A 113,589-nucleotide genomic window follows, 5' to 3' on the forward strand; every position below is an offset into this window, starting at 1 on the left:
ACGCGGGCATCGGCGCAGTGGTGGGGGCGGGGGCGGGGGTGCGTGCCGGGAGAGGAGCGGTCGGCCCCGCCGGGAAGCGGGGGAGGGACGGGGCCGACCGGGCTCAGGGGGTGGTGCGGGGCGGTGCGGTGGGGACGGTGGGGGCGGGTGCGGTGGCCAGCAGGGCATCCGAGCGGCGGACGTCCTCGCGGGCGGCGGCCAGCAGTTCGTCGACGGTGGCGAACTTCTCGGTGTCGCGCAGCCGGGCCACGAACCACAGCTCGACGCGTTCGCCGTACAGGTCGTCCGAGGTGTCGTGGCAGTACACCTCGACGTGCACCTCGGACGAGTCGCCGAAGGTCGGGTTGGTCCCGATGCTGACGGTCGCCCGGTGCACGTCCCCGGTCGCCGGGCGGGTCAGCCAGCCGCTGTAGATCGCGGGTGGCGGGACGACCGTGCCGGGTGCGGGGGAGAGGTTGGCGGTCGGGAAGCCGAGGCCCTTCCCCCGGCCGGCGCCGTGGACGACGGTTCCGACCAGGGGAGTCGGCGCGAACTCAGGCATGGGGGGTGAGCTCGCGGAACTGGCTGGTGTGGAAGACCAGCGGCTCCACGCCCGGGAACAGCTCCGCGGAGAGCAGCTCCAGCAGGACGATCTCGTGGTCCCCGCCGTCGTACACCGGGCCGACCCGGGCGGTCAGCCACAGCGTCGCGTCGTGGATCAGCACCGCGCCGCCGTCCGTGGCCTGCCAGGGCGTGCCGTCGAACCGGTCGCCCGCGCGGGAGGCGAGCTTGCGGCACAGTGCGCCCTGGCCGTGGCTGAGCACGCTCAGGCCGAGCACCGGGGCCTCGGCCAGCCGGGGCCAGGTGGTGGAGGTGCGGGCCACGCTGACCGCGACCATCGGCGGTTCCAGCGAGATCGACACGAAGGAGCTGGCCGCGAACCCGACCGGCTCGCCGTCGCGCAGCGCGCCGATCGCGACCACGCCGGTGGGGTACGCCCCGAACGCCCGCCGCAGCGCGCCCGCGTCCAGTGCTGAGGGGTGGTGAACGGGAGTGGCCATGGCCGGTGCCGTCCTCTCGTGGTGCCGGAAGTGGTGCGAAGGGGCAGGTCAGTGGCGGTGCCGCGCGGCGGGGTGGCCGGCCGGCAGCGCCCGGTCGCCGGAGCCGGTCAGGCGCTCGCGCAGCGACTCGCCGTCCGCGTACTCGCCGCGGAAGGCCCCGCGCTCGCGCAGGATCGGCAGCACCGACTCGACGAACTCGACCGTGGAGGCGGGCTGCACGGTCGGCGAGAGCAGGAAGCCGTCCAGGTCGGCGCCCTCCGCCAGGGCGCAGATCTCGTCGGCGATCTCCTCGGCGGTGCCGACCACCGGGCGGGCGCCCACGCCGTGGGTGTGCCAGTCGGCCAGCACGTCGCCGACCGTCTTCCCCGCGAACCGGGCGACCTGGGTCTGCGACATCTCGGTGGACAGCTCGGTCATCGGGGTGTCCGGCGCGTACGAGGACAGGTCCAGGCCGGTGAACATCGCGTACGAGGCGACGGTGACCTCGGGGCGCTGCGCGTCCAGGATCCGCTGCCAGCGGCGCTCGGCGTCCGAGGTGGTGGCGCCGACCACGCAGGAGAACGCCGACATCACCTTGACCTGGTCGGCCCCGCGCCCGGACCGCACCGCCTCGGCGCGGATCGCCCCGGTGTGGGCGGCCAGCTGCTCGACGCTGCCGCTGCCGACGAACATGCACTCGCCGTGCCGCCCGCCGACCCGCCGGCCCGCCGGGGACGCGCCGGCCTGGAACAGCACCGGGGTGCCCTGCGGGGAACGGGCGGTGTTGCCGTAGCCGCGCGAGCGGAAGTACGGGCCCTCGTGCTCGACCGGGTGCACCTTCGCCGGGTCGGCGAACCGGCCGGCCTTGTCCTTCTCCAGGGCGTCCGGCTCCCAGGCGCCCTCCCAGTACTTGTAGACCAGGTCGAGGAAGTCCTCGGCCATCGCGTACCGGTCGTCGTGCGCCACCATGTCCATCCCGAACGCCTTGACGGCGGTGTCGGCGGTGCCGGTGGTGACCACGTTCCAGCCGAGGCGGCCGCCGGAGAGCTGGTCCAGGGTGGCGAGGCGGCGGGCGAACGCGTACGGCGGTTCGACCAGCACCGAGCCGGTCACCACCAGGCCCAGGTCGGTGGTGGAGGCGAGCAGCGCCGAGGCGATCACGAACGGGTCCAGCCGGGGCAGGTCGAGGGTCTCCTCGGTGGCGATCGGCGGGCGAGCCCCGTTGATCTCCGACCAGCCCCAGGCGTCCGCCAGGAACAGGAAGTCCAGCTTGGCGTCCTCGCACAGCCGGGCCACCTCCTGCCAGTAGCCGAGGGTGTCGAACAGGTGGCGGCGGCTGTCGGGGTGCCGCCAGGTGGCGGTGCCGCCGGCGTTGGTCTGGGCGTTCTCGAACAGGCCGAGCTTGAGGCTGCGCATGGGTGTTCTCCGTTGAACAGGCAGGCAGTGCGGTGGTGGGGGTGACGGGTGGTCAGGGGGAGGGGTCGAGCTGCGCCGCGTACGGCATCGAGGACTGGGCGCCGAGCCCGGTGACGGCCAGCGCGGCCGCCCGGACGGCGCGGGCCGCCGCGGCGGGCAGGTCGGCGCCGCGGGCGAGGGCGTCGGCGAGGGCGCCGCAGAAGGTGTCGCCGGCGCCGACGGTGTCGACGGCGTCCACCACCGGGGCGGGCAGGTGGACGGCCGGGCGGCCCGGCTGCTTGATCAGCGCCCCGTCCGCGCCGAGCGTGACCACCACGGCCCCGCACGGCAGTCCGGCGCGCTCCAGCAGTTCGCGCGCGGCGGCCGGACCGGAGACCGGGCCGGTGCCGAGCAGCGCGGCCAGCTCGCCCAGGTTGGGCACCAGGACGTCGACGGCGGCCAGCACCCCGGGGTCGACCGGACGGGCCGGGGCCGGGTTGAGGACGACCGTGCCGCCCTGCTCCCGGGCCCGCAGCACCGCGGCCGCCACCACCTCGGCGGCCACCTCGTGCTGCACCAGCACCACCTCGCCGGGCGTGCGGACCAGCCACTGCGGCAGGTCCTCGACCGAGAGGACGGCGTTGGCGCCGGGGTTGACCACGATGGTGTTCTCGCCCGCGCGGTCGACCACCACCGAGGCGATCCCGGTGCGGGCGTCCGGCGCGGTCAGCACCGCGTCGAGGTCGATGCCCTCGGCGGCCAGCACCCGGCGGATCGGTTCGCCGTCCGCTCCGACCCGGGCCACCAGGCGCACCCGCGAGCCGAGCCGGGCGGCCGCGACGGCCTGGTTGGCGCCCTTGCCGCCGACGCCCTCGACGAAGCCCCGGGCGAGCACGGTCTCACCGGGCCGCGGCAGGTCCTCGACGGTCAGGACGAGGTCGCGGTTGACCGAACCGACGACGGTGATGGACGGCATCCGGCACTCCTCGGGAGCTTCGGGAAATCGATTTCCCACACTCTGGACCAGCACCCGCGAAGCGTCAAGTACCCTCGTGCTGCGCATCGCGCCAGCTCAGAGCGGGCCCGGCCGGCGCCGCTCCGGGGTCCGGCCGGCGCCGCTCCGGGGCCCGGCCGACGCCGCTCCGGGGCCCGGCCGACGCCGCTCCGGGGCCCGGAACGCGCCGCGCAGCCCCGAGACCGTTTCCGAGACCGCTCCGACCGGGGAAGGACCCCACGTGACAGCGCCCCGACTCCTCGACGTGGCCGCCGCGGCCGGTGTCTCCCGGGCCACCGCCTCGCGCGTCCTGGCCGGCACCCCGCGCAACGTCGACCCCGACCTGGCCCGCCGCGTCGAGGAGGCCGCCCGGCGGCTCGGCTACCGCACCAACCACTCCGCGCGGGCGCTGCGCACCGGCACCACCGGCACCGTCGGCGTGGTCGTCCCCTCGCTCGCCAACCCCTACTTCGTCCAGCTCGCCGACGCCATCGCCCAGCAGGTCCGGGCGGCCGGCGGGCAACTGGTGGTCTCCGACGCGGCCAACTCGCCCGCCATCGAGGCCGAGCAGATCGACACCCTGCTGAGCGGACGGGTGGACGGGCTGCTGGTCGTCCCGGTCTCCGCCGCCGCCTCCGGGCCCGCCGTCCGGGCCGCCGCCGGGTGCGCCCCCGTCGTGCTGTTCGACCGCTGGGCGCACGACTCCGGCACCGTCGCCGTCACGCTCGACAACGCCGCCGCGATGCGCCTGCTCCTCGACCACCTGGACGGCCTCGGCCGCCGCCGGATCGCCCTGGTCGCCGCCGACCAGGCGTCCTCCTCCGGCGCCGAACGGCTCGCCGCGTTCACCGCCGCCCGCGGCGCCGACGCCGTCACCGTCCTGCTCCCCAGCTTCACCACCGACGCCGGCCGCACCGCCGGCCGCCGGATCGCCGAACGCCGCGCCGAGGTCGACGCCGTCGTCTGCGGCGCGGACGTCCTCGCCGTCGGCCTGGTCAGCACCCTGCAGCGCTCGGCGGTCTCCGTCCCCGGCGAGATCGCCGTGACCGGCTTCGACGACACCGAGATGCTCGAACTGCTCGACCCCCCGATCACCTCCATCCGCCACCCCCTCGCGGACATGGCCGAACACGCCCTCGCCCTCCTCCAGGGCCCGCCCGCCGACCGCGCCGAGAGCGTCGAACGCTTTCCCCCGCAACTGGTCGTCCGCGCCTCCACCGACGCGGACGTGAGCCCCTGACGGGGGCGGCCGGCGGTCCCGGCCGAGTGCCGCCCGGGTGCTCGTCAGTCGGCGTGCTGCGCGGAGAACCGGTTGACGTGGGCCTGGAGTTGGAGCCAGGTGGGGTCGTCGGGGGAGGCGTCGGTGACCTCGGCCAGCCGCTCCCGGTCCCAGTCGTGCTCGCCGTCGCTGAAGTCCAGGTGGTCCTCCAGGTCGCCGTCGGCGGGGACGTCCCCGGTGCCGGCCAGGAACGCCGCCGCGTCCTCGTCCGCCGTGGCGGCCGGGGCCGGGGGGCCGCTCTGGGTGGGCACCGTCAGCAGGGTGAGGCCGCCGTCCTCCCGGGCGACCAGCAGTTCGCCGGCGGCGGTCGCGGCCAGCGCGGTGACCGCCGCCCCGGCCGGGTCCCCGTGCTCGACGGCCTCCCGGGCCTCCACGTCCAGCTCGATCAGGGCGCCGTCGGGAGCGCCGATCCACAGCACGCCGGGGTGCGGGCCGAAGGCGAGGTTGTGGCGGGACCACCCGCCGTCCTCGGGCAGGACGGTGTGCAGGACCTTGCGCAGCGAGGGGAAGGCGAAGACGTCCAGCGAGTCGACGTAGGCGTTGCCGCGGAAGGCGAGGTACCGCCCGTCGGGGCTGAACAGCGGGGGGCCGTAGCCGTCGACGTCCAGGATCAGGGCCCGCCGCTGCTGCCGCATCGCGCCGCCCTCGCCGCCGGGGCGGCCGAACACGCAGAAGGTGGCGCCCTGGTCGCTGAGCAGGGTGGCGACCACCTCGCCGGAGGGGTGCGCGCCGACGCCGGTGTCCCACCAGCGGGCGGGGGCGGCGAGGGCTCCGGTGGCGGGGTCGAGGACGTGCGAGGTCCCGTCGCCGCCGGACGCCGAGGCCCACAGGGCGCGGCCGTCGGGGCTGTAGGCGAGCGCCTCGCAGCACTCGGGGGCGGGCAGCGGCGCGACCGGGCCGTCGGGCGTCCAGCGCCGCAGCACCTCCCCGTCGGCGACGGTCAGCAGGGGTTCGTGCGGGTGCCAGGCGAGCGGGGGCGGGCAGTGGTCGCCCCAGCTGCTGACGGCGGTCGCGACACCGAACGAGGCGAGTTCGCGCAGCCGCCCGCCGGAGCAGTCCCAGACCCGGACGAGCGAGCGGCCGGCCTCCTCGTCCGTGCCGACCCCGGCGGCCAGCGGCAATCGCGGGTGGCAGGCCAACTGCTCCACCGGGAGGTCGTCTTCGGTCAACAGGTGCGCCGCGACGGCGAGATCGGTCATGGCGGCACCCTAGTGAACGGGGGAGACAGTGCCCGGGCCGGCCGCATCCTTGCATGATTTTGCCGGGGTGCGTATATTCATGCTGGGCTTCAGGAGGGAATGCCATGGTATTGCGAGTAGCCGTAGCCGGAGCGAGCGGGTACGCGGGCGGTGAGGTGCTGCGACTGCTGCAGGCGCACCCCGAGGTGGAGATCGGCGCGCTGACCGGCGGCTCCAACGCGGGCCAGCGCTTCGGCGCGCTGCAGCCGCACCTGATCGGCCTGGCCGGCCGGGTGCTGGAGCCGACCAACCCGCAGACGCTGGCGGGGCACGACATCGTCTTCCTCGGCCTGCCGCACGGCCAGTCCGCCGAGATCGCCGCCCAGCTCGGCGAGGACGTCCTGGTGGTCGACCTGGGCGCCGACCACCGGCTGAAGTCGGCGGCCGACTGGGAGCGGTTCTACGGCTCCCCGCACGCCGGGACGTGGCCCTACGGCCTGCCCGAGCTGCCCGGCCACCGCGAGGCGCTGCGCGGCAGCAGGCGGATCGCCGTGCCCGGCTGCTACCCGACCGCCGTCACGCTCGCCATGTACCCGATGTTCGCCGCGGGCCTGGCCGAGCCGGAGGCGGTGATCACCGCCGCGTCCGGCACCTCCGGCGCGGGCAAGGCCGCCAAGGCGCACCTGCTGGGCAGCGAGGTGATGGGCTCGATGAGCCCGTACGGCGTCGGCGGCGGCCACCGGCACACCCCGGAGATGGCGCAGAACCTGACCCCGCTCGCGGGGGAGCCGGTCACCGTCTCCTTCACGCCCACCCTGGCGCCGATGCCGCGCGGCATCCTCGCCACCTGCTCGGCCAAGGCGAGGCCCGGCACCACCGGCGCGGAGCTGCGCGCCGCGTACGAGAAGGCGTACGGCGACGAGCCGTTCGTCCACCTGCTGCCCGAGGGCCAGTGGCCGCACACCTCGTCCGTCTACGGCTCGAACGCGGCCGTGCTGCAGGTGGTGCTGGACGAGCACGCCGGGCGGATCATCGCGATCAGCGCGATCGACAACCTGGTGAAGGGCACCGCGGGCGGCGCGGTGCAGAGCATGAACATCGCCCTCGGCCTCCCCGAGGAGCTCGGCCTCCCGCTGGACGGAGTCGCACCGTGACGGACACTCGGAACTCGAACATCGGCGTCACGGCGGCGAAGGGCTTCCGCGCGGCGGGCGTCACCGCGGGCATCAAGACCTCCGGCAACCCGGACCTCGCGCTCGTCGTCAACGACGGCCCGCAGCACGCCGCGGCCGGCGTGTTCACCTCCAACCGGGTGCACGCCGCGCCGGTCAAGTGGTCGCGCCAGGTGCTGAACGACGGCGAACTCGCCGCCGTGATCCTCAACTCCGGCGGCGCCAACGCCTGCACCGGCCCCGAGGGCTTCCAGGACACCCACGCCACCGCCGAGAAGGTCGCCGCCGAACTCGGCGTCGGCGCGATCGAGGTCGCGGTCTGCTCCACCGGCCTGATCGGCGTCCGGCTGCCGATGGACAAGCTGCTGCCCGGCGTCGAGCTGGCGGTGAAGTCCCTCAGCGACACCGGCGGCGAGAGCGCCGCGATCGCCATCAAGACCACCGACACCGTGCACAAGACCGCCCAGGTCACCGCCCCCGCGGGCTGGACGGTCGGCGGCATGGCCAAGGGTGCGGGCATGCTCGCCCCCGGCCTGGCCACCATGCTGGTGGTGGTCACCACCGACGCCGCGGTCGACTCCGCCGGCCTGGACGCCGCGCTGCGCGACGCCACCCGCACCACCTTCGACCGGGTCGACTCCGACGGCTGCATGTCCACCAACGACACCGTGCTGCTGCTGGCCTCCGGCGCCTCCGGCGTCGCCCCCGGGCAGGCCGAGTTCGCCGAGGCCGTGCGCACCGTCTGCGCCGACCTGGCCCGCCAGCTGATCGGCGACGCCGAGGGCGCCTCCAAGGACATCCGGATCGAGGTCGTGAACGCGGCCACCGAGGACGAGGCCGTCGACGTCGCCCGCACCGTCTCCCGCAGCAACCTGCTCAAGTGCGCCATCCACGGCGAGGACCCCAACTGGGGCCGGGTGCTGTCCGCGATCGGCACCACCTCCGCCGCCTTCGACCCGGACCGGCTGGACGTCGCCATCAACGGCGTCTGGGTCTGCCGGAACGGCGGCGTCGGCGAGGACCGCGACCTGGTCTCCATGAAGGACCGCGAGGTCGTCATCACCGCCGACCTGAAGGCCGGTCAGGCCACGGCCACCGTCTGGACCAACGACCTGACCGCCGAGTACGTGCACGAGAACAGCGCCTACTCCAGCTGACCCCCGGGGGGACGTCACACCGCCATGCAGATCGCACCCAAGGGCGAACAGGCCCGCAGCAACGCCGCCCTGCCCAAGGCCCGCACCCTGATCGAGGCGCTGCCCTGGCTGGAGCGCTTCCACGGCAAGACCGTGGTCATCAAGTTCGGCGGCAACGCCATGGTCGACGAGGACCTCAAGGCCGCGTTCGCCCAGGACGTCGTCTTCCTCCGCTACGCCGGCCTGCACCCCGTCGTCGTGCACGGCGGCGGTCCGCAGATCAGCGCCCAGCTCGACAAGCTGGGCCTGGAGTCCTCCTTCACCGCGGGCCTGCGCGTCACCACCCCCGAGACCATGGACGTGGTCCGGATGGTGCTCGCCGGGCAGGTCCAGCGCGAACTGGTCGGCCTGCTCAACGCGCACGGCCCGTTCGCCGTCGGCATGACCGGCGAGGACGCCCACACCATGACCGCCGTCAAGCGCTACGCCGTGGTCGACGGCGAGCAGGTCGACATCGGCCTGGTCGGCGACATCGTCAACATCGAGGCCGGCGCCGTGAAGGCGCTGATCGCCGACGGCCGGATCCCGGTGATCTCCTCGATCGCCCGCGGCGCCGACGGCCACGTCTACAACATCAACGCCGACACCGCCGCCTCCGCCATCGCGGCCGCGCTCGGCGCCGAGATGCTGGTCGTGCTCACCGACGTCGAGGGCCTGTACAAGGACTGGCCGAACTCCGACGACGTGATCAGCCAGCTGAGCGTCAGCGAGCTGGAGGAGATGCTCCCCACCCTGGCCACCGGCATGCTCCCCAAGATGGAGGGCTGCCTGCGCGCCGTCCGCTCCGGCGTGGGCACCGCCCGCGTCCTGGACGGGCGCGTCCAGCACAGCCTGCTGCTGGAGATCTTCACCGACGAGGGCATCGGCACCATGGTCGTGCCCGACGACGACAGCACCGTACTGGGGGGCCTGGCATGAGCAGCAACGACGCCGTCATCGAGCGGTACAAGCACAGCCTGATGAACAACTACGGCACCCCGCGGATCCCGCTGGTGCGCGGCGAGGGCCCGCTGCTGTGGGACGCCGACGGCAAGCAGTACCTCGACCTGGTCGGCGGCATCGCGGTCAACGCGCTGGGCACCGCCCACCCCGCGATCGTCACGGCCGTGACGGAGCAGATCACCACCCTGGGCCACGTCTCCAACCTGTTCACGGCCGAGCCGACGATCGAACTCGCCGAGAAGCTGATCGAGCTGGCCGGCCGCCCGGGCAAGGTCTTCTTCTGCAACTCCGGGACCGAGGCCAACGAGGCCGCCTTCAAGATCTCCCGGCTGACCGGCCGCACCCACCTGGTCTCCCTCCAGGGCGCCTTCCACGGCCGCACCATGGGCGCCCTCGCGCTCACCGCCCAGCCCGGCAAGCAGGAGCCGTTCAAGCCGCTGCCCGGCGACGTCACGTACGTCCCGTTCGGCGACGTCGAGGCCCTGCGCGCCGCCGTCACCACCGAGACCGCCGCCGTCTTCCTGGAGCCCATCCAGGGCGAGAACGGCGCGATCCCGCTGCCCGACGGCTACCTGGAGGCGGCCCGCGAGATCACCCGGGCCACCGGCACCCTGCTGGTCCTGGACGAGATCCAGACCGGCACCGGCCGCACCGGCCACTGGTTCGCCCACCAGGCGTACGAGGGCGTCGACCCCGACCTCGTCACCCTCGCCAAGGGCCTCGGCGGCGGCCTGCCGATCGGCGCCGTGCTCGCCTTCGGCCCGGCCGCCGACCTGCTCGGCCCCGGCCACCACGGCACCACCTTCGGCGGCAACCCCGTCGTCGCCGCGGCCGGCCTCGCCGTGCTGAACACCATCGAGGAGCAGGGCCTGCTGGAGCACGCCGCCAAGCTCGGCGAGCGGCTGCGCACCGGCATCGAGGCGATCGGCGACCCGCTGGTCGACCACGTCCGGGGCAAGGGCCTGCTGCTGGGCATCGTGCTCACCGCGCCGGTCGCCGCGCAGGTCCAGGCCGCCGCGCAGGAGGCGGGCTTCCTGGTCAACGCCGCCGTCGCCGACGCCGTCCGGCTGGTCCCGCCGCTGGTGCTCACCGAGGAGCAGGCCGACGCCTTCCTCGCGGCGCTGCCCGAGATCCTCCGGACGGTCCGCGAAGCCGCCCCCGACGCGAACAGCTGAGCGTCCTTCAGGAGAATCATCAGTTATGACCGAACCCCGCCCCGAGCACACGACCCCCGCCACCGGCCCGACGCCGCAGGTCCCGCAGACCCGCACCGCGCGCCACCGGCGGATCGTGGACCTGCTGACGCGTCAGCCCGTCCGCTCGCAGAGCCAGCTCGCCAAGCTGCTCGCCGACGACGGACTCGTGGTCACCCAGGCCACCCTCTCCCGGGACCTGGACGAGCTCGGAGCGGTGAAGATCCGCAACCGGGACGGCGCGCTCATCTACGCCGTCCCGGCCGAGGGCGGGGACCGCACCCCGCGCGCCCCCATGGGCGAGTCCGCCAGCGAGGCCCGGATGGCCCGGCTGGCGGGCGAGCTGATGGTCTCCGCCACCGCCTCCGGCAACCTGGTGGTGCTGCGCACCCCGCCCGGCGCGGCCCAGTTCCTGGCCTCCGCGATCGACACCGCCGAGGTGTTCGAGATCCTCGGCACCATCGCGGGCGACGACACGGTGCTGCTGATCAGCCGCGACGCGGCCGGCGGGCAGGCGCTCGCCGACCACCTGATGCAACTCGCCCAGGCGAAGTCGCAGTAGTTCCGAGGCGCTCCGAACACCTCGTGCGGTACTGGTTTGTGAACTCATACGCGGTGGTGCATACTTATGCCTAACGCCGCATGGAACCTGTGTTTGTGAATGGAGATAGCCGTGACTGAGCGCGTCGTACTCGCCTACTCGGGCGGTCTGGACACGTCCGTCTGCATCGGCTGGATCGCCGAGGAGACCGGCGCCGAGGTCATCGCCGTCGCCGTCGACGTCGGCCAGGGCGGCGAGGACCTGGAGGTCATCCGCCAGCGCGCGCTCGACTGCGGCGCCGTCGAGGCCGAGGTGGCCGACGCCCGCGACGAGTTCGCCAACGAGTACTGCCTGCCGGCCCTCAAGGCCAACGCCCTGTACCAGGGCCAGTACCCGCTGGTCTCCGCGCTCTCCCGCCCGGTGATCGTCAAGCACCTGGTCGCCGCCGCGCAGAAGCACGGCGCCACCACCGTCGCCCACGGCTGCACCGGCAAGGGCAACGACCAGGTCCGCTTCGAGGTCGGCATCCAGTCGCTGGCCCCGAACCTGAAGTGCATCGCCCCGGTCCGCGACTACGCGATGACCCGCGACAAGGCGATCGCCTTCGCCGAGGCCAAGAACCTCCCGATCGTCACCACCAAGAAGAACCCGTACTCGATCGACCAGAACGTCTTCGGCCGCGCCGTCGAGACCGGCTTCCTCGAGGACATCTGGAACGCCCCGATCGAGGACGTCTACGAGTACACCCAGAACCCGGCCGCCGAGCGCGAGGCCGACGAGGTCGTCATCACCTTCGAGGCCGGCGTCCCGGTCGCGATCGACGGCCGCAAGGTCACCGTGCTCCAGGCCATCGAGGAGCTGAACAAGCGGGCCGGCGCCCAGGGCATCGGCCGCCTCGACATGGTCGAGGACCGCCTGGTCGGCATCAAGTCCCGCGAGATCTACGAGGCCCCCGGCGCGATCGCCCTGATCACCGCCCACCAGGCCCTGGAGAACGTCACCGTCGAGCGCGAACTCGCCCGCTACAAGCGGCAGGTCGAGCAGCGCTGGGCCGAGCTGGTCTACGACGGCCTGTGGTTCTCCCCGCTCAAGCGCGCCCTGGACGGCTTCGTCAACGAGGCCAACCGGCACGTCTCCGGCGAGATCCGGATGGTCCTGCACGGCGGCCGCGCCGTCGTCAACGGCCGCAAGTCGGACCAGTCGCTGTACGACTTCAACCTCGCCACCTACGACACCGGCGACACCTTCGACCAGTCCATGTCCAAGGGCTTCATCGAGATCTTCGGCATGTCCTCGAAGATCGCCGCCCGCCGCGACCTGGCCTGATCCACCGCCGTTCCCCGCCCCGGCCGCACCGCGGCCGGGGCACCGCCGCACCCAGACCCACCTTCGAAGGAGCCCACGCGATGACCGCCGACCAGCCCGCAGACGTCCGCCTCTGGGGCGCGCGCTTCGCCGACGGCCCCTCCGAGGCCCTGGCCAAGCTCTCCGCCTCCGTCCACTTCGACTGGCGGCTCGCCCCGTACGACATCGCCGGCTCCAAGGCCCACGCCCGCGTCCTGCACCGGGCCGGGCTGCTCAACGACGCCGAACTCGACGGCATGCTGGCCGGGTTGGACCAGCTGCTGGCCGACGTCGAGTCCGGCGCGTTCGTCGGCACCGTCGCCGACGAGGACGTCCACACCGCCCTGGAGCGCGGCCTGCTGGAGCGCCTGGGCGCCGACCTCGGCGGCAAGCTCCGCGCCGGGCGCTCGCGCAACGACCAGATCGCCACCCTGTTCCGGATGTACCTGCGCGACCACGGCAAGGCCATCGGCGCCCTGATCCTGGACCTCCAGCAGGCCCTGGTCGGCCTCGCCGAGGCCCACCCGGACACCGCGATGCCCGGCCGCACCCACCTCCAGCACGCCCAGCCGGTGCTCTTCGCCCACCACGTCCTGGCCCACGTCCAGGCCCTCGGCCGGGACGCCGAGCGGCTGCGCCAGTGGGACGCTCGCACCGCCGTCTCCCCGTACGGCTCCGGCGCGCTGGCCGGCTCCTCGCTCGGCCTCGACCCGCAGGCCGTCGCCGCGGACCTCGGCTTCGAGCGCGGCTCGGTGGGCAACTCGATCGACGGCACCGCCTCGCGCGACTTCGTCGCCGAGTTCGCCTTCGTCACCGCGATGATCGGCATCAACCTCTCGCGCATCGCGGAGGAGATCATCATCTGGAACACCAAGGAGTTCGGCTTCATCACGCTGCACGACGCCTTCTCCACCGGGTCGTCGATCATGCCGCAGAAGAAGAACCCCGACATCGCGGAGCTCGCCCGCGGCAAGTCCGGCCGCCTGATCGGCAACCTGACCGGCCTGCTCGCCACCCTCAAGGCCCTGCCGCTCGCCTACAACCGCGACCTCCAGGAGGACAAGGAGCCGGTCTTCGACTCCTGCGACACCCTGGAGGTCCTGCTCCCCGCCTTCACCGGCATGATCGCCACCCTGACCGTGCACCGCGAGCGCCTCGAGGAGCTGGCCCCGGCCGGCTTCTCGCTCGCCACCGACATCGCCGAGTGGCTGGTCAAGCAGGGCGTCCCGTTCCGCGTCGCCCACGAGGTGGCCGGGGCCTGCGTCAAGGTCTGCGAGGCCGAGGGCATCGAGCTCTCCGACCTCACCGACGCCCAGTTCGCCGAGATCTCCCCCCACCTCACCCCCGAGGTCCGCACCGTCCTGTCCGTCCACGGCGCCATCGCCTCCCGCGACGGCCGCGGCGGCACCGCCCCCTCGGCGGTCGCCGTCCAGCTCGCCGAGATCAAGGAGGACCTGGCCGCCCAGCAGTCCTGGCTGGGCTAGGGGTTCCCGGGCCCGCGCGTCCGGGGGCCCGGGGGACGGCGGGTCCCGGCCGCCGGCGGCCGGGCCCACCGGAGGTCCGAGCCGCCGCGCGCGGTGACCGGGCCCGAAGCCGACAGCGCGCGGCGGGGCTTCCCCGGGCCCCCGACCGCCTTCCGTCCTACGCTGGATCCATGTCCAAAGCAGCCATGGCGCTCGCCGAGGGGTTCCGGGGCGAGATCCTGGTGCCCGGGGACGAGGACTACGACGCGGCGCGGGCGGTGTGGAACGGCGCGGTGGACCGGCGGCCCGAGGTGATCGCCCGGTGCACCGGCGTCGCCGACGTGCTGCAGGCCGTCGCGGTGGCCCGGGAGCACGGCCTGTACGCGGGGGTCCGCGGCGCGGGCCACAGCCTCGCCGGGCTGGGCACCTGCGACGGCGGGATGCTGATCGACCTGTCGCGGCTGCGCGGCGTCCGGGTGGACCCGGCCCGCCGGCTCGCGCGGGCCCAGCCGGGGGTGACCTGGGGGGCGTTCGACCACGAGACGCAGGCGTTCGACCTGGCGACGCCGGGCGCGCCGTACTCGGGGGCGGGCATCGCGGGCACCACGCTCGGCGGGGGAGTCGGCTGGCTGGCCCGGGCGTACGGGCTGACCTGCGACAACCTGCTGGAGGCGGACGTGGTGACCGCCGACGGGCGGCTGCTGACGGCGAGCGCGGCCGCGCACCCGGAGCTGTTCGCGGGGCTGCGCGGCGGCGGCGGCAACTTCGGGGTGGTGACCTCGTTCACCTACCGGCTGCACCGGGTGGGCCCGCACGTGCTGTGCGGGGCGCTGTACCTGCCGGTGGAACTGCTGGCGGAGACCCTCGCCGAGGTGCGCGACTTCATGGCGGCGGCACCGGACGGCCTGACGGTGGGGGTGGAGTTCGGGCGCCCGCGCGGGGTGCCGCAGCTGCCGGAGCGGACGGTGCTGCGGATCGGCCTGTGCTGGTCCGGCCGGGCCGACCGGGGCCGGGAGGCGGTGGCGCCGCTGCGCGCTCTGCCGGGGGTGCTGGTGGACACCGTGCAGACCAGGCCGTACGCGCTGTGGCAGCGGGCGCTGGACGCGGACCGGGGGCCGGGCGCGGCGAACTCCGGCCGCTCGCAGTTCCTGTCGGTGCTGGACGGGACGGCGATCGACCGGCTGGCCGAGCGGGTCGCGGCGATGCCGGGCCCGGGCGCCCAGCTGCAACTGGCGTTCCTGGGCGGGGCGGTGGCCCGGGTGGGGCCGGAGGACACCGCGTACACGTACCGGACGGCGCCGTACCTGCTGAACGCGGTGAGCCGGTGGACGCGGGGCCCGGCCGAGCCGCACACGGCGTGGGTGCGGGGGTGCTGGGAGGCGATGCGCCCGTTCTCCTCGGGCGGGGCGTACGTGAACCTGATGGGGATGGAGGGGCCGGCCCGGGTGGTGGAGGCGTACGGGCTGGCGAAGTACGAGCGGCTGGTGGCGCTGAAGGACAGGTACGACCCGGCGAACCTGTTCCGGGTCAACCAGAACATCCGGCCGTCCGGGTGACCGGGCCGCCCGCGGCGGCGTGACGCTCGCCACGTCGGGCGTCGGGAAGGTTGAGAACGGCTGGCGTCTGGGTAGAGCGGTGGCGAACGTCTCTCTTGACGGTCGTCCGACTGTCCGGATACTGAGCGTGAACGCGTCAGTCCCGGCTGTCCGGACCACCGTCCGGCGGGGCGCGTCGCGCTTTTCCCGGGCCGGGCAGATCCCCGTCCGGGCACACCTCGGACAGGAACCGGTGCAGGACCCTCACTCGCACGCGCCGGGCACTTAACGATGGAGGCCCCCGCACATGGGCATGAGTGTGATCATCGCAGCGGCACGACCGGAAGAAGCGGAGCAGATCCTCAAGCTCCAGTACCTCGGTTACCAGAGCGAGGCGGAGCTGTACGGCGACTGGACGCTGGAGCCGCTGACCCAGACCCTGGAGAGCCTCAAGGCCGAGATGTCCGAGCACCGGGTGCTGGTGGCCCGGCTCGGCGACGAGGTCGTGGGCAGCGCCCGCGGCTGGGTGGACGGCGACGGCGTGGGCCGGATCGGCCGACTGGTGGTGCACCCGCGGATGCAGCGGCACGGCCTGGGCCGCCGCCTGCTGGAGGCGCTGGAGACCCAGCTGACCGCCGACGGCGCGACGGGCGGTTTTGAGCTGTTCACCGGCCACCGCAGCCTGGGCAACCTGCGGCTGTACCGTCGGCTCGGCTACCGCGAGACCGAGGTGCGCGAGGTGTCCCGCCGGCTGTCGATCGTGACGCTGGCCAAGCCGGTGGCGGCCACCCTGGCCGCCTGAGAGCGACCGTCGAGCCCTGCGGCGCCCGACCCGAACGAGGGGTCGGGCGCCGCAGTGCTTGTCCCGCAAGGGTCGTGTCCGCATTTCGGACATCCAGTCCCGAGAATTGGGACAGTGGCCAAATGTCTGATTTACTGGGTTCCATGACCACGACGACGACATGCATCCCCACCGGCGCGACGCCGGCAGGTGAGTCGCGCATGTGCGGCCGTCGAATGTGTCGCAGCTGAGGGCCTCCGCCCGGCGCCCGCCGACGCCCCGCCGCCGATGACTCGTTAGGGCCACGCCGGGGGCGCCCCGCCCGCCCGGCGGCCATGATCGAAACGACATCGGCACCCACCCTTCCCAGGCACCCGCGTGCCCATCCCGCCATTGGCGCGGACACCCCAGCGGCCGTCCGCAGACGAACAACGGAAGCAGCTGTGATCACCACCAAAGGCCTGACCAAGGTCTACCGCTCCCAGGGCCGCGAGGTCCGGGCGCTGGACGACGTCGACCTGCACGTGCGGCAGGGCGAGGTGTTCGGGGTCGTCGGCACCAGCGGCGCCGGAAAGTCCACCCTGGTCCGGTGCGTCAACCTGCTGGAGCGGCCCACCGCCGGCACCGTCACCGTCGACGGCGTGGAACTGACCGCGCTGTCCGGCAGCGAGCAGCGCGCCGGGCGCGAGCTGCGCGCGGCCCGCCAGCGGATCGGCATGGTGTTCCAGCACTTCAACCTGCTGTCCTCGCGCACCGTCCAGCAGAACGTCGAACTCCCGCTGGAGATCACCGGCCTGGACCGGCGCGAACGCCGCCGCAAGGCCGCCGAACTGCTCGACCTGGTCGGCCTCGCCGACAAGGCCCGCAGCTACCCGAGCCAGCTCTCCGGCGGCCAGAAGCAGCGCGTCGGCATCGCCCGCGCCCTGGCCGGCGACCCCAAGGTGCTGCTCTCCGACGAGGCCACCAGCGCGCTCGACCCGGAGACCACCCGCTCGATCCTCAAGCTGCTGCGCGAACTCAACCAGCAGCTCGGCCTGACGGTCCTGCTGATCACCCACGAGATGGAGGTGATCAAGTCGGTCTGCGACTCCGCCGCCCTGATGCGCGGCGGCAGGGTCGTGGAGACCGGGCAGCTCACCGACCTGCTCTCCGACGGCCACTCGCGGATCGCCCGGGACCTCTTCCCGCTCGGCGACTTCGGCACCGGGGGCCCGGACCGCACCGTCCTGGAGATCACCTTCCAGGGCGACGCGCCCGCCCAGCCGTTCGTCTCCCAGCTGGCCCGCACCTACCAGATCGACATCAACATCCTCGGCGCGGCCGTCGAGACCATCGCCGGCCGCCTGGTCGGCCGGATGCGGGTCGAGCTGCCCGGCAGCCACACCGACAACGTGGTGCCGATCGGCTACCTGCGCCAACAGGGCCTCCAGGTGGACGTCCTCGACCTGTCGAACGGAGCGGCGGCATGACCTGGGACCAGATGCAGGAACTGATGTGGCCCGCCACCTGGGAGACCCTGGGCATGGTCGGCATCGCCGGCCTGGCGACCCTGGTGATCGGCCTGCCGATCGGGCTGCTGCTGGTGCTCACCGACCGGGACGGCCTGCTGCAGAACCTGGCGGTCAGCCGGGTGCTCGGCGCGATCGTCAACGTCGGGCGCTCCATCCCGTTCGTCATCCTGATCGTCGCGGTGATCCCGCTCACCCGGGCTATCGCGGGCACCACGCTCGGCTGGCAGGCCGCCAGCGTCCCGCTCGCCGTCGGTGCGATCCCGTTCTTCGCCCGGCTGGTGGAGACCTCCGTCCGCGAGGTGGACGGCGGCCTGGTCGAGGCGCTCAAGTCGATGGGCGCGGGCACCGGCACCATCGTCCGCAAGACCCTGCTGCCCGAGGCGCTGCCCTCGCTGGTCGCCTCCGCCACCACCACGGTGATCGCGCTGATCGGCTACTCCGCGATGGCCGGCACGGTCGGCGGCGGCGGGCTCGGCGACCTCGCCATCCGCTACGGCTACCAGCGCTTCGAGACCGGCTTCATGTGGGTCATCGTCGCCGAACTCGTGGTCATCGTCACCGTGCTGCAACTGCTCGGCGACTTCGCCGCCCGCCGGCTCTCGCACCGCGGCGACTACCGCAGCCCGCTCAGCTTCTTCCGCTCCGCCGGCGAGAAGCCGAAGGACGCCGAGGAAGACCTGCTCTCCTCGTACTGACTTCCCGCCCCCCGCAAGACCGGGGGACGGGTCCCGGCCCCACCAGGGCCGTTCGCATCCCGCAGAAAGGCACTTTTCGTGCGTAACGTCCTGAAGACCACCGCCCTGACCGCCACCGCCGCCGGCCTCGCGCTCACCCTCGCCGCGTGCTCCTCCGGCTCCTCGGACTCCGGCGCCTCCGCCGACCCGAACAAGGCCCTGGTGATCGCCGCCAGCCCCACCCCGCACGCGCAGATCCTCAAGTTCGTGCAGGACAACCTGGCGGCCAAGGTCGGCCTCAAGCTGGACATCAAGGAGGTCAGCGACTACGTGACCCCCAACACCTCGGTCCAGGACGGCTCCGCGGACGCGAACTACTTCCAGCACCAGCCCTACCTCGACGACTTCAACAAGAAGAACGGCACCGACGTCGTCTCCGTCGAGACCGTCCACCTGGAGCCGCTCGGCGTCTACTCCAAGAAGGCCAAGAGCGTCGGCGAGCTCAAGGACGGCGCCCAGGTCGCCGTCCCCAGCGACGCCACCAACGAGGGCCGGGCGCTCAAGCTGCTCGCCGACAACGGCGTGATCACCCTCAAGGACGGCGTCGGCACCACCGCCACCGTCCAGGACGTCACCGGCAACCCCAAGCACCTCAAGTTCAAGGAGCTGGAGGCGGCCCAGCTGCCGCGCGCCCTCGACGACGTCGACGCCGCCGTCATCAACGGCAACTACGCCCTGGGCGCCAACCTCAAGCCGGCCACCGACGCCCTGGTGCTGGAGAAGGCCGCGGGCAACCCCTACGCCAACATCCTGGCCGTCAAGAAGGGCCACGAGAACGACCCGCGGGTCCAGAAGCTCGCCGAGCTGCTGCACTCCGACGAGGTCAAGAAGTACATCGACGACAACTTCCAGGGCGCCGTCATCCCGGCGTTCTGATCCGCCGACCGGTCCCGCGGTGCCCCCCGGCCTCCCCGCCGGGGGGCACCGTGCTGACGGGCCGTGAGGTGCGGAGCGGGTACGCTGGCACGCCCGAGGGAAGGCGGGGCGTACGGTGTGTCCACGACCCGGCGAGGAGAGACGGCATGGTTGCGAACTTCCCCGAGACAGCCATCAGCACCGAACGGCTGCTGTTGCGCTCCCTTGAGGAGCAGGACGCCCCCGGACTGGCCGCCATGCTCGGCGACGAACTCGTCCAGACCTGGACCGACCACCCCCGCCCCTACCGCCAGGCCGACGCCCACGAGCTGATCAGCCGTCACGCCCCCGAACGGCGCGCCCGGGGGCGCGGAATCGTTTTCGCCGTCACCGAGCACCTCACCCAGCGGCTGGTCGGCCTGCTCGAACTCGACCGCACCGACTGGCACCTGCGCGCCACCGAGGTCCGCTTCGTCACCGCCCCCTGGGCCCGCGGCGAGGGCTACGCGCCCGAGGCCGTCCTCGGCACCGCCCAGTGGCTGTTCGAGGACCGCGGCTTCCAGCGCCTCGAACTGCGCACCGCCGCCGGCAACACCGCCGCCCAGCAGGTCGCCCAGAAGACCGGCGCGATCAGCGAGGGCGTGCTGCGCAGCGCCGCCATAGTCCGCGGCGGCGAGTGGGGCCCCGGCCCCGAGGAGCGCACCGACCTGATCGTGTGGAGCCTGCTCCCCGAGGACCTCGACCCGCCCGAGCCCGCCCACCCCGACGACCGCTACCACGTCCTGCCCCGCTGACCCCGGGCCCGCCCCCGGCCCCTCCCGGGCCCGCCCCGCACCCGTTTCCGGTCGTGCCCCGGCTGTTCACGCCCCGGCGCGCGCCACGGGCCCGCACCACCCCGCTCAGGCGGTAGCCTCGTGCCCGGGAAGCGTCCACGACGCACCCGCCAGGGGTGGAACGACGGCGTAGGGAGAACAGCCGCAGATGGCTGACCGGATCACGGTCATCGGGTGGGACGGCACCCCTCTGACCCAGGCCGCCGCCGGCGCGCTCGCCGGAGCCACCCTGGTCGCCGGAGCGGCCTACCAGCTCGCCGCCCTCCCCGTCCCCGAGCGCGCCGAACGCATCGGCCTCGCCGACCTGCGGGCCGCCGCCCGGAAGATCGCCGACCACCGCGGCACCGCCGTCGTCGTCGCCGAGGGCGACCCCGGCTTCTTCGGCGTCGTGCGCACCCTGCGCCGCCCCGAGTACGGCCTCGAACTCGAAGTCCTGCCCGCCGTCTCCTCGGTGGCCACCGCCTTCGCCCGGGCCGGCATGGCCTGGGAGGACGCCCAGGTGGTCTCCGCCCACGGCGGCCGCCTGCGCCGCGCCGCCAACGTCTGCCGCGCCCACCCCAAGGTCGCCGTCCTCACCACCGGCGGCGCAGGCCCCAGCGAACTCGCCCTGATGCTCCGCGGCGTCCCCCGCACCTTCGTGGTCTGCGAAGGGCTCGGCACCCCCGAGGAGGACGTCACCGTCCTCACCTCCGAACGCGTCCCGGACCACGACTGGCGCGACCCCTCGGTCGTCCTGGTCATCGGCAACGTCCCGCCCGCCGAGGCCGCCTCCGGCTGGCTGGCCGGCAAACCGCTCGACCACCCCGGCACCCAGCGCGGCTGGGCGCTCCCCAGCCGGGCGTACGCCGGAGCGGACGCCGAGGGCAGGCGCCCCCGCGCACTCCCGCCGCACGTCCGGGCCCTGGCCCTGGCCCGGCTCGCCCCCACCCCCGGCGACCTGCTGTGGACCGTCGGCGCCGGGGACGGCGCGCTCGCCGTCGAAGCCGCCCGGTTCGGCGCCGCCGTGGTCGCCGTCGAGGCCGAACCCGCCGACTGCGCCCGGATCTCCGCCAACGCCCGCAGGTGCGGCGTCGAGGTCGAGACCGCCGCCGGATCCGGCCCCGAAGTCCTCGGCGCCCTCCCCGAACCCGACGCCGTCGCCGTCGAACAGGGCGGCCCCGTCATGGTCCGCGCGGTCGTCGCCCGCAAGCCCGAGCGCGTCGTCGCCGTCGCCCGCAGCCTCGCCGAAGCCACCGAGACCCGCCGCGTCCTGGACACCGCCGGCTACCGCACCGACGGCCTGCTGCTCCAGTCCGCCCCCCTGCGCGCCGAGGCCGACGAGGGCGCCGGGCCCTCCTTCGGACGGGGCGACTACACCCTGCTGATCTGGGGCGAACCGTACGACTGATCTCCGTTTCCGCCCCCGCCGACCGTCCGACCCGGGCGGTACGGTGATCCCCGTCGCATCCGGACAGGGTTTCGAGATCGGCCCGGCCGCGGCCGGTAGGGTTTCCCCGGGGGACCATCCCGTCGATGCAGCACCGTGTCCGATCCGGCACGGTTGCCACCCATTTGACGCGTTGCAACCCGAACGGCCCGCTTCGCGGGCATTCGACGCGGTGCGCACCCGCCCGGAAGAATGCCGTGAGGGTCCGGAGCGGCCGCGCCGTCGTGCCGGTTGCCCGGGGCCGTCGTTGTTTCTGATGGCACGCCACCCGAGCGGGTGACGGCCGGTGGAGTAAGGGACGGGTCGGTGCGGTTCCGTTCCGGCGAAGTGGGCGGGGCCTTCGGGGACCTCGCCGAGGACGCGCAAGCGGCCTGGAAGGAGCATTGACATGACCGACGGCGGCCACGCCCCCAGTGCCGGTCCCCTCGCGCCCGAACCCGGGCCCGGCGGACCCGTCCCGGAGCCCCACCTCGGCGCGCCCCTCCAGCCCGCCGCGCCCGCCGGGCCCTGGCACGGCGACCAGCGGCCCGCGTACACCTTCCTCGACCAGCCCGACGGCGAGGAGGAGGACGACGTCCTGTTGATGCCCGGCCCGCAGACCGCCTGGGGCGAAGCCGCGCAGGGCGTCGAGGCCGTCGTCGGCGAACAGCCGCCCGGCACGCCCGTCGCGCCGTCCTGGCCGCCGCTCGCGCCCCCCCTGCTCACCGTCGCGGTGCCCGCCGAGCCCACGCCGCTGGTGCCGGCCGAGGCCGCCCGGGCCGTCCAGGCCGAGACCGCTCCGATCGCGGCCGTCCCGGCCGAGGGCGCACCGGCCGAGGCCGCGCCGGCGGAGGCCGCGCCGACGGCGGAGAGCGCCGAGGCGCCCGCCGATGGGGCGGGCGGCAGCGGCACCCTGCACCTCGGCTCCCCGCCGGTCCAGCCCGCCCCCGCCGCCGTCCAGCAGCCCGCGCCGCCGCAGCCGCGCCGCCCGCTGCACGCCGGACCGCCGATCCCCGACCCGTCCCTGATGACCGGTCACGTCCCCGTCCGCTCCCTCGCCGACCGCGGCCCGTCCGCCCCCGGCGGCACGCCCGCGTACGGGGTGCCGGTGTCGGCCGCCGAGGCGGCGCCGCAGGTGCAGCCGCTCCAGGCGCAGGCCCCGGTGCAGCAGGCCCCGGTGCAGCAGGTGCCGGCCGGTACGCCCGTGCACGGCGTGCCGGCGCCGGTCGCGGTGCAGACCCCGGTCGTCCAGGTGCCCGCGCCCGTGCAGCCGCAGGTGGTCGAGGCCGCCGCGGCCGTCGCCGAACCGGTGGCGGCGGAGCCCGTCGCGCCGGTCGCCGCCGAGCCAGTGGAGCCCGTGGAGCCGGTGGCGCAGGCCGTGGCGGCTCCGGCGATCGTGGCCGAGGCGGTGGCCGCCGCGGTGGCCGAACCGGCCTCCGAAGCCGCGCCCGAAGCCGCGCCCGCCGCGAACCTGGTCCCGGTGTTCGTCGAGCCCGTCGAACCGGCCGCCGGGCAGCAGGCCGCCGCGCCGTCGGTGGAGCCCGCCGCACCCGCCGCCGAGACGTCCGAGACCGCCGCCGTGGCAGTCGAAGCCGTTGACGCACCGTCGGCCGAGGCCGAGCAGCCCGCGCCCGCCGAGGCGGAGACCGCGCAGCCCGAGGCCGAGGCCGCGAACGCCGGGACGGTGAGCGGCGAGGCCGCCGCTGCGCCGATCCCCGAGCAGGCCGCGAAGTCGTCCGGCCGGGGCGCGCACCGGCGCATCTCCGCCTTCCTGGCCGCCCCCGCCGGCCTGCCGCTGCTGGAGCCGGAGGCTCCGGCCGCCGCCGAGGAGCCGGTCGCGCAGACCCCCGAGACGCCCGTCGCGGAGCCGGTGGCCGAGCAGGTCGAGCAGGTCGAGCAGCCCGAGCAGCCCCAGCAGGTCGAGGCGCCGGCCGTCGAGCCGGAGGCCGCGCCCGCCGCCGAAGCGGAGTCCGTCGCGGAGCCCGCCGCCGAGCCGGAGCCGCAGTCGGCCGAACAGCCCGCGGCCGTCGCCGCCGAGCCCGCCGAAGACCCCCGGCCCGAAGCCGAGGTCGCGCCTGCCGCCGAGCCGGTGGCCGAGCAGCCCGAGACCCCGACCGTCGAGGCCGAGCCCGAGCCCGAGGCCCAGCCCGAGGCCGCCCCCGCTGCCGAAACCGACGCCGCCCCCGCCGCCGAAGCCGAGCCCGTCGCCGAGCCCGAGCCCGCTGCCGAAGCCGAGCCCGCTGCCGAAGCCGAGTCCGTCGCGGGGGAGGAGCGTCCGCCCGCCGCGCCCGGCTACGACGAGGTCGGCCGGGAGGCCGTCCACCAGGTGATCCGGGAGCGCCGCGACATCCGCAACGGCTTCCGGCCGGACGCGATCCCGCACGAGGTGCTGATCCGGGTGCTGGAGGCGGCGCACACCGCACCGAGCGTCGGCTACTCGCAGCCGTGGGACTTCGTGGTGATCCGCTCCGCGAAGACCCGCCGGAAGATGCACGAACTGGCCGAGCGCCAGCGCGAGGCGTACGCGGACTCGCTGCCCAAGGGCCGGGCGAAGCAGTTCAAGGAAATCAAGATCGAGGCGATCGTCGAGACGCCGGTCAACATCGTGGTGACCGCCGACCGCACCCGCGGCGGCCGGCACACCCTGGGCCGGCACACCCAGCCGCAGATGGCCCCGTACTCGGCCGCGCTGGCGGTGGAGAACCTGTGGCTGGCGGCCCGCGCCGAGGGCCTGGGCGTCGGCTGGGTGAGCTTCTTCGACGAGGAGGAGCTGGTCCGCGAACTCGGCCTGCCCGAGCACCTGGAGGTCGTCGCCTACCTGTGCGTCGGCTACGTGGACGCGTTCCCGGACGAGCCGGAGCTGCAGCAGCAGGGCTGGGCGAAGAAGCGCCCGCTGTCCTGGGTGGTGCACGAGGAGCAGTACGGCAACCGCGCGCTGCCCGGCGAGGAGCCGCACGACCTGCTGTCCGACACCCTGCGCGGCATCCGCCCGCTGGACGCCAAGGCGCTCGGCGAGGCGTGGGACCGGCAGAAGCGGATGACCAAGCCCGCCGGTTCGCTCGGCGTGCTGGAGATGATCGCGGCCCAGCTGTCCGGCCTGGCCCGGCAGTGCCCGCCGCCGGTCCCCGAGCCCGGCTGCGTGGCGGTCTTCGCCGGCGACCACGGCGTGCACGCCCAGGGCGTCACCCCGTGGCCGCAGGAGGTCACCGCGCAGATGGTCGGCAACTTCCTGGCCGGCGGCGCGGTGGTCAACGCCTTCGCCGCGCAGGTCGGCACCGAGGTGTGCGTGGTCGACGTCGGCGTGGCCGCCGAACTGCCGGACGCCATCCAGCAGGGCCGCACCACCGGCCTGCTGCCGCGCAAGGTCAAGCCCGGCACCGACGACATGACGCAGGGTCCGGCGATGAGCCGGGACGAGGCGCTGCGCGCGGTCGAGGTCGGCATCGAGACCGCCCGCGACCTGGTCGCGGCCGGCAACAAGGTGCTGATCACCGGCGACATGGGCATCGCCAACACCACCGCCTCCGCCGCGCTGATCTCGGTCTTCACCGAGACCGACCCGGCCGAGGTGACCGGTCGCGGCACCGGCATCGACGACGAGACCCACGCCCGCAAGGTCGAGGTGGTCCGGCAGGCCCTCGACCTGCACAAGCCCGACCCGGCCGACCCGATCGGCGTGCTGTCGGCCGTCGGCGGCCTGGAGCACGCCGCGATCGCCGGCTTCCTGCTCGGCGCGGCCTCGCTGCGCGTCCCGGTGATCCTGGACGGCGTGATCGCCGGCTCGGCCGCCCTGGTCGCCAAGGCGATCGCCCCCGAGGTGCTGGCCGCCTGCATCGCCGGTCACCGCTCCGCCGAGCCCGGCCACCAGATCGCGCTCGCCAAGCTGGGCCTGCGCCCGCTGATCGACCTCGACCTGCGGCTCGGCGAGGGCACCGGCGCCCTGCTGGCCCTCCCGCTGGTGCAGAGCGCCGCCCGGGCGATGCACGATGTAGCCACCTTCGACTCCGCCGGAGTCACCGAGAAGGCCTGACCCGCAGGCACCGGCCGCCCCCGCAGTGCGAGGGGGCGGCCGCCCCGCCGAACCCGTACCGGCTCAAGGGCGCGCCGGCACAGGGCAGCCCCCCAGTACCGCCGCCCACCCAGGAGCTCCCCTCATGACCGCGCCCGCGCCCCACCCGTCCACCCAGGGCCTCACCCCGTACCCCGTCGGGCTGCTGCTCGCCGGCCGCCGCGTCGTCGTCATCGGCGGCGGGCAGGTCGCCCAGCGCCGGCTGCCCGCGCTGATCGCCGCCGGCGCCGACATCCACCTGATATCCCCGGCCACCACCCCCGCCGTCTCCGCGATGGCCGACGCCGGTGAACTCACCTGGCACCGGCGCCCCTACGCGGACGGCGACCTCGCCGACACCTGGTACGCGCTGGTCGCCACCGACGACCCGGCGGTCAACACCGCCGTCTCCGCCGAGGCCGAGCGCCTGCGGGTGTTCTGCTCCCGCAGCGACGACGCCTCCGCCGCCACCGCCTGGACGCCCGCCTCCGGCCACGACTCCGGCGCCACCGTCGCCGTCCTCACCGGAGACCCCCGGCACTCCGCCGCCCTGCGCGACTCCATCGTGGCCGGCCTGCGCGACGGCTCCCTCGCCGCCCGCCAGTACCGGGCCCGGGACGCCGGCGTCGCCCTGGTCGGCGGCGGGCCCGGCGACCCCGACCTGATCACCGTCCGCGGCCGCCGGCTGCTCGCCGACGCCGACGTGGTCGTCGCCGACCGCCTCGCGCCGCGCGAACTGCTCGCCGAACTGCCCCCGCACGTCGAGGTGATCGACGCCTCCAAGATCCCCTACGGCCGCTACATGGCCCAGGAGGCGATCAACCGGACGCTGATCGAGCACGCCAAGGCCGGCAAGTTCGTGGTCCGCCTCAAGGGCGGCGACCCGTACGTCTTCGGTCGCGGCGGCGAGGAACTGCTCGCCTGCGTCGAGGCCGGCGTCCCGGTCACCGTCGTCCCCGGCATCTCCTCCTCGATCAGCGTCCCCGCGGCCGCCGGCATCCCGGTCACCCACCGCGGCCTCACCCACGAGTTCACCGTCATCTCCGGCCACGTCGGCCCCGGCGACCGCTCCCTCACCAACTGGGCGGCCGTCGCGGGGATGACCGGCACCCTGGTCCTGCTGATGGCCGTCGACAAGATCGGCGCGATCGCCGCCGAACTCATCACCCACGGCCGGGCCGCCGACACCCCCGTCGCCGTGGTCCAGGAGGGCACCACCGCCGCCCAGCGCCGCGTCGACGCCACCCTCGCCACCATCGGCGAGACGGTCGCCGCGGAGGGGATCAAGCCCCCGGCGGTCATCGTCATCGGCGACGTGGTCGGCGTCCTCCACCCCTAGGCACGCACCACCGGGGGCCCGGGCCCCGCCGTTCCCCGGGCCCCCGGTCCCTCCTCCGACGTGCGAAAATCGTCCGGTGTCCGAGCCTCTCACCGTCACCGACGCCGCCGACCCCCGGCTGAGCGACTACACCGACCTGACCGACGTCGAACTGCGGCGCCGCCGGGAGCCCGCCGAGGGGCTGTTCATCGCCGAGGGGGAGAAGGTGATCCGGCGGGCGCTCGCCGCCGGGTTCCGGATGCGGTCGATGCTGCTGACCGCCAAGTGGCTGGGCGTGATGGCGGACGTGATCGCGGACGCCGACGCGCCCGTCCACCTGGTCGAGCCCGCGCTCGCCGAGCGGGTCACCGGCTACCACGTGCACCGGGGCGCGCTCGCCTCGATGGAGCGCAAGCCGCTGCCCACCGCGCCCGAGGTGCTCGCCGGAGCCCGCCGGGTGGCCGTCCTGGAAGGGCTGGTCGACCACACCAACCTCGGGGCGATCTTCCGTTCCGCGGCCGCGCTCGGCATGGACGCGGTCCTGCTCTCGCCGGACTGCGCCGACCCGCTGTACCGGCGGGCCGTCAAGACCTCGATGGGCGCGGTCTTCTCCGTCCCGTACGCCCGGCTCGACCCGTGGCCTGAGGCGCTCGGCGCCGTGCGGGAGGCCGGGTTCGAACTGCTGGCGCTGACGCCCTCCGGCGCGGAGGACTTCACCAAGGCCCGCCCGCACCTGCTCCCGAAGGCCGCGCTGATGCTCGGCGCCGAGGGCGACGGCCTGACCCCGAAGGCGCTGGCCGCCGCCGGCCAGCGGGTGCGCATCCCGATGGCCCACGGAATCGACTCGCTGAACGTCGGTGCGGCCGCCGCCATCGCCTTCTACGCCGTCAACCACGGCTGACCGGACGGCCCGCGCTCAGCGGGCGGTGAACACCGCCGCGTCCGCGTCGTCCAGCACGAAGCCGTTGTCGAACCGGACGCGCACCGAGCTGCGCGGCCCCTGCGCCCGGAACTCCCGCCAGTGCGGCTCCAGTTCGGCGAGCTGCGCCTCCAGCCGGCGCAGGCTCTCCGCGGGCATGGTGTGCCCGTAGTCCTCGAACAGGGCCCGCAGCCGCTCGTACTCGCGGACCTCCTCGGGCGGCGGCAGCTCCCCGGTGACCCGGACGACCGTGCCCTCGACGCCCGCGCCCAGCAGCAGGAAGCCGACCGCCGGGCCGTCCTCCCCGGCGGACGCCCCGCCCAGCGCCAGGTCCTCGACCAGCCTGACGCGCTCACCCTCCACCAGGGCCACCGCTCCCGCCACCTCTCCCGGTTCGTTCCGCACCGCCGCCGGACCGGCGCACGACGGCACCATTATCCGGTGCTCGACGGGTCGTTCGGCTTCCGTCCGGGCCGTGCCGTCCGGTAGACAGTGCGGTGTGATCACCGATCTGCGGCACCGGCTCGTCGCCCGGCTCCGCCGCCTCGCCCGGCGCCCCGGCCACCGGGCCCCCCTCGCCGTGGCGGCCCTGCTCGCGCTGCCGCTGGGCGTGCCGTACGGCGTGGTGCACGACCCCCTGGCGCTGGCGTTCGTCCTCGGCGGGTTCCTCTGGACCGCCCTGGACATGCTGGTCCCCCCGTTCGCCGTCCCGCTGCTGCTGGTCGTCGGCCTGCCGGCCGCGCTACTGGCGATCCGCCACCGCGAGCGCCTCAAGCACCTCAAGCGCCTCAAGTGCCCGTCCCGCCCCGGCAACAGCGCCCGGCTCTGCTGCGCCCTCGGCGTCGCGGCCGTCCTACTGGGCGTGGGCGTGGGCGTAGGTGCGGGCCTGCCCGGCGCGGACTCCGGGCTGCTCGGCCTCGGCGCCCTCACCCTGCTCGCCCTCCCCGTCGGCCGGCTGCTCCGGCACCGGACCTCCCGGGCCCGCCGCACCGCCACCCGCCCGCTCGGCCAGGGGCGCTGGGCCGCCGCACCGCTGCTGCTCGCCACCGGCGCCCTGCTGGTCCACTACGACGTCCCCGCCGACGCCCGCTTCGCCGCCACCCGCCCCGCCCTCACCGCCCACGCCGAACACGCCCTCGCCACCGGCGACACCGCCCCCGCCTGGGTGGCCGGCTACCGCCTGGAACGCACCGAACTCGTCGGCGGTGGCGCCACCTTCACCGTCGCGGGCACCGGCGTCTTCGCCCCGCACGGCTACGCCTACTTCCCGCACGGCACCCCCGTCGGCGAGTCCGTCACGTACTGGACCGAGCTCGGCGACGGCTGGTACAGCTGGTCGGGCCCCGACCGCTTCTGACCCGGCGGCCCTCACGCCGCCCGGCGCGCCGCCGGCGGGCTGATCGGCTGCGGCGCCGGCCGCCGCGGATCGTGGTGCCGGCGGCCGGTCAGGTCGCCGACCCGCAGCACCAGGTCCGGTGCCGGGGGAGCGGGCCACACCGCCAACCGGTGCTCCTCCAGCGGGCGGGCCGCGGTGTCCGCCTCCCGCCCGCGGTCCCGCCCGCGGGTCTGCACCCGCACCCGGTACCAGCCCGGCCCGGCGTGCGCCAGGTTCCCCGGCCCGGCGACGTCCACCCCGTCCCAGGCGCGCAGTCGCAGCTCACCGCTGCTGTGCAGGGACAGCTCCACCACGCTCTCCCACTCCGGCCCCGGCTCCGGCGGCCGCTGCGCGCAGCGCTCCACCCCCAGCCGGATCAGCCCGGTGTGCGTGCCGCACAGCACCGTCAGGTGGTCCGGGCAGCCCGCCGCCACCCCGTTCCCGTGGAACAGCCGGTCCAGCGCGTGCGCGTCCCAGCCGTCCGGCAGCTCCGGTCCGTACAGGAAGTACTGGCAGTACGCGACGTGCATCGCGTCGGTCGTCCACATCATGCGGCCCATGCTGCCGCTCCGTACTGACAAGCCGTCACCGCCACCCGGACACCCTCCGGTAGCCTCCCCGCCATGCCGACCGTGCCGCCCCCCCGCCGCCGCAGGTGCGCCACCGCCTCGCCACCCACCCCGATCCGGGCGTCCGGACCGCACTGGTCGTCTCCGCCACTCCCGACGAACGCGGCCTGTTCGAACGGCTCACCGCCGATCCGGCGCCCCGGGTGCGCAAGCAGCTCGCCCAGTGCGACCACACCCCCGCCGAGCTGTGACGGGCCTGCCCGGGCGGGGAAGGGGGCGTCCACCTGAGAGCGCACGACACCTCGGGGACGCGCCGCTGCCCGGACAGCCGCCCATGCGGCGCGTCGAGCCTCAGCCCGCCGAGCCCGAGACGCCCGTGCCCGGCCAGGACTCCTCCAGGCCGCCGTCCGGGCGGACGGTGTAGCGGGTGGAGGAGACCGCGCCCGTCCGGTCGACCCGCTCCTCGCGGATCAGCGCGCCGTTCTCCACCCGCCACACCGCGCCCGCCTCCGGGTTGGCGGCCGAGGCCCGGTCCGCGAGCAGGACGGGGGCACCGCCGGTGAAGCCGTACAGCTGCACCAGGTCGACCGGCACCGCGCCCTCCAGGCGGCGCAGCACCACCAGGGCGGCCTGCGCGTCCCGGTAGCGGGCGGGCAGCACCGCGGCGAGCGAGACCGGCGGCCCGGTCTCGGTGGAGCGCCCGTCGCGCAGCCGGATCGCCGGGCCGCCCGAAGGGTCGGGGTAGCTCAGGTTGGGCCAGTCGACCTGCGGCGGGGCGCCGAAGGACGGCGCCAGCCCGGTGTCGCCGTGCCCGGCGGCCTTCGCGCCGTCCACCGACAGCGTCGTCCCGCTGGCCGGCTCGACGGGGGCGGTCACCACCCCGGCGGGCCGCCGGCCCAGGCCCTGCGCGTCCCGGTTCTCGCAGCCCTGCGCGACGGCGATGGCCAGCGCCACGCCCAGGGTGACGGTCACGAACACCACCAGCCGCTGCCGCAGCAGCCGCTGCCGGGGCGTCGGCCGCCCGCCCAGGGTGTGCGGGCCGCGCCCGGGCGGGGGAGTGCGGTCCCGGCCGGGCACCGGGGTGCGCTCCCGCCCGGGGGGCGCGGGGCGCCGCTCCCGGACGGTGTCCCCGTCCCGGGCCGGGCGCCGCACGCCGGGCCCGCCGGGGCGGCCGTCCGCCCGCGCCGCCTCCTGCCGGGGCATCGCCGGGGTGGCCACCGCCGGGCGCCCGCCGACCCCCGCCGCACCCTCCGCCTTCACCGCCGGGCGGCCACCGGCCGCCGGACGCCCGCCCGCTGCCGCGTCCGGCCGCAGGCCCGCCTGGGCGCCGCGCACCGCGCCCGGCCGGGCCGGGGGACGCGCCTGGGCGCCGTGCGCCTCCTCGGCGGGCGCCGCCGGGGCCCGCGCCTCGTCCACCCGCGCGGCCGCCGCCCGGCCGGACCGCCCGCCGCCGCGTGCCGCCAGCTCGCTCAGCCGCTCGTGCAGCGCCGCCGCCGGCGGCCGCTCGGAGGGCTCCTTGGCCAGGCAGGCGCCCACCAGCGGCGCCAGCACCGGCGGGATGCCGGTCAGGTCCGGCTCCTCGTGCACCACCCGGTACAGCATCACCTCGGACGAGGCGCCCGACCCGAACGGAGACTCCCCGGTCAGCGCGAACGCCAGCGTCGCTCCGAAGGCGAACACGTCGGTGGCGGGCGTGACGGCCGCGCCGCGCACCTGCTCGGGCGCCAGGAAGCCGGGCGAGCCGACCGCCGTGCCGACGTGGGTGAGCGTGGAGGCGCCGCGCGACCAGGCGATGCCGAAGTCGATGATCCGCGGGCCCTTGGGGGAGAGCAGGATGTTCGACGGCTTCAGGTCCCGGTGCACCACCCCGGCCTCGTGCACCTTCACCAGCCCGTCGGCCAGCGCCGAGCCGATCCGCGCCGCGTCCGGCCAGGCCAGCGGCCCCTCCTCGGAGACCTGCTTGTACAGCGAGGGCCCGGGCACGTACGCGGTGGCCAGCCAGGGCCGGTCCGCCTCGATGTCGGAGCCCACCACCCGGGCCGTGCAGCCGCCGCGGATCCGCGAGGCGGCGGCGATCTCCCGGGCGAACCGGGTGCGGAACTCGGCGTCCTCGGCCAGCTCGGCCCGGATCAGCTTCAGCGCGACCCGCTGCCCCCGGCGGTCGGAGCCCAGGTACACCACGCCCATCCCGCCGGCGCCCAGCCGCCGGTGCAGCCGGTACGGGCCGACGATGCGGGGGTCCTCACGCCTCAGCCGCATCATTGCCATCCGCCCGTACCCGTTTCCGTTCCGTCAGCCTGCGGGGTGAGGCCCCGTCCGATGTGGGGCGCCGTCAGACAACCGTCTCGGGACAGCTTACGGACAGGTAGCGGCCCCGCGTCGACACGCAACACGCGAACCGCCGGTCGGATTGTCCGATCGGAGCCCGGCCCCGCGCCCGGGACGCCCCACCGCCCGCCCCCGACGGCGGCGATCCGCACCCGAACCGACCCGCCCGTCCCCGACCCCCCGTCAGGAGCCCGCCCCCGCACCGCCGCCCGCGCCGGCTCCGGCGCCGCTCCGCCCGCCCCCAAGGGACGACCCCCAGGCTGCTTCAGGGGTACCGGTACCCCCGTCTCCGCCTCCAGGAGTACGCCGCCGCGCCGCTCCTCATCCCAGCGGAGGCGATCGGAACGGTACGCGGGCATGACGAAGCGGACAGCCCTCCCGCATACGGTTGTTCACAGCGAGGGCGGGCCCGCTCGTCCCCCGAGAAACCGCCCCCGCGCCAACCCCGTTCCACCCGACCCGACCCCGACCCGCAGCACCAGCCCGGCAGGAGCCCAGCACACCATGGCACCGCTCAGCAGAGCCCTTCGCCGCCGCCACCTCCCCGCCACGGAGACCCGGCACCCGGTCGTCGCGCTCGCCATCGTCCTGCCCTGCGCCGTCCTGCTGCTGGCCCTGTTCGGGGCGTGGGACCAACTGGCGACCCAGACCAAAGCGGTCGCCGACCTGATCGGGCGCTGACCCCCTCATGGGGTAGGGGTCATCGCCGGCCGGAGCCGCCCTCACCGTCGTGGACGGACAGCGTGAGTGGCACAGGCTGCAGCTCCGGCCCACCGGATGGCCGGGAACGACACGTCGGTGAGGGCGTGCCGTTCCCGGCCACCACCGTTTCCCGAGCCGCGCGGAAACGCCGCGACCGGACGACACCACGACCGGACAACGCCACGGCCGGACAGCACCGCCCTCGGAAACGCCGAGAGCCGCAGTCCGGATCGGACTGCGGCTCTCAACAGTGGTGCGCGATACTGGGATTGAACCAGTGACCCCTACCGTGTCAAGGTAGTGCTCTCCCGCTGAGCTAATCGCGCGGGTGCGCCAGGAATCCCGCAGGTGGGAAGCCTGAGTGCGCGATACTGGGATTGAACCAGTGACCCCTACCGTGTCAAGGTAGTGCTCTCCCGCTGAGCTAATCGCGCGGGTCGATCCGAAGGACCGGGATCCGAAGACCAGTGCGCGATACTGGGATTGAACCAGTGACCCCTACCGTGTCAAGGTAGTGCTCTCCCGCTGAGCTAATCGCGCGGGGAGGACCTCCGGTCGAAACCGGAAGGAACCTCTTGGAGGTGGAGACGGGATTTGAACCCGTGTACACGGCTTTGCAGGCCGTTGCCTCGCCTCTCGGCCACTCCACCAGGCAACTTCTGAACTCCTGGAGAACGATCTTACCCGTTCCCCATCGAGCGGACGACGAGATTCGAACTCGCGACCCTCACCTTGGCAAGGTGATGCTCTACCAACTGAGCCACGTCCGCCTGTCTGCCCGGCCCGCCCCCGGTTTCCCCGGCTGCGCTCCCTGGCGACGTGTTGAACTCTAGCGGATCCCCGGCCCAGCTGAAAAATCCGTTCCCGCAGCGTGGCGCGGGGGTGACCGTCGCGCACCGAACCGCCCCGCCCGCTCCGGACGTTCCGACACGCCCCCGACCTAGACTTTCCGGTACCGGGGCGATCCCCCGGGGCCCGCCCCGCGCCCGTGCGCAACCGGCACCCGACCCGGCACCGGCAGCGGGCAGCACCGAACATCCGCGCAGGAGAACCGTGTCCGGCCGCACCCCGCCGCTCAGCCCCCACCAGCCGATGGCCCGCTTCGCCGGCCGCCTCGCCACCGGGCTGCGCGAAGTCACCCACGACCCGGCCGCCCTCGAACGCGGCGGACTCTGGGCCGTCGCCCACGACTTCGAAGGCCGCCTCACCTGCGCCCGCTTCGCCGACGTCCGCCCCGACCCGGCCCCGCCCGCCACCGACCGCTGGCACGGCCCCGCCCCCGCCTCCTGGCACAGCTCCCTCGACGCCGACGCCTACCGCGCCGGAGTCCGCCGCATCCGCGAGCACATCGCCGCCGGCGAGGTCTACCAGGCCAACCTCTGCCGCGTGCTGAGCGCACCCCTGCCCGACCCCGACCGCACCGACGTCGACGCCCTCACCGGCCTGCTCGCCGCCCACAACCCCGCCCCGTACGCGGGGACGATCCGCCTCCCCGAGCACGGCGTCGAGATCGCCACCGCCTCCCCCGAGCTCTACCTCTCCCGCCGCGGCCGCACCGTCCGCTCCGGCCCGATCAAGGGCACCGGCCGCACCGAGCACGACCTGCTCGACAAGGACCACGCCGAGAACGTGATGATCGTCGACCTGGTCCGCAACGACCTCGGCCGGGTCTGCGGGACCGGCACCGTCACCGTCCCCGACCTGTGCGCCGTCGAGAAGCACCCCGGCCTGGTGCACCTCGTCTCCACCGTCGAAGGCACCCTGCGCCCCGGAGCCGGCTGGGCCGACCTGTTCGCCGCCACCTTCCCGCCCGGATCCGTCACTGGCGCCCCCAAGAGCAGCGCCCTGCGCATCATCCGCGCCCTCGAAACCGCCCCCCGCGGCCCCTACTGCGGCGCCGTCGGCTGGGTCGACGCCGACCGCGGCGAAGCCGAACTCGCCGTCGGCATCCGCACCTTCTGGATCGAACGCCCCACCACCGGCGCCCCCGTCCTGAAATTCGGCACCGGCGCCGGAATCACCTGGGACTCCGACCCCGACCGCGAGTGGCGGGAAACCGAGCTCAAAGCCGCCCGACTGGTGGCGATAGCCTCCACCGGCACCCCCGAAACACCCGAAGGAGCACCCCGCCGATGATCTGGGTCAACGGAACACTCACCGCCGAGGACGACGCCGCACTCTCCGTCCTCGACCACGGACTCACCGTCGGCGACGGCGTCTTCGAAACGGTCAAGACCGAGAACGGCGAACCCTTCGCCCTCACCCGGCACCTCGACCGCCTCACCCGCTCCGCCCGCGGCCTCGGCCTCCCCGACCCCGACCACGACGAGGTCCGCGAGGCCTGCGCCGCCGTCCTCGCCGCCAAACCGCTGCCGCTCGGCCGCCTGCGCATCACCTACACCGGCGGCACCTCCCCGCTCGGCTCCGAACGCGGCACCGCCGGCCCCAGCCTGATCGCGGCCCTCGGCAGCGCCGCCCCCCGCCCCGAGACCACCTCCGTCGTCACCGTCCCCTGGCGCCGCAACGAACACTCCGCCGTCACCGGCCTCAAGACCACCTCCTACGCCGAGAACGTCATCGCCCTCGCCGCCGCCCACCGCGCCGGCGCCAGCGAAGCCCTCCTCGCCAACACCGCGGGACGGCTCTGCGAGGGCACCGGCTCCAACGTCTTCCTCGTCCTCGGCGGCCGCCTCCTCACCCCCGCCCTCGCCTCCGGCTGCCTGGCGGGCATCACCCGCCGGCTCGTCCTCGACTGGACCGGCGCCGAAGAGACCGACCTCCCCCTCGAAGCCCTCACCGAAGTCGAAGAGGTCTTCCTCACCTCCACCCTCCGCGACGTGCAGGCCGTCACCCGGATCGACGACCGCGAGCTGCCCGGCGTGGGCCCGGTGACGCGCAAGGCGATGGAGGTCTTCGCGGAGCGGGCGGCGCAGGACCGCGACCCGGTCTGAGGAGGGGAACCGGCTGCGCCGGGGCGGGGATAGAAGAGGGTCCGGGGCGGGAAAGGGAGACGGCATGACCACCACGTTGCGGCCCGACGGGCCCGAGGAGGCGGGCGTCGGCGGCGGACGGACGCGGCGCTGGCACATCATGGTGAACGGGCGCCGGGTCGGGGGGCTGCGGACCAACGGGTGGGGCCGCAGCGGTCAGTACCCCGGGGAGATCTGCGAGCTGGAGGTGGCCGAGCCGGACCGCCTGCGCGGCCGCGCCACCGTCGCGGTGCTGGCCGCCGAGGAAGTGCTCCGCCACTGGGGGTGCGCCCGCGCCCAGGTCACCGTCCCGGTCGAGGCCCCCGTCGCGCTCCGCCTCGCGCGGACCCTCGGCTACACCGAGCAGATGCGCAACCTCGGCAAGCGCCTCGACCAAGTCCCGCCCCAGCCGGGCGGATCCACGGACCGGCCGATCACCCCCGAGGAGTACCCGGCCTGGCAGCGCGCCGCCGTCGCCCGGTACCGCGGGGAGCTGATCGGCGCCGGCCTCGGCCCCGACGAGGCCACCGCCCGGGCCGAGAACGACCACCGCCGGGCCCTCCCCGTCGGCCTCTCCACCGCCGGCACCGTGCTGCGCCACCTGCTGGACGCCGACGGCCACGTCCTCGGCACGATCTGGGTCACCCTCCACCAGGGCCGGCTGCCCGACGGCAGCCCGCTCGCCTGGGTGATGCTGGTCGAGGTCGCCCCCGAGCACCGCGGCCGGGGCCACGGCCGCACCCTGATGCGCATCGCCGAGCGCGAGTGCCTGCGGACCGGCGTCCGCGACCTCGGCCTGAACGTGTTCCGCGACAACGGGGTGGCGATCGGCCTGTACGAGTCGCTCGGCTACCGGACCACCCGGTACGTGCTCAGCAAACCCCTGCTCTGACCCCCGGGGAGGGCCCGGCGGGCCTCAGCCGTTCAGCAGCTCCACGATCCGCTCCCGCAGGCCCTCCTGCGACTGCCCGCCGTCCAACCGCTTCCCGGCCACCACGTACGTCGGCGTGCCCTGGACCCCGATCGCCCGCCCCTCGGCCACGTCCGCGTCGACCCAGAGCATGTGCCGCCCGTCGACCAGCGCGGTGTCCACCTCGTCCGGGTCGACGCCCACCGCGGCGGCGATCTCCACCAGCACCGGCGCCCCGCCCCGCTCGACGTCAGCCAGCCGCTCCAGCACCGCCTCCGCGAACTCCCAGCCGCGCCCCTGCTCGAACGCCTCCGCCGCCGCCTCGGCCGCCGGGTACGCGTACTTGTGCTTCTCCAGCGGGAAGTGCCGCAGCTCGACGGTCAGCGCGTCGCCGAACCGCTCCCGCAGCGCCCGGACGTCGTCCAGCGCGGTACGGCAGTCGGGGCACAGCAGGTCGCACCAGAACTCGACGCGGGGCAGGGAGGACGGGGAGGAATCGCTCATGCCCCAAGTCTCCCAGGCCGGGAGCGCCCCGCCGAACGCCGGCTCAGCGGCCCGGGGCCGGTACCGCCTCCGCCTCCGCCGAGCGCTGCCTGGCCCGGTACGCGGCCACATGCAGCCGGTTGCCGCAGGTGCGACTGTCGCAGTAGCGGCGCGAACGGTTGCGGGACAGGTCGACGAACACCCGGGCGCAGCCCGGCGCCCCGCAGCGGCGCAGCCGCTCCAGCTCGCCCGCCATCACGATGAACGCCAGCGCCATGCCCAGCTCGGCGGCCAGGTGCCGGCCGACCGCGGCGTGCGGGGCGAAGTAGTGGATGTGCCAGCCGTGGTGGTCGTGGTTGGTCAGCCGGGGCGTGGTGCCGGCCGCCGCCACCAGCGCGTTCACCAGCTCCGCAGCCCGCTCGACCGACCCGGCCGAGAACACCTCGCGCAGCCGGGTGCGCAGCTCGTGCACGGCGGCCAGGTCCGCCGGACCGAGCGAGTCGATCTCGCTGATCTCCTGCCGGACCACGAACGCGCTCAGCGCCGCCACGTCGGGCAGCAGCTCGCTGCCGCACGCCTCCGGCGCCGTGTTCAGCAGCTCCACCAGGATGCTCAGCGCGCACTCGGTGTCATGGGTGATCAGCACGTGGGGACTCCTCACGCGGCGCCGGCCCGGGGACCGTCGCGTCGGTCATCGGGCGCCGACTCTACCGGCCCCGGCCCGAACCGGGACCAGTGCGCGGACCGGGACGCGACTGAGCCCCGGGTGTCCACTCCGGTGGGAGCGGGCACCCGGGGCCTGACCCCGAGGCCGCCGTGGCGGCTGCGAGCTGCGACCGTGCCCCCGAGTAGGACGGTGCGCATCGAGGCGTTCCCGCCGCCGCGCGACGGCGGGCGTACTCGTACGGGGTTCAGTTCTCGGCGAGGATGTGGGACAGCTCCCGGTCGAGGTCGAAGTGGCGGTGTTCGGTACCGGGTGGCACCGCGGCGTCCGTCCGCTTGAGGAAGGACTCAAGCGCCCGGGCCGGGGCTTCCAGCAGGGCCTCTCCTTCCGGAGAGCTCAGGGCGATGCAAACCACGCCTTGACCGTGGCTGCGGGACGGCCACACCCGGACGTCGCCGGTACCGGTCGGTCGGTGCAGCCCCTCCGCGAGGAGGTCGCGGGCGAACACCCACTCCACGGTCTCGTCGGCTCCGGTGTGGAACGTCGCATGCACGGCATAGGGGTCGGCAGTGTCGTAGCGCAGGCCCGCGGGGACGGGCAGTGACGACTCGCTGGACACGATGAGGCGCAGGTGCAGCTCGCAGCTGACCGTGGTGTTCATAAGCGCCAGGGCCTTTCGCTCAGTGTGCGCTCGGGGAATCGCACGTCGGCGAACGGACCATCCCACCTGAAAGCCCGGTGTAAACCCGTCTGTCCCGATTCCGGCGCGAGTCGTACCCCTTCCGGCGCATTGCGGAATCCCCCGGCGGCTCCGGCGGCCCGGACGGCGGGCCGGTAACGGCAGGGCATTACCGGCGGTCGCACCGGGACGGGCCGAGGCGGACTGGAGGAACCCACGAACCTGGCCCGGCCGGCGCCCCGGCCGGGCCCCGGCGCCTCCGGCCCGGCGAGCGGCCCGGCCGGAGCCGTCACCCGCCGTGTCCGGCGCGGGCCGTCGGCCTGGGGCGCCGACCTGAGCCGCTGGTCGGAGCCGCTGCCGGGGCGGCCGCCGGGCCGGCCCCGGATCGGTGGCGGCCCGGCCCCGGTCGTCGCCGGGTCGTCGTCGAGTCGTCGTCGGAGAGGAGCGTCCGGGCGGCGGGCCCGGCGGCGGCGGGGTTGTTCGGAGCACCCGCGCGGATGGGGTAATGTTTTCCCTGCACCCGGGCGATTAGCTCAGCGGGAGAGCACTTCGTTCACACCGAAGGGGTCACTGGTTCGATCCCAGTATCGCCCACCGGAATGCACAGGCGTAGGGCTCCGACTTGTTTATCAGGTCGGAGCCCTACGCCTTTTCCGCGCGCTCCGGCCGGAGTTCTGACGAGCATTCAACGTGCCCTCCCGGAACGGGAACTGGGGGACCGTCCGTGGAACGGATTGTGAACCCGGGCCCAAGTGGTGCTAGAGTTCTTCTCGTTGCCCGGGCGATTAGCTCAGCGGGAGAGCACTTCGTTCACACCGAAGGGGTCACTGGTTCGATCCCAGTATCGCCCACCGAGCACACCGCAGGCCCCGACCACGCCGTCGGGGCCTGCGGCTTTTTCCGCACCCGACGCTCCCGAGGGGGCGTCAGGCCGCCAACTCGCAGGCGTGGCCCGGCTCCAGGCGCTCGCCGCAGCGGCACCGGGCCGGACGCATCGGCCAGGCCGTGTCCACGTGCTCCGGCGACCCCGCACGCTCGAACCACCGCTCCAGGCCGCGCGCCTGCGCCGCGTGCCACACCGCCTGCCGCAGGTGCAGCTCGGCCGGCGACAGCGCACCCAGGCGCTCGTGCCGGGCCGCCACCGCCCGCACCAGCTCCATCGCCGCCAGCGCGTCCGCCGCCGCGTCGTGCGCCCCCACCAACTCCACGCCGTAGTGCGCGCACAGGTCGGTCAGGGTGCGCCGGCCCTTGCGGTAGCGGTCGAACTGCTTGTCCAGCACCCGCGGATCCAGCACCAGCAGCTCCGCGCCGTCCAGCACCTCCGGCAGCGAACCCGCCCCGTGCCGGCGCAACTCCCGGTCCAGCAGCGTCAGGTCGTACGGGGCGTTCATCACCACCAGCGGCACGCCCGCCCTGGACTGCTCGGCCAGCGCCCGGGCGACCTCCACCGCGACCGCGCGCGGCGGCCGCCCGTGCGCCCGCACCTGTTCGTCCGAGATGCCGTGCACGGCCCGGGCCGACTCCGGGATCGGCACGCCCGGATCGGCCAGCCACGTCCGGACGGAGGCCGCGCCGCCCGGCGCGGGCTGCACCACCAGGGCGGCCGAAACGATTCTGTCCCGCTCGACGTCGACACCCGTCGTCTCGGTGTCGAAGGACGCCAGCGGACCGTGATACCAGGAACCCAGCTGCTGCATGACGCCCCCTCAGACGCCGCACGGTCCTTGCCGGGCGCCGCTGCCACCGAGGACCGGTGCAGCGGCCGCACCGTGCTGAAGTGATACCGCACTCGGAGGCCGGTCAACCGCCCGCGACGTCCGAATCGTGGCGGAAAGTGACCGAATGATCACGGCGGTGGCGCTCCGGCCTCGGCGACGGGGACGCGGCCCGGCTCGGTACCATGCACGGTGCAGCGGTTCTGCTGCACCACGGTAGCCAGAACGTCAGGAGAGACCGGTGACGGACGTCCGGATCATCATCAACCGCGAACCCGATCGGGAAGAGCGCGTGGTGACCACGGGCACTACGGCCGCCGAGCTCTTCGCCGACGACCGCGCCGTGATCGCCGCCCGGGTCGGCGGCCAGCTCAAGGACCTCGCCTACGCCGTCCGGGACGGCGACGAGGTCGAACCCGTCGTGATCTCCAGCCCCGACGGCCTCGACATCCTGCGGCACTCCACCGCCCACGTGATGGCCCAGGCCGTCCAGCAGGTCTTCCCCGAGGCCAAGCTCGGCATCGGCCCGCCCGTCCGCGACGGCTTCTACTACGACTTCGACGTCGAGCGGCCCTTCCAGCCGGACGACCTCAAGGTCATCGAGAAGAAGATGCAGGAGATCATCAAGCGGGGACAGAAGTTCTCCCGCCGCGTGGTCACCGACGAGGCCGCCCGCGAGGAGCTCGCCAAGGAGCCCTACAAGCTCGAACTGATCGGCCTCAAGGGCTCGGCCGCCACCGCTGGCGAGGGCGCGGACGTCGAGGTCGGCGCCGGTGAGCTCACCATCTACGACAACCTCGACCCGAAGACCGGCGAGCTCTGCTGGGGCGACCTCTGCCGCGGCCCGCACCTGCCCAGCACCCGGCACATCCCGGCCTTCAAGCTGATGCGCTCCGCCGCCGCGTACTGGCGCGGCAGCGAGAAGAACCCCATGCTGCAGCGCCTCTACGGCACCGCGTGGCCCACCAAGGACGAGCTCAAGGCCCACCTCGACTTCCTCGAGGAGGCCGCCAAGCGCGACCACCGCAAGCTCGGCAACGAGCTCGACCTGTTCTCCATCCCCGAGCAGATCGGCTCCGGCCTCGCCGTCTTCCACCCCAAGGGCGGCATCATCCGCCGCACCATGGAGGACTACTCGCGCAAGCGCCACGAGGAGGAGGGGTACGAGTTCGTCTACACCCCCCACGCCACCAAGGGGAAGCTGTTCGAGACCAGCGGCCACCTCGACTGGTACGCCGACGGCATGTACCCCCCCATGCAGCTGGACGAGGGCGTCGACTACTACCTCAAGCCGATGAACTGCCCGATGCACAACCTGATCTTCGACGCGCGCGGCCGCTCCTACCGCGAACTGCCGCTGCGCCTCTTCGAGTTCGGGACGGTCTACCGCTACGAGAAGTCCGGCGTCGTGCACGGCCTGACCCGCGCCCGCGGCTTCACCCAGGACGACGCGCACATCTACTGCACCCGCGAGCAGATGGCCGAGGAGCTGGACCGCACGCTGACCTTCGTGCTGGACCTGCTGCGCGACTACGGCCTGAACGACTTCTACCTGGAGCTGTCCACCAAGGACCCGGAGAAGTTCGTCGGGTCGGACGAGGACTGGGAGGAGGCCACCGCCGTCCTCGCCAGCGTGGCCGAGAAGCAGGGCCTCCCGCTGGTGCCGGACCCGGGCGGCGCGGCCTTCTACGGCCCGAAGATCTCGGTGCAGGCGCGCGACGCGATCGGCCGGACCTGGCAGATGTCGACCGTGCAGCTCGACTTCAACCTGCCGAACCGCTTCGACCTCGAGTACACCGCGGCGGACGGTTCGCGGCAGCGTCCGGTCATGATCCACCGGGCGCTGTTCGGTTCGATCGAGCGCTTCTTCGCGGTGCTGCTGGAGCACTACGCGGGCGCCATGCCGCCGTGGCTGGCCCCGGTCACCGTCACCGGCATCCCGATCACCGACGAGCACGTGCCGTACCTGCTGGACGTGGCGGCCGAGCTGAAGAAGCACGGGATCCGGGTCGAGGTCGACACCTCGGACGACCGGATGCAGAAGAAGATCCGCAACGCGCAGAAGACCAAGGTCCCGTTCATGCTGATCGCGGGCAACGACGACGTCGAGGCCGGCGCGGTGTCGTTCCGCTACCGCAGCGGCGAGCAGAAGAACGGCGTGCCGAAGGCCGAGGCGATCGCCGAGATCGTCGAGGCGGTGCGCAGCCGGGTGCAGGTCTGATCCCGGCGGGACGGGCCTGAGCGAGGTGCGGGGCGGACTCCTTGGGGAGTCCGCCCCGCACTGCTCTGTTCGTGGGCTGTGGCGCATATGCTGGCGGGCATGACGAGTGAGCCGGAACTGCAGCGGGGCGTGGGGGAGCCGGACGGCTTCCGTCGCCTGTGGACACCTCATCGGATGGCGTACATCCAGGGCGAGAACAAGCCCACCGGGCCGGCTCCCGACGACGGTTGTCCGTTCTGCTCGATCCCGAAGCTGAGTGACGAGGAGGGGCTGATCGTCCAGCGCGGGGAGTCGGTGTTCGCGGTGCTGAACCTGTACCCGTACAACGGCGGGCACCTGATGGTGGTGCCGTACCGGCACGTCGCGGACTACACCGAGCTGGACGGGCCGGAGACGGCGGAGCTGGGGGAGTTCACCAAGAAGGCGATGACGGCGCTGCGGGCGGCCTCGGGGGCGCACGGGTTCAACATCGGGATGAACCAGGGGGCGGCCGCCGGAGCGGGGATCGCCGCGCACCTGCACCAGCACGTGGTGCCGCGCTGGGGCGGGGACACCAACTTCATGCCGGTGGTGGGGCACACCAAGGTCCTGCCGCAGCTGCTGGGGGACACCCGGAAGATGCTGTCCGAGGTGTGGCCGGTCTGACGGAAGCGTTCAGGGGCGTACGGGAGGTTCCCCGTACGCCCCTGCTGCTCGTCCGCGCCGGGCCGGGTCAGCCGGCGTCGTACTTGTCGGCGCGGTAGGGGCGGGAGCCCTGGATCTCGCTGCGCAGGATGTTGGAGCGGTTGGTGAAGCGGTCGACGGCGACGTCGTGCTCCTCGAGGAACTCGATCACGGCGGCGTGGATGATGCCGACGACGGGGCGGGGCAGGTAGATGGTGTCGTCGGACTTGTAGCGGCTGTTCCAGGTCGGGTCGGCCCAGGCCTGGCGCAGGCAGAGGGGTTCGGGGAAGGCGATCGAGCCGCCGAGCCACTTCAGCAGGCCGGGGACCTTGTGGAAGGGGGCGCGGACGGCCTGCCGGACGACCTCGTCGTCGGTGACGACCGGGAGTTGGACGGTGCGGTTCTCCCAGAACACCAGCGTCTTGGGGACGTCCTTCTCGGGGACCTTCGGCTTGGCGGTGAAGTAGCCGTTGATCGGGCCGAGGGTGTGCGGGGTGACGTGGATCTGCAGGTTGCGGGAGAGCACCATCACGTTGATGACGATGGTGGCGACCAACTGGCCCTTGTGCAGGACGAACTGGACGGCGATCCGGTGCCGGGTGTCGGTGCCGAGGCTCTGCTTGCTGGCGAGCTCCTGGACGGCGAAGTCGCGCATCCGGTCGCCGTCCATGTCGGGGCCGGAGGGGCGGCCGATCTCGTCGGCGCCCTCGCCGATGTCCAGCACCACCCAGTGGCTGATCTGCGGGCGGGGCAGGCCGCCGTTGGGGACGTCGCTGCTGGTCAGGCCGGAGAGGCGGTCGGCGATGCGGCGGGTGAGGTCGGCGACGTGGAAGGTCCGGAAGTCGTCGTGGCCCTCGGCGGGGCGGAGGTCCTCGGTCATGGACCACTCGGACCAGCGGGCGCCGATGCCGAGGATGCCCTTGGGGCCGGCGTAGTGCTGGATGTTGGTGGCCTGCTCGGTGGTGAGGCGGTCCAGACCGGCCTTGAGGGCGTTGGCCTTCTTGTCGAGGTGGTCCTTGGGGACGGCCTTGGGGACGACGGCGGCCACCGGGCTGCCGCCGACCAGGTCTCCCCAGCGGGCGCGCTGCTCCATGACGCTGGTGACGACGGTGCGCTTGGCGAGGTACCAGCCGAGGGCGGGGCCGAGCATCACGACCCGGAGGTAGAGGCCGAGCGGGCCGGAGTAGGGCGGGATGACCAGCAGGTACAGCGCGAGGGCGAGGGCGAGCAGCAGGGCCAGGGTGCCGATGAAGCCGTCGCGGGCGGCGGACTTCTTGCTGCCGAGCCAGGCGCGGGCCTGGTAGGCGGCGAGCCAGACCAGGGTGCCGGGCAGGAACAGCACGCCGAAGAACAGGCTCAGGCCGGCCAGCCTGCGGTCCCGGGCCTCGCGCAGGTCCTGGGCGGCGAGGCAGTGTTCGACGACCAGCCGGACGTCGGTGCCGTGCGAGGGGACCAGCGGTTTGCGGCCGCCGCCGAGGGTGCGGTCGATCAGGGCGCGGCTGAAGGCTTCGCCGGCGCTGGGGCGGAACAGCGCGAACTTGCCCTTCTTGACCGTGACTCCGGCGAGCGCCTCGAGTTCCGTGACGTCGCCGGTGCGGTAGGCGGCGGAGGAGAACGCCTGCGTGACCGCGGTCTGGTTCCCGACGTCCGAGCGTGGTACCTGTGCGCCCGGCGTCATGTCGAGCTGAGTCACCTGTGCAGCTCCTTCTCCCCTGATCGATCTGCGGCAGGTTACCGTGCGGGGGCCGGGCCGTGCGGATCATCGGCTGATCCCGGGTCACATATCGGCCGTGCTCGGCGTTTTCGGGGAGATGCTGCCCCGTGCGGGCGGCTTCGACGCCCCCGGTTTGTCGGCGGGTGCCGAGGAGGTGGAGTATCACGGGCATGACGAGTGCGTACGCACCGGGGCCGGTGCTGGTTTTCGACGGTGATTGCGCGTTCTGCTCCAGCTGCGTGCGGTGGGCGGAGCGTTACCCGCGGCAGAGCCTGTCCTCGGCGGGCTGGGAGGCGGTGGCGTTCCAGTTCGCGGACATGGCGGCGCTGGAGGAGTTCACCGGCGGGGAGGTGACGGCGGAGCGGGCCTCGCGGGAGGTGCTCTGGGTGACGCCGGACCGCCGGGTGTACGGCGGGGCGCAAGCGGTGGCGCGGCTGCTGATGCGGTCGGGCGGGCTGTGGGCGTGGGCCGGCGGGGTGCTGGCGCTGGCGCCGGTGCGGCCGGTGGCGGAGGCGGTCTACCGCTGGGTGGCGGAGAACCGGGACCGGATGCCGGGCGGCACTCCGGCGTGCGCGCTGCCGCGCCGGTCGTAGCGGGGCCCCGGCGGCCGGGGTTCAGCCGGCGGTGTGCCGGGCGGCGAGGTGGGCGGGCATCGGTGCGTGCCGCAGGTAGGCGCGGGTGAACTGGCCGGTTCCGTGCGACAGCGAGCGCAGGTCGAGCGGGTAGCGGACGAGTTCGAGTTCGGGCACTTCGGCGCGGACCAGGCTGAGGCCGGGTCCGCCGATCTCGGTGCCCAGGACGTGTCCGCGGCGGGCGGAGAGGTCGGTGAGGACGGCGCCCTGGTACTCGTCGGGCAGCAGGACGCGCACTTCGTCGACGGGTTCGAGGACTTCGACCGAGGTGTGGTCGGCGGCTTCCTTGAGGGCGAGGGCGGCGGCGGTCTGGAAGGCGGCGTCGGAGGAGTCGACGGAGTGCGCCTTGCCGTCGGTGAGGGTGACCTTGACGTCGGTCATCGGGTGGCCGCGCAGGCCCTGGGCGAGTTGGGCGCGGACGCCCTTCTCGACGGAGGGCACGAAGTGGCGGGGGACGGCGCCGCCGACGACGCGGTCGACGAATTCGAAGCCGCCGCCGGGCAGCGGTTCGACGGTGAGGTCGCAGACGGCGTACTGGCCGTGGCCGCCGGACTGTTTGACGTGCCGGCCGTGGCCGTCGGCGGGGGCGGCGAAGGTCTCGCGGAGGGCGACCTCGTAGGGGACGGCGTCGACGTGGACGCCGTGGCGGTGGGTGAGGCGGTCGAGGGTGACGGCGAGGTGGGCCTCGCCGGTGCACCACAGGACGAGTTGGCCGGTGTCGGGGTTCTGTTCGACGCGCAGGGCCGGGTCCTGGGCGGAGAGCCGGCCGAGGGCCTGGGAGAGCCGGTCGTCGTCGGCCTTGGAGCGGGCCCGGACGGCGGTGGGGAGCAGGGCTTCGGGCAGCGGCCAGGGCGGTAGGACGGTGTCCCCGGTGGTGAGGGTGTCGCCGGTGCGGGCGGTGGTGAGCTTGGTGACGGTGGCGAGGTCTCCGGCGACGGCGTGCGGGACGGGGCGCAGTTGGCGGCCGAACGGGCTGTGCGGGGCGGTGAGGCGCTCCTCGGTGCCGTCGGGGAGGTGGGCGGCGGTGTCGGGGCGCAGGGTGCCGGCGAAGACCTTGAGCAGGCTGAGCCGGCCGAGGTAGGGGTCCTCGCCGGTGTGGACGACCTGGGCGGTCAGGGGCGCGTCCGGGTCCGCCGCGGGGAGGTCGTCGACGCGGTCGGCGGGGGAGGGGAAGGCGTCGGCGACCAGGTCGAGCAGGGCGTCGCAGCCGGTGCCGTCGGGGGCGGTGGCGAGGACGGGGTGCAGGGTGCCGGCCAGCAGTTCGCGGCGCAGTCCTGCGGTGAGGGCGGCGGTGTCGAGCGGCTCCCCGTCGAGGTAGCGGGCGAGCAGGGCGTCGTCCTCGCCGGCGAGGGCTTCGACCAGGCGGGCGCGCTCGTCGTCCGGGGCGGGGGCGTCCTCGGGGGTGCCGTACGTCCGGCCGGTGAGCAGGTCGGTGCCGCCGTGCAGGTGGCCGTCGCGCAGGTCGACGTGGTGCAGGAGGCGGACGGTGTCGGGGGTGCCGAGGGTGTCCTGGAGCGTCCGCAGGACGTCGTCGAGGCGGACCCGGGCGGTGTTCAGGTGGGTGAGGACGATCGCGCGGGGGAGGCGGGCGTCCTCGCACTGCCGCCACAGGGCGCGGACGGGGCCGGGGACGTCGGGGTCGGCGGCGGAGTGGACGAACAGGGCGGCTTCGGCGGTGCGCAGGGCGGCCTGGAGCTCGCCGGCGAAGTCGGCGTAGCCGGGGGCGTCGACCAGGTTGACCTTGAGGCCGCGCCAGGGCAGGGGCAGCAGGGCGAGTTGGACGGAGCGCTGCTGCTGGTGCTCGATGTCCTCCCAGTCGGCGGCGGTGGTGCCGTCGGGGACGGTTCCCGGTCTGGTCAGGACGCCGGCGGTGCGGGCGAGTGCTTCGGCGAGGGTGGTCTTCCCGGCTCCGCCGGCGCCGACCAGGACCACGTTGCGGAGCAGGTCGGGGCGGTCGGCGGGTGGTGCGGGGGTGTGGGCCGTCCGGTCCGGCATGGCTGGCCTCCTGCCGCTCGATCAGCGTGGATACCATTGTCCAGCCGGGCGGGTCCATTCGCGCGGCCGCCCGGCGGGCGAGCGGTCCGCGGGTGCCAATCCGAGGAGCGGAGCGGACCGGAAGGCCATGCTCAACAAGTACGCGCGTGCCTTCTTCACACGTGTCCTCACCCCGTTCGCCGCGCTGCTGCTGCGGTGGGGTGTCAGTCCGGACGCGGTCACGCTGATCGGTACGGCCGGGTCGGTGGCCGGCGCCCTGGTGTTCTTCCCGCGCGGGGAGTTCTTCTGGGGCGTGATCACGGTGACCCTGTTCATCTTCTCCGACCTGGTGGACGGCAACATGGCCCGCCAGGCGGGCCGCTCCAGCAAGTGGGGCGCGTTCCTGGACTCGACGCTGGACCGGGTCGCCGACGCGGCGATCTTCGGCGGTCTGGCGATGTGGTACGCCGGGGGCGGGAACGACGACCTGCTGTGCGCGGTGTCGATCTTCTGCCTGGCCAGCGGCCAGGTGGTGTCGTACACCAAGGCGCGCGGCGAGTCGCTGGGCTTCCCGGTGAACGTCTCGGGGCTGGTGGAGCGGGCCGAGCGGCTGGTGATCAGCCTGACCGCGGCCGGGTTCGCGGGCCTGCACAAGTTCGGGGTGCCGTACATCGAGTGGCTGCTGCCGATCGCCCTGTGGGCGGTCGCGGCGGGCAGCCTGGTGACGGTGGCGCAGCGGATGCTGACCGTGCGCCGGGAGTCGGCGGAACTGGAGGCGGCGGCCGCCGCCGAGGGGGGCAAGTGAAGGAACGGTTGGTCGACGCCGCCTACGCGGCGGGCTGGGCGGGGCTGAAGCACCTGCCCGAGCCGGTGGCCCGGCGCCTGTTCGACGCCATCGCCGACGCGGCGTGGCGGCGGCAGGGCAAGGGGGTGCGGCAGTTGGAGGCCAACCTGTCGCGGGTGCACCCGGACGCGGACGGGATCCGGTTGCGGGAGCTGTCCCGGGCCGGGATGCGCTCGTACATGCGGTACTGGATGGAGTCGTTCCGGCTGCCGACCTGGAGCCGGGAGCGGATCGCCGGCGCCATAACGGTGAAGAACCTGGAGCAGCTGAACGAGGCGATGGCGGCGGGGCGGGGCGCGGTGCTGGCGCTGCCGCACATGGCGAACTGGGACTTGGCGGGGGCGTGGATCGCCTCGGCGGGCGGGCTCCCGTTCACCACGGTCGCCGAGCGGTTGAAGCCGGAGTCGCTGTTCGACCGGTTCGTGGCGTACCGGGAGAGCCTGGGCATGGAGGTGCTGGCGCTGACCGGCTCCCAGGTCTCGGTGGTCGGGACGCTGGCGCGGCGGCTGCGCGAGGGGAAGCTGGTGTGCCTGGTGGGCGACCGGGACCTCTCGGAGGCCGGGATCCGGGTGGACTTCTTCGGCGAGCCGACCCGGATGCCGGCCGGTCCGGCGGCGCTGGCGCAGCGGACGGGGGCGGCGCTGTTCCCGGTGTCGCTCTGGTACGACGGTCCGGTGCTGCGGGCCGAGGTGCACCCGGAGGTGAAGCCGTCCGGCGAGGGGTCGCGGCAGGAGCAGGCCGCCGCGATGACCCAGGCGATGGCGGACGTGTGGGCGGGCGCGATCCGCGAGCACTCGGTGGACTGGCACATGCTGCAGAAGCTGTGGCTGTCCGACCTGACGCCGCGGGGGGCGGAGCGTTGAGGATCGGCGTGGTGTGCCCGTACGACTGGGACGTGCCCGGCGGGGTGCAGTTCCACATCCGGGACTTGGCGGAGCACCTGATCCGGCTCGGGCACGAGGTGTCGGTGCTGGCGCCGGCCGAGGACGAGGAGGCGCTGCCGCCGTACGTGGTCTCGGCGGGGCGGGCGGTGGCGGTGCCGTACAACGGGTCGGTGGCGCGGCTGAGCTTCGGGTTCCTGTCGGCGGCCCGGGTGCGGCGCTGGCTGCGCGAGGGCCGGTTCGACGTGCTGCACGTGCACGAGCCGAACTCGCCGTCGCTGTCGATGCTGGCGGCGTGGGCGGCGACCGGTCCGATGGTGGGGACGTTCCACACCTCGAACCCGCGCTCGCGGGCGATGATCGCGGCCTCGCCGATCCTGCAGCCGGGCCTGGAGAAGATGTCGGGCCGGATCGCGGTGTCGGAGTACGCCCGGCGGACGCTGGTGGAGCACCTGGGCGGGGACGCGGTGGTGATCCCGAACGGCGTGGACGTGCGGTTCTTCGCGGACGCCGAGCCGGATCCGCGCTGGCAGGGCGGCGCCGCCGGGGGCGGGCCGGGCACGATCGGCTTCATCGGCCGGATCAACGAGCCGCGCAAGGGCCTGCCGACGCTGCTGGCCGCGCTGCCGCGGATCCTGGCCGAGCGCCCGGGCGTGCGGCTGCTGGTCGCGGGCAGGGGCGACGAGGAGGAGGCGGTGGCGGGCCTGGCGCCCGAGGTGCGGGCGCAGGTCGAGTTCCTCGGCATGGTCTCGGACCGGGACAAGGCGCGGCTGCTGCGCTCGGTGGACCTGTACGTGGCGCCGAACACCGGCGGCGAGTCCTTCGGCATCATCCTGGTCGAGGCGATGTCGGCCGGCGCGCCGGTGCTGGCCAGCGACCTGGACGCGTTCCGGCAGGTGCTGGACGGCGGCGCGGCCGGCGAGCTGTTCCCGGTGGAGGACGCGGACGCGCTGGCCGCCGCGGCGGTGAAGCTGCTGGGCAGCCCCGAGCGGCTGCTGGCGCTGCGCGAGGCGGCGTCCCGGCACGTGCGGCGCTTCGACTGGGAGACGGTCGGCGCCGAGGTGCTCTCGGTGTACGAGACGGTCACCGACGGGCGGCCGCCGGTGGCCGAGGTCGAACCGTCCGGCCGCCGTCCGCGTCCGAGTCGTTGACCAGTCCCGTCCGGAAGAGGTAGCCCCGCATGCCGTTGATCACCGTTGACTACACCGACCGGCTCGCCGGGGCCTTCGACCGGCGGGGCTTCGGCCTGGCCCTGAACCGGCTGGCGGTGAAGCTGCTGGACGCCAAGGCGGACAGCTGCAAGACCCGGTTCCGGCGCACCGAGGAGGCCGTGGTCGGGGCGGACGCCGAGACGTTCGCGCTGGTCGCGATCGGGGTCGAGATCTTCCCGGGCCGCAGCGCGGCGGCCAAGGCGGCGCTGAGCGAGGCGGTGCTGGCGGCGCTGCCCGCGTACCTGGGGGCGGGTGCCGGGCCGGTGCAGGCCACCGTCGCGGTGGGCGAACTGGACAGCGCCGCCTACCGTTCGGCGACCCTCGGGCTCGGCTGAGCCGGTACCGTAGCGCCCCGTGGCTACCTGGATCTGGGCCGTTGCGGCCGTCGCACTGTTCGCCGTCTACCTGAGCTGGACGGCGGGCAGGCTGGACCGGCTGCACGCCCGGATCGACGCCGCCCGGGCCTCGCTGGACGCCCAACTGCTGCGCCGCGCCTCGGTGGCGGTGGAGCTGGCCACCTCCTCTTTGCTCGACCCGGCCGCGTCGATCGTGCTGCTGGAGGCGGCGCACGCGGCCCGGCAGGCCGAGCCCGATCAGCGCGAGGTGGCCGAGAGCGAGCTGAGCCTGGCGCTGCGGGCGGTGCTGGACGAGCCGGAGCAGGTCACCGCGGTGCGCGAGGCGCCGGGCGGCGAGGAGGCGGTGCGCGACCTGGTCGAGGCGGTGCGCCGGGTGCCGATGGCGCGGCGCTTCCACAACGACGCGGTGCGGGCGGCGCGGGCGGTGCGCGAGCACCGGCTGGTGCGCTACTTCCGGCTGGCGGGGAGCGCCCCGTTCCCGTTGGCCTTCGAGATGGACGACGAACCCCCGGCGGCACTCACGCCCGAGGGCGCGCCCGCGTAGGCTGAACCCGTTTCCTGCCGCAGCCGGGTCGCTGGCCTGATTGTCGTACGCCGGGGACGGCCCTGGACCATGTGGCGTATGGGTCGTGGTGTCTCCGGGCCTACGATAGACCGATAGCACCGGTTCATCCCTGAGTGAGGTCTTACGTGTCCACCACCCCCACTTCCGCCGAGCAGCCCCAGGTCGGCACCGCCCGCGTCAAGCGCGGCATGGCCGAGCAGCTCAAGGGCGGCGTGATCATGGACGTGGTCAACGCCGAGCAGGCGAAGATCGCCGAGGACGCCGGTGCGGTCGCGGTCATGGCCCTGGAGCGGGTTCCGGCCGACATCCGCAAGGACGGCGGCGTGGCCCGGATGTCCGACCCGAACATGATCGAGGAGATCATCGACGCGGTCTCCATCCCGGTGATGGCTAAGTCCCGGATCGGCCACTTCGTCGAGGCCCAGGTCCTGCAGTCGCTGGGCGTCGACTACATCGACGAGTCCGAGGTGCTCACCCCGGCCGACGAGGTCAACCACTCCGACAAGTGGGCCTTCACCACCCCCTTCGTCTGCGGCGCCACCAACCTGGGCGAGGCGCTGCGCCGGATCGCCGAGGGCGCGGCCATGATCCGCTCCAAGGGCGAGGCCGGCACCGGCAACGTGGTGGAGGCCGTCCGCCACCTGCGCCAGATCAAGAACGAGATCGCCAAGCTGCGCGGCTTCGACAACAACGAGCTGTACGCCGCCGCCAAGGAGCTGCGCGCCCCGTACGAGCTGGTCCGCGAGGTCGCCGAGCTCGGCAAGCTCCCGGTCGTGCTGTTCTCGGCGGGCGGCGTGGCCACCCCGGCCGACGCCGCGCTGATGCGCCAGCTCGGCGCCGAGGGCGTGTTCGTCGGCTCCGGCATCTTCAAGTCGGGCGACCCGGCCAAGCGCGCCGCCGCCATCGTCAAGGCCACCACCTTCTTCGACGACCCGAAGATCATCGCGGACGCCTCCCGCAACCTGGGCGAGGCCATGGTCGGCATCAACTGCGACACCCTCCCGGAGACCGAGCGCTACGCCAACCGCGGCTGGTAAGCGCCCACGCGTCCGGCCCGCCGTGCGAGTTCCCGGCACGGCGGGCCGCTGCGTGGCGTCCGGGCCCTGTAGTTCGAGAACGAAGAGGTAGTGAGACCGTGAGCACCCCCACCATCGGCGTCCTGGCCCTGCAGGGCGATGTCCGCGAGCACCTGGTGGCGCTGGCCGCCGCCGACGCGCTGGCCCGGCCGGTGCGCCGTCCGGAGGAGCTGGCCGAGGTCGACGCCCTGGTGATGCCCGGTGGCGAGTCCACCACCATCTCCAAGCTGGCCGTGCTGTTCGGCCTGATGGCGCCGCTGCGCGAGCGGGTCGCGGCCGGCATGCCGGTGTACGGCACCTGCGCGGGCATGATCATGCTGGCGGACAAGATCCTGGACGGCCGGGACGACCAGGAGACCGTCGGCGGCATCGACATGACCGTCCGCCGCAACGCCTTCGGCCGGCAGAACGAGTCCTTCGAGACCGCCATCCCGTTCACGGGCCTGGCCGGCGACCCGGTCACCGGCGTGTTCATCCGCGCCCCCTGGGTCGAGGCGGTCGGCGCGGGCGTCGAGGTGCTCGCCGAGGTCCCGGCCGCGGACGGCCCGGACGCCCGGATCGTCGCGGTCCGCCAGGGCAACCTGCTGGCCACCTCCTTCCACCCGGAGCTGACCGGCGACCACCGCGTCCACGAGTACTTCGTGCGGATGGTCGAGGCCGCCGGTCGCTGAGCGCCCCGGGCGGCGCGGTGACCGTGTGCCACCTGATGGTGCGGCACCGGTAAGATCTCCCCTGTTCATTTCCCATTGGCGACGAAAAGGAGCTGGCGATGTCCGGCCACTCTAAGTGGGCTACCACCAAGCACAAGAAGGCCGCGATCGACGCCAAGCGCGGCAAGCTCTTCGCCAAGATGATCAAGAACATCGAGGTGGCGGCCCGCACCGGCGGCGGTGACCCGGCCGGCAACCCGACGCTCTACGACGCCATCCAGAAGGCGAAGAAGAGCTCCGTCCCGATCGACAACATCAACCGGGCGGTCAAGCGCGGCTCCGGCGCCGAGGCCGGCGGCGCCGACTACTCGACGATCATGTACGAGGGCTACGGCCCCAACGGCGTGGCCGTCCTGATCGAGTGCCTCACCGACAACCGCAACCGCGCCGCCTCCGACGTGCGCGTGGCGATGACCCGCAACGGCGGCAGCATGGCCGACCCGGGCTCGGTCTCCTACCTGTTCAACCGCAAGGGCGTGGTGATCGTCCCCAAGGCCGACGGCGTGGACGAGGACAAGATCCTGGACGTCGTGCTGGACGCCGGTGCCGAGGAGGTCAACGACCTGGGCGAGGCCTTCGAGGTGATGTCCGAGGCCACCGACATGGTCGCGGTCCGCACCGCCCTGGTCGACGCGGGCATCGACTACGACTCCGCCGACGCCAACTTCGTCCCCAGCATGCAGGTCGAGCTGGACGCCGAGGGCGCCCGCAAGATCTTCAAGCTGATCGACGCGCTGGAGGACAGCGACGACGTGCAGAACGTCTTCGCCAACTTCGACGTCTCCGACGAGATCATGGCCGAGCTGGACGCCTGATCCCCGGTCGTCCCCCGCCCGGTGGCCGCTGGTGGCTGCCGGGCGGAAGCGTGTCCGGGGCCGGTTGTCGGTGGCCGGGGGTAACCTGCGCAGGTCGAGGAGAGGTGGCGCCGTGCGAGTGCTGGGTGTGGACCCCGGGCTGACCAGGTGCGGCGTCGGAGTGGTCGAAGGGCTGCCGGGGCGGCAGTTGGCGATGCTCGGCGTCGGCGTGGTGCGCACGCCCGCCGAGGACGAGATCGGCCCCCGGCTGCTGGCCATCGAACAGGGCCTGGAGTCCTGGCTCGACCGGTACTCGCCCGAACTCGTCGCCGTGGAGCGGGTGTTCGCCCAGCACAACGTCCGCACCGTGATGGGCACCGCGCAGGCCTCCGCCGTCGCCGTGCTGTGCGCGACCCGCCGCGGCATCCCCGTCACGCTGCACACCCCCAGCGAGGTCAAGGCCGCCGTCACCGGCTCCGGCCGGGCCGACAAGGCCCAGGTCACCGCCATGGTCACCCGCATCCTGCGGCTCGACGCCCCGCCCAGGCCCGCCGACGCGGCGGACGCCCTCGCCCTGGCCATCTGCCACATCTGGCGCGGCGGCACCACCAACCGCCTCACGGCCGCGATCAAGGCCCACGGTACCGGCGGCTCGTGGCACGGTGCCGGGGCGCCGGGCCGCCCGCGAAGTTCCCCGCGCCCCTGACGGCCCGGGACGCACCAAGCATCGGAACCATCGAGAGGAACGACTTCGCCATGATCGCCTTCGTGCAGGGCCCGGTTGCGGTGCTGGGGGCCGGGGTGGCCGTGGTGGAGGTCGGCGGGGTGGGGATGGCGGTGCAGTGCACGCCGGCCACGCTGGCCGCGCTGCGGGTGGGGGAGCCGGCCCGGCTGGCGACCTCGCTGGTGGTCCGGGAGGACTCGCTGACGCTGTTCGGGTTCGCCGACGACGACGAGCGGGCCACGTTCGAGGTGCTGCAGGCCGCGCCCGGGGTCGGTCCGAAGCTGGCCCAGGCGATCCTCGGGGTGCACTCGCCGGAGGCGCTGCGGGTGGCGGTGGCGGCCGGCGACGAGAGGGCGCTGATCGCGGTGCCCGGCATCGGCAAGGCGAAGGCGGCCAAGCTGCTGCTGGAGTACAAGGACAAGCTCGGCGCCCCGCACGGCACCGTCCCGGCGCAGAAGCCGGTGGCGTCCGGCCCGGCACCCTGGCACGAGCAGCTGCACTCCGCGCTGGTGGGCCTGGGCTACGCTCCGCGGGAGGCGGACGAGGCGGTGGCCCGGGTGGCACCGGAGGCCGAGGCGCAGTCCGTGCCGGACGTCGGCGCCCTGCTGCGGCTGGCCCTGCGCGGGCTGAACCGGGCCCGCTGAACAGCGCCGAAGCAATGTGACGACACGTCACCAAGTCGACATGGAGAGCGGTTTTCCGATGAGCCCGTACGAGTCCGACCCCGTTGACCGCCTGGTGACGGCGTCCGCCGACGGCGAGGACCAGGCGGTGGAGGCCGCGCTGCGGCCGAAGCTGCTGGAGGAGTTCATCGGGCAGGAGCGGGTGCGCGAGCAGCTCTCGCTGGTCCTGCAGGCGGCCCGCAAGCGCGGCTCGGCGCCGGACCACGTGCTGCTGAGCGGCCCGCCCGGGCTGGGCAAGACCACCCTGTCGATGATCATCGCGGCCGAGCTGAACGCCCCGATCCGGATCACCTCGGGCCCGGCGATCCAGCACGCGGGCGACCTGGCGGCGATCCTGTCCTCGCTGACCGAGGGCGAGGTGCTGTTCCTCGACGAGATCCACCGGATGTCCCGGCCCGCCGAGGAGATGCTCTACATGGCGATGGAGGACTTCCGGGTCGACGTGATCGTCGGCAAGGGCCCCGGCGCCACCGCGATCCCGCTGGAGCTGCCGCCGTTCACCCTGGTCGGCGCGACCACCCGGGCCGGCCTGCTGCCGCCGCCGCTGCGCGACCGCTTCGGCTTCACCGGCCACATGGAGTTCTACGCCCCGGCCGAGCTGGAGCGGGTGGTGCACCGCTCGGCGGGCCTGCTGGACGTGGAGATCGACCCGGCGGGCGCGGCCGAGATCGCCGGCCGCTCGCGCGGCACGCCCCGGATCGCCAACCGGCTGTTGCGCCGGGTGAGGGATTTCGCGCAGGTCCGGCACGACGGCCTGGTCTCGCGGGAGATCGCCGCGCGGGCGCTGGAGGTCTACGAGGTCGACGCGCGCGGCCTGGACCGGCTGGACCGGGCGGTGCTGGAGGCGCTGATCAAGCTGTTCGGCGGCGGCCCGGTGGGCCTGTCCACGCTGGCGGTGGCGGTCGGCGAGGAGTCGGAGACGGTCGAGGAGGTGGCCGAGCCCTTCCTCGTCCGGGAGGGCCTGCTGGCGCGCACCCCGCGCGGGCGGATCGCCACCGCGGCGGCCTGGCAGCACCTGGGGCTGACCCCGCCGCAGGCACCGGGGGCGCCGGGGGCGGCGCGGAACGTTCAGCAGAACGGCCTCTGGGGCGACGGCCAGGCATAACACCGGCGCCTTATCGGGAGTTTATGTGCATGCCAAGGCTCGCCACTTCCGGCGGCACACTGGCATGCTTGGCGTTGTCCGTTCAGTGCGGGTCGCCTAGACTCCGCCGGACCGCCCCAGTCACCCGACGGGCCGACGTATACGCACTGGCTGCCACCCCGGCGGCCTACAAAGGACCCTGGCTGTGCAATTCATCATCCTTCTCCTCCCGCTCCTCGCCATCTTCCTGATGATGCGCTCGCAGAAGAAGCGTCAGGCCCAGATGCAGAGCATGCAGACCGCCCTGCAGCCCGGCTCGGGGGTCCGCACCATCGGCGGGATGTACGCGCTGGTGAAGGCGGTCAACGACGAGACCGTCGAGCTGGAGGTCGCCCCCGGTGTGGTGGCCCACTACACCAAGGGCGCGATCGCGGCCGTCCTGGAGCCGCTGGAGTACGACGCGATCATCAACGGCCGCCCCGCCGAGGACGAGGCCGTCGAGGACCCGGCCGGCGCGGACGCCGTGGAGGGCGCGGACGCCGACGAGAAGCCGCTGAGCCTGTCCAAGGACGAGGCGAAGGCCGACGCCGAGGCTCCCGAGAGCAAGTAGTACGGTCGGGGCACCCTCGACCGAGCGGCATCCGCCGCAAGCCCAACAGGACCTCTTGGGCCGTCGTGCGTCCGCCGCCTTCCGGCCCCGCCCAGCGCGGGGCCGGAGGCCGGCCGCCGGGCGGCATGGACAGGGAGAAACGAGCAAGGTGGCAACACCCAAGTCGCGGTCGCGCGACGGATACCCGGGACGGGCGCTGGCGCTCATCCTGGTGGTCACCGTCGGCCTTGTGGCCCTCATGTTCGGGACGGACAGCACCAAGCCACGTCTCGGTATCGACCTCGCGGGCGGTACCAGCGTCACGCTGACCGCCAAGTCGGATGATCCTTCCGCGGTCAACAAGACCAACCTGGACACCGCGGTCAACATCATCCAGAAGCGCGTCAACGGCATGGGCGTCTCCGAGGCGGAGGTGCAGACCCAGGGCAACGCGAACATCATCGTCAACATCCCCGACGGTGGTAACACGCAGCAGTCCATCGACAAGGTCGGCGACACCGCCAAGCTCTACTTCCGCCCGGTGCTGACCGCCGAGCCGTCCGGCGTGGCCGCGCAGCAGCCGGACCCGTCCGCCTCCGCCTCCGCGGGCGCCTCGGCCGCCCCGAGCGCGGGCGCCTCCGCGAGCGCCGGCAGCGGCGCCTCCGCCCCCGCGAGCGCCTCCGCCTCCGCCTCCGCCACCAAGGCCGGCCGCGCCCTCTCCGGCGCGCTGCAGGCCGACCCGACGGCCTCCGCCTCCGCGGGCGCCTCCGCCTCCGGGTCCGCCCCGGCCCAGCCGAGCGCCTCGGCCGGCGCCTCCGGCGAGGCCTCGGCCCCCGCCGCCGCGCCGACCCCGGACGCCGAGACCGCCGCGCTGCAGCAGAAGTACGCCGCGCTGGACTGCACCGACAAGGCGCAGCGCCTCAACTACCAGACCAGCGACCCGACCAAGCCGGCCCTCGCCTGCTCGTACGACGCCGAGCAGGGCCTCTGGTACAAGTTCGTGCTCGGCGGCGTCGCCGTGAACGGCTCGGACGTCACCAAGGCGCAGGCCGTGTACGACAACCAGACCGGCAAGGGCTGGATGGTCGACCTGTCGTTCAACGACACCGGCTCCAAGGCCTTCGCCGACACCACCAAGCAGCTGGCCACCCAGTCCTCCCCGGCCAACCAGTTCGCGATCGTGCTGGACGGCCAGGTCGTCTCGCACCCGTACGTGTCGGAGTCGATCACCGGCGGCACCGCCGTGATCAGCGGCACCTTCACCTCGGACGAGGCCAAGTCGCTGTCGAACGTGCTGAGCTACGGCGCGCTCCCGCTGGACTTCGTCAAGAGCGACGTCACCACGGTCTCCCCGCAGCTCGGCTCCGAGCAGCTGAAGGCCGGCCTGGTCGCCGGTCTGATCGGCATGGTCCTGGTGGTCGCCTACTCGCTGGTCTACTACCGCGGCCTGGGCCTGGTCTCGATCGCCGGCCTGGTCGTCTCGGCGATCCTGACCTGGTCGATCATGAGCCTGCTGGGCGCGGGCATCGGCTTCGCGCTGAACCTGCCCGCGGTCTGCGGCGCGATCGTCGCGATCGGCATCACCGCCGACTCGTTCATCGTGTACTTCGAGCGGATCCGGGACGAGGTCCGCGAGGGCGCCCAGCTCCGGGCCGCCGTGCAGCGCGCCTGGCCGCGGGCCCGGCGCACCATCCTGGTCTCGGACTTCGTGTCCTTCCTCTGCGCCGCGGTGCTCTACCTGGTGTCGGTCGGCAAGGTGCAGGGCTTCGCCTTCACGCTGGGCCTGACCACCCTGCTCGACGTCGTGGTGATCTTCCTGTTCACCAAGCCGCTGATCAGCCTGCTCGCCCGCACCAAGTTCTTCGCCAGCGGCCACCCGTGGTCCGGCCTGGACCCGAAGCGGCTCGGCGCCCGCCCGCCGCTGCGGAGCTCCCGCCGCCGTCCCACCACCACCCAGGAGGTCTGACCCATGTCGCTCCGCAACATCGGTCACCGCCTCTACCAGGGCGAGGTCTCCTTCGACTTCGTCGGCAAGCGGAAGATCTGGTACTCGATCTCCGGGGTCATCGTCCTGGTGGCGGCCATCGGCCTGGCCATGGGCCTGCACCTGGGCATCGAGTTCAAGGGCGGCTCGGTCTACACCGTGCACAAGCCCGGCCTGTCGGCCTCCCAGGCCAAGGACACCGCCGACCGGATCATCGGCTCGCACACCGCCCTGGCGCAGACCACGGACAAGGGTGACGTCCGGATCCAGGTCAGCGCCCAGGAGTCGATCCCGGCCACCACCTTCACCAAGGAGTTCTCGCAGGCGATCGGTGTCCAGGAACAGGACATCAACGCCCAGGTGATCGGCCCCTCCTGGGGCGCCGACATCTCCAAGAAGGCGCTGACCGGCCTGATCGTCTTCATGGTCCTGGTCACCGTCTACATGGCGATCGCCTTCGAGTGGCGGATGGCGCTGGCCGCCCTGGTCGCCCTGATCCACGACCTGCTGATCACCATCGGCGTCTACGCCCTGGTCGGCTTCGAGGTCACCCCGGGCACCGTGATCGGCTTCCTGACCATCCTCGGCTACTCGCTCTACGACACGGTCGTCGTCTTCGACACCGTGAAGGAGAACACCCGGGGCCTCACCAAGCAGAACCGCCGCACCTACAGCGAGGCCGCCAACCACGGCCTCAACCAGACCCTGGTGCGCTCCATCAACACCACGGTCGTGGCGCTGCTGCCGGTCTCCGCGCTGCTGTTCATCGGCGGCGGCCTGCTCGGCGCCGGCACCCTGAACGACATCTCGCTGGCCCTGTTCATCGGCCTCGCCGCCGGTGCCTACTCCTCCATCTGCGTGGCCACCCCGCTGCTCGCGCAGCTCAAGGAGCAGGCCCCGGACATGAAGGCGCTGGCCAAGCGGGTCGCCCAGCGCCGGGCCGCCGAGGCCAAGGCCGCGGCCGAGGGCCGGGACAGGGGCGCCGACGGTGAGGATGCCGACAGTGCGGACGGCACCGGCGAGGAGGTCGCGGCCGGTATGGTCGGACAGCGTAACCAGCCGACCGGCCGCGCCCGGGGCAAGGGCCGACCGTCCGGCAAGCGCTGACCCTCCGCGAAGGAACCCCCGTGACCTCCACCACCGATCCCGCCCTCTCCGAGCTGCTCAACAGCCGGATCCGGGACGTGCAGGACTACCCCAAGCCGGGCGTCCTGTTCAAGGACATCGCCCCCCTGCTGGCCGACGCCGAGGCGTTCGGCACGCTGACCCGGGCGCTGGCCTCGCGGGCGGTGGAGCTCGGCGCCACCAAGGTGGTCGGGCTGGAGGCGCGGGGGTTCGTCCTCGCCGCCCCGGCCGCGTTCGCCGCCGGGCTCGGGTTCGTCCCGATCCGCAAGAAGGGCAAGCTGCCCGGCCGGGTGTTCTCCCGCTCGTACGACCTGGAGTACGGGTCGGCGACGCTGGAGGTCCAGTGCGACGCGTTCGAGCCGGGCGAGAAGGTCCTGGTGGTGGACGACGTGCTGGCCACCGGCGGGACGATCGCGGCCTCGCTGGACCTGGTCCAGGAGACCGGGGCCGAGCTGGTCGGCGTGGTGGTGCTGATGGAGCTCGGCTTCCTGACGGGGCGCGCGAAGCTCGCCCCGCACCTGCACGGTGCACCGCTGGAGACGCTCGTCGTGGTGTGAGGACGCGCCGTTCGAGAGCCGCCCGGGAACGGAACCGTTCCCGGGCGCTCGCGTTCCCGGGGCGGCCGCGCCGCCGCGGGGGCGCGCGCTGTCGGTACGATGAAGGTTGATCCGACGTAGGAGTGTCCTTGCCCGACGAGGTTGTGCCCACGGCCGCTGCCGCCAGTTCCCGCCCCTCCCCGGGCGGGATGCGGGCTCGGCTCGCCCGGCTGGGCGGACAGCGCAGTTCGATGGTCAACCCGGTGCTGGAGCCGCTGTTCCGGACGATCCGGGCCAACGACCCCAAGGCCGACCCGGGGCTGCTGAAGGACATCGAGCGGGCGTACGCCGTCGCGGAGAAGTGGCACCGCGGGCAGAAGCGCAAGAGCGGCGACCCGTACATCACCCACCCGCTGGCGGTGGCGACCATCCTGGCCGAGCTGGGGATGGACGCGCCGACGCTGATGGCCGGGCTGCTGCACGACACCGTCGAGGACACCGACTACGGCCTGGAGACGCTCCGGCAGGACTTCGGCGACTCGGTGGCGCTGCTGGTCGACGGCGTGACCAAGCTGGACCGGGTCAAGTTCGGCGAGGCCGCGCAGGCGGAGACCGTCCGCAAGATGGTCGTGGCGATGGCCAAGGACCCGCGGGTGCTGGTGATCAAGCTCGCCGACCGGCTGCACAACATGCGCACGATGCGCTACCTGAAGCGGGAGAAGCAGGAGAAGAAGGCCCGCGAGACGCTGGAGATCTACGCCCCGCTGGCGCACCGGCTGGGCATGAACACCATCAAGTGGGAGCTGGAGGACCTGGCCTTCGCCATCCTCTACCCCAAGATGTACGACGAGATCGTCCGGCTGGTGGCCGAGCGCGCCCCCAAGCGCGACGAGTACCTGGCCACCGTGATCGACCAGGTGCAGGGCGACCTGCGCGGGGCCCGGATCACCGGGCAGGTGACCGGGCGGCCCAAGCACTACTACTCGGTCTACCAGAAGATGATCGTCCGGGGCCGGGACTTCGCCGAGATCTACGACCTGGTGGGCATCCGGGTCCTGGTCGACACCGTCCGCGACTGCTACGCGGCGCTGGGCACCATCCACGCGCGGTGGAACCCGGTGCCCGGGCGGTTCAAGGACTACATCGCGATGCCCAAGTTCAACATGTACCAGTCGCTGCACACCACGGTGATCGGCCCCGGCGGCAAGCCCGTCGAACTCCAGATCCGCACCTTCGACATGCACCGGCGGGCCGAGTACGGCATCGCCGCGCACTGGAAGTACAAGCAGCGCGCGGTGGCCGGCGCCTCCAAGGTGCGCACCGACACGCCCACCCACGGGCGGCAGCACGACAAGGCCGACGCGGTCAACGAGATGGCCTGGCTGCGGCAGCTGCTGGACTGGCAGAAGGAGACCGAGGACCCGAGCGAGTTCCTGGAGTCGCTGCGCTTCGACCTGTCCAGCAACGAGGTCTTCGTCTTCACCCCGAAGGGCGACGTGATAGCGCTGCCCGCGCAGGCCACCCCGGTGGACTTCGCGTTCGCGGTGCACACCGAGGTCGGCTACCGGTGCATCGGCGCCCGGGTCAACGGCCGGCTGGTGCCGCTGGAGTCGACGCTGGAGAACGGCGACACGGTCGAGGTGTTCACCTCCAAGGCGGAGAACGCCGGCCCGTCCCGGGACTGGCTGAGCTTCGTCAAGTCGCCCCGGGCCCGCAACAAGATCCGCGCCTGGTTCTCCAAGGAGCGCCGCGAGGAGGCCATCGAGCAGGGCAAGGAGTCGATCGCCCGGGCGATGCGCAAGCAGGGCCTGCCGATCCAGCGGATCCTCACCGGCGACTCGCTGGTCACCCTGGCCCACGAGATGCGCTACCCGGACATCTCCTCGCTGTACGCGGCGATCGGCGAGGGCCACGTCGCCGCGCAGGCGATCGTCCAGAAGCTGGTCCAGGCGATGGGCGGCGAGGAGGGCGCGGTCGAGGACCTCGCCGAGACCGCCACCCCCTCGCACCAGCCGCGCGCGATGCGCCGGCGCGCCAAGGGCGACCCGGGCGTCATCGTCAAGGGCGTGGACGACGTGTGGGTCAAGCTGGCGCGCTGCTGCACGCCGGTGCCCGGCGACCCGATCGTCGGCTTCATCACCCGCGGCAACGGCGTCTCGGTGCACCGGGCGGACTGCGTCAACGTGGAGTCCCTCCAGCAGCAGCCCGAGCGGATGATCGAGGTCGAGTGGGCGGCCACCCAGTCCTCGGTCTTCCTGGTCGCCATCCAGGTGGAGGCGCTGGACCGCTCCCGGCTGCTCTCCGACGTCACCCGGGTGCTCTCCGACCAGCACGTCAACATCCTGTCGGCGGCCGTCCAGACCTCCCGCGACCGGGTCGCGATGAGCCGGTTCACCTTCGAGATGGGCGACCCCAAGCACCTGGGGCACGTGCTCAAGGCGGTGCGCGGCGTCGAGGGCGTGTACGACGTCTACCGGGTCACCTCGGCCCGCAACAAGTAGCCGGGAGCCGCCGCTCCGGTCGCCGCCCGCCCCCGCCCCGCCGACACTGGCCGGGTGGGGGCGGTCTGGCTTCCGGGAGGCAGCGTGCACGGGATACGGGTGGTGACGGCGGTGGCCGGCGCGGCGGTGGCCGCGGTGCTGGCGGCCGGGTGCGGCAGCGGCGGCACGGGCGCCGGCGGCGCCCCGGCGAGCGGCACCGGCAGCGCGGTGACGGCCTCCGCGGCGGCCGCCACCGGGGCCGGCGACAACGGGGTGGCCCAGCTGCCCGCGGACGAGGTGCTGCGGCAGGCCGTGCAGGCCCTCAAGGACGCCGGATCGGTCCGGGCGGCCGGCTCGGTGACCGGCGAGGGCGCCCGGATCGACATGGACCTGCGGATGGACGCCTCGGGCGACTGCACCGGCACGCTCGGCCAGGCCGGCACCGGCAGCTTCCAGGTGGTCAAGGCCGGCCAGGACCTGTGGGTCAAACCCGACCGCGAGTTCTGGCAGGGCCACGGCGGCGACGCGATGGCCCAGCTGGTCGGCGACCGCTACCTGAAGACCACCGCCGACAACCCGGACTTCGGCGAGATCGCGAGCCTGTGCGACCTGGGCGCGCTGGCCGACAGCCTCGGCACCGGCAAGACCGGCCTGACCAAGGGCACCCCCACCACCGTGGCCGGCCGCCCGGCCCTCACCCTGACCGCCGACTCCGGCAGCGGCACCGTGTACGTGGCCACCACCGGCTCGCCGGTGCCGCTGAAACTGGAGAAGGCCACCGGGACGGTCGAATTCGGCGACTTCGGCACCCCGGTGCCCAGCGCCACCCCCGGGCCCGACCAGAGCCTGGACCTGGACCAGCTGCAGTCGCCCGCCTCCTCGCCCACGGTGGTGTGACGCGACGCCGGAGGGGCCCCCGCCGCGTGGCGGGGGCCCCTCCGGAGCACGGTCGGTCGGGAGCCGGTCAGGAGGTGAACTCCTGCAGCGACTTCTGCGCCTGGTCGAGCAGCACCTGACGGCCCTCCAGCTCGGCCTCCAGCTTGGCCGCCTTGGAGGTGTTGCCCGCCGCCCGGGCCTTGTCCAGGTCGGCGCGGAGCTTGTCGACGGCGGCCTGCAGCAGGGCGGTCATGCCGGTGGCACGGGCCCGCGCCTCCGGGTTGGAGCGCTGCCACTCGGCCTCCTCGGCCTCGCGGACGGCGCGCTCCACCGCGGCCAGCCGGCCGTCCAGCTTCGGGCGGGCGTCGCGCGGGACGTGGCCGATGGCCTCCCAGCGCTCGGAGACGTCGCGCAGCGCGGCCTTGGCGGCCTTCAGGTCGGTGATCGGCAGGATCGCCTCCGCCTCGACCAGCAGCGCCTCCTTGGCCTTCTGGTTCTCGCCCTGCTCGGCGTCGCGCTCGGAGAACGCGGCGGACCGGGCCTGGAAGAAGACGTCCTGGGCGCCGCGGAAGCGGGCCCACAGCTCCTCCTCCGCGTCCCGCTGGGCGCGGCCGGCGGCCTTCCACTGCGTCATCAGGTCGCGGTAGGCGGCGGCGGTCGGACCCCACTCGGTGGAGCCGGACAGCGCCTCGGCCTGCGCCACCAGCTTCTCCTTCACCGAACGGGCCGACTCGCGCTCGGAGTCGAGCGCCGCGAAGTGCGCCTTGCGGTGCTTGGAGAACACCGAGCGGGCGTGCGAGAAGCGGTGCCACAGCTCGTCGTCGCTCTTGCGGTCCAGGCGCGGCAGCGCCTTCCAGCTGTCGACCAGGGCGCGCAGCCGGTCGCCGGCCTCCCGCCACTGGTTGGACTCGGCGAGCTGCTCGGCCTCGGCGACCAGCGCCTCCTTGGCGGCCCGGGTCTCCTCCTGGGCCTTCGCCCGGGCGGCCTTGCGCTCGGACTGCCGGGCCTCGATCTCCCCGGCCAGGGTGTCCAGTCGGGCGGCCAGCGCGGCCAGGTCGCCGACCGCGTGGGCCTCGGTGACCTGGGCGCGCAGGTGCTCCAGCGCGGTCTGCGCCTCCTTGGCGGCCAGGTCGGTCTTGCGCACCCGGTGCTCCAGGAGGGCGGTCTCCGCCTCCAGGCCCTGGAACTTGCGCTCGAAGTAGGCGAGGGCCTCCTCGGGGGAGCCGGCCTGCCAGGAGCCGACCTGGCGTTCGCCGTCGGCCGTCCTCACGTAGACGTTCCCCTGCTCGTCGACACGGCCCCACGGGTCGCTGCTCACAGCGCCTCCTCCACATGACGCCACGCCCACGGGCGGGAGCGTCGTCCACAGTTGATGTGCGGCGGACCGGTGGAGTCCGCCGTCCCGAGCCGTCGTTTCGGTTGTGCCGAGGGCGACGGCCGACGGTCAGGGCACCCTATACAACAGCAACATAGGCGACCAGCGCCGGTGCTGTCCGCATCCGGCGCCGGTCGATTTTCGCGGCGGATCAGCCCTTGGCGGTGGTGATGCTGGTGATGTTGACCGGGGTCGCGGGCGCGCCGTCGCCGGTACCGCCGCCCTTGACACCTGCGTCGGCGATCTTCTGCAGCGCGTCCAGGCCGCCGGTGATGGTGCCGAACGGGGTGTAGCTGGGCGGCAGTTGGGTGTCCTTGTAGACCAGGAAGAACTGGCTGCCGTTGGTGTTCGGGCCGGAGTTGGCCATCGCCACGGTGCCCGCCGGGTAGGTCGCGCCGGTCAGGTTCTCGTCGGCGAACTTGTAGCCGGGGCCGCCCGATCCGGTGCCGGTCGGGTCGCCGCACTGCAGGACGAAGATGCCCTCCGTGGTCAGGCGGTGGCACTTGGTGCCGTCCCAGAACTGCTGACCCGCCAGGAACACGAAGGAGTTGACGGTGTGCGGCGCCTTCGCCGCGTCGAGGGTGAAGGTGACCTTGCCCGCCGAGGTGTCCATCGTCGCGGTGTACTTGGCCGCGGTGTCGATCGTCATCGCGGGCTCGGCGGCCCACTGCTTGCCGGAGACCGACGGGGACGGCGCCGGGGTCGGAGCGGCGGAGGCGGCCTTGTCGTCCTTCTTGTCCGAGTCGAACACCCCGCCGGCGACGGTCGCCACGCCCGCGACCACCACCACGGCCAGGACCGCGGCGACGACCGCGGTGCGCTTCCTGCGCTTGGCGGCCGCCTCGGCGCGCGCCTGCACCTGGCGCTCGTACTTCTCACGGGCGAGCTGCCGCCGCCGCTGTTCGCTGCTGACCACCGGACGTGTCTCCTGCCGGGCTGTTGGGAACGGGAACCTGTTGTCGCGTGCGGATCATCGCACCCGACGGCGGCCCAGTGTAAGGACCGGCACGTCAGCACGGGATCAGGCCGACATGAGAAAGGGCTGAACGCGCCAGACAACCGGTTCGCCCGCGGCCCGGTGCCGCCGGTAGGCTGCGGGGGAAAAGCAGACCGCCACCGCCATGGAACGTGAGGACTCGCGTGTTCGTCGCCGGATTCCCCGCCGGGGCCTGGGGCACCAACTGCTACCTGGTCGCACCCGCCGCCGGCGAGGAGTGCGTGATCGTCGACCCGGGCCACGAAGCGGCGAACGGCGTGGAGGAGTTGATCCGCGAGCACCGGCTCAAGCCGGTCGCGGTGCTGCTCACCCACGGGCACATCGACCACGTCGCCTCGGTCGTCCCGGTCTGCGGCGCGCAGGGCGTCCCGGCCTGGATCCACCCCGAGGACCGCTACATGCTGGCCGATCCGGAGAAGGCCCTCGGGCGCTCGCTCGGGCAGCAGTTGATGGGCTCGATCACCGTCGGCGAGCCGGACGACGTCCGCGAGTTGACCGACGGCGCCGTGCTGGAGCTCGCCGGGCTGCAGCTCACCGTCGACCACGCCCCCGGCCATACCGAGGGGTCGGTGACGTTCAGGACGCCCGCCTCCCAGGACATCCCGCCGGTCCTGTTCTCGGGCGACCTGCTGTTCGCCGGCTCCATCGGGCGTACCGACCTCCCGGGCGGAGACGGCGCGGCGATCATGCGCTCGCTGGCCCGGGTGTGCCTGCCCCTCGACGACGCGACCGTGGTGCTCTCCGGCCACGGCTCCCAGACCACCATCGGCCGAGAGCGCGCCACCAACCCCTACCTCCAGCAGGTGGCCGGTGCGCAGGGCGCACCGGCCTTCCCGCGACGAGGAATGTGACGGAAGAGAAGTTGAGCACCTTCACCGCCCCCAAGGGCACCTACGACCTGCTGCCGCCCACCTCGGCGATCTTCCTGGCGGTCCGCGAGGCGATCTCCGCCCCTGCGCGCCGGGCCGGCTACGGCTACATCGAGACCCCGGTCTTCGAGGACGTGAAGCTCTTCTCCCGGGGTGTCGGGGAGTCCACCGACATCGTCACCAAGGAGATGTACAACCTGACCACCCGGGGCGGCGACGAACTCGCGCTGCGCCCGGAGGGCACCGCCTCGGTGCTGCGCGCCGCGCTGCAGGCCAACCTGCACAAGCAGGGCAACCTGCCGGTCAAGCTCTGGTACTCCGGGAACTACTACCGCTACGAGCGGATGCAGAAGGGCCGCTACCGGCAGTTCTCGCAGGTCGGCGCGGAGGCGATCGGCGCCGAGGACCCGGCGCTGGACGCCGAGTTGATCATCCTGGCCGACGACGCCTTCCGCTCGCTCGGCCTCTCCGACTACTCGCTGCTGCTCAACAGCCTCGGCGACAAGCAGTGCCGCCCGGTCTACCGGGCCGCGCTGGTCGAGTTCCTGGCCGGCCTCGACCTGGACGAGGAGACCCGCCGCCGCGCGGAGATCAACCCGCTGCGGGTGCTGGACGACAAGCGCGAGTCGGTGCAGGCCCAGCTCGTCGGCGCCCCCAAGCTGCGGGACTTCCTCTGCGAGGACTGCAAGGCGTACGACGAGAAGGTCCGCGAACTGCTCGCGCTCGCGGGCGTCGCGTTCACCGACGACCCGAAGCTGGTCCGCGGCCTGGACTACTACACCCGCACCACCTTCGAGTTCGTGCACAACCGCCTCGGCGCGCAGTCCGCGATCGGCGGCGGCGGTCGCTACGACGGCCTGTCCGAGATGATCGGCGGACCGGCCCTGCCCTCGGTGGGCTGGGCGCTGGGCGTGGACCGCACCTTCCTCGCGCTGGAGGCCGAGGGCGTGGTCCTCGACCTGCCCCCCACCACCGCGGTGTACGCCGTCGCGCTCAGCGAGGAGGCGAAGACCGTCCTGTTCGCCAAGACCGTCGAGCTGCGACGCCTCGGTGTGGCCACCGACCTCGCGTTCGGCGTCAAGGGCATCAAGAACGCCATGAAGTCGGCGGACCGATCCGGCGCCCGGTTCGCCGTGATCGCCGGCGACCGGGACCTCGCCGAGGGCGTGGTCCAGCTCAAGGACATGGAGTCCGGCGAGCAGACCCCCGTCGCCCTTGAGGCGCTCGTCACCACCCTGAAGGAGAAGCAGCTGTGATCCGCACGCACGACGCGGGCACGCTCCGCGCGGAGCACGCCGGCACCACCGTCACCCTGGCCGGCTGGGTGGCCCGCCGCCGCGACCACGGCGGCGTGGCCTTCATCGACCTGCGGGACGCCTCCGGCACCGTGCAGGTCGTGGTCCGCGACCTGGAGTCGGTGCACGGGCTGCGCTCCGAGTACTGCGTGAAGGTGGTCGGCGAGGTCCGGGTCCGCCCCGAGGGCAACGAGAACCCGGAGATCCCGACCGGCGCGGTCGAGGTCGTCGTCGAGTCCATCGAGGTGCTGTCCGAGGCCGCGCCGCTGCCGTTCCAGGTCGCCGAGTACGAGCCCGGCTCGGTCAACGAGGAGGTGCGGCTGCGCTACCGCTACCTCGACCTGCGCCGCGAGGGCCCGGCCCGCGCGCTGCGGCTGCGCTCGAAGGTCAACCACATCATCCGCACGGTGATGGAGGAGAACGACTACCTCGACATCGAGACCCCGTACCTGACCCGCTCCACCCCCGAGGGCGCCCGCGACTTCCTCGTCCCGGTCCGCCTCCAGCCGGGCCACTGGTACGCGCTGCCGCAGTCCCCGCAGCTGTTCAAGCAGCTGCTGATGGTGGCCGGCATGGAGCGGTACTACCAGATCGCCCGCTGCTTCCGCGACGAGGACTTCCGCGCCGACCGGCAGCCGGAGTTCACCCAGCTCGACATCGAGGCGTCCTTCGTCGACCAGGAGGACGTGCTGGCCCTCGGCGAGAAGATCGTCGGCCGGATCTGGAAGGAGGTGCACGGGTACGAGATCCCCAACCCGCTGCCCCGCCTCTCCTACGCCGACGCGATGGCGCGCTACGGCTCCGACAAGCCGGACGTCCGCTTCGGCCAGGAGCTCACCGACCTCACCGAGTACTTCAAGGGCACCGAGTTCCGGGTCTTCCAGGCCCCGTACGTCGGCGCGGTCGTGATGCCCGGCGGCGCCTCGCAGCCCCGCAAGCAGCTCGACGCCTGGCAGGACTGGGCGAAGGCCCGCGGCGCCCGCGGCCTCGCGTACGTCCTGGTGGACGCCGAGACCGGCGAGCTGCGCGGCCCGGTCGCCAAGAACCTGTCCGAGGAGCACCTGTCCGGCCTGGCCGCCGCGGCCGGTGCCAAGCCCGGCGACGCGGTGTTCTTCGCCGCGGGCAAGAAGACCGCCTCGCAGGAGCTGCTGGGCGCCGCCCGCCTGGAGATCGGCCGCCGCTGCAACCTGATCGACGAGTCCCAGTGGGCCTTCCTCTGGGTCGTGGACTTCCCGATGTTCGAGCCGATCGAGGACGACAAGGGCGAGTTCCAGGGCTGGCACGCGGTGCACCACCCCTTCACCGCGCCGACCGCCGAGTCGCTCGCCACCTTCGACACCGACCCGGGCAGCGCGCTGTCCAACGCGTACGACCTGGTGCTCAACGGCTCGGAGCTGGGCGGTGGTTCGATCCGAATCCACCAGCGCGAGGTGCAGAAGCGGGCGTTCGACGCGATCGGCCTGTCCGAGGAGGAGGCGGCCGCGCAGTTCGGCTTCCTGCTGGACGCCTTCAACTACGGCCCGCCGCCGCACGGCGGCATCGCGCTCGGCCTGGACCGCGTGGTCACCCTGCTGGGCGGCTACGACACCATCCGGGACGTCATCGCCTTCCCGAAGACCTCCACCGGCGGCGACCCGCTGACCGGCGCCCCCACCGCCATCACCCCGGCCCAGCGCCGCGAGGCCGGCGTGGACGCCCAGCCCAAGGCCAAGGAGACCGCCAAGGCCGAGGCCGAGCCCACCGCCTGACGGTCCGTCAGGGCCCCGCCGTCCTGGCGGGGCATCACGGAGATCACGATTTGTTCCGGCCCCGGCCGGTGCGCGCCCACCAGGAGTAGGCTGCCACCGCCCGGGGCCGGAACGCTGCACCACCCGGAACGCTGCACAACGGGGTGCAGAGCGCAAGAAGGGTCGAAGATGACCGTACGTACCAGAGTCGAACTCCCCACCGACACCGCCGAGACCCGGCGGGTGCACATGGCGGCCTTCCCAGGCCCCGAAGAGGCGGACCTGGTGGACGCGCTGCGCCGCGACGCCGCCTGGCTGCCCGCACTGTCCCTGGTCGCGGTGGACGAGCGCGAGGTCGTCATCGGCCACGCGCTGCTCACCCGGCTGAAGATCGGCAACGGCAAGGGCCTCGCGCTGGCGCCCGTCGCCGTCGCCCCCGAGTGGCAGCGCAAGGGCGTCGGCACCGCCGTGGTGCGGGCCGCGCTGGCGGCCGCCGCTGAGGCCGGCGAACGCGTCGTGGTGGTGCTCGGCGACCCGGGCTACTACGGCAGGTTCGGCTTCACCGCCGCCGCCGACCACCGGATCAGCGGGCCCTTCGAGGTGCCCGACGGGTACTTCCAGGCCCTGCGGCTGCCCGGCGCCGACGGCGCCCCGCACGGCGCGTGCCGCTACCCCACGCCGTTCGCGGCGGTCTGAGCGCCGCCCCGAGCGGGTGACCGGCCGCCACCGGTCGCCCGGAACTGCACCTCCAGGTGCAGCCGGCAGGACTCCGCGAACGCCTCCATGGCCGGCGTGGCCGCCCGACCCGGCAGCCGGAACAGCCCCACCAGGCTCGGGCTCAGCCCGCGCACCGGCAGGCAGCGCACGTCCGGACGCCCCGCCCAGCGGCCCACCGCGCGCGGCGCGAACCCCACGCCCTGCCCGCAGGCCACCGCGGCCATCCACTCGTCCGCGTTGTGCGCCACCGCCCCGATCCGCACCGGCCGCTCGCCGCGCTCCGGCGCGCCCAGCCAGTAGTCCCGCCACACCCCGGCCTGCTCCGGGATCGCCACGAACGGCTCGTCCCACAGCTCCGCCGCCTCCACCTCGTGCCGGGCCGCCAGCCGGTGGTCGGCCGCCAGCACCACCCAGCGCTCCTCGGTGCCCAGCAGCACGTGCGCGTACCGCTCGGTCATCGACGCCGGGGCGTGCCACAGCGCCAGGTCCAGTTCGCCCGAGGCCAGGCCGGACGACTCGTCGAACCAGTTGTTCTGCCGCATCCGCACCCGCCAGCCCGGCATCCGGCGGGCGAAGTCCTCCACCGCGGCCCGGCCGAGCAGGTTGATCGTCGAGCCCTCGAAGCCCACCCGCAGCTCCCCGCCGGCCTCCGCCGCCGCCCGCCGGGCCGCCCGCAGCGCCTCCTCCCAGCCCGCCAGCAGCGACCCGGCGTGCGCCAGCAGCTCCGCGCCCGCCGCCGTCGGCACCGTCCCGGCCCGCGAGCGCCGGAACAGCTCCACCCCCAACTGCCGCTCCAGCGCCCGCACCTGCTTGGTCAGCGTCGGCTGGCTCACCCCCAGCCGGGCCGCGGCCGCGGTCAGCTGGCCCTCCTCGCCGACCACCGTCAGGTAGCGCAACATCCGGGTGTCCACGTCCATGCCCCCAGGTTATGGACCAATGCATTGGACCCGGACACCCGGGGTGTCGCACAGTTGTCCGGCCTTCCCCGGCGCGAACGGCACCGGTGGCACGGGGGTCCGTCGGTGCCCGCCGGGGAAGGGCGCCCGACCTGCGCCGACGCCCGGCCGGCCCTAGCCTGGGAGACCGTCGGCGGCGCGGCGAGCGGAGGCACACAGTGGCGACATCCAAGTCGGCCAAGTCGGCCAAGTCGGCCAAGACAGTCAAGTCGGCCAAGAAGGGCCGGGCGGCCAAGTCGGCCAAGTCGGCCAAGACGGGCCGGGCGGCCGAGTCGGCCACGAGGGCCGAGGCGGCAAGGGCGTCCGAGGGCGGCGCGACGGGGCAGGAGCCCCGTCCGGCCAGGCGGATGCCCAAGAAGCTCTACGAGGACGAACTGCTCCGCCTCCAGCGCGAACTGGTCAAGCTCCAGGAGTGGGTCCGCACCGAGGGCGTCCGGATGGTGGTTGTCTTCGAGGGCCGCGACGCGGCCGGCAAGGGCGGCGCCATCAAGCGCGTCACCGACTACCTCAACCCCCGCGTCGCCCGGATCGCCGCGCTGCCCGCCCCCACCGAGCGCCAGCGCGGCCAGTGGTACTTCCAGCGCTACGCCGAGCAGCTCCCGGCGGCCGGCGAGATGGTCCTGTTCGACCGCTCCTGGTACAACCGGGCCGGCGTCGAGAAGGTGATGGGCTTCTGCACCGACGAGGAGTACTGGCAGTTCCTGCACCAGTGCCCCACCTTCGAACGGATGCTGGTCGAGGCCGGCATCCTGCTGCGCAAGTACTGGTTCTCGGTCAGCGACGTCGAGCAGGAGCGCCGCTTCCGCGACCGGCTCGACGACCCGATGCGGCAGTGGAAGCTCTCCCCGATGGACGTCGAGTCCCTCACCCGCTGGGAGGACTACTCGCGGGCCAAGGACGAGATGTTCGTCTACACCGACATCCCGGAGTCGCCCTGGAACGTCGTCGACAGCGACGACAAGCGCCGGTCCCGGATCAACATGATCGCCCACCTGCTGTCCACCGTCCCGTACCACGAGGTGGCCAAGCCCGCCGTCGCCCTGCCGCCCCGCCCCGAGCCGCGCGGCTACCAGCGGCCGCCGCGCGACCTGCAGAAGCACGTCTTCGACCACGCCGCGACGGTGCTGGCGAAGTCGGAGCGGCGGTCCGGGCAGTAGGGTCGAGCAATGGCGAAGTACTTCGACGTGCACCCCGAGACGCCCCAGCCGCGCACCATCGCCACCGTGGTGGCGAGCATCCGGGACGGCGCCCTCATCGCGTACCCCACCGACTCCTGTTTCGCCCTCGGCTGCCGGCTGGACAACCGGGACGGACTGGACCGGATCCGCACCATCCGGCGGCTCGACGAGCGCCACCACTTCACCCTGATGTGCGAGGACTTCGCCCAGCTGGGGAAGTTCGCCCAACTCGACAACAACGTCTTCCGCGCGGTGAAGGCGGCCACCCCCGGCAGCTACACCTTCATCCTCCCCGCCACCAAGGAGGTGCCGCGCCGGCTGCTGCACCCCAAGAAGAAGACGGTCGGCGTCCGCATCCCCGACCACCCCGTCACCCGGGCCCTGCTCGCCGAACTCGGCGAACCCCTGGTCTCCAGCACCCTGCTGCTCCCCGGCGAGGAGGAGCCGATGACCCAGGGCTGGGAGATCAAGGAGCGCCTCGACCACGTCCTGGACGCGGTGGTCGACTCCGGCGAGTGCGGGACGGTGCCGACCACGGTGGTCGACTTCTCGGACGGCGTGGCGGAGATCGTCCGCTACGGGGCCGGGGACCCGGAGCGCTTCGAGTAGGACGGCGCGCCCCGGCTCCCCGCGCTGTCGGTGCCCTCGCATAGGCTCGGAGCGTGGACGAGCCCGACCTTTTCACGCACGCTGCCGAGGAGCGCCAGAGCACCGAGCCGGGGCGCGCCCCGCTCGCGGTGCGGATGCGGCCGCGGACCTTGGACGAGGTGGCCGGCCAGCGGCAGCTGCTCAAGGACGGGTCGCCGCTGCGCCGGCTGGTCGCGGGGGCGAAGGGGCCGGCGGCCACCAGTTCGGTGATCCTCTGGGGGCCGCCCGGCACGGGCAAGACCACGCTGGCGCACGTGATCAGCCAGGCGGTGGAGGGCCGGTTCGTCGAGCTCTCCGCGATCACGCACGGCGTCAAGGAAGTCCGGGCGGTGATCGAGGGCGCCCGGCGGGCGGTCGGGATGACCGGCCGGGAGACCGTGCTGTTCCTGGACGAGATCCACCGCTTCTCCAAGGCCCAGCAGGACTCGCTGCTGCCCGCGGTGGAGAACCGCTGGGTCACCCTGATCGCCGCGACCACCGAGAACCCGTACTTCTCGATCATCTCCCCGCTGCTGTCCCGCTCCCTGCTGCTCACCCTGGAGTCCCTCACCGACGAGGACGTCCGCGTCCTGCTGCGCCGCGCCACCGTCGACGAGCGGGGCCTGGGCGGCAGCGTGGAGCTGAGCGCGGAGGCCGAGGACCACCTGGTGCGGCTGGCCGGGGGAGACGCCCGGCGGGCGCTGACCACGCTGGAGGCGGCGGCCGGGGCGGCGCTGGAGCAGGGCGAGAAGGTGCTGACCCTGGCGGCGACCGAGACGGCCGTCAACCAGGCCGCGGTGCGCTACGACCGGGACGGCGACCAGCACTACGACGTGGCGAGCGCGCTGATCAAGTCGATCCGCGGCAGCGACGTGGACGCCACGCTGCACTACCTGGCCCGGATGATCGAGGCCGGGGAGGACCCGCGCTTCATCGCCCGCCGTCTGATGATCTCCGCCAGCGAGGACGTCGGCCTGGCCGACCCGACCGCGCTGTCCACCGCCGTCGCCGCCGCCCAGGCGGTCGCCCTGATCGGCTTCCCTGAAGCCCGGATCATCCTCTCGCAGGCGGCCATCGCGCTCGCCCTGGCGCCCAAGTCGAACGCCGCGTACCTGGCCATCGACGCCGCCCTGGCGGACGTCCGGCAGGGCCTGGCCGGCGCGGTGCCGCCGCACCTGCGGGACGCGCACTACGGCGGGGCGAAGAAGCTCGGCCACAGCAAGGGCTACCAGTACCCGCACGACCTGCCGGAGGGCATCGCCGCCCAGCAGTACGCGCCGGACGCGGTGCACGGCAAGGAGTACTACAAGCCGACCAGGCGGGGCGGCGAGGCCAGGTACGCGGACATCGCGGAGTGGACCAGGGCCCGGCTCAAGGGGGAGTAGCCAGGGGGCGGCGGGGAGTCCCGTATAGTAGGGGGGTGTGTCCCGGGTCCGGGGTTCCGCGAGGAGCGACCGGCTGCACCAGCGGGGCACCGAACCGGGGCCTCCCGCAAGGGAGTTCCCCCAGGAGCGGCGCGCACCGGTTTCGGTGTCGCGGGCAGCCCACCACCCTTCCCGGTCGGTGGGCCTCTCGTGTGCAAGCACATAGTGCCCGGTCGCGGAGAGCGGCTGACCACCCGGCGACGGGCGGTTTTTCTCCGGACCGCGAGGAGCGTCCTCCGTCAACACCTGGTGACAGCCGTATCTGAACAGGAAAAGGAAACATGGCGAACCAGAAGCGCCCCAAGGTCAAGATCGCCCGTGCTCTCGGCGTTCCGCTGACCCCGAAGTCCGTCAAGTACTTCGAGGCCCGCCCGTACCCGCCCGGCCAGCACGGCCGCGGCCGCAAGCAGAACTCTGACTACAAGGTCCGTCTGACCGAGAAGCAGCGTCTGCGCGCGCAGTACGACCTCAGCGAGAAGCAGATGGCGCGTGCCTTCGAGGCCGCCAAGAAGGTCGAGGGCAAGACCGGTGAGGCGCTCGTCGCCCTGCTGGAGGTCCGCCTCGACTCCCTGGTCCTGCGTTCGGGCATCGCCCGCACCATCTACCAGGCCCGCCAGATGGTCGTGCACGGTCACATCGAGGTCAACGGCTCGAAGGTCAACAAGCCGTCGTTCCAGATGAAGCCGGGCTACGTCGTCACGGTGAAGGAAAAGTCCAAGGAGAAGGTCCCCTTCCAGGTGGCTCGCGAGGGCGGCAACGCCGGCGAGGGCCAGACCCCGAAGTACCTCGAGGTCAACCTGAAGGCCCTGGCCTTCCGCCTGGACCGCGCGCCGCAGCGCCGCGAGGTTCCGGTCGTCTGCGACGAGCAGCTCGTCGTCGAGTACTACTCGCGCTGACCCGCGAGCGGAACGCCCCCTCGGTCCTCGGACCGCGGGGGCGTTTCCCGTTCCCGGGGCCCGCTGGGGGCGGGGTTCAGGCTCCGACGGGGGAGTGCGGGCGGGCCGATTCCGGCGGCGGGCCGGGCCGGTCGGAGCCGCCGCCGCCCGCCGACGGGCCGGGGCGTCCGCCGCCGAGCGCGCGCCGGACCGCCGCGTCCAGGTCGAGCCGGGAGCCGAGGCGGAAGGCCGCCGCGTACTCCTGCTCGGTCAGGCCGTCGCGGGCGCGCCGCTCGCACTCCAGGTGCGGGCCGTTGAACGAGCGGGACCCGAAGAACGGGGTGCCGATCGCCCGCCAGATCCGGTGCGCGGCGCCCTGCAGCACCCGGGCCTCGCGCAGGTCGGCGTCCGGGCCCTCGGTGGCCAGCAGCGCCAGCAGGTCCATCGCCAGCACGATGCCCAGCAGGTCGCGGAACCGGTGGTTGAGCCGCATCGACTCGCGGGCGAAGGCCAGGGCCGGCCGCAGGTCGCCGCCCTGCCGCCGGGCGAAGGCCATCGCGTACAGGCAGTACCCGTACGCCCACTGCTCGCCGTGCTCCTCGCAGATCTCCCGGACCCGCTCGACCCAGACCCGGCCGCTCTCCTCGTCGCCCCGGAAGAGGTGCGCCAGGGCGAGTTCGAACATCGCCATCAGGACGTTGGAGTTGAGCTCGCCGAGCGCGTGGTAGTGCCACAGCGCCTCCTCGAACAGCTCGGCGGCGCGGGCCGGTTCGTCGCCGATCAGGGCGGCGCAGCCCTGCCGGTGGACGGCGTAGGCCAGGGCCCGGTCGTCGCCGGTGTCCAGGGCCTGCCGGCGGCACTCCTCCAGGACGGGGCGGGCCCGGTCCAGGTCGCCCTGCAGGATGGCCAGGTAGCCGGTGACCCAGAGCGCCTTGGCCCGGGCGTCGGTGGGTTCGGGGGCGAGCGCCAGGGCCCGGTCGAGCCAGTGCCGGCCCTCGCCGAGGTGGCCGGTGCCGACCCAGAAGTACCAGAGGGTGCCGGCCAGCACGAGGGCGAGCTGCTCCTCGCCGGGCTCGCCGAGCGAGAACTCCAGCGCGGCGCGCAGGTTGGCGTGGGCGAGCCGGGTCCGCTCGGCGGTCTCGGCCTGCCGGGGGCCGAACCACTCGACCTCGCCCCAGGTGGCCAGGCCCAGGTACCAGTCGCGGTGGCGGCGCAGCAACCGCGGCCGGTCGCCGCCGGCCCGCAGCCAGCCGGCGCCGTACTCGCGCAGGGTGTCGAGCATCCGGAAGCGGACGGCGCCGTCGCCGTCGAGCCGCTCCAGGACGGACTTGTCGACCAGCGAGTCGACGAGCTCCAGGACGTCGTCGGCGTCCAGGCCGTGCCCGGCGCAGACGTACTCGGCGGCGTCCAGGTCGAAGCCGCCGGCGAAGACCGAGAGGCGGGCCCAGAGTAAACGTTCCTGCATGGTGCAGAGTTCGTGGCTCCAGCCGATCGCGGTGCGCAGCGTCCGGTGCCGGGCCGGGGCCGTCCGGCCGCCGCCGGTGAGCAGCCGGAAGCGGTCCTCCAGGCGGGCGGCCAGCTGCTCCACGGACAGCGCGCGCAGCCGGCCGGCGGCCAGTTCGAGGGCCAGCGGGATGCCGTCCAGGCGGCGGCACAGCAGCGCCACCCCGGCCCGGTTGCGGTCGTCCAGGCGGAAGCCGGGCAGCACGGCGGCGGCGCGGTCGGCGAACAGCAGCACCGCCTCCGGGTCGGCCCGGCCGCCGGACGGCTCGCAGGCCAGCGGGGCCAGCGGCAGCAGGTGCTCGCCCGCGGTGCGCAGCGACTGCCGGGAGGTGGCGACCACCCGCAGGCCGGGGGCGGCGCGCAGCAGCGCGTCCACCAGCCCGGCGCAGGCGTCGACCAGGTGCTCGCAGCCGTCCAGCACCAACAGGGCCTCGCGCTCGGCGAGTTGCTCGACCAGCACGTCCAGCGGCGGGCGGGCGGTGTGGTCGGTCAGCCGCAGCGCCTCCAGCACCGCGTGGCCCAGCAGCAGCGGGTCCTGCACGGGAGCGACCTCGACCAGGTGCGCGCCGTCCGGGAAGCCGTCGGCCAGCAGCGCGGCGGCACGCAGGGCCAGCCGGGACTTGCCGACGCCGCCCGGGCCGGTCACCGTGACCAGCCGGGCCCGGCCCACCAGCTCGGCCAGCGCGTCGAGTTCGGCGCCCCGGCCGACGAAGCTGGTGGCCTCGGCGGGGAGCCGCCCCGGGCTCCTGGGCGCCGCCGACCTGTTGACCATGGACGCCCCCGTCGCATAGGAAACCCGTAACCTGCCGGCCCGCGCTCCGCGAGCCAAACCCCCAACGAGGTGACCCGGCGGTAGGTTACGCGCGGTGTCCGCGCCCCCGGGCGGGCCGGAGTCGGGCCCACCGGCGGATATGCCGTCGGGGAACGCGGCGCTGTCGCGATAGGGTTTAGCGGAAGTTGCACAACTTCTGCAATCACAGCCGAGGGAGCGCGCGAAAGTGTCCGTGGGAGAGCTGGCCGGGCTGTTGGTCGCCGTCTTCTGGGCGGTCCTGGTCACCCTGCTCGCCGTGGTGCTGGTGCGGCTGTCCAAGGTGCTGCGGGAGGCGACCGTGCTGGTCGCCGCCGTCACCGAGCAGGCCGTACCGCTGCTGGAGGACGCGAGCGCGGCCGTCCGCAGCGCGCACGAGCAGCTGGAGCGGGTCGACGAGATCACCGCCAACGTGCAGGACGCGGCGGCCGACGCCAAGGCGCTGTCGTCCACCGTGGCGGCGACGCTGGGCGGGCCGCTGGTGAAGGTGGCCGCGTTCAGCCACGGGGTGCGCAAGGCGGTCGCCCGGCAGCGGGACGGATCGGCGGGGGTGCCCCAGCAGGCCGGTGAGCGCGAGGAGTTGGCCCGGATGATCCGGGCCGAGGTGCGGGCCCAGACGGCGCCGCGCCGCGGCCTGCTGTCCCGGGTCCGCCGGGCCGTGAGGGGCTGACGGCGATGGTGCGCAGGATCTTCTGGATGGCCGTCGGCGCGGGCGCCACGGTGTGGGCCATGAACAGGGCCAACGAGGCGGTGCACCGCCTCACCCCCGACTCGCTGTCGGGCACCGCCGCCCGCGGCGCGCTGCGGCTCGGCGACGCCGCGAAGCGCTTCGCGCTGGACGTGAAGGCCGGGATGGACGAGCGCGAGCGCGAGCTGCGCGCCGACCTCGGCCTGGACGGCACCGCGGTCGTCGAGCCGCCCCGCCGCCGCGCGCTGAGCGGATCGGCGTCCGCCGACGACGGGGTCCGAGCTATCTCGGCGGCCCCGGGCTCCCCGGCCGCCGCCCTGCCCCCGTCCCCGCGCGCCCCGCGCCGCACCACCCCCCAGACCATCGTTGCCAAGCCCCGACAGCGCGAGCTGCCGGGCCGCACGACCGATCGGAAGGACCCCCACTGATGGAGTCGGCAGAGATCCGCCGCCGCTGGCTGCGCTTCTTCGAGGAGCGCGGCCACACCGTCGTACCGTCGGCCTCGCTGGTCGCCGACGACCCCACCCTGCTGCTGGTCAACGCCGGCATGGTGCCCTTCAAGCCGTACTTCCTGGGCGAGATCAAGCCGCGGTTCTCGCGCGCCACCAGCGTGCAGAAGTGCGTGCGCACCCTGGACATCGAGGAGGTCGGGAAGACCACCCGGCACGGCTCCTTCTTCCAGATGTGCGGCAACTTCTCGTTCGGCGACTACTTCAAGGAAGGCGCCATCAAGTTCGCCTGGGAGCTGCTGACCAGCCCGGTGGCGGACGGCGGCTACGGCCTGGAGCCCGAGAAGCTCTGGATCACCGTCTACAAGGACGACGACGAGGCCGAGCAGATCTGGCGCGACGTGATCGGCGTTCCGTCCGAGCGGATCCAGCGCCTGGGCATGAAGGACAACTTCTGGTCGATGGGCGTCCCCGGCCCGTGCGGCCCGTGCTCGGAGATCAACTACGACCGCGGCCCCGCGTACGGCGAGGAGGGCGGCCCGGCGGTCAACGGCGAGCGCTACCTGGAGATCTGGAACCTGGTCTTCATGCAGTACGAGCGCGGCCACGGCGACGGCAAGGACGGGTTCGAGATCCTCGGCGACCTGCCGAGCAGGAACATCGACACCGGCCTCGGCCTGGAGCGCCTCGCCGCCGTCCTGCAGGGCGTCGACAACCTCTTCGAGATCGACACCAGCCGGATGATCCTCGACCGCGCCGCCGAGCTCACCGGCCACACCTACGGCGCCGACCACAAGTCGGACGTCTCGCTGCGCGTGGTCACCGACCACTTCCGCACCGCGCTGATGCTGGTCGGCGACGGCGTCACCCCCGGCAACGAGGGCCGCGGCTACGTGCTGCGCCGCATCCTGCGCCGGGCGATCCGCAACATGCGGCTGCTGGGCGCCACCGGGCCGGTCGCCAAGGACCTGATCGACATCTCGATCAAGGCGATGGCCCCGCAGTACCCGGAGCTGGAGACCGACCGCAAGCGCATCGAGACCGTCGTGGTCGCCGAGGAGAACGCCTTCCTCCAGACGCTGCGCTCCGGCACCAGCCTGCTGGACGCCGCGGTCACCGAGACCAAGCAGTCCGGCGGCGCGGTGCTCTCCGGCGAGCAGGCGTTCAAGCTGCACGACACCTACGGCTTCCCGATCGACCTGACCCTGGAGATGGCCGAGGAGCAGGGCCTCCAGGTGGACGAGGCCGGCTTCCGCCGCCTGATGCAGGAGCAGCGCGACCGCGCCAAGGCCGACGCCAGGGCGAAGAAGATGGGCCACGCCGACGTCGCCGCGTACCGCGAGGTCGCCGACCGGGCCGGCGCGTCCGTCTTCACCGGCTACGCCCACACCGAGGGCGAGGCCACCGTGGTCGGCCTGCTGGTGGACGGCGTCCCGTCGCCGGCCGCCACCGAGGGCGACGAGGTCGAGCTGATCCTCGACCGCACCCCGTTCTACGCCGAGGGCGGCGGCCAGCTCGCCGACCACGGCCGGATCCGCCTCGACTCCGGCGCGGTCGTCGAGGTCCGGGACGTCCAGCAGCCGGTGCCCGGCGTGATCGTGCACTCCGGCGGGGTGCTGTTCGGCGAGGTGGTGCTCGGCGCGTCCGCGTACGCCACCATCGACACCGACCGCCGCCGCGCCGTCTCGCGCGCCCACTCGGCCACCCACCTGACCCACCAGGCGCTGCGCGACGCGCTCGGCCCGACCGCCGCCCAGGCCGGTTCGGAGAACGCGCCGGGCCGCTTCCGCTTCGACTTCGGCTCGCCCGCCGCCGTCCCCGGCTCGGTGCTGACCGACGTCGAGCAGAAGATCAACGAGGTGCTGGTCCGCGAGCTCGACGTCACCGCCGAGGTGATGACGATGGACCAGGCCCGCAAGCAGGGCGCCATCGCGATGTTCGGCGAGAAGTACGGCGACTCGGTGCGCGTGGTCACCATCGGCGACTTCTCCAAGGAGCTGTGCGGCGGCACGCACGTCGGCAACACCGCCCAGCTGGGCCTGGTGAAGCTGCTCGGCGAGTCCTCGATCGGCTCCGGCGTGCGCCGCGTCGAGGCGCTGGTCGGCGTCGACGCGTACAAGTTCCTGGCCCGCGAGCACACCGTGGTCTCCCAGCTGACCGAGCTGGTCAAGGGCCGCCCGGAGGAACTGCCGGAGAAGATCGCCGGGATGCTCGGCAAGCTCAAGGACGCCGAGAAGGAGATCGAGAAGTTCCGTGCGGAGAAGGTCCTCCAGGCCGCCGCGGGCCTCGCCGAGGGCGCCGAGGACGTCCGGGGCGTGGCCCTGGTCGCCGCCCGGGTCGGTGACGGCACCGGCGCGGACGAGCTGCGCAAGCTGGTGCTGGACGTCCGGGCCCGGCTCGGCTCCCGCCCGGCCGTGGTCGCCGCGTTCACCGTGGCCAACGACCGTCCGCTGACCGTGATCGCCACCAACGAGGACGCCCGCGGCCGCGGCATCAAGGCCGGCGAGCTGGTCCGCGCCGCGGCCAAGACCCTCGGCGGCGGCGGTGGCGGCAAGGACGACGTGGCGCAGGGCGGCGGCACCGACCCGGCCGCCGTCCCGGACGCCATCGAGGCCGTGCGGGCGCTGGTGGCCGAGCGCGCGTGAGTGACGAGCACATCGAGGAGAGGGTCTTCCGGCGCGGCCGGCGGATCGCCGTCGACGTGGGCGACGCCCGGATCGGGGTCGCGGTCTGCGACCCCGACGGGCTGATCGCCACGCCGGTGGAGACCGTCCCCGCCGGGGGCCGCTCGCAGGCCCGGCTGAAGGCGATCGCCGAGGAGTACGACGCGATCGAGGTGGTGGTCGGCCTGCCGCGCTCGCTGAACGGCAAGGAGGGCCCGGCCGCCGCCAAGGTCCGCGAGTACGCGGGTCGGCTGGCCGGCCTGCTGTACCCGGTCGGGGTGCGGCTGGTGGACGAGCGGATGACCACCGTCACCGCCGCCGCCGGGCTGCGGGCCTCCGGGCGGTCGTCGAAGAAGGGCCGCTCGGTGATCGACCAGGCCGCCGCCGTGGTGATCCTGCAGTCGGCCCTTGAGACCGAACGGGTGAGCGGTCGGGCGCCCGGTGAGAGTGTCGAGCCGGTCGTCTGACCGGCGGGGGCTAGCTTCCCGGTAGAGGGGCCCGTGCGGGCGCGCGTCCGCACGGGCCCTCTCTCCATGCCCGCCGCCGGAAGGGCCCCCGTGACCGACCCGTACACCGCGCCCGGACTCACCCCCGGCCACCTCGGCGCCCCCGTCCTAGAACCCGAGGGCGCCCCGCCCGGCCTGCCGTACGGCGTCGAACCGCCGGACCCGGAGCAGCTGCGCACCCGCGCCGCGTGCTGCCTGAGCGTGGCGGGGCTGCTGGGCGTGGTGATGGCGGCCGCGCTGGCGCTGTTCGTGCTCTGGCCCGAGGGCAAGAAGCCCGCCCCCGACTACCCGGGCGGCGGCACCGGCCAGGTCCAGGTGTCGGTGGCGCAGGGCGCCAGTCTCACCCAGATCGGCAAGGTCCTGACCGCCAAGCACGTGATCGCCTCCACCCGGGCGTTCACCGAGGCCGCGGCCGAGAGCCCGGCGGGCAACAACATCCACCCCGGCACGTACACCCTCAAGGAGCGGATGTCGGCGGTCTCGGCGCTCAACGTGCTGCTCGACCCGTCCAACGCCAACGCCCTGACCATCCCCGAGGGCTGGCGCTCCACCCAGGTGTTCGCCGCCATCGACACCCGGCTCGGGCTGAAGCCCGGCACCGCCAAGGCCACCGCCGAACAGCACCTCGCGGACCTGGGCCTGCCCGCGGACGCCTCCGGGCACCTGGAGGGGTACCTCTACCCCGCCACCTACCCCGTCACCGGCGACAGCACCGCCCTGACCCTCCTCCAGGGCATGGTCAAGGAGGCCGACGGCAACCTCGGCGGCCCCGCCGTCGCCGACGCCGCCACCGCCAACGGCGTCACCCCCTACGGCCTGCTGGCCGTCGCCAGCCTCGCCCAGGCCGAGGCCGACAACCCCGAGGACATGGCCAAGGTCACCCGGGTCATCTACAACCGGCTCGCCAAGAACATGCCGCTCCAGCTCGACTCCACCATCAACTACGCGCTCGGCCGCTCCACCCTCACCACCACCCAGGACGACACCAGGCTCGACTCCCCGTTCAACACCTACGCCCACCCCGGCCTGCCGCCCACCCCCATCGGCAACCCCGGCCGGGACGCGCTGCGCGCCGCTGTCCACCCCGCCGACGGTGACTGGCTGTACTTCGTCACCGTCCAGCCCGGGGACACCCGCTTCACCGACAGCGAGGAGCAGCAGCGCAAGAACGTCGAGGAGTTCAACGCCCACCGCGCGGGGGACTCCTCGCCCGAACCCTCCGGCTCCGCCTCCCCGTGAACGGTGGACAACCCGCCTTCGGGCCATTTGGCTACGCTGCGGTACGGTAACGTCTCCCATCACGTGCTGCGGCGCTAGCACGCCGGTTCGACGGGCACCCTGGACGCGGTAAGGGGATCGATGACTGATCAGAGTGGGCGCTACGGCTCCCAGGGCGACCAGCCGTGGTACCCCGGCGAGCAGCCCCAGGACCCGTACGGGCAGCAGCAGTTCGTGCAGCAGCCGGTGCCGGGTCAGGGCCAGGTCCAGGGCATGCAGGGGTACCCGCAGCAGCAGTTCGTGCAGCAGCAGCCGGTGCCGGGGCAGGACCAGGGCCAGGGCCAGGGCCTCCAGGGCTACCCGCAGCAGCAAGGCGGTTCCTTCGGCGGCCGGCAGCAGTTCGCGCAGCAGGGTTACCCGCAGCAGGGCGGCTCGTACGGCGGGCAGCAGCAGTTCGTGCAGCAGCCGGTGCCGGGCCAGGGCCCGTTCCAGGGCGTGCAGCAGGGCTTCCCGCCCGGGCAGCAGACGGCGATGGGGCAGGGCCACCCGCAGCAGGGCGGCTCGTACGGCGGGCAGCAGCAGTTCGTGCAGCAGCAGCCGCTCCAGCAGCAGGCCCCGCAGCAGCCGGTCCAGCAGCGCACCGCGCCGCAGCCGCGGTCGGAGCCGGCGGGCGGGCCCGGGCCGGACGGGATCGACTGGGAGGCGGAGGCCGCGGCGCTCGACGCCCCGCCGTCGGCCGGGCGCCGGGCCGAGGAGGCCGGCCGGCGGGTGGAGGAGCGGGAGGACTGGGCCGAGGACGAGTACTTCGAGGAGGAGGACGGCGACGAGTCGTTCTTCTCCGGGCAGGACGGCTCCCGCGAGGCCGAGCGCAAGCGCAAGGAGAAGGGCAAGAAGTCGGGCCGCCGCAACGGCGGCGCCTGCCTGCTGGTCGCCCTGGTGCTGCTCGGCGGCGTGGGCGGCGCCGGCTGGTGGGGCTACGGCTTCTACCAGAGGAACTTCGGCCCGCCGCCGGACTTCAAGGGCACGGGCACCGGCTCGGTGAACATCACCGTCAAGGAAGGCGCCGGCGGCGACGCGATCGGCAAGGCGCTGCTGGACGCCGGCGTGGTCAAGAGCATCAAGGCGTTCAGCACCGAGTACGAGAAGGACCCGCGCGGCCGCACCATCCAGCCCGGCATCTACACCATGAAGCACCAGATGTCCGCCGCCGAGGCGTTCAAGGAGCTGGTGGAGTCCAACGGCGGCAACGCGCTGATCATCCCCGAGGGCCTGAAGGCCGCCGACATCTACACCAAGATCGACGGCAAGCTGAAGCTCTCCCCGGGCACCACCGCCAAGGTCGCCAAGGAGCAGGTCGGCAGCCTGGGCCTGCCCGGCTTCGCCAACAACAACCTGGAAGGCTTCCTCTGGCCGGCCCGGTACTCGGTCGCGGAGGGCATGAAGCCCGAGGAACTGCTCAAGCAGATGGTGGCCAACGCCGTCCAGAAGTACAGCGACCTCAAGCTGGACGAGGGGGCGCAGAAGATCGGTCTGAAGACCGCCTACGAGGTGGTGACCGAGGCCAGCATCCTGCAGGCCGAGGGCAACAACTCGGAGGACTTCGGCAAGATCGCCCGGGTTCTCTACAACCGGCTCAACACCAACGCGACCCAGGGCAAACTGCAGCTCGACACGACGCTGCAGTACAAGCTCGGCCGGACGAACTTCACCACGGCGGAGAAGGACGGCGACAAGAGCCCGTACAACACGTACGTCAACAAGGGCCTGCCGCCGACCCCGATCTCCAACCCGGGCGAGGACGCGATCCAGGCCGTGCTCAACCCGGCGCCGGGCGACTGGGTCTACTTCGTGGCGGTGTCCAACAGCGACACCCGGTTCGCGGCGACCTTCGACGCGTTCAAGAAGGACGTCAAGGACTACTGCAGCGCGCACAACCAGGGCTTCGACGAGAGCGCCGGCATGTGCAAGACGCGATGAGGCGGTGACGCGCGGACGGGCCACGGCTGTGACAGCCGCGGCCCGTCCCGGGTGACGCCCGCGGCGCGCCGGACCCGGACGACGGCGGGCTCGGTCCCGTTGCCGCAGCCCATGGCGCGCGTGGTCGACACCGACCGGAACCGACCGTCGTCCGGTGGTCGATACGGCTTTGCGGGGCGGCCGGGTGGTGCGGGTAGCGTGATCCGGATGGAGACACCGCAGAGCACCCCGCACCCGTCCGAGCCGGCCCTGCTGGAGGCCGCCCACGTCGATGTGGTGCGGGGCGGGCAGTACCTGTTGCGGGACGTGTCACTGACCGTCCGGGCCGGGGAGCACTGGGCCGTGCTCGGGGCCAACGGAGCCGGGAAGAGCACCCTGCTGTCGCTGCTGGGCGCCGTCGAGCACCCCACCGCCGGGACGGTGAAGGTGCTGGGGCGGCAGCTCGGCAAGGTCGACGTCCGGGAGCTGCGGGCGCACCTCGGGCACGTCAACCCGCGGCACCCGCTGCGCTCTCCGCTGACGGTGCGCCAGGTCGTGCTGACCGGCACCACGCAGACCATCGAGCCCGACCTGTGGCACAAGCCCACCGCCGAACAGCTCGACCACGCCGAGGAGTTGATCCGGACCCTGGGCATCGCGCACCGCGCCGAGAACCCCTGGACCACGCTCTCCCAGGGCGAGCGCGGCCGCGTCCTGATCGCCCGCGCGCTGATGCCCGAACCCCGGCTGCTGCTGCTCGACGAACCCGCCACCGGGCTCGACCTCACCGCCCGCGAACAGCTCCTGGAGAGCCTGGACGAACTGCGGGCCCGCTACCCCGAGGTGGCGTCCGTGCTGGTCACCCACCACCTGGAGGAGCTGCCCGAGACCACCAGCCACGCCCTGCTGCTGCGCGACGGCCTGACCACCGCGGCCGGCCCCGCCACCGAGGTGCTCACCACCGAACTGGTCTCCGAGTGCTTCCGCCACCCCATCCGGATCGCCCACAGCGAGGGCCGCTGGTCCGCCCGCACCCGGCGGGGCACCGAGTGACCACCGCTCCCGCCTGGACGCTGCGCCCCGCCACCGCCGCCGACCTGGAACCGCTGGTCGAACTGCGGGCCGCGGCGATGCGCCCCGACCTGGAACGGCTCGGCCGCTACGACGAGCACCGGGTCCGGCAGCGGATGCGCGACGCGTACCGGCCCGAGCACACCTCGGTGGTCGAACTGCCCGGCGCCCCGGAGCCGCTCGCCGGCTGCCTGGCGCTCGCCCCCGACGAGCGGCCCGGCACCCTGCTGCTGGAGCACTTCTACCTCCGCCCGGCGCTGCACGGCCGCGGCCTGGGCACCGCCGTGCTGCGCCGGGCGCTGGAGCGGGCCGACGCCCGGGGCCTGGCCGTCCGGCTGAACGTGCTGCGGGGCAGCCCCGCCCGGCGGCTGTACGAGCGGCACGGCTTCGCGCCGGAGTCCGAGGACCAGGTCGACGTCTTCCTGCACCGCCCCGCCCGCACCCCCCGAGAGGCCACCACGTGACCACCCCGCACCGGGCCGCCGTGCTCGGCTCGCCGATCGCCCACTCGCTCTCCCCGGCCCTGCACAGCGCCGGGTACGCCGCGCTCGGGCTCACCGGCTGGAGCTACGGCCGCCACGAGGTCGACGAATCGACACTGGCGGACTTCGTCACCGGGCTCGACCCCGCCGAGTGGGCCGGCCTGTCGCTGACCATGCCGCTCAAGCGGGCGATCCGCCCGCTGTTGGACACCGTCAGCGACACCGCCCTCGCGGTGGACGCCGTCAACACCGTGGTGTTCGACCGCGACGGGCGGCGGCACGGCGACAACACCGACGTCCCCGGCCTGGTCAACGCGCTGCGCGAACGCGGCGTCGAACGGGTCGAGGCGGCCGCGGTGCTCGGCGCCGGGGCCACCGCCTCCTCCGCGCTGGCCGCGCTGGCCCAGGTCTGCGACGGCGAGGTGACCGCGTACGTGCGCAGCGCCGGGCGGGCCGCCGAGATGCGGGAGCTGGGGGAGCGGCTGGGCGTGGCGGTGCGCACCGCCGACTGGGCGGACGGCGCGCGGGCGCTGGAGGGGCCGCTGACCGTCTCCACCACGCCGGCCGGGGCGACCGACGGCTTCGCGGCGCAACTGCCCGCGGCGCCCGGCGTGCTGTTCGACGTGCTGTACCACCCGTGGCCGACCGAGCTGGCCGCGGCCTGCCTGGAGCGCGGCGGCACCGTGCTGGGCGGGCTCGACCTGCTGGTGCACCAGGCGGTGCTGCAGTTCGAGCGGTTCACCGGGGTGGAGCGCGGCCCGCTGGCCGCGATGCGGGCGGCGGGGGAGGCCGCGCTCGCGGGGTGAGGCGCGGATCGGCCTCCGGACGTCCGCTGTCCGCCAAGCGGACCGGGGCCCCGGTGACCTGCGGGACGTGAAAGGATCGGAGTTCGCCCCGCCGCGCTCCCGCGGCCGGGCAGGACGAGACGCCGGGCCGGCCGCCGTTCACGGCGCGGGCCGCTGACGAAGGAGCTTTCGGTGGGTAGCTTGCGCTGGCTCACGGCGGGGGAGTCGCACGGCCCCGCTCTGGTCGCGACGCTGGAGGGCCTGCCGGCCGGGGTGCCGGTCACCACCGCGATGGTGGCCGACGCGCTGGCCCGCCGGCGGCTCGGTTACGGCCGCGGCGCGCGGATGAAGTTCGAGCAGGACGAGGTGACCTTCCTCGGCGGCGTCCGGCACGGCGAGACCATGGGCTCCCCGGTGGCGGTCATGGTCGGCAACACCGAGTGGCCGAAGTGGGAGCAGGTCATGTCGGCCGACCCGGTCGACCCCGAGGTGCTCGCGGGCCTGGCCCGCAACGAGGCGCTGACCCGTCCGCGCCCCGGCCACGCCGACCTGGCGGGCATGCAGAAGTACTCGATCGAGGAGGCCCGGCCGATCCTGGAGCGCGCCAGCGCCCGGGAGACCGCGGCCCGGGTCGCGCTCGGCGCGGTCGCCCGCTCCTACCTCAAGGAGACCTGCGGCATCGAGATCGTCAGCCACGTGGTCGAGCTGGCCGCCGCCAAGGCCCCGGCCGGCGTGCTGCCGCTGCCCGCCGACGAGGCCCGGCTGGACGAGGACCCGGTGCGCTGCCTGGACGCCGACGCGTCCAAGGCGATGGTCGCCGAGATCGACCAGGCCCACAAGGACGGCGACACCCTCGGCGGCGTGGTCGAGGTGCTGGCGTACGGCGTGCCGGTCGGCCTCGGCTCGCACGTGCACTGGGACCGCCGCCTGGACGCCCGCCTCGCGGCCGCGCTGATGGGCATCCAGGCGATCAAGGGCGTCGAGGTCGGCGACGGCTTCGAGCTGGCCCGCGTCCCCGGCTCCAAGGCGCACGACGAGATCGTCCCGACGCCGGACGGCATCAAGCGGACCTCCGGCCGCTCCGGCGGCACCGAGGGCGGCCTGTCCACCGGCGAGCTGCTGCGGGTGCGCGCCGCGATGAAGCCGATCGCGACCGTCCCGCGCGCCCTGCAGACCCTGGACGTGCGCACCGGCGAGCCCGCCAAGGCGCACCACCAGCGCTCCGACGTGTGCGCCGTCCCGGCGGCCGGCATCGTCGCCGAGGCGATGGTGGCGCTGGTGCTGGCGGACGCGGTGGCGGAGAAGTTCGGCGGCGACAACGTCTCCGAGACCCGCCGCAACGTGCAGTCGTACCTCGACAACCTGATCGTCCGATGAGCGCTCCGGTGAGCGGGCCGGCCGTCGTGCTGGTCGGCCCGCCCGGCAGCGGCAAGTCCACCGTCGGGCGGGTCCTCGCCGAACGGCTCGGCCTGCCGTTCCGCGACACCGACACCGACATCGAGCGGACGGCCGGCAAGCCCATCCCGGAGATCTTCGTGGACGAGGGCGAACCGCACTTCCGGCAGCTGGAACGGGACGCCGTCCGGGCCGCCGCCACCGGGCACGCCGGCGTGCTGGCGCTCGGCGGCGGCGCCGTGCTGGCCGAGGAGACCCGGGCGCTGCTCGCCCCGCTGCCCGTGGTGTTCCTGGAAGTGGCGCTCGGCGACGCGGTCAAGCGGGTCGGCCTGGACGCCCCCCGCCCGCTGCTCGCCGTCAACCCCCGGGCCCGCTGGCGCGAGCTGATGGAAGCCCGCCGCCCGCTCTACCTGGAGGTCGCCACCGCCGTGGTCGACACCCAGGACCGCACGCCCGAGCAGGTCGCCGACGCCGTACTCGAAGCACTGGAGTGGAAGAACCCCCATGTCTGACGCCGACATTGTCAGGATCCAGGTGGCCGGCAGCGACGGCCACGCCCCGTACGAGGTGCTGATCGGCCACCGACTGCTCGGCGAACTCGCCCCGCTGATCGGCCCGAAGGCCAAGCGCGTCGCCGTCATCCACCCGGAGGCGCTGGAGGCCACCGGCGAGGCGATCCGCGCGGACCTCGCCGCGCAGGGCTACGAGGCCATCGCCCTCCAGGTCCCGAACGCCGAGGAGGCCAAGAGCGCCGAGGTCGCCGCGTACTGCTGGTCGGTGCTCGGCCAGACCGGCTTCACCCGCAGCGACGTGGTCGTCGGCCTCGGCGGCGGCTCCACCACCGACCTGGCCGGCTTCGTCGCCGCCACCTGGTTGCGCGGGGTGCGCTGGATCTCGGTGCCCACCACGCTGCTCGGCATGGTCGACGCGGCCGTCGGCGGCAAGACCGGCATCAACATCGCCGAGGGCAAGAACATGGTCGGCGCCTTCCACCCGCCCGCGGGCGTGCTGGCCGACCTCGGCACCCTGGAGACGCTCGGCAAGCACGACTACGTCTCCGGCCTGGCCGAGGTGATCAAGGCAGGCTTCATCGCCGACCCGGTCATCCTCGACCTGATCGAGGCCGACCCCGAGGCCGCCACCACCCCGGCCGGCCCGCACACCCTGGAGCTGATCCGGCGGGCCATCCAGGTCAAGGCCGACGTGGTCTCCGGCGACCTCAAGGAGTCCGGCCGCCGCGAGATCCTCAACTACGGCCACACCCTGGGCCACGCCATCGAGCGCAACGAGCGCTACAAGTGGCGGCACGGCGCGGCGATCTCCATCGGCATGGTCTTCGCCGCCGAACTCGGCCGCCTCGCCGGACGGCTGGACGACGCCACGGCCGACCGCCACCGGGCCGTGCTGGCCTCCGTCGGCCTGCCGCTGACCTACCGCGCCGACGCCTGGCCCAAGCTGCTCGACGCCATGAAGATCGACAAGAAGTCGCGCGGCGACCTGCTGCGCTTCGTCGTCCTGGACGGCCTGGCCAAGACCTCCATCCTGGAGGGCCCGGACCCGTCCGTGCTGGTCGCCGCCTACGGGGAGGTCTCCGGATGAGCACCCGCGTGCTGGTCCTGAACGGCCCCAACCTGGGCCGGCTCGGCTCCCGCGAACCCGACGTGTACGGCTCCACCTCGTACGCCGGACTGGTCTCGCGGTGCACGGAGCTCGGCGCCGAACTGGGCCTGTCGGTGGAGGTCCGGGAGACCAACTCCGAGGCGGAGATGGTCGGCTGGCTGCACGAGGCGGCGGACGCCGGGACCCCCGTGGTGATCAACCCCGGCGCGTTCACCCACTACTCGTACGCCATGCGCGACGCCGCCGCCCAGCGCACCGCGCCGCTCGTCGAGGTGCACATCTCCAACCCGTACACGCGCGAGACCTTCCGCCACAACTCGGTCATCGCCGCCGTCGCCTCCGGCACCATCGCCGGCTTCGGCCTCGGCTCGTACGAACTCGCCCTGCGCGCCCTCGCCGAGCAGCTCACCAGCCGCTGACGGCCTCCGGCCCGGTGGCGGACTTGTGCCCGCCACCGGGCCCACGTGTACATTCGGCGCAGGGAGGTGACGGTGAGCCAGTACGCGCAGAACCAGCACGCGGGGGGCCAGGTGCCGCCCCGGCCGGCCGCTGCCCCGTATCCGGCGGGCCATCAGCCGCCGTACCACGGGACCGTCCAGTCGGTCCCGGTGCCCGGACCGGCCGCGCCCGGGCCCGACCGGCCGACCGTCCCGCTCAAGGCCGTCCCGCCGGTCGCCCCCGGCGGCACCGGGCACTTCCTGCTCCCCACCGGTACGGCCGTCCAACTGCCCGCCCCGCCGCCGCTGCCCGCCCTCCCCGCGCCGCTGCCGGTCGGCCCGATCGCCGTCCTGCTGATCGGCGCGGCCGGCGCCGGCAAGACCACCGTCGCCCGCTACTGGGCCGAACGCCGCCCCACCCCCACCGCGCACATCAGCCTCGACGACGTCCGCGAATGGGTCCAGTCCGGCTTCGCCAACCCGCAGTCCGGCTGGAACACCGACTCCGAGGCCCAGTACCGCCTCGCCCGCCGCACCTGCGGCTTCGCCTGCCGCAACTACCTCGCCAACGGCATCTCCTGCATCATCGACGACGCGGTCTTCCCCGACCGCCCCGCGATCGGCCTCGGCGGCTGGAAACGCCACATCGGCCCCGGCATGATCCCCGTCGTCCTCCTCCCCGGCCTCGACCGCGTCCTGGCCCGCAACGCCGAACGCTCCGGCAACCGCCGCCTCTCCGACGACGAGGTCGCCCGCATCCACGGCCGGATGGCGGGCTGGCGCACCTCGGGGCTGCCGATCATCGACAACTCCAACCTGAGCGTGCCGGAGACGGCGGCCGCCCTCGACCAGGCCATCCTGAGCCGGTTGCAGGCCCGCTGAGACCCGCCGCGCGGTCGGCGCCGCCGCCCCGCCGGTGCGTGGGTCGGGTGTCCGAGGAGCCTGGGAGAATGGGCTTCTCGCGACCACCACGACCGAGGAGATGGCGCCGGTGCCCGAGGGGCATGTGATCCACCGCCTGGCCAGGCGGAACGACGAGCTGTTCGGGGGGCGCCCGGTGCGGGTGTCCAGCCCGCAGGGGCGCTTCGCGGAGGGGGCCGCGCTGATCGACGGGCGGGTGCTGGAGGAGGCGGAGGCGCACGGCAAGCACCTGTTCCTGGGGTTCGGCGGGCAGTGGCTGCACGTGCACCTGGGGCTGTACGGGAAGTACGAGTTCGGGGCGGGCGGGGCCCCGGAGCCGGTGGGCCAGGTCCGGCTGCGGATGGCGAACGACAGCGGGTACGCCGACCTGCGCGGCCCGACCGCCTGCGAGCTGCTCACACCGGGGGAGAAGGCGGCCGTCCACCGCCGGCTGGGGCCGGACCCGCTGCGGCCGGGCGAGGCGGGGGACGAGGCGTGGCGGCGGATCTCCCGCAGCGGGACGACGGTCGCCGCCCTGCTGATGGACCAGAAGGTGCTGGCCGGCGTCGGCAACGTGTACCGCGCCGAGGTGCTGTTCCGGCTCGGCATCAGCCCGCACCGCCCCGGCCGCGACCTCTCCCGCGCCGAGTGGGACGCGATCTGGGCGGACCTGGTCGCCCTGATGCACGACGGCGTGGCCGCCGGCCGGATCGACACCGTCCGCCCCGAGCACACCCCGGAGGCGATGGGCCGCCCGCCCCGGGTGGACGACCACGGCGGCGAGGTGTACGTCTACCGGCGGCACGACCAGCCCTGCCTGGTCTGCGGAACCCCGGTCCGCACCGAGGAGTTGGCCGCCCGGAACCTGTTCTGGTGCCCGCGCTGCCAGCAGTCCTGACGCTCCGTCACCCCGGCAAGCCTTGACGCAAGGTTGACCACGCCTTGGGCGAGGCCCCGGAACGCCGCTCCTATTGTCGGGTCCATGCCCGTGCAACCGTTCCGGGGCCCGCGCCCCACCCCCGCGCTCCCGGTCCTGCCGTACCGCAAGCCCACCAGGGGACGCGACTACTGGGTGCTGGACGACGTCCTCCCGGACCCGGACGCGGTGCGCGCCCGGCACCTGGCGCGCACCGACTGGGACGAGGGCTACCCGCACCGCCCGGAGCCCTGGCCCGGCCTGCGCGCGATGCCCGGGCTGGAGCCGGACGAGCTGGCGCACGTGGAGGCGCTGGTCCGCGAGGCCACCGGCGCCCGGCGGATCTGGGCGCTGGACGAGGCCGAGGGCGGCACCTTCAACCACAACTGCGTGCAGGTGGTCGGCGCGGGGGAGTGCGAGCCGCGCCCGCACACCGACTCGCGCTCGCTGTGCCGCTACGCCGCCGTGCTGTACCTCAACCCGGCCGTCCCCAAGCGCTGCGGCACCAGCTTCCACCGGCAGAGCCTGCCCGGCGGCCGGCTCGGCGGCAACAGCGTGGTGGCCCCGCACGACAACCTGGTGGACGCCCTGGGCACGCGCTTCGTCCCGCCGGACTCCTTCACCGAGGACCTGGCCGTCCCGCACCGCTACAACCGGCTGCTGCTCTACGCCGCCAACCTGATCCACACCGCGACCGAGTACCACGGCGCGACGCTGGAGGAGAAGCGGATGACCTGCGTCTTCTTCTGGATGGCCTGACACGCCGTCACCGCGGACCCGTCCGGGAGTGATCTCCGCCACCGCGGCCCGGGTGCGCCCTTGCCGCCGCGCCCGTGCCGGGCCTACGGTGGGCGGGCCGTGGTGCTCGGGAAGCCGGTGCACTGTGACCGCCACGAGAGTGGTCGTCGCAGGAGTCCGGAGCGGCCCTCGCCACTGTGATCGGGGAGTCGTCGGCTCCCACCCCGTGCCACTGGCCGCTCGCGGCCGGGAAGGCCGGGAGCCGGCGCGCAACACCCCGTCAGCCAGGAGACCGGCCACGGCATCTCACGAAGTGATCCACGAGGTGCTGGAGCGTGATCCGCGGATGACCGCGTCCGAATCGACCCTGCCCGGAAACCCCCCGGGCTCCCCCCTCCCCTCCTTCCGCTGGCGGCGCGAGGACACCCTGCGCACGGCCGGCCTGATGGCGGTGATCCTGGCCATGCACGTGGCCGCGTTCGGGACGCTGCTGTTCCTGGTGGCGCCGCACGAGTACAAGGTCGGCACCCAGGTGTTCGGCGTCGGCCTGGGCATCACCGCCTACACCCTGGGCATGCGGCACGCCTTCGACGCCGACCACATCGCGGTGATCGACAACACCACCCGCAAGCTGATGGCGGACGGCCGCCGCCCGGTCTCGGTGGGCTTCTGGTTCGCCCTGGGCCACTCCTCGATGGTGGTGATCATGGCCGGCCTGGTGGCCGGGGGCGCCGCGCTGGCGGGCACCCTGATGGACGAGGAGTCCGCCACCCACCGGGTGCTGGGCACCGTCGGCACCACCGCGTCCGGCGCCTTCCTCTACCTGATCGCGGCGCTCAACCTGGTCGCCCTGACGGGCATCTGGCGGGTGTTCCGGGCGATGCGGGCCGGGCAGTACGACGAGGCCGAGCTGGAGCGGCAGCTGAACGCGCGCGGCCTCCTGGCCCGGCTGCTGAGCCGGGCCACCCGCTCGATCAGCCGCCCCGGCCAGATGTTCCCGGTCGGCATGGTGCTCGGCCTGGGCTTCGACACCGCCACCGAGGTCACCCTGATGGTGATGGCCGGCTCCGGCGCGGCCTCCGGGCTGCCCTGGTACGCGGTGGTCTGCCTGCCGCTGCTGTTCGCCGCCGGGATGAGCCTGTTCGACACCCTGGACGGCACGTTCATGAACTTCGCCTACCAGTGGGCGTTCTCCAACCCGGTCCGCAAGGTGTACTACAACCTGACCATCACCGGGCTGTCGATCGCGGTGGCCTTCGTGATCGGGACCATCGAACTGGTCGCCGTGCTGCACGAGAAGTTCGACCTGGCCGACCCCGTCACCGGCTGGATCGCCGGACTCAGCCTGGACAACGTCGGCTTCGTGATCGTCGGCCTGTTCGTGGTGGTCTGGGCCGCCGCGATCGGCTACTGGCGGATCGCCAGGCGCTCCCGGACGTTCGCGGGGGCCGGGGCCGGGGCGTCCTGACGGGTCGTCAACCGGCGGCCAGGATCAGCGTCCCGGCCACCGCGAGGCCCGCGCCCACCACCTGCACCCGCAGCAGCCGCTCCTTCAGCAGGCCGCGCGCCATCAGCGCGGTGACCACCGGGTAGAGCGAGGCCAGTACGGCCGCCACCGCCACCGATCCCAGGTGCGAGGCGGCCGCGTACAGGCCGTTCGCGGCCACGTCGGCGACCCCGACGGCGGTCAGCGCGGGCAGCGACCGCGCGCCCGCCCGCAGCCCCACGGGCCGCCGGCGGGCCGCGGCGGCCAGCATCCCGGCGCCGACCGCCGCGTTGGTGAGCCGCTGCACGCACAGCGTCAGCAGCAGGGCGCCGCCCGCGCCGGCGTGCGCGATCAGCGCCAGCACCGCGCCGAAGGCGAAGGCCGCGCCGAGGGTGAGCAGCAGCACCTGCCGGCTCACCGCCGTCCCGCCGCGCCGCGGGCCGCCGGCCAGGGCGATCCCGGCGACCGCCACCGCGATGCCCAACCCCTGGACGGCGCCCGGCCGTTCGCCGAGGAACAGGCCCACCCCGATCGGCACCAGCACGCCGGCGGTGGCCAGCGGCGACACCACGCCCATCGGCCCGAGCGCCAGCGCCCGGTAGAAGGCCAGCAGCGCGAACGGGCCGATCACGCCCGCCGCCACCGCGTACCAGAGGGCGGGCCCGGCCCCGGACCACCCGCCGGTGGCGGTGACCGCGGCCGCGAGCACCGCGGCGGCGGCCGATTGGGAGAGCACCACCACCGTCAGCGCGGGCATCCGCCGGGTGATCGCCCCGCCCCCGTAGTCGGCGACGCCCCACAGCAGGCCGGCGAGCAGGGCGAGGGCGGCGCTCATCCGGAGAACCGGGAGGCGGACAGCATGGTGGACTCCGCAGTACAGTCGGTGGATCTGTCGATGCCGCCGCAGCATAGTTCACCCCAGTGCACTGACCCAACCAGAATATTGGACTGCCCGTGCCGGACGCCGATCTCGTCACCCAGGCCCTCGCCCGCAACCTCAAGCGCCTGCGCCTCGACCGCGGCCACACCCTGGACGGCCTCGCCGCCCGCTCCGGAGTCAGCCGCGGCATGATCGTCCAGATCGAGCAGGCCCGCACCAACCCCAGCGTCGGCACCGTGGTCCGGCTCGCCGACGCACTCGGCGTCTCGATCGCCCGGCTGCTCGACTACGACGCCTCCTCCGCCGTCCGGATCGTCCCCGTCGAGGACGCCGTCCGGCTGTGGAGCGGCCCCGAGGGCGGCAGCGGCACCCTGCTCGGCGGCACCGAGGCCCCCGGCCCGCTGGAGCTGTGGTCCTGGCGCCTGCACCCCGGCGAGTCGCACGCCTCCGACCCGCACCCGCCCGGCACCGTCGAGATCGCCCGGGTCGACGAGGGCGTGCTCACCCTCACCCTGGACGGCCGCGAGCACCGCGTCCCGGCCGGCTCCACCGCCTCCTACGAGGCCGGCACCGCCCACGGCTACCGCAACGACGGCGACACGCCGTGCCTGGTCACCATGGTGGTCTCCGTCCCCCCGCCGGGCGCGTAGCGCGGACGCGGCGAAGGGCCCCGGGAGACCCGGGGCCCTTCGTCGCGCGTCGGTGCCGTCAGCCGCCGTACCGGCGCCGGTACAGCTCCACCCGGCCCTCGGTGTCCATCAGCCGGGCCCTGCCGGTGTAGAACGGGTGGCTCGCCGAGGACGTCTCCACGTCCACCACCGGGTAGGACCGCCCGTCCGCCCACTCGACCGTCCGGCCGCTGGTGGCGGTGGAGCGCGTCAGGAACGACAGGCCCCCGGTCTTGTCCCGGAACACCACCGGACGGTACTCGGGGTGAATTCCCTGCTGCATCGCTGCTCCTCCTCGCTGGGTGTGCTGGTCGGGTCGGTCGGACGGCCCGCGGTCAGCGGGCCTCGCGGAACTCCACGTGCCGCCCCGCCACCGGGTCGAACTTCTTCAGGGCCATCCGGTCCGGGTCGTTGCGGCGGTTCTTGCGGGTCACGTAGGTGAAGCCCGTCCCCGCCGTCGACCGGAGCGTGACCACCGGTCGCAGTTCGCTGCGCGCCATCGCCGCTGCCTCCTGTCCTCGTGAATCCGGCAACGATTGCCGTTTTCATGAGTCCACAACGCGGCCGCCGCCCCGGGCATTCCCCACCCGCCCAGCCCGTCCCGACAGGCGGCCCACCCGCCCCGTTCGTACGCTCGGACCATGTCAGACGCGCACTCCGCCCGACGCGAACGCCTCCGCGAGCACTGCAGCGCCTCCGGAGCCGACGCCGCGCTGATCACGCGCGCCGCCAACGTCCGCTACCTCACCGGCTGCCCGCCGCTGGGCGCCGCGCTGCTGCTCACCCGCGAGCGCGCGGTGCTCGCGGTGCCCGAGGGCGCGGAGGAGGCCGAGGGCGCCGAGCGGGAGTCCGACCCCGAGGTCACCCGCCTGCCGGTGCCCGCCGAGGCCGACGCCGCACACGCCGCCGCCGAGGCCGCCGCCCGGCTGCGGGTGGGCGACCTCGCCGTCGAGGAGCACGACCTCACCGTCGCCCGGCACCGCGAGGTCGCCCGGCTCGCCGGGGCGGCCCGGCTGCTCGACCTGGACCGGGCGGTGGAGCGGCTGCGGGTGGTCAAGGACGAGTACGAGATCGCCGACCTGCGGATCGCCGCCGAGATCGCCGACCAGGCCCTGGGCGAACTGCTCGAATCCATCCTGGTCGGCCGCACCGAGCGGCACCTGGCGATGGAACTGGAGCGCCGGATGATCGACCACGGCGCCGACCGGGCCGCCTTCCCGGTCTCCGTCGGCACCGGCGGCCACTCCGGCCTGGAGCACCACCGGCCCACCGACCGCCGGGTCGAGGAGGGCGACTTCCTCACCGTCGCGCTCGGCGCCCGCTACCGCGGCTACGGCATCTCCACCGCCCGCACCTTCGTGATCGGCGCCGCCCCCGCCGCCTGGCAGGTCGAGCTGCACCGCCTGGTCTTCCGCGCCCAGCGGGCCGCCCGGGAGGCGCTCGGACCGGGCGTCGAGCAGCACGTCCCGGACGACGCGGCCCGCTCGATCCTCCAGGCCGCGGGCCACGCCGAGCAGTCCGTCCACGCGCTGGGACACGGCATCGGCCTGGAGATCCGGGAGGCTCCGCGCCTGGGGCCCGCCGACATGGGTAAACTGGACAATCGCGTGCCGGTCACCGTCGGCCCCGGGGTCCATCTCCCGGGTCGGGGCGGCGTCCGGATCGAGGACACGCTCGTGGTGCGGCCTCCCGAGGAGGGCGGGCCCGAGCTGCTCACCATCACCACCAAGGAGCTCCTCGCGCTGTAGTCCGCTCGCGCGGGCACCGGCGGCGCGCCTGCTTGGTGCTCTTTGACAGCGGACATATCAGGAGTAAGTGCGCCCGTGGCTACCACGAACGATCTCAAGAACGGCATGGTCCTCAAGCTGGACGGCGGCAAGCTCTGGACCGTCGTCGAGTTCCAGCACGTCAAGCCCGGCAAGGGCCCGGCCTTCGTGCGCACCAAGTTGAAGGAGGTCCTCTCCGGCAAGGTCGTCGAGAAGACCTTCAACGCGGGCATCAAGGTCGAGACCGCCAACGTCGACAAGCGGACCATGCAGTACTCGTACCGTGACGGCGACGCGTTCATCTTCATGGACATGGACACCTACGACCAGGTCCCGGTCGACTCCGCCACCGTCGGCGACGCCGCCAAGTACCTGCTGGAGGGCTTCGAGGCCCTGGTCGCGCAGAACGAGGGCGTCCCGCTGTACGTCGAGCTCCCCGCCGCGGTCGAGCTGGTCATCGCCGAGACCGAGCCGGGCGTCCAGGGCGACCGCTCGACCGGTGGCACCAAGCCCGCCACCCTGGAGACCGGCGCCGAGATCCAGGTGCCGCTTTTCGTCACCACCGGTGAGAAGGTCAAGGTCGACACCCGCGACGGCAGCTACCTCGGCCGGGTCAAGTAACCGTGGCCGCTGCTCGAAGCAAGGCCCGCACCAGGGCCTTCCAGATCCTGTTCGAGGCGGACCACCGCGGCGTGTCCCCCGAACGGGTGCTCGCCGACTGGATCGCGCGGGCGCGCGACCCCCGCCCGGACGAGGGCATCCCGCAGGTCGCGGAGTACACGATGCAGCTGGTCGAGGGCTACGCGCAGCACGCGCGCACCATCGACGACCTGATCTCCACCTACTCGGTGGGCTGGACGCTGGACCGGATGCCGATCGCCGACCGCAACGTGCTCCGGCTCGGTGCGTACGAGCTGATCTGGGAGGACGGGACCCCCGACGCGGTGGTCCTGGACGAGTCCGTGGAGATCGCCAAGGAGTTCTCCACCGACGAGTCGCCGGCCTTCGTGAACGGCCTGCTCGCCCGCTTCATGGAGCTCAAGCCGAGCATCCGGCGCTGAGCCCCGCACGCCCACGGGGCCGTCGGACCTGTCGGTCCGGCGGCCTCCGCGCGTAAGCTACCGGCAAGTAATCTTTGCCCCGCCGCGCAGAAGGGCCGCGAAGCCATGCCGGAAACCACCCCCGCCTTCGAGTTCGACCAGGGGATCGCGCTCACCCCGCACCCCGACGAGCCCGGCCGCTACGACGGCGAACTCGGCGACGGCTGGCAGATCGGCGGCGGCGTCAACGGCGGCCTGCTGCTCGCCTTCGCCGCGCACGCGCTCGCCCTGGAGGCCGGGCCGGCGCACCCGCACCCGCTCACCGTCAGCGGCACCTACATATCCGCGTCCCGGCCCGGGCCGGCGACCGTCCGCACCGAGATCGTCCGGCGCGGCCGCAGCCTCGCCACCGGCAGTGCCGTCCTCTCCCAGGACGGCCGGGAGCGGCTGCGGGTCACCGCCGCGCTCACCGACCTCGCCGCGCTCGACGGGGAGACCGCCACCACCGCGCTCCCGCCCGAACTCCCCGCCCCCGAGCAGTGCGTGGGCGTCGAGCACGCCCCGCGCGAACTCCTCGACCAGGCCGCCCTGCTGGAGCGCCTCGACCTGCGCCTCGACCCGGCGACCATCGGCTGGGCGCTCGGACAGCCCTCCGGGCGGGGCCGCATCCAGGGCTGGTTCCGGCTCGCCGACAAGCGCCCCGCCGACGCGCTCTCGCTGCTGCTGACCGCCGACGCGCTCCCCCCGGTCACCTTCGACCTCGGCCGCCCCGGCTGGGCCCCCACCATCGAACTCACCGTCCACGTCCGCGCGCTGCCCGCCGACGGCTGGCTGCGCGTCTCGCACGCCACCCGCAACGTGGCCGGCGGGTACTTCGAGGAGGACTGCGAGATCTGGGACGAGAACGGCCGACTGGTCGCCCAGTCCCGGCAGTTGGCCATGGCGCCCCGGTAGGGGGCACGCCCGGCGTTGACGTTCGGTTGCAGACTTGTGACAGGCCGTGTGTGTGGGACGGGTGTGGGCGGGGAGGACTGGGGGAGCAGTTGCTCGACCGAGATCCCCGGGAGCCACCGATGTCCAGGAACAGCCGCCGGCCGCGCCGTTGCAGTGCAGGGCCCTCGCGACGGGACGAGGAGGCGTTCGTGACGGGGATCCTCACCAGCGAGGCGGACTTCGAGCGGGTGCGGCCCTGGCGGGTGACGGACGCGCCGGACTACGCGACGTACCTGCGCGAGGCCGGGGAACTGCTGGCCGGGGCGGTGCGGGAGTACGGGACGGTCCGGGCGCGGATGTTCCACCCGGAGGACTTCGCGGACTACTGCCTGCTGCACGGGCTGGACGTGCGGGAGCAGGCCGCGCGGGACGGCTACCTGGTCAACCCGCCGCTGCAGACCCAGCTGGTGGCCTACCGCGGCGAGGACCTGGCGGACTTCCTGCCCCGGCTGGTCCGGGCCCGCGAGGGCGGCCTCGCGCTGCGGTACGCCGACCTGCTGATGGACGGCGCGCTGTGCGGCACCGGCGGCGCGTCGGCCGACCCGCGGGTGCGGTGGACGTACCAGCAGGCGTCCGAGGTGTTCCGCCGGGTGCTGGTGGGCGCCGGCTGCGGGGCCTACGAGTTCCGGGTGGCGGTGGACGCGCCGGGCGGGCCGCTGGAGGCCCGGGCCCGGGTGCTGCACTGGGAGGACGGCGCGGTCCGGATCAACGACGAGGACCTCGACCTGGTCACCGCGGTGCTGTGCGCCGGGCTGTACTGCGAACTGCCGGGCGCCGCGGTGCTGCACGGCACGCAGGGCTCCGGCGCGCTGTGCGGGGAGTACCGGCAGGTGGCCTGGGCCTGGCGGAGCACCGGCTACGAGTGGTCGCCGGCCGAGCTGGCGGTGGCCGGGGTGGCCGCGGGCCCCGGCTTCAGCCTGGGCACGGTGGTCTGAGGACGCGCGACAGCGGGGCGGGGCGCCGGAAGTGCCGGTGCCCCGCCCCGCTGTGACGTTTCTTCAAGCAGCGGGCCGACCGCAGGTCAGCTCGCGTCCTCCTCGCGGACGGCGCGGCGCGCGTCCGGGTTCAGCACGCCCCAGCTGATCAGCTGCTCGGTGAGGATCGAGGGGGACTGGTCGTAGATGACGGCCAGCGTGCGCAGGTCGTCCTGGCGGATCGAGAGGATCTTGCCGTTGTAGTCGCCGCGCTGCGACTGGATGGTCGCGGCGTAGCGCTGCAGCGGACCGGCCTTCTCGGACGGGACCTGGGTGAGCCGCTCCAGGTCGAGGACCAGGCGCGGCGGCGGCTCGGCGGCGCCGCCCGGCGTGCCGCCGGGCAGCAGCTCCTGGACCGGCACGCCGTAGAACTCGGCCAGCTCGGCGAGGCGCTGGACGGTGACCGCGCGGTCGCCGCGCTCGTAGGAGCCGACGACCACAGCCTTCCAGCGACCCTGGGACTTCTCCTCGACACCGTGCAGGGAGAGGTTCTGCTGAGTGCGGATCGCCCGGAGCTTGGCCCCGAGCTGTTTTGCGTAGTCGCTGGACATGGATCTCCCCGGACGAGATTGCTTCGCGTGCGCTGAAATGGGAGCGACGCCGGGCTCTGCGGAGCACCTTCGTAACTCACTGTGAGGTTACGTAGAGTGAGGGTTGCGCGTCAAGCCGAATGGGGCACTCGTGCGAACCGGCTTCGATCAGCACGCTGCTACCATGGGCGAGGCTCCGGCTGCGGCCGGAAACCTTTCCAGACATCCTTTAAGACCCGTCCCGTGAGGCGGGGAAGGAGGTCCGCTTCGGCATGACCACACCCAGTTCACCCCCCCGCGCCCCGCACCAGGTGCTGGACGCCACCGACATCGCCCGGGTCGTCACCCGGATCGCCCACGAGATCGTGGAACGCGCCAAGGGCGCGGAGGACGTGGTGCTGCTCGGCATCCACACCCGCGGTGTCCACCTCGCCCGCCGGCTGCGGGCCAAGCTGGCCCAGATCACCGGCCGGGACATCCCGTTCGGGACGCTGGACATCACCATGTACCGGGACGACCTGCGGCTGAAGCCCGCCCGGGCCCTGGAGCACACCGAGATCCCCGCCGAGGGCATCGACGGCAAGCTGGTGATCCTGGTCGACGACGTGCTGTTCTCCGGCCGCACCATCCGCGCCGCGCTCGACGCGCTCAACGACATCGGCCGCCCGCGCGCCGTCCGCCTCGCCGTGCTGGTCGACCGCGGGCACCGGGAACTCCCGATCCGCGCCGACTACGTGGGCAAGAACCTGCCCACCTCGCTGCGCGAGGCCGTGCAGGTCCGCCTCTCCGAGTCCGACGGCCTGGACGCCGTCCTGCTGGGCGACCGCGACTACGCCGCCCGCTCCTCCCAGGCCCTGGCCGCCGACCCCGAACTCCCGGAGTAGAACCGCGTGAAGCGCCACCTCGTCTCCACCGCCGACCTCGGCCGCGACGACGCCCTGCTGATCCTGGACACCGCCGAGGAGCTCTCCCAGTTCTCCGGACGGGCCGTCAAGAAGCTGCCCACGCTGCGCGGGCGCACCGTCGTCAACCTGTTCTTCGAGGACTCCACCCGCACCAAGACCTCCTTCGAGGTCGCCGAGAAGCGGCTGTCCGCGGACGTCATCAACTTCTCCGCCAAGGGTTCCTCGGTCTCCAAGGGCGAGAGCCTCAAGGACACCGCGCTGACCCTGCAGGCGATGGGCGCCGACGCCGTGGTCATCCGGCACCACGCCTCCGGCGCGCCCGCCCGGCTGGCCGGCTCGGACTGGCTGCACGGCTCGGTGATCAACGCCGGCGACGGCACCCACGAGCACCCCACCCAGGCCCTGCTGGACGCCTTCACCCTGCGCCGCCACCTCAACCCCGGCCCCGGGCACGACCTGGCCGGCCGCCGGGTCGCCATCGTCGGCGACGTCCTGCACAGCCGGGTCGCCCGCTCCAACGTGCACCTGCTGACCACGCTCGGCGCCGAGGTGGTCTTCGTCGCCCCGCCGACCCTGCTGCCGATCGGCATCGAGACCTGGCCCTGCCGGGTCTCCTACGACCTCGACAGCGTGCTGCCCGAGGTCGACGCCGTGATGATGCTGCGCGTCCAGCGCGAGCGGATGAACGCCGCCTTCTTCCCCACCGAGCGCGAGTACTCCCGCCGCTACGGCCTGGACGGCACCAGGCTGGCCAAGCTCCCCGAGCACGCCGTCGTCATGCACCCCGGCCCGATGGTCCGCGGCATGGAGATCACCGCCGAGGTCGCCGACTCGCCGCGCTGCACCGTGGTCGAGCAGGTCGCCAACGGCGTGTCGGTCCGGATGGCCGTGCTCTACCTGCTGCTCGGCGGCGCCGTCTTCGCCGACGGCCACGCCGACGCCCCCCGCACCGAACTCCAGGAGGCCGCCCAGTGACCACCTACCTGATCCGCAACGCCCAGATCCTCGGCGGCGCCCCCCAGGACATCCACATCGTCGACGGCGTCTTCGCCGCGATCGGCGAGGACCTCGACGTCCAGGCCGACATCGACATCGACGCGCACGGCCTGGTCGCCCTGCCCGGCCTGGTCGACCTGCACACCCACCTGCGCGAGCCCGGCCGCGAGGACGCCGAGACCGTGCTCACCGGCACCCGGGCCGCCGCCATGGGCGGCTACACCGCCGTGCACGCGATGGCCAACACCTTCCCGGTCGCCGACAGCGCCGGCGTGGTCGAGCAGGTCTGGCGGCTGGGCCGCGAGTCCGGCTACTGCGACGTGCAGCCGGTCGGCGCCGTCACCGTCGGCCTGGAGGGCAAGCAGCTCGCCGAGCTCGGCGCCATGCACGACTCCGCCGCCGGGGTGCGGGTCTTCTCCGACGACGGCAAGTGCGTGGACGACGCGGTGATCATGCGCCGCGCGCTGGAGTACGTGAAGGCCTTCGACGGCGTCATCGCCCAGCACGCCCAGGAGCCCCGGCTGACCGCCGGCGCCCAGATGAACGAGGGGCGGGTCTCCGGCGAGCTCGGCCTCGGCGGCTGGCCCGCCGTCGCCGAGGAGTCGATCATCGCCCGGGATGTGCTGCTCGCCGCGCACGTCGGCTCCCGGGTGCACATCTGCCACCTGTCCACCGCCGGGTCGGTCGAGATCGTCCGCTGGGCCAAGGCCAAGGGCTGGGACGTCACCGCCGAGGTCACCCCGCACCACCTGCTGCTCACCGACGAACTGGTGCGCTCCTACGACCCGGTGTACAAGGTCAACCCGCCGCTGCGCACCGCCGCGGACGTCGAGGCGCTGCGCCAGGCGCTGGCCGACGGCACCATCGACGCCGTCGCCACCGACCACGCCCCGCACCCCGCGGAGGACAAGGACTGCGAGTGGGCGGCCGCCGCGATGGGCATGGTCGGCCTGGAGACCGCGCTGTCGGTCGTGCAGCAGACCATGGTCGACACCGGCCTGCTGAACTGGGAGGGCGTCGCCGACCGGATGTCGCACCGACCGGCCCGGATCGGCCGGCTCGCCGGGCACGGACGCCCCGTCTCGGTGGGCGAGCCCGCCAACCTGGTGCTCTTCGATCCCGCGTACCGTGGAGTGGTGAACCCCGACACCTTCGCGACCCGCTCCCGCAACAGCCCGTACCGGGGCATGGACCTGCCCGGACGGGTGCACGCCACCTTCCTGCGCGGCGAGGCCACCGTGCTCGCCGGCGAACTGGTCGAGCGCTGATGCCGCTCGCCACCGAGGAGGGCCACGTCACCGACTGGCCCGGCTACATCGGCGCGACGGTCGGCCTGCTGGTCCTGATCGCGCTGGTGTACTGGCTGATGCGGCAGGGCTGGAACTGGCGGCGCACCCTCCAGTCCGACCTGCCCGAACCGCCCGCGGTGCCGCAGGACCCGGGCCCGGCGCTGCTGGCGGCGCCCGGCCGCTACCACGGCTCCACCACCGCCGGGAACTGGCTGGACCGGGTCGTCGCGCACGGCCTGGGAACGCGCAGCCTCGCCGAACTGACCCTCACCGAGCGCGGCCTGCTGGCCCGCCGGCCCGGCGAAGCCGACCTGTGGATCCCCGCCGGGGCGCTCACCGGCGCCCGCACCGACTCCGGCATCGCCGGCAAGGTCGTGCCGAGCGGACTGCTGGTGGTCGGCTGGACGCACGGGGGACGCGCCCTGGAGAGCGGCTTCCGGCTGGACGCCGCGGACGGGCACGACGACTGGGTCGAGGCCGTCGAGGCACTAGTGACACGTACGAAGACGATGAAGACGGAAGAGGCCGCCACATGACCGCACCTGCCCCCACCACGCAGCGCACCAGGCGGGAGCGTGTGCCTGCCGTGCTCGTCCTGGAGGACGGCCGGACCTTCCGCGGCCAGGCGTACGGCGCGGTCGGCGAGACCTTCGGCGAAGCGGTCTTCAACACCGGCATGTCCGGCTACCAGGAGACCCTGACCGACCCGTCCTACCACCGCCAGGTGGTCGTGATGACCGCCCCGCAGATCGGCAACACCGGCTGGAACGACGAGGACGACGAGTCGCAGCAGATCTGGGTCGCCGGCTACGTGGTCCGCGACCCCTCCCGGGTCGCCTCCAACTGGCGCTCCAAGCGCTCCCTGGACGAGGAGCTGGAGCGCCAGGGCGTCGTCGGCATCAGCGGGATCGACACCCGCGCGCTCACCCGCCACCTGCGCGAGCGCGGCGCGATGCGGGTCGGCATCTTCTCCGGCCCGGCCGTCGCCGACCAGGCCGAGCTGCTGGCCAAGGTGCAGCAGGCGCCCGAGATGAAGGGCGCCGACCTGTGTGCCGAGGTCGCCACCAAGGAGGCCTACGTCGTCCCGGCGATCGGGGAGAAGAAGTTCACCGTCGCCGCCGTCGACCTCGGCATCAAGGGCATGACCCCGCAGCGGATGGCCGAGCGCGGCATCGAGGTGCACGTGCTGCCCGCGAACAGCACGGTGGAGGACGTCTACGCCGTGCGGCCCGACGGCGTGTTCTTCTCCAACGGCCCCGGCGACCCGGCCACCGCCGACCGGCAGGTCGAGGTGCTGCGCGGCGTGCTGGCGAAGAAGACCCCGTTCTTCGGCATCTGCTTCGGCAACCAGCTCCTGGGCCGGGCCCTCGGCTTCGGCACCTACAAGCTCAAGTACGGCCACCGCGGCATCAACCAGCCGGTGCAGGACCGCACCACCGGCAAGGTCGAGGTGACCGCCCACAACCACGGCTTCGCCGTGGACGCGCCGCTGGACAAGGTGAGCGACACCCCCTTCGGGCGGGTCGAGGTCTCCCACGTCTGCCTCAACGACGACGTGGTCGAGGGCCTGCGGGCACTCGACGTCCCCGCCTTCAGCGTGCAGTACCACCCCGAAGCGGCAGCCGGCCCGCACGACGCCGCCTACCTCTTCGACCGCTTCGTCTCGCTCATGGAGGGCCAGCGTGCCTAAGCGCACCGACATCAAGTCCGTCCTGGTGATCGGCTCCGGCCCGATCGTCATCGGCCAGGCGGCGGAGTTCGACTACTCGGGTACGCAGGCCTGCCGGGTGCTCAAGGCCGAGGGCCTGCGGGTCGTCCTGGTCAACTCCAACCCGGCGACCATCATGACCGACCCGGAGATCGCCGACGCCACGTACGTCGAGCCGATCACCCCGGAGTTCGTCGAGAAGATCATCGCCAAGGAGCGCCCCGACGCGCTGCTGCCGACCCTCGGCGGCCAGACCGCGCTGAACACCGCGATCTCGCTGCACAAGGCCGGCACGCTGGAGAAGTACGACGTCGAGCTGATCGGCGCCGACGTCGAGGCGATCAACAAGGGCGAGGACCGCGAGCTGTTCAAGGGCGTGGTCGAGGCCGTCAACGCCAAGATCGGCCACGGCGAGTCCGCCCGCTCGGTGATCTGCCACTCGATGGAGGACGTCCTCGCCGGCGTCGAGACCCTCGGCGGCTACCCGGTCGTGGTCCGCCCCTCCTTCACCATGGGCGGCGCCGGCTCCGGCTTCGCCCACGACGAGGAGGACCTGCGCCGGATCGCCGGACAGGGCCTGGCCCTCTCGCCGACCACCGAGGTGCTCCTGGAGGAGTCCATCCTCGGCTGGAAGGAGTACGAGCTGGAGCTGATGCGCGACAAGCACGACAACGTCGTGGTCGTCTGCTCCATCGAGAACTTCGACCCGATGGGCGTGCACACCGGCGACTCGATCACCGTCGCCCCGGCGATGACGCTCACCGACCGCGAGTACCAGATCCTGCGCGACATCGGCATCGCGGTGATCCGCGAGGTCGGCGTTGACACCGGCGGCTGCAACATCCAGTTCGCGGTCAACCCCGAGGACGGCCGGGTCATCGTCATCGAGATGAACCCGCGCGTCTCGCGCTCCTCCGCGCTGGCGTCCAAGGCCACCGGCTTCCCGATCGCCAAGATCGCCGCGAAGCTCGCCGTCGGCTACACGCTGGACGAGATCCCCAACGACATCACCGAGCAGACCCCGGCCTCCTTCGAGCCGACCCTCGACTACGTCGTGGTCAAGGTGCCGCGCTTCGCGTTCGAGAAGTTCCCGAGCGCCGACGCCACGCTGACCACCACCATGAAGTCGGTCGGCGAGGCCATGGCGATGGGCCGCAACTTCCCCGAGGCGCTGAACAAGGCGCTGCGCTCGCTGGAGAAGAAGGGCTCCCAGTTCACCTGGGCGGGCGAGCCCGGGGACAAGGCCGAACTGCTGGCGAAGGCCGTCGTCCCGACCGACGGCCGGATCAACACCGTCATGCAGGCGATCCGGGCCGGCGCCACCCCCGAGGAGGTGTTCGACGCCACCAGGATCGACCCGTGGTTCGTCGACCAGCTCTTCCTGATCAACGAGATCGCCGTCGAGCTCGCCGGGAGCGACGAGCTCGACCCCGGGCTGCTGCGCCACGCCAAGCGGCACGGCTTCTCCGACCAGCAGATCGCCGAGATCCGCGGCCTGAAGCCCGACGTGGTCCGCGAGGTGCGGCACGCGCTCGGCATCCGCCCGGTGTTCAAGACCGTCGACACCTGCGCCGCCGAGTTCGCCGCCAAGACCCCGTACTTCTACTCGTCCTACGACGAGGAGAGCGAGGTCGCCCCGCGCACCAAGCCCGCCGTGATCATCCTGGGCTCCGGCCCGAACCGGATCGGCCAGGGCATCGAGTTCGACTACTCCTGCGTGCACGCCTCCTTCGCGCTCGCGGACGCCGGGTACGAGACCGTGATGGTCAACTGCAACCCGGAGACCGTCTCCACCGACTACGACACCTCCGACCGGCTCTACTTCGAGCCGCTCACCCTGGAGGACGTGCTGGAGATCGTCCACGCCGAGCAGCAGGCCGGACCGCTGGCCGGCGTGATCGTCCAGCTCGGCGGCCAGACCCCGCTGGGCCTGGCGCAGGCGCTCAAGGACAACGGCGTGCCGATCGTCGGCACCCCGCCGGAGGCGATCCACCTCGCCGAGGAGCGCGGCGCGTTCGGCCGGGTGCTGCGCGACGCGGGCCTGCCGGCCCCCAAGCACGGCACCGCCTTCTCCTTCGAGGAGGCCAAGGCGATCGCTGACGAGATCGGCTACCCCGTGCTCGCCCGCCCGTCCTACGTGCTCGGCGGCCGCGGCATGGAGATCGTCTACGACGAGCCCTCGCTCGCCTCCTACCTGGAGCGGCACGCCGGCCTGATCTCCGAGCACCCCGTGCTGATCGACCGCTTCCTCGACGACGCGGTCGAGATCGACGTCGACGCCCTCTACGACGGCGAGGAGCTCTACCTCGGCGGCGTCATGGAGCACATCGAGGAGGCCGGCATCCACTCCGGCGACTCCGCCTGCGCGCTGCCCCCGATCACCCTCGGCGGGTACGACATCAAGCGCCTGCGCTCGGCCACCGAGGGCATCGCCAAGGGCGTCGGCGTGCGCGGCCTGATCAACATCCAGTTCGCGCTCTCCGGCGACATCCTGTACGTGCTGGAGGCCAACCCGCGCGCCTCCCGCACCGTGCCGTTCACCTCCAAGGCCACCGCCGTGCCGCTGGCCAAGGCCGCCGCCCGGATCTCGCTCGGCGCCACCGTCGCCGAGCTGCGCGCCGAGGGCCTGCTGCCGCGCGAGGGCGACGGCGGCACGCTGCCCGCCGACGCGCCGATCTCCGTCAAGGAGGCCGTCATGCCGTGGTCGCGCTTCCGCGACGTGCACGGCCGCGGCGTGGACACCGTGCTCGGCCCCGAGATGCGCTCCACCGGCGAGGTCATGGGCATCGACCGGGTCTTCGGCACCGCGTACGCCAAGTCCCAGGCCGGCGCGTACGGCGCCCTGCCCACCCGCGGCAAGGTGTTCGTCTCGGTCGCCAACCGCGACAAGCGCAACCTGGTCTTCCCGGCCCGCGCGCTGGTCGAGCTCGGCTTCGAACTGCTCGCCACCACCGGCACCGCCGAGGTGCTGCAGCGCGGCGGCATCCCCGCCACCGTGGTGCGCAAGCACTCCGACGGCGAGGGCCCGAACGGCGAGAAGACCATCGTCCAGCTGATCCACGAGGGCGCGGTCGACCTGATCATCAACACCCCGTACGGCACCGGCGGCCGCCTCGACGGCTACGAGATCCGCACCGCCGCGGTCTCCCGGGGCGTGCCCTGCCTGACCACCGTGCAGGCGATGGGCGCGGCCGTGCAGGGCATCGCCGAGCTGCGGCGCGGCGAGATCGGCGTGATGTCGCTGCAGGAGCACGCGGCGCTGATCAACTCCGGCCGCAACTAGGTCGAAACCGTGGGGGGCACGCCGGTCCGGTTGCCGGGTGCCCCCCACGTCCATGTCCCGGCTCGGTTCGGCTGACGGAGGTCACCCCGCGATGTACAAGCTCCTGTTCAACCTGGTCTTCAAGAAGATGGACCCGGAGAAGGCCCACCACCTGGCGTTCTTCTGGATCCGGCTGGCCCGCTCGGTGCCCGGCCTGCGCTCGCTGGTGCGCGCCGTGCTCGCCCCCCGCGACCCCCGGCTGCGCACCACCGCGCTCGGCCTCGACCTGCCCGGCCCGTTCGGCCTCGGCGCGGGCTTCGACAAGGACGGCATCGGCATCGACGGCCTGTCGATGCTCGGCTTCGACTACGTCGAGATCGGCACCGTCACCGGCGAGCCGCAGCCCGGCAACCCCGCGCCCCGGCTGTTCCGGCTGGTCGAGGACCGGGCGCTGATCAACCGGATGGGCTTCAACAACCAGGGCTCCGCCCGGGTCGCCGCCCGCCTCGCCGCCCGCCCGCACACCAGCAGCACGCCCGTCATCGGCGTCAACATCGGCAAGACCAAGGCCGTGCCCGAGGACGAGGCGACCGCCGACTACCTGAAGAGCGCGAGGGCGCTCGCCCCGTACGCCGACTACCTGGTCGTCAACGTGTCGTCGCCGAACACCCCCGGGTTGCGCAACCTGCAGGCCGTGCAGGTGCTCGGGCCGCTGCTGTGGGACGTCCGCAAGGCCGCCGACGAGGTCACCAACCACCACGTGCCGCTGCTGGTGAAGATCGCCCCCGACCTCGCCGACGAGGACGTCGACGAGATCGCCGACATGGCCCTGCACCTCGGCCTCGACGGCATCATCGCCACCAACACCACCATCGGCCGCGAGGGCCTGCGCACCCCCGCCGCGCGGATCGAGGAGATCGGCGCGGGCGGCCTCTCCGGCGCCCCGCTCAAGGAGCGCTCGCTGGAGGTGCTGGAGCGGCTCCGCAAGCGCACCGACGGCCGGCTCGCCATCGTCTCCGTCGGCGGCATCGAGACCGCCGAGGACGCCTGGCAGCGCATCCTGGCCGGCGCCGACCTGGTCCAGGGCTACTCCGCGTTCGTCTACGAGGGCCCGTTCTGGATGCGCAAGGTCCACAAGGGCCTGTCGGCCCGGCTGCGGGCCGCCGGGTACGCGACGATCGGCGAAGCGGTGGGCAAGGGCAACCGCTGAGCGGCCGGACGGCGCGGGCCGGCGGCGCGCGGAAGCCGCCGGCCCGCCGCGCCACGCACACCGACGCGGTGGGGCCCACCCACCGCACCACCACGACGAAAGACAGCGATGACTGACACCACGCCCTTCGGCACCCGCCTGCGGACCGCCCTCGACACCCGGGGCCAGCTCTGCGTCGGCATCGACCCGCACGCCTCGCTGCTCACCGCCTGGGGGCTGAACGACGACCTGGCGGGCCTGGAGACCTTCTCCCGCACGGTGGTCGAGGCGCTGGCGGACCGGGTCGCGGTGCTCAAGCCGCAGTCCGCGTTCTTCGAGCGCTTCGGCAGCCGCGGCGTCGCCGTCCTGGAGCGCTCGGTGGCCGAGGCCCGGGAGGCCGGGGCGCTGGTGCTGATGGACGCCAAGCGCGGCGACATCGGCTCGACCATGGCCGCGTACGCGGAGGCCTTCCTGGCGCCGGACAGCCCGCTGTTCTCCGACGCGCTGACCGTCAGTCCCTACCTGGGCTTCGGCTCGCTGCGGCCGGCCGTCGACCTGGCGCGGGAGAGCGGCTGCGGGCTGTTCGTGCTGGCGCTGACCTCCAACCCGGAGGGGCCCGAGGTGCAGCGCGCGACCGGGGCGGACGGGCGCAGCGTGGCGCAGGCCGTGCTGGGGCGGCTGGCGGCGGAGAACGCGGGCGCCGAGCCGCTGGGATCGTTCGGCGCGGTGGTCGGCGCGACGCTCGCCGACGCGGGCGCGGACCTGGCGATCAACGGCCCGCTGCTGGCCCCCGGGGTGGGCGCGCAGGGCGCCACCGCGGCCGATCTGCCGCGGGTCTTCGGCGACCAGGTGCGCAACGTGGTGCCCTCGGTGAGCCGCGACGTGCTCAAGCACGGACCCTCGGTGACGGCCCTCCGGCAGGCCGCGCAGGCGTTCGTCGACGATGTGAGGGCCGTCACAAACGCGTGACTCACGGGCCCTCAACTCGGTTGATTTGACCGGAAAACTCCCAGGTCGGCCCCTGCTGACCTGGACTTTTCGTGTTCTTTTCCTGACGCGGCGGCCCAAGTTGGGTAGTGTCCGGCGGTAGGACGCCAGTTGGCGGTGGTCACGGCCACCTCCGCAGGTCAGAGACCTGTGGCGTCCGGGCACCACCAAGTCATGGCTCATCCCTTCCATCCACACCTGAGGTGAACGGCGTGGCTCTTCCGCCCCTTACTCCCGAACAGCGCACCGCCGCGCTCGCCAAGGCCGCCGAGGCTCGCCGGAAGCGTGCCGACGTCAAGAACCGGCTGAAGCACTCGGGCGCCTCGCTGCACGACGTCATCAAGGCCGGCAAGTCCGACGACGAGGTCATCGGCAAGATGAAGGTCTCCGCCCTGCTGGAGTCCCTGCCGGGTGTCGGCAAGGTGCGCGCCAAGCAGATCATGGAGCGCCTCGGCATCTCCGAGAGCCGTCGCGTGCGCGGCCTCGGCACGAACCAGATCGCCTCCCTGGAGCGGGAGTTCGGCGGCGCGGCCTCCTGAACGGAGGCCGGTGTCGGCGGAACGTCCGCGATCCGGGATAATCGGTACATGAGTGAGCGTCCGCGGCTGACCGTGCTCTCCGGCCCCTCCGGGGTCGGCAAGAGCACGGTCGTCGCTCATATGAGGAAGCAGTTCCCCGAGGTGTGGCTCTCGGTGTCGGCGACGACCCGGCACCCGCGCCCCGGTGAGCGCGACGGCGTGCAGTACCACTTCGTCGACAACGAGCAGTTCGACAAGCTGGTGGCCAACGGCGAGCTGCTGGAGTGGGCGGTGTTCGCCGGCAACCGGTACGGGACGCCGCGGCAGGCGGTGCTCGACAAGCTCGACAAGGGCGAGCCGGTGCTGCTGGAGATCGACCTCCAGGGCGCCCGGCAGGTCAAGGAGTCGATGCCCGAGGCGCAGCTGGTGTTCCTGGCCCCGCCGAGCTGGGA

At 73.4% G+C, this 113,589-nt stretch carries 106 protein-coding genes, 7 tRNA genes, 1 pseudogene and 1 riboswitch (1 of these 115 only partly in view); of the genes and pseudogenes, 87 read left to right on the top strand and 27 right to left on the bottom strand.

The genetic code is table 11. From position 1 onward, the window contains the following. Positions 1–103: 103 nt before the first annotated feature. Genes OO48_RS00005 through OO48_RS00020 form a run of 4 tightly spaced genes read right to left on the bottom strand, consistent with a single transcriptional unit; the run spans position 104 to position 3,390 of the window. Positions 104–541, bottom strand: a complete 438-nt coding sequence (locus OO48_RS00005; protein WP_033211487.1) for a riboflavin kinase — start codon at positions 539–541, stop codon at positions 104–106. Next, complete coding sequence (locus OO48_RS00010) at positions 534–1,040, bottom strand: flavin reductase family protein (protein ID WP_033211489.1); 507 nt, start codon at positions 1,038–1,040, stop codon at positions 534–536. Before OO48_RS00010 ends, OO48_RS00005 begins: the two co-directional genes overlap by 8 nt. A 48-nt stretch (positions 1,041–1,088) precedes the next feature. Further along, positions 1,089–2,435 carry an NtaA/DmoA family FMN-dependent monooxygenase gene (locus OO48_RS00015; RefSeq protein WP_033211491.1) on the bottom strand — a complete coding sequence of 449 codons (1,347 nt, stop codon included), beginning with the start codon at positions 2,433–2,435 and terminating at the stop codon, positions 1,089–1,091. A 52-nt stretch (positions 2,436–2,487) separates the two neighbouring features. Continuing rightward, positions 2,488–3,390, bottom strand: a complete 903-nt coding sequence (locus OO48_RS00020; protein WP_033211493.1) for a ribokinase — start codon at positions 3,388–3,390, stop codon at positions 2,488–2,490. Between the two features lie 259 nt (positions 3,391–3,649). Here OO48_RS00020 and OO48_RS00025 point away from each other — a divergent pair, with 259 nt between their 5' ends. Beyond that, complete coding sequence (locus tag OO48_RS00025) at positions 3,650–4,648, top strand: LacI family DNA-binding transcriptional regulator (RefSeq protein WP_033211495.1); 999 nt, start codon at positions 3,650–3,652, stop codon at positions 4,646–4,648. A gap of 44 nt (positions 4,649–4,692) precedes the next feature. Here the strand turns inward: OO48_RS00025 and OO48_RS00030 are convergent, their stop codons facing one another. Then, positions 4,693–5,886: a WD40 repeat domain-containing protein gene (locus OO48_RS00030; RefSeq protein WP_051731556.1), complete on the bottom strand. Its 1,194-nt coding sequence runs from the start codon at positions 5,884–5,886 to the stop codon at positions 4,693–4,695. Positions 5,887–5,990: 104 nt separating this feature from the next. Between OO48_RS00030 and argC the strand changes: the two genes are divergently transcribed. The 17 genes from argC to OO48_RS00115 all read left to right on the top strand — a co-directional run bounded on the left by argC (position 5,991) and on the right by OO48_RS00115 (position 27,637). Further along, positions 5,991–7,019 (top strand): N-acetyl-gamma-glutamyl-phosphate reductase, encoded by a 1,029-nt coding sequence (gene argC, locus OO48_RS00035; protein WP_033211497.1) that lies wholly within the window; start codon positions 5,991–5,993, stop codon positions 7,017–7,019. A gap of 20 nt (positions 7,020–7,039) precedes the next feature. Then, entirely contained in the window at positions 7,040–8,194 is a 1,155-nt protein-coding gene (gene argJ, locus OO48_RS00040) for a bifunctional glutamate N-acetyltransferase/amino-acid acetyltransferase ArgJ (RefSeq protein ID WP_033211801.1), read from the top strand. 24 nt (positions 8,195–8,218) lie between these two features. After that, positions 8,219–9,151 (top strand): acetylglutamate kinase, encoded by a 933-nt coding sequence (argB, locus tag OO48_RS00045; protein ID WP_033211499.1) that lies wholly within the window; start codon positions 8,219–8,221, stop codon positions 9,149–9,151. Then, positions 9,148–10,350, top strand: coding sequence for an acetylornithine transaminase (locus OO48_RS00050; RefSeq protein ID WP_033211501.1), 1,203 nt, complete (start codon positions 9,148–9,150; stop codon positions 10,348–10,350). Before argB ends, OO48_RS00050 begins: the two co-directional genes overlap by 4 nt. A gap of 25 nt (positions 10,351–10,375) precedes the next feature. Beyond that, positions 10,376–10,930: an arginine repressor gene (locus tag OO48_RS00055; protein WP_033211503.1), complete on the top strand. Its 555-nt coding sequence runs from the start codon at positions 10,376–10,378 to the stop codon at positions 10,928–10,930. A 111-nt stretch (positions 10,931–11,041) separates the two neighbouring features. Continuing rightward, a complete protein-coding gene (locus OO48_RS00060) occupies positions 11,042–12,235 on the top strand; it encodes an argininosuccinate synthase (protein ID WP_033211505.1) in 1,194 nt (397 codons plus the stop codon). 80 nt (positions 12,236–12,315) lie between these two features. Further along, on the top strand, positions 12,316–13,737 hold the full coding sequence (gene argH, locus OO48_RS00065) for an argininosuccinate lyase (RefSeq protein WP_033211507.1): 1,422 nt from the start codon (positions 12,316–12,318) through the stop codon (positions 13,735–13,737). Between the two features lie 170 nt (positions 13,738–13,907). Then, positions 13,908–15,272, top strand: coding sequence for an FAD-binding oxidoreductase (locus tag OO48_RS00070; protein WP_033211509.1), 1,365 nt, complete (start codon positions 13,908–13,910; stop codon positions 15,270–15,272). A 286-nt stretch (positions 15,273–15,558) separates the two neighbouring features. Continuing rightward, positions 15,559–16,053 (top strand): GNAT family N-acetyltransferase, encoded by a 495-nt coding sequence (locus tag OO48_RS00075; protein WP_033211511.1) that lies wholly within the window; start codon positions 15,559–15,561, stop codon positions 16,051–16,053. Positions 16,054–16,475: 422 nt separating this feature from the next. Further along, positions 16,476–17,501: a methionine ABC transporter ATP-binding protein gene (locus OO48_RS00080; RefSeq protein WP_033211513.1), complete on the top strand. Its 1,026-nt coding sequence runs from the start codon at positions 16,476–16,478 to the stop codon at positions 17,499–17,501. Beyond that, positions 17,498–18,238, top strand: a complete 741-nt coding sequence (locus tag OO48_RS00085) for a methionine ABC transporter permease (protein ID WP_033211515.1) — start codon at positions 17,498–17,500, stop codon at positions 18,236–18,238. Before OO48_RS00080 ends, OO48_RS00085 begins: the two co-directional genes overlap by 4 nt. 78 nt (positions 18,239–18,316) lie before the next feature. Continuing rightward, positions 18,317–19,153, top strand: coding sequence for a MetQ/NlpA family ABC transporter substrate-binding protein (locus tag OO48_RS00090; protein ID WP_033211517.1), 837 nt, complete (start codon positions 18,317–18,319; stop codon positions 19,151–19,153). A 146-nt stretch (positions 19,154–19,299) separates the two neighbouring features. Then, positions 19,300–19,926 (top strand): GNAT family N-acetyltransferase, encoded by a 627-nt coding sequence (locus tag OO48_RS00095; RefSeq protein ID WP_033211519.1) that lies wholly within the window; start codon positions 19,300–19,302, stop codon positions 19,924–19,926. Positions 19,927–20,113: 187 nt separating this feature from the next. Further along, positions 20,114–21,352 (top strand): precorrin-6y C5,15-methyltransferase (decarboxylating) subunit CbiE, encoded by a 1,239-nt coding sequence (cbiE, locus tag OO48_RS00100; protein ID WP_033211526.1) that lies wholly within the window; start codon positions 20,114–20,116, stop codon positions 21,350–21,352. Between the two features lie 427 nt (positions 21,353–21,779). Continuing rightward, positions 21,780–25,400 carry a nicotinate-nucleotide--dimethylbenzimidazole phosphoribosyltransferase gene (gene cobT, locus OO48_RS00105; RefSeq protein WP_081951825.1) on the top strand — a complete coding sequence of 1,207 codons (3,621 nt, stop codon included), beginning with the start codon at positions 21,780–21,782 and terminating at the stop codon, positions 25,398–25,400. A gap of 124 nt (positions 25,401–25,524) precedes the next feature. After that, positions 25,525–26,757, top strand: coding sequence for a uroporphyrinogen-III C-methyltransferase (cobA, locus tag OO48_RS00110; protein WP_051731557.1), 1,233 nt, complete (start codon positions 25,525–25,527; stop codon positions 26,755–26,757). Positions 26,758–26,833: 76 nt separating this feature from the next. Beyond that, positions 26,834–27,637 (top strand): TrmH family RNA methyltransferase, encoded by an 804-nt coding sequence (locus tag OO48_RS00115; protein ID WP_033211528.1) that lies wholly within the window; start codon positions 26,834–26,836, stop codon positions 27,635–27,637. Between the two features lie 15 nt (positions 27,638–27,652). Here the strand turns inward: OO48_RS00115 and OO48_RS00120 are convergent, their stop codons facing one another. Continuing rightward, positions 27,653–28,027 (bottom strand): hypothetical protein, encoded by a 375-nt coding sequence (locus OO48_RS00120; RefSeq protein WP_033211807.1) that lies wholly within the window; start codon positions 28,025–28,027, stop codon positions 27,653–27,655. Between the two features lie 127 nt (positions 28,028–28,154). On the opposite strand from OO48_RS00120, the gene OO48_RS40525 reads away from it, so the two are divergent. Next, the gene (locus tag OO48_RS40525; protein WP_033211529.1) at positions 28,155–29,012 is read left to right on the top strand and encodes a hypothetical protein; all 858 of its coding nucleotides are present in this window, start codon (positions 28,155–28,157) and stop codon (positions 29,010–29,012) included. Positions 29,013–29,023: 11 nt separating this feature from the next. Here the strand turns inward: OO48_RS40525 and OO48_RS34775 are convergent, their stop codons facing one another. After that, a complete protein-coding gene (locus OO48_RS34775) occupies positions 29,024–29,590 on the bottom strand; it encodes a hypothetical protein (protein ID WP_051731558.1) in 567 nt (188 codons plus the stop codon). Between the two features lie 95 nt (positions 29,591–29,685). On the opposite strand from OO48_RS34775, the gene OO48_RS37995 reads away from it, so the two are divergent. Beyond that, positions 29,686–29,850, top strand: a complete 165-nt coding sequence (locus OO48_RS37995; protein ID WP_157845350.1) for a hypothetical protein — start codon at positions 29,686–29,688, stop codon at positions 29,848–29,850. A 100-nt stretch (positions 29,851–29,950) separates the two neighbouring features. On the opposite strand, the gene OO48_RS00135 is transcribed toward OO48_RS37995, so the two are convergent. Then, a complete protein-coding gene (locus OO48_RS00135) occupies positions 29,951–31,858 on the bottom strand; it encodes a serine/threonine-protein kinase (RefSeq protein WP_425338498.1) in 1,908 nt (635 codons plus the stop codon). A gap of 573 nt (positions 31,859–32,431) precedes the next feature. Between OO48_RS00135 and OO48_RS38000 the strand changes: the two genes are divergently transcribed. Beyond that, entirely contained in the window at positions 32,432–32,608 is a 177-nt protein-coding gene (locus OO48_RS38000) for a hypothetical protein (protein ID WP_014134612.1), read from the top strand. A gap of 272 nt (positions 32,609–32,880) precedes the next feature. Here OO48_RS38000 and OO48_RS00140 read toward each other — a convergent pair. The 5 genes from OO48_RS00140 to OO48_RS00160 all read right to left on the bottom strand — a co-directional run bounded on the left by OO48_RS00140 (position 32,881) and on the right by OO48_RS00160 (position 33,399). Next, positions 32,881–32,955, bottom strand: a tRNA-Val gene (locus OO48_RS00140). A gap of 36 nt (positions 32,956–32,991) precedes the next feature. Beyond that, positions 32,992–33,063: transfer RNA gene (locus OO48_RS00145), tRNA-Val, on the bottom strand. Positions 33,064–33,097: 34 nt separating this feature from the next. Next, a tRNA-Val gene (locus tag OO48_RS00150) sits at positions 33,098–33,169 on the bottom strand. A gap of 36 nt (positions 33,170–33,205) precedes the next feature. Continuing rightward, a tRNA-Cys gene (locus tag OO48_RS00155) sits at positions 33,206–33,279 on the bottom strand. Positions 33,280–33,326: 47 nt separating this feature from the next. Further along, positions 33,327–33,399 (bottom strand) — tRNA-Gly (locus OO48_RS00160). 322 nt (positions 33,400–33,721) lie between these two features. Between OO48_RS00160 and OO48_RS00165 the strand changes: the two genes are divergently transcribed. From OO48_RS00165 to OO48_RS00175, 3 genes are all read left to right on the top strand, one after another. Then, the gene (locus OO48_RS00165; protein ID WP_033211813.1) at positions 33,722–34,765 is read left to right on the top strand and encodes a chorismate-binding protein; all 1,044 of its coding nucleotides are present in this window, start codon (positions 33,722–33,724) and stop codon (positions 34,763–34,765) included. Then, positions 34,762–35,580 (top strand): aminotransferase class IV, encoded by an 819-nt coding sequence (locus tag OO48_RS00170; RefSeq protein ID WP_033211530.1) that lies wholly within the window; start codon positions 34,762–34,764, stop codon positions 35,578–35,580. Before OO48_RS00165 ends, OO48_RS00170 begins: the two co-directional genes overlap by 4 nt. A 64-nt stretch (positions 35,581–35,644) precedes the next feature. Continuing rightward, entirely contained in the window at positions 35,645–36,490 is an 846-nt protein-coding gene (locus OO48_RS00175) for a GNAT family N-acetyltransferase (protein ID WP_033211531.1), read from the top strand. Between the two features lie 24 nt (positions 36,491–36,514). On the opposite strand, the gene OO48_RS00180 is transcribed toward OO48_RS00175, so the two are convergent. The 3 genes from OO48_RS00180 to OO48_RS00190 form a co-directional block, all read right to left on the bottom strand. Beyond that, on the bottom strand, positions 36,515–37,012 hold the full coding sequence (locus tag OO48_RS00180; protein WP_033211533.1) for a DsbA family protein: 498 nt from the start codon (positions 37,010–37,012) through the stop codon (positions 36,515–36,517). Between the two features lie 43 nt (positions 37,013–37,055). After that, positions 37,056–37,637 (bottom strand): CGNR zinc finger domain-containing protein, encoded by a 582-nt coding sequence (locus OO48_RS00185; RefSeq protein ID WP_033211538.1) that lies wholly within the window; start codon positions 37,635–37,637, stop codon positions 37,056–37,058. A 265-nt stretch (positions 37,638–37,902) separates the two neighbouring features. Further along, positions 37,903–38,316, bottom strand: coding sequence for an SsgA family sporulation/cell division regulator (locus OO48_RS00190; RefSeq protein ID WP_030459107.1), 414 nt, complete (start codon positions 38,314–38,316; stop codon positions 37,903–37,905). A gap of 540 nt (positions 38,317–38,856) precedes the next feature. Here OO48_RS00190 and OO48_RS00195 point away from each other — a divergent pair. Continuing rightward, positions 38,857–38,928: transfer RNA gene (locus OO48_RS00195), tRNA-Val, on the top strand. A gap of 185 nt (positions 38,929–39,113) precedes the next feature. After that, positions 39,114–39,185: transfer RNA gene (locus tag OO48_RS00200), tRNA-Val, on the top strand. A 75-nt stretch (positions 39,186–39,260) separates the two neighbouring features. Here OO48_RS00200 and OO48_RS00205 read toward each other — a convergent pair. Continuing rightward, the gene (locus OO48_RS00205; protein WP_051731580.1) at positions 39,261–40,022 is read right to left on the bottom strand and encodes a 3'-5' exonuclease; all 762 of its coding nucleotides are present in this window, start codon (positions 40,020–40,022) and stop codon (positions 39,261–39,263) included. Between the two features lie 268 nt (positions 40,023–40,290). Between OO48_RS00205 and thrS the strand changes: the two genes are divergently transcribed. Next, positions 40,291–42,270: a threonine--tRNA ligase gene (gene thrS / locus OO48_RS00210; RefSeq protein ID WP_033211543.1), complete on the top strand. Its 1,980-nt coding sequence runs from the start codon at positions 40,291–40,293 to the stop codon at positions 42,268–42,270. 87 nt (positions 42,271–42,357) lie between these two features. Further along, positions 42,358–42,915 (top strand): HIT family protein, encoded by a 558-nt coding sequence (locus tag OO48_RS00215; RefSeq protein WP_033211545.1) that lies wholly within the window; start codon positions 42,358–42,360, stop codon positions 42,913–42,915. A gap of 67 nt (positions 42,916–42,982) precedes the next feature. On the opposite strand, the gene OO48_RS00220 is transcribed toward OO48_RS00215, so the two are convergent. Next, entirely contained in the window at positions 42,983–44,626 is a 1,644-nt protein-coding gene (locus OO48_RS00220) for a hypothetical protein (RefSeq protein WP_157845351.1), read from the bottom strand. A 191-nt stretch (positions 44,627–44,817) separates the two neighbouring features. Here OO48_RS00220 and OO48_RS00225 point away from each other — a divergent pair, with 191 nt between their 5' ends. After that, on the top strand, positions 44,818–45,240 hold the full coding sequence (locus OO48_RS00225; RefSeq protein ID WP_033211549.1) for a thiol-disulfide oxidoreductase DCC family protein: 423 nt from the start codon (positions 44,818–44,820) through the stop codon (positions 45,238–45,240). A 21-nt stretch (positions 45,241–45,261) separates the two neighbouring features. Here OO48_RS00225 and OO48_RS00230 read toward each other — a convergent pair whose 3' ends face one another. Beyond that, complete coding sequence (locus OO48_RS00230) at positions 45,262–47,274, bottom strand: elongation factor G (protein WP_033211551.1); 2,013 nt, start codon at positions 47,272–47,274, stop codon at positions 45,262–45,264. A gap of 127 nt (positions 47,275–47,401) precedes the next feature. On the opposite strand from OO48_RS00230, the gene pgsA reads away from it, so the two are divergent. From pgsA to OO48_RS00315, 17 genes and pseudogenes are all read left to right on the top strand, one after another. Continuing rightward, the gene (gene pgsA / locus OO48_RS00235; protein WP_033211553.1) at positions 47,402–48,058 is read left to right on the top strand and encodes a phosphatidylinositol phosphate synthase; all 657 of its coding nucleotides are present in this window, start codon (positions 47,402–47,404) and stop codon (positions 48,056–48,058) included. Then, positions 48,055–48,960: a phosphatidylinositol mannoside acyltransferase gene (locus OO48_RS00240; protein ID WP_033211554.1), complete on the top strand. Its 906-nt coding sequence runs from the start codon at positions 48,055–48,057 to the stop codon at positions 48,958–48,960. Before pgsA ends, OO48_RS00240 begins: the two co-directional genes overlap by 4 nt. Then, positions 48,957–50,129 carry a glycosyltransferase gene (locus OO48_RS00245; protein ID WP_033211556.1) on the top strand — a complete coding sequence of 391 codons (1,173 nt, stop codon included), beginning with the start codon at positions 48,957–48,959 and terminating at the stop codon, positions 50,127–50,129. The genes OO48_RS00240 and OO48_RS00245 overlap by 4 nt, the downstream gene beginning before the upstream one ends. A gap of 29 nt (positions 50,130–50,158) precedes the next feature. After that, a complete protein-coding gene (locus tag OO48_RS00250; RefSeq protein WP_033211558.1) occupies positions 50,159–50,524 on the top strand; it encodes a 5-carboxymethyl-2-hydroxymuconate Delta-isomerase in 366 nt (121 codons plus the stop codon). A gap of 19 nt (positions 50,525–50,543) precedes the next feature. Beyond that, the gene (locus tag OO48_RS00255) at positions 50,544–51,089 is read left to right on the top strand and encodes a LemA family protein (protein ID WP_033211560.1); all 546 of its coding nucleotides are present in this window, start codon (positions 50,544–50,546) and stop codon (positions 51,087–51,089) included. 146 nt (positions 51,090–51,235) lie between these two features. Next, positions 51,236–52,147 (top strand): pyridoxal 5'-phosphate synthase lyase subunit PdxS, encoded by a 912-nt coding sequence (gene pdxS, locus OO48_RS00260; RefSeq protein WP_033211561.1) that lies wholly within the window; start codon positions 51,236–51,238, stop codon positions 52,145–52,147. Between the two features lie 98 nt (positions 52,148–52,245). After that, positions 52,246–52,857 (top strand): pyridoxal 5'-phosphate synthase glutaminase subunit PdxT, encoded by a 612-nt coding sequence (pdxT, locus tag OO48_RS00265; RefSeq protein WP_033211562.1) that lies wholly within the window; start codon positions 52,246–52,248, stop codon positions 52,855–52,857. A 98-nt stretch (positions 52,858–52,955) separates the two neighbouring features. Next, positions 52,956–53,711 carry a YebC/PmpR family DNA-binding transcriptional regulator gene (locus OO48_RS00270; protein ID WP_033211564.1) on the top strand — a complete coding sequence of 252 codons (756 nt, stop codon included), beginning with the start codon at positions 52,956–52,958 and terminating at the stop codon, positions 53,709–53,711. Between the two features lie 112 nt (positions 53,712–53,823). Beyond that, the gene (gene ruvC, locus OO48_RS00275; RefSeq protein WP_033211566.1) at positions 53,824–54,396 is read left to right on the top strand and encodes a crossover junction endodeoxyribonuclease RuvC; all 573 of its coding nucleotides are present in this window, start codon (positions 53,824–53,826) and stop codon (positions 54,394–54,396) included. Between the two features lie 50 nt (positions 54,397–54,446). Beyond that, a complete protein-coding gene (gene ruvA, locus OO48_RS00280; protein WP_033211568.1) occupies positions 54,447–55,058 on the top strand; it encodes a Holliday junction branch migration protein RuvA in 612 nt (203 codons plus the stop codon). A 58-nt stretch (positions 55,059–55,116) separates the two neighbouring features. After that, on the top strand, positions 55,117–56,202 hold the full coding sequence (gene ruvB / locus OO48_RS00285; protein ID WP_033211570.1) for a Holliday junction branch migration DNA helicase RuvB: 1,086 nt from the start codon (positions 55,117–55,119) through the stop codon (positions 56,200–56,202). Positions 56,203–56,386: 184 nt separating this feature from the next. Further along, positions 56,387–56,791 carry a preprotein translocase subunit YajC gene (yajC, locus tag OO48_RS00290; RefSeq protein WP_033211572.1) on the top strand — a complete coding sequence of 135 codons (405 nt, stop codon included), beginning with the start codon at positions 56,387–56,389 and terminating at the stop codon, positions 56,789–56,791. Positions 56,792–56,939: 148 nt separating this feature from the next. Continuing rightward, positions 56,940–58,736, top strand: a complete 1,797-nt coding sequence (gene secD / locus OO48_RS00295; RefSeq protein ID WP_033211573.1) for a protein translocase subunit SecD — start codon at positions 56,940–56,942, stop codon at positions 58,734–58,736. Between the two features lie 3 nt (positions 58,737–58,739). Next, the gene (gene secF, locus OO48_RS00300; protein WP_033211574.1) at positions 58,740–59,861 is read left to right on the top strand and encodes a protein translocase subunit SecF; all 1,122 of its coding nucleotides are present in this window, start codon (positions 58,740–58,742) and stop codon (positions 59,859–59,861) included. A gap of 20 nt (positions 59,862–59,881) precedes the next feature. Continuing rightward, positions 59,882–60,436: an adenine phosphoribosyltransferase gene (locus OO48_RS00305; RefSeq protein WP_033211576.1), complete on the top strand. Its 555-nt coding sequence runs from the start codon at positions 59,882–59,884 to the stop codon at positions 60,434–60,436. Positions 60,437–60,624: 188 nt separating this feature from the next. Next, positions 60,625–62,916, top strand: a pseudogene (locus OO48_RS00310) (RelA/SpoT family protein); the annotation flags it as partial. A gap of 84 nt (positions 62,917–63,000) precedes the next feature. Then, on the top strand, positions 63,001–63,792 hold the full coding sequence (locus tag OO48_RS00315) for a hypothetical protein (RefSeq protein ID WP_157845352.1): 792 nt from the start codon (positions 63,001–63,003) through the stop codon (positions 63,790–63,792). A 67-nt stretch (positions 63,793–63,859) separates the two neighbouring features. Here OO48_RS00315 and OO48_RS00320 read toward each other — a convergent pair whose 3' ends face one another. Continuing rightward, entirely contained in the window at positions 63,860–65,089 is a 1,230-nt protein-coding gene (locus tag OO48_RS00320) for a DUF349 domain-containing protein (RefSeq protein ID WP_033211580.1), read from the bottom strand. A 208-nt stretch (positions 65,090–65,297) separates the two neighbouring features. Continuing rightward, positions 65,298–66,062 carry a peptidylprolyl isomerase gene (locus OO48_RS00325; protein WP_033211582.1) on the bottom strand — a complete coding sequence of 255 codons (765 nt, stop codon included), beginning with the start codon at positions 66,060–66,062 and terminating at the stop codon, positions 65,298–65,300. A gap of 224 nt (positions 66,063–66,286) precedes the next feature. Here OO48_RS00325 and OO48_RS00330 point away from each other — a divergent pair, with 224 nt between their 5' ends. The 4 genes from OO48_RS00330 (at position 66,287) to OO48_RS00345 (ending at position 70,730) form a co-directional block, all read left to right on the top strand. Then, the gene (locus OO48_RS00330; protein ID WP_033211583.1) at positions 66,287–66,994 is read left to right on the top strand and encodes an MBL fold metallo-hydrolase; all 708 of its coding nucleotides are present in this window, start codon (positions 66,287–66,289) and stop codon (positions 66,992–66,994) included. An 11-nt stretch (positions 66,995–67,005) separates the two neighbouring features. Next, positions 67,006–68,268, top strand: coding sequence for a histidine--tRNA ligase (hisS, locus tag OO48_RS00335; protein ID WP_033211584.1), 1,263 nt, complete (start codon positions 67,006–67,008; stop codon positions 68,266–68,268). Next, positions 68,265–70,055: an aspartate--tRNA ligase gene (gene aspS / locus OO48_RS00340; RefSeq protein ID WP_033211585.1), complete on the top strand. Its 1,791-nt coding sequence runs from the start codon at positions 68,265–68,267 to the stop codon at positions 70,053–70,055. Before hisS ends, aspS begins: the two co-directional genes overlap by 4 nt. Before the next feature lie 168 nt (positions 70,056–70,223). Beyond that, complete coding sequence (locus tag OO48_RS00345) at positions 70,224–70,730, top strand: GNAT family N-acetyltransferase (protein ID WP_033211591.1); 507 nt, start codon at positions 70,224–70,226, stop codon at positions 70,728–70,730. Here the strand turns inward: OO48_RS00345 and OO48_RS00350 are convergent. Further along, positions 70,703–71,668, bottom strand: a complete 966-nt coding sequence (locus OO48_RS00350; RefSeq protein ID WP_051731559.1) for a LysR family transcriptional regulator — start codon at positions 71,666–71,668, stop codon at positions 70,703–70,705. The two genes, OO48_RS00345 and OO48_RS00350, sit on opposite strands and share 28 nt — an antisense overlap. 386 nt (positions 71,669–72,054) lie before the next feature. On the opposite strand from OO48_RS00350, the gene ppk2 reads away from it, so the two are divergent. The 4 genes from ppk2 to rpsD all read left to right on the top strand — a co-directional run bounded on the left by ppk2 (position 72,055) and on the right by rpsD (position 75,832). Continuing rightward, the gene (gene ppk2 / locus OO48_RS00355; RefSeq protein ID WP_033211593.1) at positions 72,055–72,864 is read left to right on the top strand and encodes a polyphosphate kinase 2; all 810 of its coding nucleotides are present in this window, start codon (positions 72,055–72,057) and stop codon (positions 72,862–72,864) included. A 9-nt stretch (positions 72,865–72,873) separates the two neighbouring features. After that, positions 72,874–73,494 (top strand): L-threonylcarbamoyladenylate synthase, encoded by a 621-nt coding sequence (locus OO48_RS00360; RefSeq protein WP_033211595.1) that lies wholly within the window; start codon positions 72,874–72,876, stop codon positions 73,492–73,494. Between the two features lie 53 nt (positions 73,495–73,547). Continuing rightward, the gene (locus OO48_RS00365; protein WP_033211597.1) at positions 73,548–74,897 is read left to right on the top strand and encodes a replication-associated recombination protein A; all 1,350 of its coding nucleotides are present in this window, start codon (positions 73,548–73,550) and stop codon (positions 74,895–74,897) included. A 320-nt stretch (positions 74,898–75,217) separates the two neighbouring features. After that, positions 75,218–75,832: a 30S ribosomal protein S4 gene (rpsD, locus tag OO48_RS00370; RefSeq protein WP_033211599.1), complete on the top strand. Its 615-nt coding sequence runs from the start codon at positions 75,218–75,220 to the stop codon at positions 75,830–75,832. A 76-nt stretch (positions 75,833–75,908) separates the two neighbouring features. Here rpsD and OO48_RS00375 read toward each other — a convergent pair whose 3' ends face one another. Continuing rightward, a complete protein-coding gene (locus OO48_RS00375; protein WP_033211605.1) occupies positions 75,909–78,086 on the bottom strand; it encodes an ATP-binding protein in 2,178 nt (725 codons plus the stop codon). A gap of 226 nt (positions 78,087–78,312) precedes the next feature. On the opposite strand from OO48_RS00375, the gene OO48_RS00380 reads away from it, so the two are divergent. From OO48_RS00380 to nicT, 17 genes are all read left to right on the top strand, one after another. Beyond that, positions 78,313–78,792: a DUF948 domain-containing protein gene (locus tag OO48_RS00380; protein WP_033211607.1), complete on the top strand. Its 480-nt coding sequence runs from the start codon at positions 78,313–78,315 to the stop codon at positions 78,790–78,792. A 5-nt stretch (positions 78,793–78,797) separates the two neighbouring features. Continuing rightward, positions 78,798–79,238: a DUF6167 family protein gene (locus tag OO48_RS34780; protein ID WP_157845353.1), complete on the top strand. Its 441-nt coding sequence runs from the start codon at positions 78,798–78,800 to the stop codon at positions 79,236–79,238. Continuing rightward, complete coding sequence (gene alaS, locus OO48_RS00390; protein ID WP_033211609.1) at positions 79,238–81,904, top strand: alanine--tRNA ligase; 2,667 nt, start codon at positions 79,238–79,240, stop codon at positions 81,902–81,904. The genes OO48_RS34780 and alaS overlap by 1 nt, the downstream gene beginning before the upstream one ends. Beyond that, positions 81,901–82,389, top strand: coding sequence for a Holliday junction resolvase RuvX (ruvX, locus tag OO48_RS00395; RefSeq protein WP_245194457.1), 489 nt, complete (start codon positions 81,901–81,903; stop codon positions 82,387–82,389). Before alaS ends, ruvX begins: the two co-directional genes overlap by 4 nt. Before the next feature lie 90 nt (positions 82,390–82,479). Next, positions 82,480–83,667 (top strand): endolytic transglycosylase MltG, encoded by a 1,188-nt coding sequence (gene mltG, locus OO48_RS00400; RefSeq protein ID WP_245194459.1) that lies wholly within the window; start codon positions 82,480–82,482, stop codon positions 83,665–83,667. Between the two features lie 120 nt (positions 83,668–83,787). Further along, positions 83,788–85,623 carry an endolytic transglycosylase MltG gene (gene mltG, locus OO48_RS00405; protein ID WP_051731561.1) on the top strand — a complete coding sequence of 612 codons (1,836 nt, stop codon included), beginning with the start codon at positions 83,788–83,790 and terminating at the stop codon, positions 85,621–85,623. Between the two features lie 207 nt (positions 85,624–85,830). Continuing rightward, complete coding sequence (locus OO48_RS00410; protein ID WP_033211824.1) at positions 85,831–86,655, top strand: ABC transporter ATP-binding protein; 825 nt, start codon at positions 85,831–85,833, stop codon at positions 86,653–86,655. Then, a complete protein-coding gene (locus OO48_RS00415) occupies positions 86,652–87,137 on the top strand; it encodes a GNAT family N-acetyltransferase (protein ID WP_033211611.1) in 486 nt (161 codons plus the stop codon). Before OO48_RS00410 ends, OO48_RS00415 begins: the two co-directional genes overlap by 4 nt. Beyond that, positions 87,134–87,961, top strand: coding sequence for a shikimate dehydrogenase (locus tag OO48_RS00420; RefSeq protein WP_033211613.1), 828 nt, complete (start codon positions 87,134–87,136; stop codon positions 87,959–87,961). Before OO48_RS00415 ends, OO48_RS00420 begins: the two co-directional genes overlap by 4 nt. 171 nt (positions 87,962–88,132) lie before the next feature. Further along, a complete protein-coding gene (gene aroC, locus OO48_RS00425; protein ID WP_106970213.1) occupies positions 88,133–89,317 on the top strand; it encodes a chorismate synthase in 1,185 nt (394 codons plus the stop codon). Next, entirely contained in the window at positions 89,314–89,847 is a 534-nt protein-coding gene (locus tag OO48_RS00430; protein WP_081951826.1) for a shikimate kinase, read from the top strand. Before aroC ends, OO48_RS00430 begins: the two co-directional genes overlap by 4 nt. Continuing rightward, the gene (aroB, locus tag OO48_RS00435; protein ID WP_033211622.1) at positions 89,840–90,934 is read left to right on the top strand and encodes a 3-dehydroquinate synthase; all 1,095 of its coding nucleotides are present in this window, start codon (positions 89,840–89,842) and stop codon (positions 90,932–90,934) included. The genes OO48_RS00430 and aroB overlap by 8 nt, the downstream gene beginning before the upstream one ends. Then, positions 90,931–91,374 (top strand): type II 3-dehydroquinate dehydratase, encoded by a 444-nt coding sequence (gene aroQ / locus OO48_RS00440; protein WP_033211624.1) that lies wholly within the window; start codon positions 90,931–90,933, stop codon positions 91,372–91,374. Before aroB ends, aroQ begins: the two co-directional genes overlap by 4 nt. Positions 91,375–91,446: 72 nt before the next feature. Further along, entirely contained in the window at positions 91,447–92,274 is an 828-nt protein-coding gene (locus tag OO48_RS00445; protein WP_425338499.1) for an AAA family ATPase, read from the top strand. Between the two features lie 109 nt (positions 92,275–92,383). Then, positions 92,384–93,190, top strand: coding sequence for an Fpg/Nei family DNA glycosylase (locus OO48_RS00450; RefSeq protein WP_033211827.1), 807 nt, complete (start codon positions 92,384–92,386; stop codon positions 93,188–93,190). 84 nt (positions 93,191–93,274) lie between these two features. After that, the gene (locus OO48_RS00455) at positions 93,275–93,967 is read left to right on the top strand and encodes a DUF6445 family protein (RefSeq protein WP_033211625.1); all 693 of its coding nucleotides are present in this window, start codon (positions 93,275–93,277) and stop codon (positions 93,965–93,967) included. Between the two features lie 83 nt (positions 93,968–94,050). Continuing rightward, a riboswitch (cobalamin riboswitch) is annotated at positions 94,051–94,261 on the top strand. A gap of 31 nt (positions 94,262–94,292) precedes the next feature. After that, positions 94,293–95,414, top strand: coding sequence for a Nickel transporter NicT (nicT, locus tag OO48_RS00460; RefSeq protein ID WP_033211829.1), 1,122 nt, complete (start codon positions 94,293–94,295; stop codon positions 95,412–95,414). A 7-nt stretch (positions 95,415–95,421) separates the two neighbouring features. Here nicT and OO48_RS00465 read toward each other — a convergent pair whose 3' ends face one another. Continuing rightward, positions 95,422–96,267 carry a DMT family transporter gene (locus tag OO48_RS00465; protein ID WP_033211626.1) on the bottom strand — a complete coding sequence of 282 codons (846 nt, stop codon included), beginning with the start codon at positions 96,265–96,267 and terminating at the stop codon, positions 95,422–95,424. Positions 96,268–96,386: 119 nt separating this feature from the next. On the opposite strand from OO48_RS00465, the gene OO48_RS00470 reads away from it, so the two are divergent. Continuing rightward, complete coding sequence (locus OO48_RS00470) at positions 96,387–96,962, top strand: helix-turn-helix domain-containing protein (RefSeq protein ID WP_033211627.1); 576 nt, start codon at positions 96,387–96,389, stop codon at positions 96,960–96,962. Between the two features lie 58 nt (positions 96,963–97,020). On the opposite strand, the gene OO48_RS00475 is transcribed toward OO48_RS00470, so the two are convergent. Together OO48_RS00475 and rpmG are read right to left on the bottom strand one after the other, a co-directional pair. Next, positions 97,021–97,263 (bottom strand): type B 50S ribosomal protein L31, encoded by a 243-nt coding sequence (locus OO48_RS00475; RefSeq protein WP_033211629.1) that lies wholly within the window; start codon positions 97,261–97,263, stop codon positions 97,021–97,023. 52 nt (positions 97,264–97,315) lie between these two features. Then, the gene (gene rpmG / locus OO48_RS00480; protein ID WP_033211631.1) at positions 97,316–97,480 is read right to left on the bottom strand and encodes a 50S ribosomal protein L33; all 165 of its coding nucleotides are present in this window, start codon (positions 97,478–97,480) and stop codon (positions 97,316–97,318) included. Between the two features lie 141 nt (positions 97,481–97,621). Here rpmG and OO48_RS00485 point away from each other — a divergent pair, with 141 nt between their 5' ends. The 5 genes from OO48_RS00485 (at position 97,622) to OO48_RS00505 (ending at position 101,714) form a co-directional block, all read left to right on the top strand. Beyond that, positions 97,622–98,728 (top strand): aminopeptidase P family protein, encoded by a 1,107-nt coding sequence (locus tag OO48_RS00485; RefSeq protein WP_033211633.1) that lies wholly within the window; start codon positions 97,622–97,624, stop codon positions 98,726–98,728. 75 nt (positions 98,729–98,803) lie between these two features. Beyond that, entirely contained in the window at positions 98,804–99,367 is a 564-nt protein-coding gene (gene efp / locus OO48_RS00490) for an elongation factor P (RefSeq protein WP_033211640.1), read from the top strand. A gap of 2 nt (positions 99,368–99,369) precedes the next feature. Continuing rightward, positions 99,370–99,807 carry a transcription antitermination factor NusB gene (nusB, locus tag OO48_RS00495; protein WP_033211642.1) on the top strand — a complete coding sequence of 146 codons (438 nt, stop codon included), beginning with the start codon at positions 99,370–99,372 and terminating at the stop codon, positions 99,805–99,807. A gap of 105 nt (positions 99,808–99,912) precedes the next feature. Next, positions 99,913–100,740: a thioesterase family protein gene (locus OO48_RS00500; protein ID WP_033211644.1), complete on the top strand. Its 828-nt coding sequence runs from the start codon at positions 99,913–99,915 to the stop codon at positions 100,738–100,740. Between the two features lie 188 nt (positions 100,741–100,928). Further along, positions 100,929–101,714, top strand: coding sequence for a hypothetical protein (locus OO48_RS00505; RefSeq protein ID WP_033211646.1), 786 nt, complete (start codon positions 100,929–100,931; stop codon positions 101,712–101,714). Positions 101,715–101,800: 86 nt separating this feature from the next. On the opposite strand, the gene bldD is transcribed toward OO48_RS00505, so the two are convergent. After that, complete coding sequence (gene bldD / locus OO48_RS00510; RefSeq protein WP_033211647.1) at positions 101,801–102,304, bottom strand: transcriptional regulator BldD; 504 nt, start codon at positions 102,302–102,304, stop codon at positions 101,801–101,803. 251 nt (positions 102,305–102,555) lie between these two features. Between bldD and pyrR the strand changes: the two genes are divergently transcribed. From pyrR to gmk, 10 genes are all read left to right on the top strand, one after another. After that, positions 102,556–103,167 carry a bifunctional pyr operon transcriptional regulator/uracil phosphoribosyltransferase PyrR gene (pyrR, locus tag OO48_RS00515; RefSeq protein WP_033211649.1) on the top strand — a complete coding sequence of 204 codons (612 nt, stop codon included), beginning with the start codon at positions 102,556–102,558 and terminating at the stop codon, positions 103,165–103,167. A 6-nt stretch (positions 103,168–103,173) separates the two neighbouring features. Next, positions 103,174–104,163, top strand: coding sequence for an aspartate carbamoyltransferase catalytic subunit (locus OO48_RS00520; protein ID WP_033211650.1), 990 nt, complete (start codon positions 103,174–103,176; stop codon positions 104,161–104,163). Continuing rightward, on the top strand, positions 104,160–105,452 hold the full coding sequence (locus OO48_RS00525) for a dihydroorotase (protein ID WP_033211651.1): 1,293 nt from the start codon (positions 104,160–104,162) through the stop codon (positions 105,450–105,452). The genes OO48_RS00520 and OO48_RS00525 overlap by 4 nt, the downstream gene beginning before the upstream one ends. After that, positions 105,452–106,009, top strand: a complete 558-nt coding sequence (locus OO48_RS00530) for a PH-like domain-containing protein (RefSeq protein WP_033211653.1) — start codon at positions 105,452–105,454, stop codon at positions 106,007–106,009. The genes OO48_RS00525 and OO48_RS00530 overlap by 1 nt, the downstream gene beginning before the upstream one ends. Further along, positions 106,006–107,163, top strand: coding sequence for a glutamine-hydrolyzing carbamoyl-phosphate synthase small subunit (carA, locus tag OO48_RS00535; RefSeq protein ID WP_051731563.1), 1,158 nt, complete (start codon positions 106,006–106,008; stop codon positions 107,161–107,163). The genes OO48_RS00530 and carA overlap by 4 nt, the downstream gene beginning before the upstream one ends. Next, on the top strand, positions 107,156–110,464 hold the full coding sequence (gene carB / locus OO48_RS00540; protein WP_033211657.1) for a carbamoyl-phosphate synthase large subunit: 3,309 nt from the start codon (positions 107,156–107,158) through the stop codon (positions 110,462–110,464). Before carA ends, carB begins: the two co-directional genes overlap by 8 nt. 91 nt (positions 110,465–110,555) lie before the next feature. Next, positions 110,556–111,653, top strand: a complete 1,098-nt coding sequence (locus OO48_RS00545) for a quinone-dependent dihydroorotate dehydrogenase (protein ID WP_033211659.1) — start codon at positions 110,556–110,558, stop codon at positions 111,651–111,653. A 108-nt stretch (positions 111,654–111,761) separates the two neighbouring features. After that, positions 111,762–112,601 carry an orotidine-5'-phosphate decarboxylase gene (gene pyrF, locus OO48_RS00550; protein ID WP_033211661.1) on the top strand — a complete coding sequence of 280 codons (840 nt, stop codon included), beginning with the start codon at positions 111,762–111,764 and terminating at the stop codon, positions 112,599–112,601. A 230-nt stretch (positions 112,602–112,831) separates the two neighbouring features. Then, positions 112,832–113,158 carry an integration host factor, actinobacterial type gene (mihF, locus tag OO48_RS00555; protein WP_030459182.1) on the top strand — a complete coding sequence of 109 codons (327 nt, stop codon included), beginning with the start codon at positions 112,832–112,834 and terminating at the stop codon, positions 113,156–113,158. Positions 113,159–113,206: 48 nt separating this feature from the next. Then, positions 113,207–113,589 carry the 5' portion of a guanylate kinase gene (gmk, locus tag OO48_RS00560; protein WP_081951827.1) on the top strand. It continues 175 nt past the right edge of the window, so the window shows 383 of its 558 coding nt (coding positions 1–383); it begins with the start codon at positions 113,207–113,209; its stop codon lies off the right edge, out of view.

Source organism: Kitasatospora phosalacinea (assembly GCF_000716545.1).
Taxonomy (GTDB): domain Bacteria; phylum Actinomycetota; class Actinomycetes; order Streptomycetales; family Streptomycetaceae; genus Kitasatospora; species Kitasatospora phosalacinea.

What these genes read in the sequence shown, in the direction of transcription:
- OO48_RS00005 (WP_033211487.1), bottom strand. Translation starts at nt 541, where the DNA reads ATGCCTGAGTTCGCGCCGACTCCCCTGGTCGGAACCGTCGTCCACGGC.
- OO48_RS00010 (WP_033211489.1), bottom strand. Translation starts at nt 1,040, where the DNA reads ATGGCCACTCCCGTTCACCACCCCTCAGCACTGGACGCGGGCGCGCTG.
- OO48_RS00015 (WP_033211491.1), bottom strand. Translation starts at nt 2,435, where the DNA reads ATGCGCAGCCTCAAGCTCGGCCTGTTCGAGAACGCCCAGACCAACGCC.
- OO48_RS00020 (WP_033211493.1), bottom strand. Translation starts at nt 3,390, where the DNA reads ATGCCGTCCATCACCGTCGTCGGTTCGGTCAACCGCGACCTCGTCCTG.
- OO48_RS00030 (WP_051731556.1), bottom strand. Translation starts at nt 5,886, where the DNA reads ATGACCGATCTCGCCGTCGCGGCGCACCTGTTGACCGAAGACGACCTC.
- argC (WP_033211497.1), top strand. Translation starts at nt 5,991, where the DNA reads ATGGTATTGCGAGTAGCCGTAGCCGGAGCGAGCGGGTACGCGGGCGGT.
- argB (WP_033211499.1), top strand. Translation starts at nt 8,219, where the DNA reads ATGCAGATCGCACCCAAGGGCGAACAGGCCCGCAGCAACGCCGCCCTG.
- OO48_RS00050 (WP_033211501.1), top strand. Translation starts at nt 9,148, where the DNA reads ATGAGCAGCAACGACGCCGTCATCGAGCGGTACAAGCACAGCCTGATG.
- OO48_RS00055 (WP_033211503.1), top strand. Translation starts at nt 10,376, where the DNA reads ATGACCGAACCCCGCCCCGAGCACACGACCCCCGCCACCGGCCCGACG.
- argH (WP_033211507.1), top strand. Translation starts at nt 12,316, where the DNA reads ATGACCGCCGACCAGCCCGCAGACGTCCGCCTCTGGGGCGCGCGCTTC.
- OO48_RS00070 (WP_033211509.1), top strand. Translation starts at nt 13,908, where the DNA reads ATGTCCAAAGCAGCCATGGCGCTCGCCGAGGGGTTCCGGGGCGAGATC.
- OO48_RS00075 (WP_033211511.1), top strand. Translation starts at nt 15,559, where the DNA reads ATGGGCATGAGTGTGATCATCGCAGCGGCACGACCGGAAGAAGCGGAG.
- OO48_RS00085 (WP_033211515.1), top strand. Translation starts at nt 17,498, where the DNA reads ATGACCTGGGACCAGATGCAGGAACTGATGTGGCCCGCCACCTGGGAG.
- OO48_RS00095 (WP_033211519.1), top strand. Translation starts at nt 19,300, where the DNA reads ATGGTTGCGAACTTCCCCGAGACAGCCATCAGCACCGAACGGCTGCTG.
- cbiE (WP_033211526.1), top strand. Translation starts at nt 20,114, where the DNA reads ATGGCTGACCGGATCACGGTCATCGGGTGGGACGGCACCCCTCTGACC.
- cobT (WP_081951825.1), top strand. Translation starts at nt 21,780, where the DNA reads ATGACCGACGGCGGCCACGCCCCCAGTGCCGGTCCCCTCGCGCCCGAA.
- cobA (WP_051731557.1), top strand. Translation starts at nt 25,525, where the DNA reads ATGACCGCGCCCGCGCCCCACCCGTCCACCCAGGGCCTCACCCCGTAC.
- OO48_RS34775 (WP_051731558.1), bottom strand. Translation starts at nt 29,590, where the DNA reads ATGGGCCGCATGATGTGGACGACCGACGCGATGCACGTCGCGTACTGC.
- OO48_RS00135 (WP_425338498.1), bottom strand. Translation starts at nt 31,858, where the DNA reads ATGCGGCTGAGGCGTGAGGACCCCCGCATCGTCGGCCCGTACCGGCTG.
- OO48_RS38000 (WP_014134612.1), top strand. Translation starts at nt 32,432, where the DNA reads ATGGCACCGCTCAGCAGAGCCCTTCGCCGCCGCCACCTCCCCGCCACG.
- OO48_RS00165 (WP_033211813.1), top strand. Translation starts at nt 33,722, where the DNA reads ATGGCCCGCTTCGCCGGCCGCCTCGCCACCGGGCTGCGCGAAGTCACC.
- OO48_RS00170 (WP_033211530.1), top strand. Translation starts at nt 34,762, where the DNA reads ATGATCTGGGTCAACGGAACACTCACCGCCGAGGACGACGCCGCACTC.
- OO48_RS00175 (WP_033211531.1), top strand. Translation starts at nt 35,645, where the DNA reads ATGACCACCACGTTGCGGCCCGACGGGCCCGAGGAGGCGGGCGTCGGC.
- OO48_RS00180 (WP_033211533.1), bottom strand. Translation starts at nt 37,012, where the DNA reads ATGAGCGATTCCTCCCCGTCCTCCCTGCCCCGCGTCGAGTTCTGGTGC.
- OO48_RS00190 (WP_030459107.1), bottom strand. Translation starts at nt 38,316, where the DNA reads ATGAACACCACGGTCAGCTGCGAGCTGCACCTGCGCCTCATCGTGTCC.
- OO48_RS00215 (WP_033211545.1), top strand. Translation starts at nt 42,358, where the DNA reads ATGCTGGCGGGCATGACGAGTGAGCCGGAACTGCAGCGGGGCGTGGGG.
- OO48_RS00225 (WP_033211549.1), top strand. Translation starts at nt 44,818, where the DNA reads ATGACGAGTGCGTACGCACCGGGGCCGGTGCTGGTTTTCGACGGTGAT.
- OO48_RS00230 (WP_033211551.1), bottom strand. Translation starts at nt 47,274, where the DNA reads ATGCCGGACCGGACGGCCCACACCCCCGCACCACCCGCCGACCGCCCC.
- pgsA (WP_033211553.1), top strand. Translation starts at nt 47,402, where the DNA reads ATGCTCAACAAGTACGCGCGTGCCTTCTTCACACGTGTCCTCACCCCG.
- OO48_RS00250 (WP_033211558.1), top strand. Translation starts at nt 50,159, where the DNA reads ATGCCGTTGATCACCGTTGACTACACCGACCGGCTCGCCGGGGCCTTC.
- OO48_RS00270 (WP_033211564.1), top strand. Translation starts at nt 52,956, where the DNA reads ATGTCCGGCCACTCTAAGTGGGCTACCACCAAGCACAAGAAGGCCGCG.
- ruvA (WP_033211568.1), top strand. Translation starts at nt 54,447, where the DNA reads ATGATCGCCTTCGTGCAGGGCCCGGTTGCGGTGCTGGGGGCCGGGGTG.
- ruvB (WP_033211570.1), top strand. Translation starts at nt 55,117, where the DNA reads ATGAGCCCGTACGAGTCCGACCCCGTTGACCGCCTGGTGACGGCGTCC.
- secF (WP_033211574.1), top strand. Translation starts at nt 58,740, where the DNA reads ATGTCGCTCCGCAACATCGGTCACCGCCTCTACCAGGGCGAGGTCTCC.
- OO48_RS00345 (WP_033211591.1), top strand. Translation starts at nt 70,224, where the DNA reads ATGACCGTACGTACCAGAGTCGAACTCCCCACCGACACCGCCGAGACC.
- OO48_RS00350 (WP_051731559.1), bottom strand. Translation starts at nt 71,668, where the DNA reads ATGGACGTGGACACCCGGATGTTGCGCTACCTGACGGTGGTCGGCGAG.
- ppk2 (WP_033211593.1), top strand. Translation starts at nt 72,055, where the DNA reads ATGCCCAAGAAGCTCTACGAGGACGAACTGCTCCGCCTCCAGCGCGAA.
- OO48_RS00360 (WP_033211595.1), top strand. Translation starts at nt 72,874, where the DNA reads ATGGCGAAGTACTTCGACGTGCACCCCGAGACGCCCCAGCCGCGCACC.
- rpsD (WP_033211599.1), top strand. Translation starts at nt 75,218, where the DNA reads ATGGCGAACCAGAAGCGCCCCAAGGTCAAGATCGCCCGTGCTCTCGGC.
- OO48_RS00375 (WP_033211605.1), bottom strand. Translation starts at nt 78,086, where the DNA reads ATGGTCAACAGGTCGGCGGCGCCCAGGAGCCCGGGGCGGCTCCCCGCC.
- OO48_RS34780 (WP_157845353.1), top strand. Translation starts at nt 78,798, where the DNA reads ATGGTGCGCAGGATCTTCTGGATGGCCGTCGGCGCGGGCGCCACGGTG.
- alaS (WP_033211609.1), top strand. Translation starts at nt 79,238, where the DNA reads ATGGAGTCGGCAGAGATCCGCCGCCGCTGGCTGCGCTTCTTCGAGGAG.
- mltG (WP_051731561.1), top strand. Translation starts at nt 83,788, where the DNA reads ATGACTGATCAGAGTGGGCGCTACGGCTCCCAGGGCGACCAGCCGTGG.
- OO48_RS00410 (WP_033211824.1), top strand. Translation starts at nt 85,831, where the DNA reads ATGGAGACACCGCAGAGCACCCCGCACCCGTCCGAGCCGGCCCTGCTG.
- OO48_RS00430 (WP_081951826.1), top strand. Translation starts at nt 89,314, where the DNA reads ATGAGCGCTCCGGTGAGCGGGCCGGCCGTCGTGCTGGTCGGCCCGCCC.
- aroB (WP_033211622.1), top strand. Translation starts at nt 89,840, where the DNA reads ATGTCTGACGCCGACATTGTCAGGATCCAGGTGGCCGGCAGCGACGGC.
- aroQ (WP_033211624.1), top strand. Translation starts at nt 90,931, where the DNA reads ATGAGCACCCGCGTGCTGGTCCTGAACGGCCCCAACCTGGGCCGGCTC.
- OO48_RS00455 (WP_033211625.1), top strand. Translation starts at nt 93,275, where the DNA reads ATGCCCGTGCAACCGTTCCGGGGCCCGCGCCCCACCCCCGCGCTCCCG.
- nicT (WP_033211829.1), top strand. Translation starts at nt 94,293, where the DNA reads ATGACCGCGTCCGAATCGACCCTGCCCGGAAACCCCCCGGGCTCCCCC.
- OO48_RS00465 (WP_033211626.1), bottom strand. Translation starts at nt 96,267, where the DNA reads ATGAGCGCCGCCCTCGCCCTGCTCGCCGGCCTGCTGTGGGGCGTCGCC.
- OO48_RS00475 (WP_033211629.1), bottom strand. Translation starts at nt 97,263, where the DNA reads ATGCAGCAGGGAATTCACCCCGAGTACCGTCCGGTGGTGTTCCGGGAC.
- rpmG (WP_033211631.1), bottom strand. Translation starts at nt 97,480, where the DNA reads ATGGCGCGCAGCGAACTGCGACCGGTGGTCACGCTCCGGTCGACGGCG.
- OO48_RS00485 (WP_033211633.1), top strand. Translation starts at nt 97,622, where the DNA reads ATGTCAGACGCGCACTCCGCCCGACGCGAACGCCTCCGCGAGCACTGC.
- OO48_RS00500 (WP_033211644.1), top strand. Translation starts at nt 99,913, where the DNA reads ATGCCGGAAACCACCCCCGCCTTCGAGTTCGACCAGGGGATCGCGCTC.
- bldD (WP_033211647.1), bottom strand. Translation starts at nt 102,304, where the DNA reads ATGTCCAGCGACTACGCAAAACAGCTCGGGGCCAAGCTCCGGGCGATC.
- pyrR (WP_033211649.1), top strand. Translation starts at nt 102,556, where the DNA reads ATGACCACACCCAGTTCACCCCCCCGCGCCCCGCACCAGGTGCTGGAC.
- OO48_RS00530 (WP_033211653.1), top strand. Translation starts at nt 105,452, where the DNA reads ATGCCGCTCGCCACCGAGGAGGGCCACGTCACCGACTGGCCCGGCTAC.
- carA (WP_051731563.1), top strand. Translation starts at nt 106,006, where the DNA reads ATGACCGCACCTGCCCCCACCACGCAGCGCACCAGGCGGGAGCGTGTG.
- OO48_RS00545 (WP_033211659.1), top strand. Translation starts at nt 110,556, where the DNA reads ATGTACAAGCTCCTGTTCAACCTGGTCTTCAAGAAGATGGACCCGGAG.
- pyrF (WP_033211661.1), top strand. Translation starts at nt 111,762, where the DNA reads ATGACTGACACCACGCCCTTCGGCACCCGCCTGCGGACCGCCCTCGAC.